The following is a 111,232-nucleotide window of genomic DNA, read 5'->3' as shown; positions in this document are numbered from 1 at the left end:
CGCTGCACACCTGGCTGCCCGACGCCGGTGCCGAGGCGCCGATCGGCGGCGCGGTGCTGCTCGTCGGCGTGCTCGACAAGGTCGGCACCTTCGGGTTCCTGCGCTACTGCCTGCCGCTGTTCCCCGACGCCTCCCGCGACTTCGCCCCGCTGGTCCTCGTCCTCGCCGTCGCCGGGGTGCTCTACGCCGCGCTGCTGGCCATGGGGCAGAACGACATGAAGCGGCTGGTCAGCTACACCTCGATCGCGCACTTCGGGTTCATCGCGCTGGGCGTCTTCGCGTTCACCACCGAGGCCGCCACCGGCGCGGTGCTGTACATGGTCAACCACGGCATCGCCACGGGGCTGCTGTTCATCGTCGTCGGGATGCTCATCGCCCGCGGTGGCTCCCGGCTGGTCGGCGACTACGGCGGCGTGGCCAGCCGCGCGCCCAAGCTCGCCGGGGTCTTCCTCATCGCCGGGCTCGCGTCGCTGGCGCTGCCGGGCACCAACAGCTTCGTCAGCGAGTTCCTCGTGCTCATCGGGTCGTTCCCGACCCGGCCGGTGTTCACCGTCCTGGCCACCGTCGGGATCATCCTGGCCGCGCTCTACGTGCTGCTGCTCTACCAACGCACGATGCACGGCCCGCCGCGCGGCGTGCTGTTCCCCGCCGACCCCGCCACCGCCGACAGCTCCGCGGCCGGGGAGCCGGTGCCGGCCGGCGGGCACGGGGCCACGGCGGCGTCGGCCACCGCGACGGGGACGGCCACAGGGACGGCCACGGCCACAGGGACGGCGACGGCGACGCTCACCGAGGCGCCGCCCGCCCGCGCCACGACGCTGCTGCACGACCTCACCCGCCGCGAGACGGTCGTCGTCGCCCCGCTGGTGGCGCTGGTCCTCGTGTTCGGCTTCTACCCGCAGCCGCTGGTCCGGCTGATCGAGCCGGCCGTCGCGGCCACGATGAGCGACGTCGGCGCCGACCCGGCCGGGACCACCCCCGCCACCACCGAGGGGACCGACCGATGACGATCGAGGCGCCCGACCTGTCGCTGGCCGCCCTCGCCCCGCTGCTGTTCGTCTTCGGCGCGGCGTGCATCGGCGTGCTGGTCGAGGCGTTCGGCCCGCGCGATCGCCGCCACCCGGTGCAGGTCGCCGTGGCGCTGGTCGGCACCCTCGGCGGGCTGGTCAGCACGGTGCTGCTCGCCGGCACCCGCGAGGTCACCGCCGGCGGCGCGCTCGCCGTCGACGGCGCCGGGCTGTTCCTGCAGGCCACCATCGCCGGCCTCGGCGCGCTGTCCCTCCTGCTGTTCGCCGAGCGCAACCTCGACCCCGCCCGCTCGGCGTTCGTCGTCTCCGCCGCGGTGCCGGCCGGCAGCGTCCGCGACCGCGAGCTGCTCACCGTGCCGCGGGTGCAGACCGAGGTCTACCCGCTGGCCACCTTCGCCATCGGCGGCATGATGCTCTTCGTCACCGCCAACGACCTGCTGGTGATGTTCGTGGCGCTGGAGGTGCTCAGCCTCCCGCTCTACCTGATCAGCGGCCTGGCCCGCCGGCGGCGGCTGCTGTCGCAGGAGGCGGCGGTCAAGTACTTCCTGCTCGGGTCGTTCGCCTCCGCGTTCTTCCTCTACGGCCTCGCGCTGGTCTACGGCGCCACCGGCACCGTGCGGCTGGCCGGGGTGCGCGAGGCGGTCGCGGGCGCGGAGGGCGGCACGCTGGTCGTCCTCGGCCTGGCACTGCTGGTCGTGGGCCTGCTGTTCAAGGCCAGCGTCGCGCCGTTCCACACCTGGACGCCCGACGTCTACCAGGGCGCGCCCACCCCGGTGACGGCGTTCATGGCCGCCTGCACCAAGGTCGCGGCGTTCGGCGCCATCCTGCGGCTGCTCTACGTCGCCTTCGGCACCGAGGAGTGGACCTGGCGACCGCTGGTCTACGGCGTCGCCATCGTCTCCATGGTCGTCGGCGCGGTGCTGGGCCTGACCCAGACCGACCTCAAGCGGATGCTCGCCTACTCCTCGGTGGCGCACGCCGGGTTCCTGCTCACCGGCGTCCTCGGCCTGCCGGCCACCGGCGACGCCGCCGGGTCGGGCCTGCCCGCGGTGATGTTCTACCTGCTCGCCTACGGGCTGACGACGCTCGGCGCGTTCGCCGTCCTCACCCTGGTGCGCAGCGGCGACGGCGAGGCCACCCACCTGTCGCAGTGGGCCGGGCTGGCGCAGCGCTCGCCGCTGACCGCCGCGGTGATGAGCCTGTTCCTGCTCGCCCTCGCCGGGATCCCGCTCACCAGCGGCTTCACCGGCAAGTTCGCCGTCTTCCGGGCCGCCATCGAGGACGGCGCCTGGCCGCTGGCCCTGGTGGCGCTGCTGGCCAGCGCGGTGGCGGCGTTCTTCTACCTGCGGGTCATCGTGCTCATGTACTTCTCCGAGCCCGCGGTCGACGGCCCGACCGTCGGCGTGCCCGGACTGCCCACGACGATCGTGCTCGCGGTGACGGCGGCGGCCACCCTGGTGCTGGGCATCGTGCCCGGGGCGGTGCTCGGTCTGGCCGATCGGGCGGCTATCTTCGTCGGTTGATGACCGGACCCCGTGCCGCCGTCGACGGGAGCGCCCCGGCCGAGGTCTGGCACCGCATCGCCACCCCCGCGTCCACGATGGGGCCCTGGCTCCCCCCGGGGTCCCTCGGGGACTCCCTCGCCGAGGGCCTCGCCCGCGTGGAGGCGACCCTCGCCGCCGCGGTGACCAGCGAGCACCCCTTCGTCTCCGAGGCCGCCGGTCACCTCATGGCCGCCGGGGGCAAGCGGTTCCGGCCGATGCTGGCGCTGCTCGCCGCGCACCTCGGGGACGCGCGGGCACCCGAGGTGGTGCGGGCCGCCGTCGTCTGCGAGCTCACCCACCTGGCCACGCTGTACCACGACGACGTCATGGACGAGGCCGACGTGCGCCGCGGGGCGCAGAGCGCCAACAGCCGCTGGACCAACAGCGTCGCGATCCTGACCGGCGACTTCCTCTTCGCCCGCGCCTCGGACCTGCTCGCCGACCTCGGCCCCGAGGCGGTGCGGATCCAGGCGCGCACCTTCGAGCGGCTGGTCACCGGGCAGATCCGGGAGACCGTCGGCGCCCGGCAGGGTGAGGACCGGGTGGCGCACTACCTCGAGGTGCTCGCCGACAAGACCGGCTCGCTGGTGGCCACCTCCGCCCGCTTCGGGGCCTCCTTCGCCGGCGTCGACACCGCCCTCGTCGAGGCGCTGACCCGCTTCGGCGAGGAGGTCGGCGTCGCCTTCCAGCTCTCCGACGACCTGCTCGACATCGTCACCGACGGCGCCTCCGGCAAGTCCCCGGGCACCGACCTGCGCGAGGGCATCGCCACCCTGCCGGCGCTGATCGCCCTGGCCGGCGACGACCCCGCCGACGCCCGGCTGCGCGAGCTGGTCTCCCGCCCGCTGTCCGACGACGGCGAGCACGCGGAGGCGCTGACGCTGCTGCGCGGCTCCGCGGCGCTCGAGCGCGCCGGCGAGGTGCTGCGGGAGTACGCCGACCGGGCGCGCGCGTCGCTGTCGGGGGTGCCGGCGGGCGAGGTGCGCGACGCCCTGTCGGCGCTGTGCGACTACGTGGTCACCCGAACCAGCTAGCGGAACGGCGCCGTCCCCGCTGCTCGGGGATGCTCGGCGGGGTGAGGTCCGTCCCCGTCCTGCTCCTGGCCGCCGCGCTCGTGCTGACCGGCTGCTCCGCCGCCGGGACCGGCGACCTCCCCGGCGCGCAGGAGGACGAGTCGACGGCTTCCCCGCCCGGGGTCAGCGCCCCGGGCGGCCTGCCCGCGCTGCGGGTGGAGACCGTCCTCGACGGGCTCGACCACCCCTGGGACGTCGCCCGCGCCCCCGACGGGACGCTTCTGGTCGACGAGCGCGGCGGCCGGCTGACCGCCGTCGCGCCCGACGGCACCGCGCGCGAGCTCGACGCCGACCTCGCCGACCTCTTCGCCGAGGGCGAGACCGGCCTGATGGGCCTGGTGCTCAGCCCCGCGTTCGCCGAGGACCGCCGCTTCTACACCTGCCAGGGGGTCGAGGAGGACGGCGGCGCCGAGATCCAGGTGATCGCCTGGACGGTGGACGAGGACTGGACCGCGGCCACCCGCGTCGCCGACCCGCTGCTCGGCGACATCCCGGTCAACGAGGACTCCGGCCGGCACGGCGGCTGCCGGGTGCGCTTCGACCCCTCCGGGGCGCTGCTCGTGGGCACCGGCGACAACGCCGTCGGCAGCCACCCGCGGGACCTCGGCTCCCTGGCGGGCAAGGTGCTGCGCATCGACCCGGCCACCGGCGGCCCGGCGCCCGGCAACCCCTTCGCCGACGCCGCCGACCCCGACACCCGGCTGGTGCTGTCCTCGGGCCACCGCAACGTGCAGGGCATCGCCGTCCGGCCGGGCAGCGGGCAGGTCCTCACCGTCGAGCAGGGGCCCGACCGCGACGACGAGGTGAACCTGTCGGTGCCGGGCGGCGACTACGGCTGGGACCCCGACGGCGCCGGCGGGCGCTACGACGAGAGCGTCCCGATGACCGACCCCGCGATCCCCGGCGCCGTCCCGGCGGTCTGGTCCTCCGGCGACCCCACCATCGCCACCAGCGGCGCGGACGTCGTCAGCGGCCCGCAGTGGGGCGGCTACGACGGCGTGCTGCTCGTCGGCGTGCTGAAGGACACCGGCGTGCTGGCGCTGCGGCTCGACGACGCCGGCCGGCTGGTCGAGCAGTTCCGCGTGCCCGAGCTCGAGGACACCCTCGGGCGGGTGCGCTCACCGGTGTACGGCGCCGACGGCGCGCTGTACCTCACCACCGACGACGGCGGGGGCGAGGACCGCCTGCTGCGCGTCACGCCCGAGCCCCGGTGACGGTCCTGCTGGTCACCGGCGCCCAGGCGTCGGGCAAGTCGACGGTCGGGCGGCTGGTGGCCGGCCGGGCGCCCCGGGGTGTCTTCCTCGACGGCGACACCTTCTGGCAGGCGGTGGTCTCCGGCCGCGCGGACATGACCGGGGACCCGACGCCGGAGGCGCTCGAGCAGCTGCACCTGCGGTACCGCGCACTGGGGCGGGCCGCCGGGGTCTACGCGGCCGCGGGCTTCCGCACCGTCGTGGCCGACAACGTCTACGGCGCGGACCTGCAGGTCCTCCGCGACGCCGTCGCCCCGCTGCGCCTGCTGACCGTGGCCCTGACGCCGGCACCGGAGGCGGTGGTGGCCCGCGAGCGCGGCCGGGGGTCGGGTGCCTACGCGGCCTGGTCGGGGTCCGGGGCGCAGCTGCTCGACGCGGTGCGCACCTTCGACGCGTGGGTGCGGGCGACGCCGGCCGACCTGTTCCACGACTCGACCGGCGAGACCCCCGAGCAGACGGCGACCGCCGTGCTCGCCTGGGCGCTGCGGGCCCGGTAGCTCAGCCCAGCCGCCGGTCGCGCACGCGGTCGGGCACCGCGACCCCCTCCGGGAGCAGCGGGTCGGGCTCGGGCTCGCCGAGGACGGTCCGCACCGGCAGCACGCCGCCCCAGACCGGCGCCGCGAGGTCGCGCTCGTCCTCGCCGGGCGGGCCGGTGCGCACCTTGACGCTGGCCTCGGTGAGGTCGAGCGCCAGCAGCGCCGTGGCCGCCAGCTCCTTGCGGTCGGGCCGCCGGGTGGCCGCCCAGGAGCCCGGCGCCAGGTGCTCGGTGAGCACCTCCAGCCCGAGCAGCCGCTCGCCGGGGTCGATCACCACCCGGGCGGTCCCGTGGACGACGGCGCAGCGGTAGTTCATCGAGTGGTGGAACGCCGAGCGGGCGTAGACGACGCCGTCGACGTGCGTGACCGTGAAGCACACCGGCGCCCCGGCGCCCGCGGCCCGCAGCGTCGCCGCGCCGGTCGAACCGTGCAGGTAGAGGGTGTCGCCGTGCCGGCCGTAGCCGGTGGGCAGCACGACCGGCGCACCGCCGAGGACGATGCCCAGGTGGCCGACCAGCCCGGCGTCGAGGACGGCGTGGAGCTCGGCGCGGTCGGTGCGGGCCCGGGCCGAGCCCCGGCGGACGGTGCTGCGGTCGGTGGGGGAGAGCGGCGGTGCGGTGTCCACGGCGCCAGCCTGCCGGGCTCCGGTGGCCTGCCGGAAGGGCCAGTACGCTGCCGTTCCACCAGGCCACTCGGGACCGGAGGACGCCGCGTGCACGTGCCACCCGTCGTGCTGGAACGGGGCTCGGACCGCCCGCTGGCCACCCAGCTGGCCGACGCCCTGCGCGCCGCCGCCGCGGGCGGTGTCCTGCGCCCCGGCGACCGGCTGCCCTCGACCCGGGAGCTCGCCGCCGCCCTGCGGGTGAGCCGCACCGTCACCGCCGCGGCCTACGACCAGCTGGTGGCCGAGGGCTGGGCCGCCGGCCGCCGCGGCGCGGGCACCTTCGTGGTCGGCGCCGCACCCTCCGCACCGGCGCCCCGGGAGGCCGGCACCCGGGCGCTCGACCGCCACGCGCCGGCGGTCGACCTGCGCGCGGGCTCGCCCTGCCTGGAGGTGCTCGACCGGGCCGCGTGGCGGCGGGCCTGGCGCGCCGCCGGCGACACCCCGCCCGACGCCCTCCCCGACCCGGCGGGCGACCCCGCCTTCCAGGCCGCGGTCGCCGGGCACCTGCTCCGGCACCGCGGGCTGCCGGTCGAGCCCCCGGCGGTGCTGGCGACCGCGGGCACGTCCGCGGCGGTGGCGGAGGTGGCCCGGTTCCTGCCGCCGGGCAGTCGCGTCGGCGTCGAGGACCCCGGCTACCAGCGGGCGGCGGAGGCGCTCCGGGCGGCCGGCGTCGAGGTGGTGCCCTGCCGGGTCGACGACGACGGGCTGGTCGTCGACGCGGTGCCGGACGGGCTGGCCGCCGTCTACTGCACGCCGGCCCACCAGTGGCCGCTCGGGCGGCGGATGCCCGCGGCGCGGCGGGTCGCGCTGGTCGCCCGGGCCCGCGCCGAGGGCTGGTGGGTGCTCGAGGACGACTACGACGGCGAGCTGCGCTACGACGTCGCCCCGCTGCCGCTGCTGGCCGCGCTCGGCCCCGACGTCGTCGTGCACCTCGGCACGAGCAGCAAGGTCCTGAGCCCGACCCTGGGCGTCGGGTGGCTGGTGGCGCCCGCGGCGCTGCGGGCGGACCTGCTCGACCGGCGGACGGCGACCGGCACCCGGCCCGCGCGGGCGGGGCAGCGCGTGCTCGCCGCGATGGCCGCCTCCGGCGACCTGTCCCGGCACCTGCGGCGGCTGCGCCGGGAGCTGGCCGAGCGTCGCGAGCAGGTGACCGCGGCGCTCGGGCGGGCCGGCGTGCCCGTGGCGGGGGACCCGGCCGGGGCGCACGTGCTCGTCCCGCTGCCGGACGCGGTCACCGAGGCGGCCGTCGTCGCTCGGGCTGCCGCGCGGGGCCTCGCCGTCGACGGCCTGGCCCGGCACCGCACCGGGCCGGGACCGCACCGGCCGGCGGCCGGGCTGGTGCTCGGCTTCGCCGCCCCCTCCCGCGCCGAGCTGCTCCGGTCGCTGCCGGTGCTCACCCACGTCCTCCGGGACGCGACCGGCCCGCCACCCCGACGGGGTGGCGGGCCGGGTGGGAGCGGCTGACTACGCCGACACGGTCCAGGTGTCGTTGCCGGCCAGCAGCGCCTCGAGGTCACCGGGGCCCTGCGTCCGGGCCTCCTCGAGCTGGTCGAGCATCATCCGGTCGTAGGTCGGCTTGCTGACCGAGCGGAAGACGCCCATCGGCGTGTAGCGCAGGTCCTGGCTGGACAGCCGCGACAGCGCGAACGCGTAGGACGGGTCCTCCCGCGTGGCGTCGTGCACGACGATCTCGCTCGCGTCGACCTGGTTGGTCTCGGCGATCCGCAGGCCCCCGAACTCGTCGCGGACCACGCACGAGGCGCCGTCCGGACCGAACACCAGGGGCTCGCCGTGGCGCAGCGGGATCGTCCACGTCGGGCCGGTCGCCGGGTCCTTGAGCAGGTCGAAGGCACCGTCGTTGAAGATGTTGCAGTTCTGGTAGATCTCCACCAGCGCGGTGCCGCGGTGCTCGGCTGCCTGCCGCAGCACCTCGGTGAGGCCCTTGCGGTCGGAGTCCATCGCCCGGCCCACGAACGTCGCGTCGGCGCCGAGGGCCAGCGACACCGGGTTGAACGGGTGGTCCAGCGACCCCATCGGCGTGGACTTGGTGACCTTGCCGACCTCGGACGTGGGGGAGTACTGGCCCTTGGTCAGCCCGTAGATCCGGTTGTTGAACAGCAGGATCGTCATGTCCACGTTGCGGCGCAGCGCGTGGATCAGGTGGTTGCCGCCGATCGACAGCGCGTCTCCGTCGCCGGTGACGACCCACACCGACAGGTCCGGCCGGGAGGCGGCCAGGCCGGTGGCGATCGCCGGGGCGCGGCCGTGGATCGAGTGCATCCCGTAGGTGTTCATGTAGTACGGGAAGCGCGAGGAGCAGCCGATGCCCGAGACGATGACCATGTCCTCGCGGGCGATCCCGAGGGAGGGCAGGAAGCTCTGGACGGCGTTGAGGATGACGTAGTCACCGCAGCCGGGGCACCAGCGCACCTCCTGGTCGGTCTTCATGTCCTTGGCCTTGAGGGCGGTCTGCTTCTCGCCCTGGCTGGCGACCGAGTCGGCGACGGCCTGCTGGATGCGGGCGTCGATCGGCGCCCCCGGCATGCCGAGGTCGTGCACGTGGGGGGAGGTGGTCACTTGGTGCCTCCGGTGGTGGAGTCGATGACGTCCTGCACGACCGCGGCGAGCTCGGCGGCCCGGAAGGGCAGCCCGCGCACCTGGGTGTGGCTCTGGACGTCGACGAGGTACTTCGCGCGGAGCAGCAGCGCGAGCTGCCCCATGTTCATCTCCGGGCAGACCACCCGGTCGTACCGGCCCAGCACCTCGCCGAGGTCGGCCGGCATCGGGCTGACGTGCCGCAGGTGGATCTGGGCGACCGAACGGCCGGAGCGGCGGATCCGCCGGCAGGCCGCGCCGATCGGCCCGTAGGTCGAGCCCCAGCCGATCACCGCCACCCGCGCGTCGCCGTCGGGGTCGTCGACGTCGGTGGGCGGGATGTCGGCGGCGATGCCGTCGACCTTGGCCTGCCGCAGCCGGGTCATCAGGTCGTGGTTGGCCGGGTCGTAGGAGATGTTGCCGCTCCGGTCGGCCTTCTCCAGCCCGCCGATGCGGTGCTGCATGCCCGCGGTGCCGGGGACCGCCCACGGGCGGGCCAGCGTCTCGGGGTCGCGCAGGTACGGCAGGAACTCCGGCGTCCCGTCGGCGGCCGCGCCGTTGGGCTCGGTGGCGAACTCCACCCGCAGGTCGGGCAGCTCGTCGACGGCAGGGATGGCCCACGGCTCGGCGCCGTTGGCCAGGTACCCGTCGGAGAGCAGCATGACCGGCGTCCGGTACTTCAGCGCGATCCGCGCCGCCTCGAGCGCGGCGTCGAAGCAGTCGCCGGGGGAGCGCGGTGCGATCACCGGCAGCGGGGCCTCGCCGTTGCGCCCGAACATGGCCTGCAGCAGGTCCGACTGCTCGGTCTTGGTCGGCAGGCCGGTCGAGGGCCCGCCGCGCTGCACGTCGACGACGACCAGCGGCAGCTCGGTCATCACGGCCAGGCCCAGCGCCTCGGACTTCAGCGAGACGCCGGGGCCCGACGTCGTCGTGACGCCGAGCGCGCCGCCGAACGAGGCGCCCAGCGCCGCACCGATGCCGGCGATCTCGTCCTCGGCCTGGAAGGTCCGCACGCCGAACGCCTTGTGCCGCGACAGCTCGTGGAGGATGTCCGACGCCGGGGTGATCGGGTAGGCACCGAGGAACACCGGCAGGCCCGAGCGCTGCCCGGCGGCGACCAGCCCGAGGGCCAGCGCCTGGTTGCCGGAGATGTTGCGGTAGCGGCCCGGCGGCATCGGGGCGGGCTTGATCTCGTAGGAGACCGCGAAGGCCTCCGTCGTCTCGCCGTAGTTGTAGCCGGCGCGGAAGGCGGCGATGTTGGCCGCGGCGATCTCGGGCTTGCGGCGGAACTGCCGCTCGAGGAAGCGGACGGTGCCCTCGGTGGGCCGGTGGTACATCCAGCTCAGCAGGCCGAGGGTGAACATGTTCTTGCTGCGCTCGGCCTCCTTCTTGCCGAGGCCGGAGTCGGCCAGCGCCTCGAGCGTCATGGAGGTCAGCGGGACGGCGACGACCTGCCAGCCGTCGAGCGAGCCGTCCTCGAGCGGGTTGGTGGCGTAGCCGACCTTCGCCAGGTTGCGCGGGGTGAACTCGTCGCTGTCGGCGATGACCAGCCCGCCGCCGGGCAGGTCGGCGAGGTTGGCCTTGAGCGCCGCGGGGTTCATCGCCACGAGGACGTCCGGGGCGTCACCCGGCGTCATGATGTCGTGGTCGGCGAAGTGGAGCTGGAAGGAGCTGACGCCGGGCAGGGTCCCCGTCGGCGCGCGGATCTCGGCGGGGAAGTTGGGCAGCGTCGACAGGTCGTTGCCGAAGGACGCGGTCTCGCTGGTGAAGCGGTTGCCGGTCAGCTGCATGCCGTCACCCGAGTCGCCGGCCAGCCGGATCACGACCCGGTCGAGCTCGACGACGCTCTTGACGAGCCCACCGGGGGCCGAGCTGCCGGGCGTGGTGGTCGGTTCGAGAGCAGTCATCAGGCGTGGTACCTCCAGCGGCCGAGGTTACGTGGCGGCGTGCCGGCCGAACCGTGACGCGGATCACGGACGGTAGCCGGTGGGCCCGGCGGGGCGGGGTCTCTCCAGCGCAACCCCTCGCGCGCGGCCGCCATTCCGGACGCCGCCGTCCGTGACCGGGGTCGCAGCCGGGGCCGGGGAACGGCGGTTCCCGCCGCTCCGTTCACGAGGGGTGCGGCGCTGGGGCAACGGGGTGCGGACGGCCCTCCTGCTGGGGCTGATGGCCGGCGTCGTGCTCGCCGCGGGGGGCCTGCTGGCCGGCCGCGCGGGGCTCGCTGTCGCGCTCGTGGTCGCCCTCGGGGTGAACGGGTGGGCCTGGTACCGCTCCGACCGGCTGGCGCTGCGGGCCATGCGTGCCTTCCCGGTCACCGAGACGCAGGCGCCCGGCCTGTACGCGATGGTGCGCGAGCTGGCCACCCAGGCGCGCCGGCCCATGCCGCGGCTCTACGTCAGCCCCACCGACCAGCCCAACGCCTTCGCCACCGGGCGCACCCCGCGCCGGGCCGCGGTGTGCTGCACGCAGGGCGTGCTCGAGCTGCTCGACCGCCGGCAGCTGCGCGCGGTGCTCGCCCACGAGCTCTCGCACGTCTACAACCGCGACGTCCTGCTGGGGTCGGTCGCCGGCGCGCTGGCCGCCGTCGTGACCTACCTGGCGCACGTGGCCACGTTCAGCACGCTGTTCGGCGGCCGCGACGACGAGCGCGAGGGCGGCGGCCTGCTCGGCACGCTGCTGCTCGTGCTGCTCGGCCCGCTGGCCGCCGGCCTGGTGCGGCTCGCGGTCAGCCGCAGCCGGGAGTACGAGGCCGACGCCGACGGCGCCCGGCTCTGCGGCGACCCGCAGGCCCTGGCCGGTGCCCTGCGCCGGATCGCGGCGGGCACCGAGGCCCGGCCGCTGCCCCCCGACGACCGGCTCGTGGCGCAGGGCCACCTGATGATCGCCGCACCGTTCCGCCCGGCCGGCCTGGCGGCGCTGTTCGCCACCCACCCGCCGATGGCCGAGCGCATCGCCCGGCTGGAGCGGATGGCCCGGGAGGGCTGACCGGCGCGCCCTCAGGACCCGGCGTCCACCCGGCTCAGAAGGCCGCGTCCATCTGGGCGATCAGCGTCGGGCCGTCCCAGGTCGGCGGCGGCATGATCCGCCGGATGGTCAGCAGCGGCCGGTCCGGGTCCTGGGCGTCGCCCAGCTGGAAGGCCGCCCGGTAGCCGGCGGCCGCCACGTGGTCCACGGCCTCCTGCGACCAGACGCCGTACGGGTAGGCCAGCAGGTCCACGGGGTGGCCGAGGATGCCGCCGAGCTGCGCCCGCGGCTCGTCGACCTGCACCCGCCACTGGTCGCCGCCGAGCCGGTCCATCCGCTGGTGGTCGTAGGAGTGCGCCCCGATGGTCATGCCCGCGCGGTCGAGGTCGCGCAGGTCGTCCTCGCTGAGCCAGCCCTCGGCGCCGAGCACCATCGTCTGCGGGAAGAAGGTCCCCACGAAGCCGAAGCGGACCAGCTCGGGGAGGGCGACGGCGTGGTGGGAGCCCCAGCCGTCGTCGAAGGTCAGCAGGACGGGCCTGGCCGGCAGCGGGGTGCCGAACTCGAGGTGGTCGACGAGCGCCGTGCCGCTGACCGGGGTGTACCCACCGTCGCGCAGGGCCTGCAGCTGGGCGGTCAGCACCGACGGCGGCGTGATCATGCTGCGGGCCACCTCGCCGTCGGTCGGGACGTGGTCGCGCAGGTTGTGGAAGCACAGCACCGGCACCGTCGAGCGGGCCAGGACCTCCTGTGGCGTGCCCGGGGTCGGTGGCGGAGTGGTGGTCGGCGGCGACGGGGGCTCGGTGGTGGTGGGTGCCGCCGTGGTGGTCGGGGCGGCCGAGGTCGTGCCCGGCTCCGTCGTCCCGGCCGACCGGGTGAACGACGCGGGTCCGCGGGAGCAGCCGGCCAGCGCGGCGGCGGCCGCGGCGGCCAGGAACTGGCGTCTGCGCACGCATCGAGGGTCCTGCGCTCACGGTCCGTGACACAAGACCCCGCGGCAGAAAACGGCCGGTCCCGTCCCGCCACCGGGAGCGGAGCTCCGCCGGGCCTCCCGCGCCCGGGCGGGCGGGCCCGCCGCTCAGGCGTCCCGGCGACCGGGGGCTCGCGGCGACGACGCGCGCTCGGCGTCGGCTCCGTGCACGCTCGCGCTGCGGCGGGGAGGACCTCCGTACCAGTCCAGGCAGACCATCGTGGCGTCGTCGCGGAGGTCGCCGTCGGTCGCTCGGAGCACCGCCGCGCCGAGCGCCTGCACGACCTCCCGGGGGTGCAGGTCCACCGTGTCGCGGAGGGCTGCCGCGACGTCGAGGACGGCGGCGTTGCGTTCCTGCATGCCGTCGGTGAGGAAGATGATCCGGTCGCGCGGTTCGAGGGGGAAGCGCTGCACCCGGTACGACCGGCCCGGCACGACCCCGAACGGTGGCTCGATCCCGAGTGCGATGTCCTGGACCCGGCCCCCGCGCACGAGGAGGGGGAAGGGGTGTCCGGCGTTCACGATCGCCGCGGTGCCCTCGGCGAGGTCCACCCGGAGGAGCTGGCCCGTGACGAACTCGCCGGGGGTGGCGTTGATCTCCAGGGCGCGGTTCGCGTAGTCGGCCTGGCTGCCCAGGTCGAGGCCCCGGCGACGGGTGTTGCGCAGTGCTCCGACCAGCACGGTGGCCAGGAGGGCGGCCCCGACCTCGTGGCCCACGGCGTCGGTGATCGACAGGTGCAGGGCGTCCTTGTTGAGGGTGAAGTCGAAGGTGTCGCCCCCGACCGAGGCGGCGGGTTCCAGCCAGCCCGCGAGGGAGAACTGTCCTGCCTCGCACGTGTACGAGGCCGGCAGCAGCCGTCGCTGGATCTCCGCGGCGAGGGAGAAGGGCGTGGTGCGCTGCCCCCACTCGAACACGTCGGTGTAGCGGCGAGCGGCGATGACGACGTAGGCCAGTGCGTGAGCGGCGGCGGAGAGCTCGGTGATGACCGCGGGCGTGGGCACGTCGGGCAGTCGGAGCTCGAGCAGGCCGATGGCGTCACCGCGGTCGGTGACGGGCACGATCACCCGCGCCCCGTCGTCGAGCGGTCGGACGTCGACCGACTGGGTCCGGAGCACCTGCTCGTACACCGTGCCCGTCATCGGGACGGTCTCCGCGTGGGCGCCCGACTGGGAGCGCCCGCCGGCGTTCTCCGTTCCCCCGGTGGTGGTGAGCCGGACGACGGCGCGACCACTGAAGTCGGCGATGAGGAAGGTCAGGTCACGCGTCCCGAGCATCTCGGCCAGGACCTCGGCCGCGGCCTGCAGGGCGTCGACCGGCGCCGTTCCCTCCACCCGGCGGAGGAGGTCGCCCACGTCCAGGCCCGGGGTCGACGGGGTGAGCACGCGCACGACCTTAGGCAGAGCCGTTCCCCCGACGACCCACGCGGGGGCCCGCACGCGGGCCGCGGTCGCCCGGCTGGTGGCGGCCGCGGCCCGCGTCCCGGGACCCGCGCCGGATCAGCGGTAGTTGTCGAACTGCAGGGCGACGTCGAGGTCCTGGGCGCGCAGCAGCTGCTGCACCGCCTGCAGGTCGTCGCGCTTCTTGCCGCTGACCCGCAGCTGGTCGCCCTGGATCTGGGCCTGCACGCCCTTGGGACCCTCGTCGCGGATGATCTTGGCGATCTTCTTGGCGGTGTCGGACTCGATGCCCTGCTTGATCCGCGCGGAGAGCTTGTAGGCCTTGCCCGAGGCCTGCGGCTCGTCGGCGTCGAGCGCCTTGAGCGAGATGCCCCGCTTCACCAGCTTGTCCTTGAAGACGTCGAGGGCGGCGGTGACCCGCTCCTCGGTGTCTGCCTCGAGCAGGACGCCGTTCTCGCCCGCCCAGGAGATGCGGGCGTTGGTGCCGCGGAAGTCGAAGCGCTGGGAGAGCTCCTTGCCCGCCTGGTTGAGCGCGTTGTCGATCTCCTGGCGGTCGACCTTGCTCACGACGTCGAAGGACGCGTCGGCCATGTCTGCTCCTCACCTCCGCGGGCGGGAGTGACCCGCCGCGGGACCCGTCGGACCTCGTCGGCCCGTCTTGTACGCTCTCTCCCGTGGCACCACGGCGGGTTGCCCGAGTGGCCAATGGGAGCGGACTGTAAATCCGTCGGCTTAGCCTACGAAGGTTCGAATCCTTCACCCGCCACGCCCGTCGCAGCGCCCCCCGACCGGCGGGTCGGGGGCCGCTGTGCGTCCGGCGTCAGCCCAGCGTCGGTGCCCGCGCGCCGGCGACGGCGTCGACCTGCAGGGGCCGGCCGCCGAGGAACAGCCAGCCGAAGGCGACGTCCACCGAACGGCCGCAGCGGACGGTCACCTCGGTACCGTCGGTCTCGGCCGACCAGGTGTCGACGGCGGTCCCGCCGTCGGCGAGGTGGTCGGCGACGGCGGCCCGCGCGGTCTCGGTGGTCAGCGGCAGCGTCGTGCCGACGCCCGTGGCGTACACGCGGTCCTCGTCGGTCCGGTTGGCCGCGGCCAGGGCGGCGCCGTCGCACGCCGCCTGCAGGTCCTGCCGCTCGTGGAAGGCGTCGGAGGCCGCGATGGCCCCGAGGACCATGAACACCGCCACCAGCCAGCAGACGAGTACGAAGGGGAGGGCGGACCCGCGCTCGCCGGGGTGGTCGGGCACTGACTGGTCCGCCGTCGGCACGGCGGGCAGCGTAGGGCCGCCCGGCACCCCGTCCGCCGGTCGTCCCCAGGGGCTCCGCCCACCGCGGGACACCCTTCACCCGCTCAAGTGACACTGAGGGGTCTCCAGTTGACCTGGTGTCACAAAGTAACGGCGTGTCACCCGATCGTGATTCTCTGTACTTGACGCGCGCGGGTGAAGCCAGCAGTGTCTCCGTCGCGGTCCGTACACGACAGACGCCCTGCTCCCGCGCCCGGGTGACAGCCGCAGGTCAACAGCTGTCCCTTCATGCCTGAGGAGGCGTCATGAGCACCACCATGTCTTCGACCGAGTCCCTGCGCGGCAATCGCTGGGGCCGGGGCAACCGCTGGGGCCGGGGCAACCGCTGGGGACGGGGCAACCGCTGGGGCGTGTGACCCTGGCGGTCGTCCCGGGGTAGCGGTCGCCAGGGCCGACGACCGCCTCTGAAGGGTGAGGACGCCCACAGCGTCCACTGTTAGCCTCTGCCGACGCCCACCCCATCCAGCAGACAGGGTCCCGTTGGCCGAGCCTCAGGCCCATGCCCTCGAGCGCAGCGAGCCCTCGGCTCCCGCTCGTCCGCAGCCTGCCCTGAACCTACCTCGGCCGTGGGTGCCGATCAGTGGCATGGCGGGGTTGGCGCTCGTGCTGGCAGGGCTGTTCCTGCCGCCCACCTGGCAGGTCCCCTCCGTGTTGGCGCTCGCGGCGGTCTTCGTCGCCTTCGTGGTCACCGAGTCCGTCCAACTGGACATCGAGGTCCGGCGTCAGACCTTCCAGGTCACACCGATGGAACTCGTCGTCGTCATCGGCCTCGTCGAACTGGGTGGCCTGTGGGCCGCGGTGGCCCGAGGGCTCGCCGTCCTCTTCGTCCTCCTCCGCCAGCAGTACGCGCCGATGAAGGTCGTCTTCAACGTCGCGCTCGCTGTTCTCGAGGTGACCGCGGCCGTGGCGGTGCTGCGCCTGTTCCCTGCCGCCGACATCGACCAGCCCGTCACGTGGGCGGCACTCGTCGTCGCGGTCACCGTCGCTGACGTGGTCTCAGCGGTCTGCGTGGCTGCGATCATCCGGTTGACCGACGGTCGACTCGACAGGCGCTTCTGGATCGGCGCCCTCCTGCCGCAGTTCGTCGTGGGGCCACTGAGCGTGGCCGCCGGGGTCGGGGCGGTCCTGCTGGCGCACTCCACGCCCTGGGCGTGGCTGCTCATCCTGCCCGTGCTCATCGGCATGGTGGCGGTGTTCCGGCTGTCGGCTTCGGCCCTGCGCGAACGGCGGACCGTCCAGCAGGTGTACGAGTTCGCTCGGCGGGTGGAGCAGATCTCCTCGGACGAGGACGGGCCGCGACGCATCGCCGAGGCGGTCAAGGAGCTGCTCAACGCCGACAAGGTCGCGCTGTGGCTGCCGCCCTACCTCGACGAGCCGCCCCGCCTGGTCGTGGCCGGTGACGGCGGCGTCACCTGGTACGACGGGCCCGCCGACCCCGAGGACGTCCTGCGTCAGCGGGCGCTGACCCCCGGCTCGGTGGAGCCGGTCCTGGTCACCGTGGCCCGGGCGGACGCCGCCGAGGCCGCAGCCCTCGCCCGTCGCGGCGCCCAGGAGGTGCTCGGGGCCCCGGTCGCCACGGCGGCCGGCGAGCCCGGCTACCTCGAGGTCTGCGACCGGCGCAGCGACGTCGTGTCCTTCTCCGGCAGCGACCGCTCGGCGCTGGACTCGATGCTCACCCACGTCAACGCGGCCATCCGCCAGCAGCAGCTGCTCACCCAGATCCGCTACGACGCCGACCACGACCGGCTGACCGGCCTGCCCAACCGGCAGCGGCTCGCCGTCGAGATCGACCAGCTGCTCGAGGCCGACCCGGTGGGCGCGCGGGCCGGGCTGGTGCTGGCCGCCCTGGGCAACCACACCGAGATCGTCGACACGCTCGGCCACGCCGCCGCCGACGAGCTCCTCCTCGTGACCGCCGGCCTGCTGCGCGAGCACGCGCCGCCGGACGCCCTCGTGGCGCGCATGGAGGGCGAGCAGTTCGCCGTCCTGCTGCCGGGGCTGTCGCTGGCCGCCACCGAGCGGGCCGCGCGCCGGTTGCGCGAGGCGGCCTCCACCCGCGCCCGCGTCGCCGGCCTGGACCTCGAGGTCACGCTGACCATCGGCGTGGTCGCCGCGCCGGTGCACGGCACCGACTCCGGCACCCTCATGCAGCGTGCCGACGTCGCCCTGCTCGCCGCCACCGACAGCTCCGGCGTGGCCAGCTACCACCAGGTCCTCGACCAGCAGAGCCTGCGCCGCCTGCAGCTGGGCACGGAGCTCGAGCAGGCGATGGCCGACGGGCAGATCAGCGTGGTCTTCCAGCCGATCATCGACGCCCGGACCTCCGACATCGTCTCGGTGGAGACGCTGGTGCGCTGGGCCCACCCGCGCTTCGGCGCCATCCCGCCGGACGAGTTCATCCACCTCGCCGAGCAGATCGGCCGGATCGGCCCGCTGACCGACCACGTGCTCGACCTGGCGCTGGCCCGCTGCCGCCGGTGGCTGGACCAGGACATCGGCCTGTCGGTGGCGGTCAACCTCTCCGCGCGCTGCCTGGCCGAGCCCGACCTGGTCGAGCGGGTGCAGCGGGCGTTGCGCCGCCACGGCGTCCCGGGCGAGCTGCTCATCCTCGAGCTCACCGAGGGCAGCGTCGTCGACGACTCGGTGCGCTCGAGCTCGCTGCTCGAGGACCTGCACGCGCTGGGCCTGCGGCTGTCGATGGACGACTTCGGCACCGGCTACTCGTCGCTGTCGCAGCTGCGGCAGCTGCCCATCGACGAGGTCAAGATCGACAAGTCCTTCGTGCTGGGGATGTCCACCAGCCAGGGCGAGTCCTTCATCGCCCGCTCGATCATCGAGCTGGCGCACAACCTGGGCCTGCGCGTCGTCGCCGAGGGCGTCGAGGACGAGCTCACCCGCAAGCTGCTCACCGAGATGGGCTGCGACAAGCTGCAGGGCTTCCTGGTCAGCCGGCCGCTGCCGGACGAGCGGCTGGAGAGCTGGCTGCTGGCCCGCACCGGCGTGCGCTCGGCGGCGCCGGGTGCCCAGCACCGCCGGCTGTTCGTCCGCGCCTGAGGCAGGCCCCCCGCAGAGGCCGCCGGGGGCATCGGGTACAGTTCTCCCCGGCTCCTCGGAGCAGGCCCCTTTAGCTCAGTCGGCAGAGCGTCTCCATGGTAAGGAGAAGGTCTACGGTTCGATTCCGTAAAGGGGCTCCGACCACCGGTCCAGTCGCGAGACCGGGCCGCGCGGTCCTCCCGGCGGTGTAGCTCAGCCAGGCAGAGCAAGCGGCTCATAATCGCTGTGTCACCGGTTCAAATCCGGTCACCGCTACCCCAGACGGACCCCGGGCACCGGGGTCCGTCGCCGTGTCGGCACCTGCCGGCACGGTCAACCGGCCCGCAGCGGGCCGGTCCGCACAAGGCGAGGAGTGCCTCCATGGCAGCCACCGACGTCCGTCCGAAGATCACCCTGGCCTGCCAGGAGTGCAAGAGCCGGAACTACATCACCCGCAAGAACCGGCGCAACGACCCCGACCGGCTCGAGCTGAAGAAGTTCTGCCCCCGCGACCGGCGGCACACCGTGCACCGCGAGACCCGCTGACGCCGGTCCGCGACGGAAGAGGGAGGGCGGGAGTGGCGCTGGACGCAGGACTGGTCGGGCGCAGCTACCCGCCCTCCGCCGTCTACGAGGTCGGCCGCGCGAAGATCGCCGAGTTCGCCGCCGCGGTCGGGGCCACCGACCCGGCCCACACCGACCCGTCGGCCGCCCGCGCGCTCGGCCACGCCGACGTCGTCGCGCCGCCCACCTTCGCCATCGTGGTCACCCTCGGCGCGGCCGACGTCGTCATCGCCGACCCCGACGTGGCCCTCGACTACAGCCGCGTCGTGCACGGCGAGCAGCGCTTCACCCACCACCGCCCCATCCGGGCCGGCGACCGGCTGGTCAGCACCACGACGATCGAGGCGGTGCGCACCGTGGCCGGCAACGACATGCTCACCACCCGGGTCGACGTCGCCACCGAGGACGGCGAGGCCGTCTGCACCGCCACCTCGCTGCTCGTCGCGCGGGGCACGGCGTGAGCGCCCGCCTGCGCGCCGCGGACGTCGCCGTCGGCACCGAGCTGCCCGAGCAGACCCACCGGGTGACCCGTGCGGACCTGGTCCGCTACGCCGGCGCCTCCGGTGACCTCAACCCGATCCACTGGAGCGACCGCGTCGCCACCGGCGTGGGCCTCCCCGGCGTCATCGCCCACGGGATGCTCACCATGGGCCTGGCCGCCCGCACCGTCACCGACTGGGCCGGCGACCCCGCCGCCGTCGTCGAGTACCAGGTCCGCTTCGGCCGGCCGGTCGTCGTCCCCGACGACGACACCGGCGCCGAGGTCACCGTCCGCGGGAGGGTCGGCGCCGTCCTCGACGGCGGCCGCGTCCGCGTCGACCTCACGGTCACCAGCGGCGGCGAGAAGGTCCTCTCGCTGGCCCGCGCCACCGTCGCCCTGGCATGACGCTCCGGCGGGGGGCGCTGGCCGCCGCGGCCCTGCTGGTGTGCGGCTGCACGTCGTTCACCGACACGCTCGCCACGAGCGAGACGACGACCGGGACCGCGACCGCGCCGGCCACGCCGTCGGACGACGCGGGCGCCGCGGACGACGAGGACCGCTGCCCGGCCGAGCGCGCCGCTCCCGACCCCGACCGTCCCGTCGTCGACCTGGACTTCCGGCTGTCGGACGACCTGCGCACCGTCACCGGCACCGAGAGCGTCGTCTTCACCCCCGACGTCGCCACCGACGAGCTGGTCTTCCGGCTGGTCCCCAACGGCCCGGCCGCCGCCGGGCTCGGCAACCGGCTCACCGTCGACGACGTCCGCGGCGACGACGTCGACCAGGCCGGGTACGAGGACGCCGGCGCGGACGGCCCCGGCGGGCTCTACGTGCTGCAGCTCGACGGCGACCTGGCGGCCGGGGAGTCCACCGAGGTGGAGCTGGACTTCACGCTGTCGCTGGGCCAGGGCGGCTTCGAGCGGTTCGGCTCGGCCGAGGGCACCGCATGGTGGGCCAGTGGCTTCCCGCTGCTGGCCTGGGAGCCCGGCGCCGGGTGGGCCCGCGACCCGTTCGTGGGGATCCTCGGCGAGACGGCGACCAGCCCGGTCGCCGACACCACGGTCACCGTCGACGCCCCCGAGGACCTGACCGTGCTCGTGACCGGCGCGCAGGAGGAGCCCTCCGCGGCCGAGGGCGGCCGGCGCAGCTGGACCTCCCGTGAGCCGGTGGCCCGCGACGTCAGCGTCGCCGTCGGCCCGTTCCGCACCGCCGGGCTCACCACCGCAGCGGGGGTGGAGATCACCACCGGCGTGCTGGGGAACGCCCCCGTCGGGCCCGGCGAGCTCGCGGACTGGACCGCCGACGCCGTCACGGGGCTCGCCGACCGGTTCGGCGCGTTCCCCTACGACACGCTCACCGTGCCGCTGCTGCCCGTCGAGGGCGGTGGCATCGAATACCCGAGCTCGATCCTGCTGGCCGGCGCCGACCGCCCGGTGCTCGTGCACGAGGTCGCGCACATGTGGTTCTACGGCATGGTCGGCGACTCGCAGTTCCGCGACCCGTGGCTGGACGAGGCCTTCGCCACCTACGCCGAGGCGGTCGACGACCAGGCGTCGCGCGAGACCCTGGACCGGGCGCTGGGCGTCCCCGGCGACGTCGGTGCGGCGATGGACGAGTTCGCCGGCACCGACGAGTACTTCGCCGCCGTGTACGGCAAGGGGGCGGCCGCGCTGCTCGCCGCCCGCGACGCCGCCGGGGCCGGGCCGTTCGACGCCGCGCTGCGCTGCTACGTGCAGCGCAACGCCTGGACCATCGCCACACCCGACGACGTCGCCGCCGCCCTCGCCGACCTGCCGGCCGCCCTCGACGTGCTCGTGGCCGCCGGCGCCCTCGACGAGGACGACACGGACTGACTCAGGACAGCAGCCGCTGCAGCCGCGAGACGCCCTCGACCAGGTCGTCGTCGCCGAGCGCGTAGGACATCCGCACGTAGCCGGGCGTGCCGAAGGCCTCCCCGGGGACGACGGCGACCTCGGCCTCCTCCAGGACGATCTCGGCGAACTCGACGCTCGACGACGCCGTCCGCCCGTTGACCGGCCGGCCGAGCAGGCCCTTGACCGACGGGTAGACGTAGAACGCACCCTGCGGCTCCGGGCACGTCACGCCCGGGATCTCCCGCAGCATCGACACGATCGTCTGTCGCCGGCGGTCGAACGCCGTCCGCATCTGCGCCACCGCCGACAGGTCGCCGGTGAGGGCGGCCACCGCGGCCGCCTGGGACACGTTGGCGACGTTCGACGTCGCGTGCGACTGCAGGTTGGTCGCCGCCTTGACGACGTCGGCCGGCCCGACCATCCAGCCCACCCGCCACCCGGTCATGGCGTAGGTCTTGGCCACGCCGTTGACGACGACGCAGCGGTCGGCGAGCTCGGGCACCACCACCGGCACCGACGGCGCGGTGGCCCCGCCGTAGGTCAGGTGCTCGTAGATCTCGTCGGTGAGCACCCACAGCCCGGCCTCCAGCGCCCAGCGCCCGATGGCCTCGACCTGGTCGGGCGGGTACACCGCGCCCGTCGGGTTGGACGGCGAGACGAACAGCAGCACCTTCGTCCGCTCGGTGCGGGCGGCCTCGAGCTGGTCGACCGTCACCAGGTAGCCGCTGTCCTCGTCGGCGACCACCGGCACCGGCACCCCGCCGGCCAGCCGGATCGCCTCCGGGTAGGTGGTCCAGTACGGCGCGGGCACGAGCACCTCGTCACCCGGGTCGAGCATCGCGGCGAAGGCCTCGTAGACGGCCTGCTTGCCGCCGTTGGTGACCAGCACCTGCGCGGGCGTGACGGTCAGCCCCGAGTCGCGCGCCGTCTTGGCGACGATCGCCTCCTTGAGCGCCGGCAGCCCCCCGGCTGGGGTGTAGCGGTGCATCGCCGGCTGGCGGCAGGCGGCGACGGCGGCCTCGACGACGTAGTCCGGCGTCGCGAAGTCCGGCTCGCCGGCGCCGAAGCCGATGACCGGCTTGCCCGCCGCCTTGAGCGCCTTGGCCTTGGCGTCGACCGCGAGCGTCGCGGACTCGGTGATGGCCGCGACGCGCCGCGAGACGCGGCGGTCGGCGGGGGAGAGGGCAGCGGTCCCCGACGGGGAGGCGGCGGTCATGGACCCATCCTGCCGGAGGGGCCGCCGTCCGGGCGGCCCGGTCGGCGGTCGGCACCACGGCCCGGCGCCACGGCCCGGGGCCCCGTCCGGGGCGCGTCCCCGGAGCGCGGTCACGGACCGCGCCCGCGGTCCCGTACACTGGCTGTCCTGGGGCGATCGACCCCGCCACCGGCGTGCCCCGGGACCTCCTGGGAACCGCGCGCCGACCGGCGGGTGCGGCCGCTCCGGGGGAGTCCGGGACCGCGGTCCCGGACCCGAGGGGTGTAGCTCAACTGGCAGAGCAGCGGTCTCCAAAACCGCAGGCTGCAGGTTCAAGTCCTGTCACCCCTGCCCGTGCCGCCGGTCCCGCCGGCGGGCAGCACGACCCGGCACCGCCCCGTGTCCCGGCAGCGCCGGCCGCGGCCGGTGCCGCCCCGGGTGCCGCACGGTCCGGGGAGCACGACACCAGACGGCCGGAGAGCAGCGGCCACCACCACGACGCGAGCGAGGCGCAGTGAGCGACGAGAAGCCGGGCCGCGGGGACGACCCCCGCGCCGCCTCCGACGCCGAGCTGACCGACGAGCAGCTCGACCGCGAGGCCCCGGGCGTCGACGACGCCGGCGAGCTCGAGGCCGCCGAGGACGAGATCGCCGCCGAGGCCGCGGCCGAGGAGGACAAGGTCGTCCCCACCCCGGCCCGCCGCCGGGGTGGCCGGATCACCGCCGACGACGACGAGGACGACGAGCCCGCGACCGCCCGCACCCGCCGCGCGGCGCGCGAGCGCACCAGCCGCCCGGCCGGCCGGTCGGAGGGGGCCGGGACCCGGTCCCGGGCCGCCGCCCAGCGCGCCCGCACCGACGAGGTCCGCCGGCGCCGCGACCTGCGCCGCTTCCTCCGCGAGGTCGTCGCCGAGCTGCGGAAGGTGATCTGGCCCGGCCGCCGCGAGCTGATTACCTACACCACGGTCGTCATCCTCTTCGTGGCCTTCATGGTGGCCCTGGTCGCGGGCCTGGACGTCCTCTTCGCGCAGGGCGTGCTCGCCGTCTTCGGCTGACCGCCCCGCGCCCGCCCGCACCCGAGAAGGAAGAGATCCCCGTGACCGACCCCCGCGAGCCCTTCGACACCGACAGCGACGTCGAGGCGATCGACCTCGACGACGAGCGGCTCGACGTCCGCGGCAGCGTCGACCTCGAGACCGGCGCCGACGCGGCCGGTGCGGCCGAGAGCTCGGCCGACACCACCGACCAGGACACCGCCACCGGCGTCGCCGACGTCACCCCGCTGGTCGAGAGCGGCGGCCGCGACAGCCTGGTCGGCGACCCGCTGGCCGCGCCCGCGCCCGACCACGACCCGATCGTCACCGAGGCCCTGGCCGAGGCCGAGGCGGAGGACGCCGATCCGCGGGAGACCCTCAAGCGGACGCTGCGCACGCAGTTCGGCGACTGGTACGTCATCCACTCCTACGCGGGCTACGAGAACAAGGTGAAGACCAACCTCGAGTCCCGCATCCAGTCGCTGGACATGGAGGACTACATCTTCCAGATCGAGGTGCCCACCGAGGAGGTCACCGAGATCAAGAACGGCAAGCGCACCCAGGTCAACCGGAAGAAGCTGCCCGGCTACCTGCTCGTCCGGATGGACCTCAACGACGAGTCCTGGGGCGCGGTCCGCAACACCCCCGGCGTCACCGGCTTCGTGGGCGCCACCTCGCGGCCCTCGCCGCTGAGCATCGACGAGGTCGTCAACCTGCTGGTGCCCGACGCGCCGCCGCAGGCGGCCAAGGTCGCCGAGGCCGCGTCGCCGGCCGCGGCCGCCGCGCCGACCGCCGTGGTCGACTTCGAGGTCGGCGAGTCGGTCACCGTCATGGACGGCCCGTTCGCCACCCTCCCGGCGACCATCAACCAGATCAACGCCGAGCAGCAGAAGCTGCAGGTGCTGGTCTCCATCTTCGGCCGGGAGACGCCGGTCGAGCTGTCGTTCACCCAGGTCGCCAAGATCTGAGAGGACCCCCTCGCCCCGCACTCTCGGGGTGGGACCCCGCGAGGGGGCCTTCCAACCAACACCACGCACAACGCTCACGAAGAAGGAAAGACATGCCCCCCAGGAAGCGGTTGACCGCGGTCATCAAGCTCCAGATCAACGCCGGTGCGGCCACCCCCGCGCCGCCGGTGGGTCCGGCGCTGGGCCAGCACGGCGTCAACATCATGGAGTTCTGCAAGGCGTACAACGCCGCCACGGAGTCGCAGCGCGGCAACGTGATCCCGGTCGAGATCTCGGTCTACGAGGACCGCTCGTTCACCTTCGTCACCAAGACCCCGCCGGCCGCGCGCATGCTGCTCAAGGCCGCCGGTGTCGAGAAGGGCTCGGGCGAGCCGCACAAGACCAAGGTCGCCACGGTCACCCGTGACCAGGTCCGCGAGATCGCCCAGACCAAGATGGCCGACCTCAACGCCAACGACCTCGACCAGGCCGAGAAGATCATCGCCGGCACCGCCCGGTCGATGGGCATCACCGTCACCGGCTGACGGAAGGCGCCGGCACCGGCCGGCGTTGCACGGAGCACAGCAACCGTGGGAGGGCCGCGCCAGGCCCGTCGACCACACGACTCCCCGAGCCGCAGGGCCGGGGGAGAGGACACACCATGGCGAAGCACGGCAAGAAGTACCTCGAGGCGGCGTCCAGGGTCGACCGCGAGAAGCTCTACAGCCCGCTGCAGGCGGCGGGGCTGGCGAAGGAGACCTCGCCGACGACGTACGACGCCACCGTCGAGGTGGCCATGCGGCTCGGCGTCGACCCGCGCAAGGCCGACCAGATGGTCCGCGGCACGGTGAACCTGCCGCACGGCACCGGCAAGACCGCCCGCGTCATCGTCTTCGCGACCGGTGACAAGGCCGCCGAGGCCGAGGCCGCCGGCGCCGACGTCGTCGGCTCCGACGACCTGATCGCGCGCATCCAGGAGGGCTTCCTGGACTTCGACGCCGCGATCGCCACCCCCGACCAGATGGCCAAGGTCGGCCGCATCGCGCGCATCCTCGGCCCCCGCGGCCTCATGCCGAACCCGAAGACCGGCACGGTGACCCCCGACGTCACCAAGGCCGTCGCCGACATCAAGGGCGGGAAGATCAACTTCCGCGTCGACAAGCAGGCCAACCTGCACCTGGTGATCGGCAAGACCTCCTTCGACGAGACGCGGCTGGTCGAGAACTACGCCGCCGCGCTCGACGAGGTGCTGCGCGCCAAGCCGGCCGCGGCCAAGGGCCGGTACCTCAAGAAGGTCACCATCTCCACCACCATGGGCCCCGGCATCCCGGTCGACCCGAACCGCACCCGCAACCTGACGGTGGACGAGCCCACCGCCTGAGTCGGCTCGCGGCGGGACCCTGCGAGGGGACCGCACCGGCACGTCCCCGGAGGCCCCGCAGCGCACCGCGCCGCGGGGCCTCCGCGCGTCTGCGAGGGGACTCCCGTCGAGATCCCGTGATCTCGACGCGGGACGAGCGCTGGCGCGTGCGAGATCACGTGATCTCGACCGGGGTCCGCCCGGTGACGACGGCGACACGGGCGCCGCTCCGGCAGCGTGTACGCTGGGCGGCGTTCCCCCCACGACCGCTGGTCGTCGCACGTCCGCGTGCGATCGAAGGTCCCGGATCCCCGGGCGGCCCGCGCAGGAGGACGGTTCGATCGACCGGGCGCTGCGCCGCCCGCGTCCCTCGCCCCGTGCGCCCTGCGCCGGGGCGTTCCTCGTCTCCGGGCCCCGATCGCCGCGCCCCGTGCGGCGCACGGGCGGTCGCCCGTCCGACGAGAGGAGGCCCATGCCCACGCAGGCGAAGGCCGCGGTGATCGACGAGATCACCGAGCGGTTCCAGAAGTCCAGCGCGGCCGTGCTCACCGAGTACCGCGGGCTCACCGTGTCGCAGCTGACCCAGCTGCGTCGTTCCCTCGGTGCGGGCAGCAGCTACGCCGTCGTCAAGAACACCCTGACGAAGCGGGCGGCGGACGAGGTCGGCCACGCCGACCTGGCCCCGCTGCTCAACGGCCCCACCGCGATCGCCTTCATCGAGGGCGACGTCGTCGAGGCCGCCAAGGCCATCCGCGACTTCGCGCGCGCCAACCCGCTGCTCGTCGTCAAGGGCGGCGTCGTCGAGGGCCGCACCGTCGGCCCCGCCGAGGTCACCGCCCTGGCCGACGTCGAGCCGCGCGAGGTGCTGCTGGCCAAGCTGGCCGGCGCGATGAAGGGCAACCTGACCAAGGCCGCCGGCCTGTTCCAGGCCCCGCTGTCGCAGGTCGCCCGCCTGGCCGCGGCGCTGCAGGAGAAGAAGGAGTCCGCCGAGGGCCCCGCCGCTCCCGCCGCCGACACCGCTGCCGCCGACACCACCACCGACACCGCCGAGACCGCGGACGCCGCGGCCGGCACCGACTGACCCCAGAAGGAGAGATCATGGCCAAGCTGTCCACCACGGAGCTGCTCGACGCGTTCAAGGAGATGACGCTGCTCGAGCTGTCCGACTTCGTGAAGCAGTTCGAGGAGACCTTCGAGGTCACCGCTGCCGCCCCGGTCGCCGTCGCGGCCGCCGCCCCCGCCGGTGGCGGTGGCGACGGTGGCGCCCCCGCCGCCGAGGAGCAGGACGAGTTCGACGTCATCCTCGAGAGCGCCGGCGACAAGAAGATCCAGGTCATCAAGGAGGTGCGCGGCCTGACCTCGCTCGGCCTCAAGGAGGCCAAGGACCTGGTCGACGGCGCGCCGAAGCCGGTCCTGGAGAAGGTCGCCAAGGACGCTGCCGAGAAGGCCAAGGCCGCCCTCGAGGGCGCCGGCGCCACCGTCACCGTCAAGTAGAAGGACCCCGGCGCCCCCCAGCCCTCGCTCCGCTCGGGCCGGGACCCTGCGCCGGGGCCGTTCCACCGCGTCACCTCGCGGCGTTCCGCCGCACACAGGGGCCGTCCTCCTCCGGGAGGGCGGCCCCTGTGGCGTCCGGGGGAGGGGCCCGCGGCCACCCCGGGCGGGATCCCGGCGGCGTGGCGGAGACAACCGGCCCTCCCGGCTGGCATCATGGCGACGCGGAACGCCGCCCGGTCTGCCGGACGCCGTCCTTCCCGGGTCGTGGTGTGGGTCGCCCCTCACCCCCCGACGTGGACAGCCCCCGTCAGCAGGGGTAGGGTTCTCTGTTGCGCTGCCCCCTGACTGCCTGCCCGCCGAGCCGGGTCGCCTGGGGTGCCCGGGATCCTCCGGGCGCCCGGTCGACCGAGCGGGCCGGTCGCCGCGGACAGCCCCGCCGAAACCGACGACGACCCAGGACGAACCGCACCCACCGCCCGCACGTCGTGAGGTCCTTGGAAGGACGCATCTTGGCAGGCTCTCGCCCCACCAGCATCTCCCCCAGCACCACCGAGTCCGGCGGCTACGGCCAGCAGAACCAGACTCCCTCGGCCGGCCCGCGCACCGGTGAGGCCGACCAGCAGAAGATCCCCGGCGCACCGCTCCGGGTCTCGTTCGCGAAGATCTCCGAGCCCCTCGAGGTCCCGGACCTGCTCGCCCTGCAGACCGCGTCCTTCGACTGGCTGATCGGCAGCCCCGAGTGGCGCGCCACCCTCTCGCCCGAGGAGCAGGCCTCCGCCGTCGGCGGCCTGGCCGAGATCCTCGAGGAGATCTCCCCGATCGAGGACTTCAGCGGCTCGATGTCGCTGTCCTTCTCCAACCCGCGCTTCGAGGACGTCAAGGCGTCCCTCGAGGAGTGCAAGGACAAGGACATGACCTACGCGGCGCCGCTGTTCGTCACCGCGGAGTTCATGAACAACACCACCGGCGAGATCAAGTCGCAGACGGTGTTCATGGGCGACTTCCCGATCATGACGAACAAGGGCACGTTCGTCATCAACGGCACCGAGCGCGTCGTCGTCTCCCAGCTCGTGCGCAGCCCGGGCGTCTACTTCGACAAGACCCTGGACAAGACCTCCGACAAGGACGTCTTCAGCGCCAAGGTCATCCCCAGCCGCGGGGCGTGGCTGGAGTTCGACGTCGACAAGCGCGACACCGTCGGCGTCCGCATCGACCGCAAGCGCCGCCAGCCGGTCACCGTGCTGCTCAAGGCGCTGGGCTGGACCGAGGACCGCATCCGCGAGCACTTCCAGTGGTCGCCCACGGTCCTGGCCACCCTGGAGAAGGACCACATCGCAGGGCAGGACGAGGCGCTGCTCGACATCTACCGCAAGCTGCGGCCGGGTGAGCCGCCGACGCGGGAGAGCGCCCAGGCGCTGCTGGAGAACCTCTTCTTCAACCCCAAGCGCTACGACCTGGCCAAGGTCGGCCGCTACAAGGTCAACAAGAAGCTGGGCGTCGAGGTGCCGCAGGCCACCCTGACGCTGACCGAGGACGACATCGTCGCCACCATCGAGTACGTCGTGCGGCTGCACGCCGGCGAGCCCGACCACGGCGTCGACGACATCGACCACTTCGGCAACCGCCGGCTGCGCACCGTCGGTGAGCTGATCCAGAACCAGATCCGGGTCGGCCTCTCCCGCATGGAGCGCGTCGTCCGCGAGCGGATGACGACCCAGGACGTCGAGGCGATCACGCCGCAGACCCTGATCAACATCCGGCCGGTCGTCGCCTCCATCAAGGAGTTCTTCGGCACCAGCCAGCTGTCGCAGTTCATGGACCAGACCAACCCGCTCGCGGGCCTGACCCACAAGCGCCGCCTGTCGGCGCTGGGCCCGGGTGGTCTGTCGCGTGAGCGGGCCGGCATGGAGGTCCGCGACGTGCACCCGAGCCACTACGGCCGGATGTGCCCGATCGAGACCCCCGAGGGTCCGAACATCGGCCTGATCGGCTCGCTGTCGGCCTACGGCCGCGTCAACGCCTTCGGCTTCATCGAGACCCCCTACCGGCGGGTCGAGAACGGCGTGGTCACCGACCAGATCGAGTACCTGACCGCCGACGAGGAGGACCGCTTCGTCGTCGCCCAGGCCAACTCGCCGCTGGACGCGCAGGGCCGCTTCGCCGAGGACCGCGTCCTGGTCCGCACCAAGGGCGGTGAGGTCGACTACCTCGCCCCCGAGAGCGTCGACTACATGGACGTCTCGCCGCGGCAGATGACCTCGGTCGCGACGGCGATGATCCCGTTCCTCGAGCACGACGACGCCAACCGCGCGCTCATGGGCGCGAACATGCAGCGTCAGGCCGTCCCGCTGCTGCGCAGCGAGGCGCCGCTCGTCGGCACCGGCATGGAGCTGCGTGCCGCCGTCGACGCCGGCGACGTCGTGGTCGCGGAGAAGGCCGGCGTGGTCGAGGACTCCACCGCCGACTACGTCACCGTCATGGCCGACGACGGCACCCGGCAGACCTACCGGCTGCTGAAGTTCCGCCGCTCCAACCAGGGCACCTCGATCAACCAGACCCCCGTCGTCGACGAGGGTCAGCGGGTCGAGGTCGGCCAGGTCATCGCCGACGGGCCGTGCACCGACCAGGGCGAGATGGCGCTGGGCAAGAACCTGCTCGTCGCCTTCATGCCGTGGGAGGGCCACAACTACGAGGACGCGATCATCCTGTCGCAGCGCCTCGTGCAGGACGACGTCCTGTCCTCGATCCACATCGAGGAGTTCGAGGTCGACGCCCGCGACACCAAGCTCGGTGCCGAGGAGATCACCCGGGACATCCCGAACGTCTCCGAGGAGGTCCTCGCCGACCTCGACGAGCGCGGCATCATCCGCATCGGTGCCGAGGTCGTCCCCGGCGACATCCTCGTCGGCAAGGTGACGCCGAAGGGCGAGACCGAGCTGACCCCCGAGGAGCGACTGCTGCGTGCGATCTTCGGCGAGAAGGCCCGCGAGGTCCGCGACACGTCGCTGAAGGTCAAGCACGGTGAGTCCGGCAAGGTCATCGGCGTCCGCGTGTTCTCCCGCGAGGACGGCGACGAGCTGCCCGCCGGCGTCAACGAGCTGATCCGGGTCTACGTCGCCCAGATGCGCAAGATCTCCGACGGCGACAAGCTCGCCGGCCGCCACGGCAACAAGGGCGTCATCGCGAAGATCCTGCCGCAGGAGGACATGCCGTTCCTCGAGGACGGCACCCCGGTCGACATCGTGCTCAACCCGCTGGGCGTGCCCGGCCGGATGAACGTCGGCCAGGTCCTGGAGACCCACCTCGGGTGGATCGCCAAGCAGGGCTGGAACGTCGAGGGCACCCCCGAGTGGGCCGCCAACCTGCCGGAGGCCGCCAAGTCGGCCGCCCCGGGGACGCGGACCGCGACGCCGGTGTTCGACGGCGCCCGCGAGGAGGAGATCATCGGGCTGCTCGGCTCGACGACCCCGAACCGCGACGGCGACCGGATGGTCCAGGAGACCGGCAAGGCGCGGCTGTTCGACGGCCGCTCCGGCGAGCCGTTCCCCGAGCCGATCTCGGTGGGCTACGTCTACATCCTGAAGCTGCTGCACCTGGTCGACGACAAGATCCACGCCCGGTCGACCGGCCCCTACTCGATGATCACGCAGCAGCCGCTGGGTGGTAAGGCGCAGTTCGGTGGCCAGCGCTTCGGTGAGATGGAGTGCTGGGCGATGCAGGCCTACGGCGCGGCCTACGCCCTGCAGGAGCTGCTGACCATCAAGTCCGACGACATCCTCGGCCGGGTCAAGGTCTACGAGGCCATCGTCAAGGGCGAGAACATCCCCGAGCCGGGCATCCCCGAGTCGTTCAAGGTGTTGCTCAAGGAGCTGCAGTCGCTCTGCCTCAACGTGGAGGTGCTGTCCGGCGACGGGCAGGCGATCGAGCTGCGCGACACCGACGACGAGGTGTTCCGGGCCGCGGAGGAGCTGGGCATCGACCTGTCCCGCCGCGAGCCGTCGTCCGTCGAGGACGTCTGATCCGCTGCCGGCCGGCTCCTGACCACCGGGGCCGGCCGGCCCCCCACTTCGCCAGAAGAAGAGAACTAGCCCCGGGAAAGGGGTCCACTCAGTGCTCGACGTCAACTTCTTCGACGAGCTCCGCATCGGTCTGGCCACCGGCGACGACATCCGCCAGTGGTCGCACGGTGAGGTGAAGAAGCCCGAGACCATCAACTACCGGACCCTGCGTCCGGAGAAGGACGGTCTCTTCTGCGAGAAGATCTTCGGTCCCACCCGGGACTGGGAGTGCTACTGCGGCAAGTACAAGCGCGTCCGCTTCAAGGGCATCATCTGTGAGCGCTGCGGCGTCGAGGTGACCCGCGCCAAGGTGCGGCGTGAGCGGATGGGCCACATCGAGCTGGCCGCGCCGGTCACCCACATCTGGTTCTTCAAGGGCGTCCCCTCGCGCCTGGGCTACCTGCTCGACCTGGCGCCCAAGGACCTCGAGAAGATCATCTACTTCGCCGCCTACCTGATCACCTCGGTCGACGACGAGGCGCGCCACCGCGACCTCCCGACCATCGAGGCCGAGATCAGCGCGGAGAAGCACAACCTCGAGAGCCGGCGCGACGCCGACGTCGAGGCCCGCCAGCAGAAGCTCGAGGCCGACCTGGCCGAGCTCGAGGCGGAGGGCGCCAAGTCCGACGTCCGCCGCAAGGTGCGCGAGGGCGGCGAGCGCGAGATGCGCCAGCTGCGCGACCGCGCCCAGCGGGAGATCGACCGCCTCGAGGAGGTGCTCGACACCTTCCGCAAGCTCGAGGTCAAGCAGCTCATCGCCGACGAGGGCCTCTACCGCGAGCTGCGCGACCGCTTCGGTGAGTACTTCGAGGGCGGCATGGGTGCCGCGGCCCTGCAGAAGCTGCTGGCCGACTTCGACCTCGACGCCGAGGCCGCCTCGCTGCGCGACACCATCCGCAACGGCAAGGGCCAGCGCAAGCTGCGGGCCCTCAAGCGGCTGAAGGTCGTCGCGGCGTTCCAGCAGACGCGCAACTCGCCCATGGGCATGGTGCTCGACTGCGTGCCGGTCATCCCGCCGGACCTGCGCCCGATGGTGCAGCTCGACGGTGGCCGCTTCGCCACCAGCGACATGAACGACCTGTACCGCCGGGTCATCAACCGCAACAACCGGCTCAAGCGGCTGCTCGACCTCGGCGCGCCCGAGATCATCGTGAACAACGAGAAGCGGATGCTGCAGGAGTCCGTGGACGCGCTGTTCGACAACGGCCGCCGCGGCCGGCCGGTCACCGGCCCGGGCAACCGTCCCCTGAAGTCCCTGAGCGACCTGCTCAAGGGCAAGCAGGGCCGGTTCCGGCAGAACCTGCTCGGCAAGCGCGTCGACTACTCCGGCCGCTCGGTCATCGTCGTCGGCCCGCAGCTGAAGCTGCACCAGTGCGGCCTGCCCAAGCAGATGGCGCTGGAGCTGTTCAAGCCCTTCGTCATGAAGCGGCTGGTCGACCTCAACCACGCGCAGAACATCAAGTCCGCCAAGCGCATGGTCGAGCGCGCCCGTCCCGTCGTCTGGGACGTGCTCGAGGAGGTCATCACCGAGCACCCGGTGCTGCTGAACCGGGCGCCGACGCTGCACCGCCTGGGCATCCAGGCCTTCGAGCCGCAGCTGGTCGAGGGCAAGGCCATCCAGATCCACCCGCTGGTCTGCACCGCGTTCAACGCGGACTTCGACGGTGACCAGATGGCGGTGCACCTGCCGCTGTCGGCCGAGGCGCAGGCCGAGGCCCGCATCCTCATGCTGTCGAGCAACAACATCCTGAGCCCGGCCGACGGTCGCCCGATCACCGCGCCGACCCAGGACATGGTGCTGGGCCTGTACCACCTGACCACCCTGGTGCCGAGCCGGTACGAGGCCGACGGTGGGCGTCCGGCGGCCTTCGGGTCGACGGCCGAGGCGATCATGGCGTTCGACAAGGGCGCCCTGGGCCTGCAGGAGCGGGCGCTCATCCGCCTCGACGAGGTGTTCGGCGTCGACAACGGCAAGGTCAACCCCGCGTGGGAGCAGCCGGCCGACTGGGCGCCGGGTGCGCCGGCGCTGGTCGAGACCAGCCTGGGCCGCGTGCTGTTCAACGAGGCCCTGCCCGAGGACTACCGCTTCGTCAACTACCAGGTGCCGAAGAAGGAGCTCGGGGCGATCGTCAACGACCTCGCCGAGCGCTACCCCAAGGTGCAGGTCGCGGCGACCCTGGACGCCCTCAAGTCGGCCGGTTTCCGCTGGGCCACCCGCTCGGGCGTCACGATCGCCATCGACGACGTCGTCACGCCGCCGGCCAAGCAGGAGATCCTCGACCGGCACGAGAACGAGGCCCGGCAGATCGAGCGGCAGTACGAGCGCGGTGTCATCACCGACGCCGAGCGCCGCGGCGAGCTGATCGAGATCTGGACCCGCGCGCGGGCCGAGGTCAGCCAGGCGATGGTGGACAACTTCCCGACCACCAACCCGGTCTGGGTCATGGTCAACTCGGGCGCCCGAGGCAACATGATGCAGATCAGCCAGATCGCCGGCATGCGCGGTCTGGTGGCCAACCCGAAGGGCGAGATCATCCCGCGGCCGATCAAGGCCAACTTCCGGGAGGGTCTGTCCGTGCTGGAGTACTTCATCTCCACGCACGGTGCCCGCAAGGGCCTGGCCGACACCGCCCTGCGGACCGCGGACTCCGGGTACCTCACCCGGCGGCTGGTCGACGTCTCCCAGGACGTCATCATCCGCGAGGAGGACTGCGGCACCGAGCGCGGCGTCATCATGCCGATCGCCACGGTGGTCGACGGGGTCCTCACCCGGGACGCGCACGTCGAGACCAGCGTCTACGCCCGCTCCCTGGCCGCCGACGTGGTGGCCGAGGACGGCACGCTGGTCGCGCAGGCCGGCCAGGACCTGGGCGACGTGCTCATCGGCGCGCTGGTCGACGCCAACGTGGCCGAGGTCAAGGTCCGCTGCGTGCTGACCTGCGAGTCCCTGCTGGGCACCTGCGCGACCTGCTACGGCCGGTCGCTGGCCACCGGCAAGCTCGTCGACGTCGGCGAGGCGGTCGGCATCATCGCCGCCCAGTCGATCGGTGAGCCCGGCACCCAGCTGACGATGCGCACCTTCCACACCGGTGGTGTCGCGGGTGAGGACATCACCCACGGTCTCCCGCGTGTGGTGGAGCTCTTCGAGGCCCGCGTCCCCAAGGGCAAGGCCCCGATCGCCGAGCTGGCCGGCTCCGTCCGGATCGAGGACGGCGAGCAGTTCCGCAAGCTGACCATCACCCCGGACGACGGCTCCGACGAGGTCGTCTACGACAAGCTGTCGCGCCGGTCGCGGCTGCGGGTCGAGGACGGCGCCCACGTCGAGGTCGGCGAGCAGCTCACCGAGGGCGCGGTGGACCCGCACGAGGTGCTGCGGATCATGGGCCCGCGCGAGGTGCAGCTGCACCTGGTCCGCGAGGTCCAGGAGGTCTACCGCAGCCAGGGCGTGTCGATCCACGACAAGCACATCGAGGTGATCATCCGGCAGATGCTCAAGCGGGTGACCATCATCGACTCGGGCGCCACGGAGTTCCTCCCCGGTGCGCTGGTCGAGCGGACGCTGTTCGAGACCGAGAACCGCCGCGTCGTCGCCGAGGGCGGCGAGCCGGCCTCGGCCCGTCCGGTGCTCATGGGCATCACCAAGGCCTCGCTCGCGACCGAGTCGTGGCTGTCGGCCGCCTCCTTCCAGGAGACGACCAAGGTGCTCACCGACGCCGCGATCCAGGGCAAGAGCGACAGCCTGCTCGGCCTCAAGGAGAACGTGATCATCGGCAAGCTGATCCCGGCGGGTACGGGCATCAGCCGCTACCGGAACATCACGGTCGAGCCGACCGAGGAGGCCCGCGCCGCCGTCTACACGATGGCCGGGTACGACGACGGGCAGTACTACAGCCCCGACGTCTTCGGTGCCGGCTCCGGTGAGGCCGTGCGCCTCGAGGAGTACGACTGGCGAGGCTGATCCCCGCAGCACGTGAGGAGGGCCCCGCAGATCGCGAGATCTGCGGGGCCCTCCCGCGTCTGGGGTGCCGGCACGATCAGGTCACCTGATCGTGCTGCGTCCTGGCTCACCGTGGGAGGTGAGCCAGGACGCGCTCAGGTGAGCTCGGACGACGACGGCGTCACGTGACGCAAGATGTGCCCTATCCGTCGGCCAGGCGGCGCATGGTCTCCACGGTGCGCAGCCGGCCCTCGCGGCTGTCGTCGAGCGGCTGCAGCGCGATGGTGGTGACCCCGGCCTCGGCGTAGGCGGCGACCCGCTCGGCCACGTAGGACTCCGGCCCGATGAGCGACACCTTCCGGACGAACTCCTCCGGCAGTGCGGCCGCGGCCTCGTCCTTGCGTCCGGACAGGTAGAGGTCCTGCACGGTCTCGGCGGCGTCGTCGTACCCGTAGCGCCGGGCGAGGTCGTTGTAGAAGTTCTTGCCCTTGGCCCCCATGCCGCCGACGTAGAGCGCCAGGTGCGGCCGCACCGCGTCGTGCAGGTGGTCGACGTCCTCCCCGATCGCCACCGGGACGCCGCAGATGACCTGCAGCTCGCCGAGCTCGGGGTCGCGCTTGGCCTTCCCGGCCCGCAGGGCGTCGCCCCAGACGTCGTCGGCGCGCTCGGGCATGAACCAGATCGGCTCCCACACCTCGGCGATCTCGGCGGCGAGCTCGACGTTCTTGGGACCCAGCGCGGCGAGCATGACCGGGATCCGCTCGCGGACCGGGGTGTTGATCAGCTTGAGCGGCTTGCCCAGGCCGGTGCCCTGGTCGGCCGGCAGCGGGACGGTGTACTTCGGGCCCTCGTGCACCAGCCGGTCACGCCGCCACACCTGCCGGCAGATCTCCACGACCTCCCGGGTGCGCTGCAACGGGGCGTCGTAGGGGACGCCGTGCCAGCCCTCGATGACCTGCGGGCCGGAGGCGCCCAGGCCGAGGGTGAAGCGGCCCCCGGAGACGAAGTCCAGGCCGGCCGCGGTCATCGCCGTCAGCGCCGGCGTGCGGCTGTAGATCGGCAGGATCGCGCTCATCAGCTCGACGCGCTGGGTGACGGCGGCCAGGTACCCGAGCTGGCTCACGGCGTCGAAGGTGTAGACCTCCGCGCACATCGCGAGGTCGAGCCCGGCGGCCTCCAGGTCGACGATCTCCGCCGCCGTCTCCTGGAACCCCCCGGCGTAACTGGCCTGGATGCCGATGCGCACCTGCACTCCTCTGGTCGGCGGCGCCCGCGTCGGCGCCACGGCGACCGTAGCGGGTGCGCCCGGCCGGTCCCCCGGGCTCGGGGCGGCTCAGGCGGTGCGGCTGCGCAGCGGGCGGATGGCGCCCACGACCTCGGTCACCACACGGACGCCGTCGACGTCGCGGGGCACCCGGCCGGCCGCGTCGGAGTCGGCGACGTCGACCTTGACGACGTACCCGCTGTCGCGCCGGGCCAGGCCGATGCCGACGACGCCGGGCTGGGCGGACAACTGGGTGGCCAGGGCGCTCTTGGCGGCACGGGCGGCGGCACGGTCGGTCACGAGGGCTCCTCGCTGGCGCCCGCCGGCCGGGAGCCCGGGGCGAGGAAGGCCCCGGGCGGACGGGCGGGCTCGGTCACCTCCCCATGGTGCCTCGTCCCCGCCCGGAGCGACATCCCCCTGACCTGGGGACTTCGCTCAGGAGGCGACCCACTCCGCCCCGAGCTCCGCCAGCACGGTCGCCAGCGGGTTGGCGAAGGTCAGCCCGGCGCCGGTGCTCCCGCCCTGGGTGCTGCCCGCGAACAGCAGGGCCAACGGCGCGCGGTCGCTGCTGCGCCAGATCACCGACCCGCTGTCGCCGCCGGCGGAGAACGCCCCTGACAGGCCCTCGATCTCGATCTGGTCGTCGAAGAGGTGCACGCCGTCGTCGTACTGGACGGCGACCCCGTCGACCTCCACCGCCGTGATCCGCCCGCGCGTGTGCCCGGTGGTCCGGCCGACCTTCTCCACCTCCTCGTCGGGCTCGAGGTCGACCCCGTCGGGCACCGTGGTGCCGAGCGGGCCGCCCGGGAGGCCGCCCGGGTCGGCCTCGACCCCGTCGTCGACCGTGGCCGCCGCGGCGTCGACCCGGTTGGCGCGGTCGGTCAGGCGCACGGCGGCGGCCAGCGTGGCCACCCGGTCGGCGGGCGTGCCGCCGTCGGCGGGGCCCGGCTGCAGCACCGCGTCGCCGACCGCGCCGGTGTCGGTGGCGGCCAGCACGTGGTTGTTCGACAGCACGGCCAGCCGGCCGCCGAGCCGGACGAAGCCCCCCAGGGTCCCGGCGCTGACCGTCGGGTGCGCCACCGACAGCCCGGGGACCAGCGGCCGGGTGCGTCGCTGCAGCTGCCCGGGGGAGCGGGCCGGCTGAGGCACTATCGGCCCGGTCACCCGGACGTCGACCTCGGCGCGGACGGCGTCCTCGAGGCCGGTGAGCAGCACCCGCGCGTCGGCCTCCGCCGCCACCCGGATGGCCAGGTGGGCCCGGCCGGGGGAGACCGGGGCCAGCCCGATCGCCGGCCGCGTCCACAGCCGGCCGCCGAGGTCGCTCGCGGTGACCAGGGGGAAGCCCTCGGCCAGCCGCGCGGTGAGGCGCGCCTTGAGCTCGCGCGCCGAGTCGATGAGCACGGAGACCTCCGTTGCGGTGAGTGGCTCTGCTGCGACCGACCGTAGGGGGCACCACCGACAGTCGCGCGTCCCCGCGGCCCCCGGCGAGCCCCTGCGGTGCCCGTGCCGACGGCGTCGCGGGCCTGGCGGACCGCCCGTCGGGCGGTACAGTGCTCGCCACCCCGGGCCGGCGGAACAGCCCGGCGCGGCCGCCGGGAATACCGGCAGGGCGCGCGCCGCTGCACCTGTCGAGTCGGTCCGGACGTGAGGTTGGCCTCGCCCGCTGGGCGCCCGGGACCCGGCTTTGACCGCCTCCCGGACCGCGGGTATCGTGGTCAGCCGTGCCCAGGGTGCCCTGGGCCTGCTCCCGTTCGCGGTGCGCCTGGGTGTCCGGAGGTCCGTCCTCCTGGCCGCGGGTCCGCCCCGGAGGGCCGCCCCGCGGGGTGGCGCCCGGAGGTGGCGGCGCCGAGTCGCGGGGGGCGACCCGTCCGGTTCGACCACCGGCCGGTCCTGGGGTCGGCGACACGCCCGACCGCGGGGGCCGGTGAGTGGCTCGCGACCAGGGTGGACACCCCGGCAGGACCGGCACCGGCGACACGACAGCAGCACCGTCCACAGCACGACCCAGCGCAGGTAGGAGATCCAGGCCACCCATGCCCACGATCAACCAGCTGGTCCGCAAGGGCCGCGAGGACAAGGTCGAGAAGACCAAGACCCCGGCGTTGAAGGGCTCCCCTCAGCGTCGTGGCGTGTGCACCCGCGTGTACACGACGACGCCGAAGAAGCCGAACTCGGCGCTGCGCAAGGTCGCTCGCGTCCGCCTCACCAGTGGCATCGAGGTGACCGCGTACATCCCGGGCGTCGGCCACAACCTGCAGGAGCACTCGATGGTGCTCGTGCGCGGCGGTCGCGTGAAGGACCTCCCGGGTGTGCGCTACAAGATCATCCGCGGCTCGCTGGACACCCAGGGCGTCCGCAACCGCAAGCAGGCTCGCAGCCGGTACGGCGCGAAGAAGGAGAAGAGCTGACATGCCGCGCAAGGGCCCCGCGCCGCGCCGTCCGCTGGCTGCCGACCCGGTCTACCAGTCGCCGCTGGTCACCCAGCTGGTGAACAAGGTCCTGGTCGACGGCAAGCGCTCGGTCGCCGAGTCGATCGTCTACGGCGCCCTCGAGGGCTGCCGCGCCAAGACCGACACCGACCCGGTGGTCACGCTCAAGCGCGCGCTGGACAACGTCAAGCCGGCCCTCGAGGTCCGCAGCCGCCGCGTCGGTGGTGCGACCTACCAGGTCCCGGTCGAGGTCCGCGCCTCGCGCAGCACCACCCTGGGCCTGCGCTGGCTGATCCAGTACAGCCGCGCGCGCCGCGAGAAGACGATGACCGAGCGCCTCATGAACGAGCTGCTCGACGCCAGCAACGGCCTCGGTGCCGCGGTCAAGCGCCGCGAGGACACCCACAAGATGGCCGAGTCGAACAAGGCCTTCGCGCACTACCGCTGGTAGTCGCACCCCCGCTGGTGACACACCCCGTCCACCAGCACCCGCCGGCGGGAGCGCCGGGCCACCCCCGGACGACCCGCACGCGGACCAGAGACGAAGAGGAGTGAGGAATGGCCGACAACAAGGCCCAGCTCGCCAAGACCCGCAACATCGGGATCATGGCGCACATCGACGCGGGCAAGACCACGACGACCGAGCGCATCCTCTTCTACACCGGTATCAACTACAAGATCGGTGAGGTCCACGACGGCGCGGCCACGATGGACTGGATGGAGCAGGAGCAGGAGCGCGGCATCACCATCACGTCGGCCGCGACGAAGTGCACCTGGAACGGTCACGACATCAACATCATCGACACCCCGGGGCACGTCGACTTCACCGTCGAGGTGGAGCGGTCCCTGCGCGTGCTCGACGGTGCGGTGGCCGTGTACGACGGTGTCGCCGGCGTGGAGCCGCAGACCGAGCAGGTCTGGCGGCAGGCCGAGAAGTACGGCGTCCCGCGGATGTGCTTCGTCAACAAGCTCGACCGCACCGGCGCGAACTTCTTCCGCTGCGTCGACATGATGGTCGAGCGGCTCGGCGCCAACCCCGCCGTGCTGCAGCTGCCCATCGGTGCCGAGGCCGACTTCATCGGCGTCGTCGACCTGGTCGAGATGCGCGCGCTCACCTGGCGCGGTGAGACCAAGATGGGCGAGGACTACGCCGTCGAGGAGATCCCCGCCGAGCTCGCCGACCAGGCCGCGGAGTACCGCGAGAAGCTGCTCGAGGCCGTCGCCGAGACCGACGACACGATCATGGAGTCCTACCTCGGCGGTGAGGAGATCACCGTCGAGCAGCTGAAGGCCGCCATCCGCAAGGCGACCATCAACGCCCAGATCAACCCGGTCCTCACCGGCACGGCGTTCAAGAACAAGGGCGTGCAGCCCCTGCTCGACGCCGTCGTCGACTACCTGCCCAGCCCGCTGGACATCGAGTCGATCGTCGGCACCGCCCTCGACGGCGAGACCGAGGTCCTGCGGCACGCCGACGAGGACGAGCCGTTCTCGGCGCTGGCCTTCAAGATCCAGACCGACCAGCACCTCGGCAAGCTCACCTACATCCGGGTCTACTCCGGTCGGCTCAACTCCGGGTCCCCGGTGCTCAACAGCACCAAGGACCGCAAGGAGCGGATCGGCAAGATCTACCAGATGCACGCCAACAAGCGCGAGGAGCGCGAGGGCGTGGGTGCCGGCCAGATCGTCGCCGTCGTCGGCCTCAAGCAGACGACGACGGGGGACACCCTCAGCGACCCGCAGAACCCGGTGATCCTGGAGTCGATGACCTTCCCGGCGCCGGTCATCTCGGTGGCCATCGAGCCGAAGACCAAGGGCGACCAGGAGAAGCTGGGCACGGCCATCCAGAAGCTGGCCGAGGAGGACCCGACCTTCCAGGTCAAGCTCGACGAGGAGACCGGCCAGACGGTCATCTCCGGCATGGGCGAGCTGCACCTGGAGATCCTGGTCGACCGCATGCGGCGCGAGTTCCGCGTCGAGGCCAACGTCGGCAAGCCGCAGGTGGCCTACCGCGAGACCATCCGCAAGGCGGTCGAGAAGGTCGACTACACCCACAAGAAGCAGACGGGTGGGTCCGGCCAGTTCGCCAAGGTGCAGGTCACCCTGGAGCCGCTCGAGGTCTCCGGCGACGGCCCGACCTACGAGTTCGTCAACGCCGTCACCGGTGGTCGCATCCCGCGGGAGTACATCCCCTCGGTCGACCAGGGCATGCAGGACGCCATGCAGTACGGCATCCTCGCCGGCTACCCGGTCGTGGGCGTCAAGGCGACCCTGATCGACGGCCAGTACCACGAGGTCGACTCCTCGGAGATGGCCTTCAAGATCGCCGGCTCGATGGTCTTCAAGGAGGCCGCGCGCAAGGCCAGCCCGGCCCTGCTCGAGCCGATGATGGCCGTCGAGGTCGTCACGCCCGAGGACTACATGGGTGACGTCATCGGCGACCTGAACTCCCGGCGCGGGATGATCCAGGCGATGGAGGAGCGCTCCGGCGCCCGCGTCGTCCGGGCCCTGGTCCCGCTCTCGGAGATGTTCGGCTACGTGGGCGACCTGCGCAGCCGCACCCAGGGGCGGGCGAGCTACACCATGGTGTTCGACTCGTACGCCGAGGTCCCGCAGAACGTGGCCAAGGAGATCATCGCCAAGGCCACCGGCGAGTGATCGCCGGGCGGGGTACGTCCCCGCCCGGCCCCCCGCAAGCCCACCCCAGCGTCAGCACGACTGCGACACCACGAGGAGAGGAACCCAGTGGCCAAGGCCAAGTTCGAGCGGACCAAGCCGCACGTCAACATCGGCACCATCGGGCACATCGACCACGGCAAGACCACCCTGACCGCGGCGATCACCAAGGTCCTGCACGACAAGTACCCGGACCTCAACGAGGCGTCGGCCTTCGACCAGATCGACAAGGCGCCCGAGGAGAAGGCCCGCGGCATCACGATCTCGATCGCCCACGTCGAGTACCAGACCGAGAACCGGCACTACGCCCACGTCGACTGCCCGGGTCACGCCGACTACATCAAGAACATGATCACCGGTGCGGCGCAGATGGACGGCGCCATCCTGGTGGTCGCCGCCACCGACGGCCCGATGCCGCAGACCAAGGAGCACGTCCTCCTGGCCCGCCAGGTCGGCGTCCCCTACATCGTCGTGGCGCTCAACAAGGCCGACATGGTCGACGACGAGGAGATCCTCGAGCTCGTCGAGCTGGAGGTCCGCGAGCTGCTCAGCGAGTACGAGTTCCCGGGCGACGACGTCCCCGTGGTCCGCGTCTCGGCGCTCAAGGCCCTCGAGGGCGACGCCGAGTGGGGCGACAAGCTCATGGAGCTCATGAACGCCGTCGACACGGCGATCCCCGAGCCGCAGCGTGAGATCGACAAGCCTTTCCTCATGCCGGTCGAGGACGTCTTCACCATCACCGGCCGCGGCACCGTCGTGACCGGTCGCGTGGAGCGCGGCATCGTCAAGGTGTCGGAGGAGGTCGAGATCGTCGGCATCCGCCCGAACTCGACCAAGACCACCGTCACCGGCGTCGAGATGTTCCGCAAGCTGCTCGACCAGGGCCAGGCCGGCGACAACGTCGGTCTGCTGCTGCGCGGCATCAAGCGCGAGGACGTGGAGCGCGGCCAGGTCGTCGTGAAGCCCGGCTCGATCACCCCGCACACCAACTTCGAGGGTTCGGTCTACATCCTCTCGAAGGACGAGGGTGGCCGTCACACGCCGTTCTTCAACAACTACCGTCCGCAGTTCTACTTCCGGACGACCGACGTCACCGGCGTCGTGACCCTGCCGGCCGGCACCGAGATGGTCATGCCGGGCGACAACACCGAGATGACGGTCGAGCTGATCCAGCCGATCGCCATGGAGGAGGGCCTGCGGTTCGCCATCCGTGAGGGTGGCCGCACCGTCGGCGCCGGTCGCGTCACCAAGATCCTCAAGTAGCACCCCCGACGGGCGGCGGCCGCTTGCCGGCCGCCGCCCGTCCTCGGGTGGTCGCTCGTGCACCTGTGTGCACCGCCACCCCTCCCGCTGGGGCCAGACCGGATGACGTCCGGACGCACCCGGCGTTCCCCAGCTAGCAGAACAGCGATCGGCAGGAGCGAGAGACAGCGATGGCGGGACAGAAGATCCGCATCAGGCTGAAGGCCTACGACCACGAGGCGATCGACGCCTCGGCGCGGCGCATCGTGGACACGGTCACGAAGACCGGAGCGCGCGTCGTCGGCCCGGTGCCGCTGCCGACCGAGAAGAACGTGTACTGCGTCATCCGGTCGCCGCACAAGTACAAGGACTCGCGCGAGCACTTCGAGATGCGCACGCACAAGCGGCTCATCGACATCCTCGACCCGACGCCGAAGACGGTCGACGCGCTCATGCGCATCGACCTGCCGGCCTCGGTCGACGTCAACATCCAGTAAGGGACCGAGACCAGTCATGGCGAGTACGTTCCGCGGGCTCCTCGGCGAGAAGCTGGGGATGACCCAGGTCTTCGACGAGAACAACCGCATCGTGCCGGTGACCGTCGTCAAGGCGGGCCCCAACGTGGTGACGCAGGTGCGCACCCCCGAGGTCGACGGCTACTCGGCCGTCCAGCTCGGCTTCGGCGAGATCGACCCCCGCAAGGTGAACAAGCCCGAGGGCGGCCACTTCGCGAAGGCCGGCGTCACGCCGCGCCGCCACCTCGTGGAGCTGCGCACCGAGGACGCCGCGCAGTACACGGTCGGCCAGGAGCTGACCGCCGAGGTGTTCGAGGGCGTCGCCAAGGTCGACGTCATCGGCACGAGCAAGGGCAAGGGCACCGCCGGTGTCATGAAGCGTCACGGCTTCCGGGGCCTGGGTGCCGCGCACGGCACGCAGCGCAAGCACCGGTCGCCGGGCTCCATCGGTGGCGCCTCGACCCCCGGCCGCGTCTTCAAGGGCCTGCGCATGGCCGGCCGCATGGGCGCGGTCAAGACCACCACGCTCTCGCTCGTCGTCCACAAGGTCGACGCCGAGCGCGGCCTGATCCTGATCAAGGGTGCCGTCCCCGGCCCGAAGGGTGGGCTCGTGCTCGTCCGCTCGGCCGTCAAGGGCGGTCCCGTGGGGAGTGACAACCAGTGACCCGCTCGACCGTGACCGAGGGCGCGCGCGCCGACCGCCAGGTCGACGTCCGCACGCCGGCCGGGGAGACCGCCGGCAGCGTGACGCTGCCCGGTGACCTCTTCGACGCGTCGGCCAACGTCTCGCTGCTGCACCAGGTGGTGGTGGCCCAGCTCGCCGCCGCCCGCCAGGGCACGCACGCGACCAAGACGCGTGGCGACGTCAGCGGCGGTGGCGTCAAGCCCTACCGCCAGAAGGGCACCGGCCGCGCCCGCCAGGGCTCGATCCGTGCCCCGCAGTTCTCCGGCGGTGGCACCGTCCACGGCCCGCAGCCGCGCGACTACTCGCAGCGCACGCCCAAGAAGATGAAGGCCGCCGCCCTGCGCGGTGCCCTCTCCGACCGGGCGCGCGAGGGCCGCGTGCACGTCGTCACCACCTTCGTCGACGGGGACGCCCCCAAGACCAAGGCCGCGCTGGCCACGCTCGACGCCGTCAGCACCGCCAAGCGGGTGCTCGTGGTCCTCGACCGCGACGACGTCCTCAACTGGGTGAGCCTGCGCAACGAGCCGCGCGTGCACCTGATCGAGGCCGGCCAGCTCAACACCTACGACGTGCTGGTCAGCGACGAGGTCGTCTTCACCGAGACCGCGCTCGCCGAGTTCGTGGCCGGTCCGCACGGCGGTGACCGCGTCTCGCTGGCCAAGCCGGACCTGACGACGCCGGACATCCCCGGCGCCATCCCGTCCGTGCAGCCGGCCCGCGGCCAGGGCACCACCGACCTGGACATCGCCGGCGACACCGCCGCTGACGACGCCGCTGACGACGCCGACGTCGTGACCGACACCGCCACCGAGGAGACCAAGTGAGCGTCCGCGACCCCCGGGACGTCCTGCTGACGCCGGTCATCTCGGAGAAGAGCTACGGGCTGCTGGACGACAACCAGTACACGTTCGTGGTCCTCCCCGAGGCGAACAAGACGCAGATCAAGATCGCCGTCGAGCAGGTCTTCAACGTGAAGGTCCTGTCCGTCAACACGATCAACCGCCAGGGCAAGCGCAAGCGCAGCCGCGGCGGACGCATGGGCAAGCGCAAGGACACCAAGCGCGCCATCGTCTCCGTCGCCCCCGGCGACCGCATCGAGATCTTCGGTGGTCCCGGCGCCTAGGCGCCCGGGCCGTACGGACCAGAGACAGAGGAACTGAGTCAGCAATGGCTATCCGCAAGTACAAGCCGACGACGCCGGGCCGCCGCGGCTCCAGCGTCGCCGACTTCGCCGAGGTCACCCGCGACCATCCCGAGAAGTCGCTGGTCCGGCCGCTGCACGGCCGCGGTGGGCGCAACGTCCACGGGAAGGTGACCGCTCGCCACCAGGGCGGCGGCCACAAGCGCGCCTACCGCCTGATCGACTTCCGCCGGGCGGACAAGGACGGCGTGCCGGCCAAGGTCGCGCACATCGAGTACGACCCGAACCGCACCTCGCGGATCGCGCTCCTGCACTTCGCCGACGGCGAGAAGCGCTACATCATCGCGCCGGCGCGGCTCAAGCAGGGCGACACGGTGGAGTGCGGCCCCTCGGCCGACATCAAGCCCGGCAACAACCTGCCGCTGCGCAACATCCCGGTCGGCACGGTGGTGCACGCCATCGAGCTGCGTCCCGGTGGCGGCGCCAAGATCGCCCGCTCGGCCGGCACCAGCGTCCAGCTGGTCGCCCGTGAGGGCCGTTTCGCCCAGCTGCGCATGCCGTCGGGCGAGATCCGCAACGTCGACGTGCGCTGCCGCGCCACCGTCGGCGAGGTGGGCAACGCCGAGCAGTCGAACATCAACTGGGGCAAGGCCGGCCGCATGCGGTGGAAGGGCAAGCGCCCGACCGTCCGCGGTGTCGCCATGAACCCCGTGGACCACCCGCACGGTGGTGGTGAGGGCAAGACCTCCGGTGGTCGCCACCCGGTGAACCCGAAGGGCAAGCCCGAGGGCCGCACGCGCAAGCGCAAGGCCAGCGACGCCCTGATCGTGCGCCGTCGCCGCACCAACAAGAAGCGCTGAGCGGGTAGAGGAGTCCGACAGACATGCCACGCAGCCTGAAGAAGGGCCCGTTCGTCGACGACCACCTGCTCAAGAAGGTGGACGCGCAGAACGAGAAGGGCACCAAGACGGTCATCCGGACCTGGTCGCGGCGCTCGACGATCATCCCCGACATGCTCGGCCACACCATCGCCGTGCACGACGGGCGCAAGCACGTGCCGGTGTTCGTGACCGAGGCGATGGTCGGGCACAAGCTCGGCGAGTTCGCCCCCACCCGGACCTTCCGGGGCCACGTGAAGGACGACCGCCGGTCCCGGCGGGGCTGAGCACGGTCCCGGGAGAGAGAGACACGAGATGACTTCCCAGCTGGGAGAGGAGACGCAGGTCGCGCGGGCCACCGCCCGCTTCGTCCGCGTCACCCCGATGAAGGCACGCCGGGTGGTGGACCTCATCCGCTACCTGCCCACCGACGAGGCCCTGGCGCTGCTGCGGTTCGCCCCGCAGTCCGCCAGCGAGCCGGTGGCCAAGGTCGTCGCCAGTGCCGTCGCCAACGCCGAGCACAACCTGCGGCTGGACCCGGCCGCGCTCGTCGTCAGCGCCGCGTTCGTCGACGAGGGCCCCACGCTCAAGCGGATCCGTCCGCGGGCGCAGGGCCGGGCCTACCGCATCAACAAGCGGACCAGCCACATCACCGTCGAGGTGAGCGAGGTCGGCTCCAGCGCCGAGCTCGCCGGCAAGTCCCGCACCGCCCGCCGCCGCACCGGCCAGTCCGGCCCCGCCGTGCAGCAGACCGGCCAGCAGCAGGGCACGCAGCAGCGCGCCAACACGAGGGGAGGGACCCGCTAGTGGGTCAGAAGGTCAACCCGCACGGGTTCCGCCTGGGCATCACCACCGACTACAAGTCCCGGTGGTACGCCGACAAGCTCTACAAGGACTACGTCAAGGAAGACGTGGCCATCCGCAAGCTCATGACCAAGGGCATGGAGCGCGCCGGCATCTCGAAGGTGGAGATCGAGCGCACCCGTGACCGGGTCCGCGTCGACATCCACACCGCCCGGCCGGGCATCGTCATCGGCCGCCGCGGCGCGGAGGCCGACCGCATCCGCGGCGAGCTGGAGAAGCTGACCGGCAAGCAGGTGCAGCTCAACATCCTCGAGGTGAAGAACCCCGAGGCCGACGCCCAGCTGGTGGCGCAGGCCGTGGCCGAGCAGCTGTCGAGCCGGGTGAGCTTCCGCCGCGCGATGCGCAAGGCCATGCAGTCGGCCCAGCGCAGCCCGCAGGTCAAGGGCATCCGGGTGCAGTGCTCCGGGCGCCTCGGCGGCACCGAGATGAGCCGGTCGGAGTTCTACCGCGAGGGGCGCGTGCCGCTGCACACCCTGCGCGCGAACATCGACTACGGCCTGTACGAGGCCCGCACCACCTTCGGCCGCATCGGCGTCAAGGTGTGGATCTACAAGGGCGACGTCAGCGGCTCGCGTGCCGAGCGCGAGGCCCTCGAGGCCCTGGCCGCGCGGCAGCAGCGCCGCGAGCGCCCGCAGCGCCCCCGCCGGTCGGGCTCCAGCGGCACGACCGCCGGTGGCACCGAGGCCGGCCGCGCCGCGGCCGAGTCCTCCGGGGCGCCGGCGACCGGTCCGGACACCGCCGACAGCACCGTGGCCGTGACCTCCGGCGAGGTCGCGCCCGAGACGACCGTTGCCGAGGTCGCGGGTCCCGAGGGCACCGCGGCGGCCGAGGCGACCGCCACCGACACCCAGACGGAGGGCTGACACGTGCTGATCCCCCGGCGCGTCAAGCACCGCAAGCAGCACCACCCCGACCGCACCGGCCGGGCCAAGGGCGGCACCCAGATCAACTTCGGCGAGTACGCCATCCAGGCCCTCGAGCCGGCGTACGTCACGAACCGGCAGATCGAGTCGGCCCGTATCGCCATGACGCGGCACATCCGCCGTGGCGGCAAGGTGTGGATCTCGATCTACCCGGACCGTCCGCTCACCAAGAAGCCGGCCGAGACCCGCATGGGTTCCGGCAAGGGCTCGCCCGAGTGGTGGGTCGCCAACGTGAAGCCCGGCCGGGTGCTCTTCGAGCTCTCCGGTGTGGCCGAGCCGGTGGCCCGCGAGGCCATGCGCCGCGCCATCCACAAGCTGCCCATGAAGTGCCGCTTCATCACGCGTGAAGGAGAGGTGTGATGGCTGCCGGTCTGACCGCTCCGGAGCTGCGCGAGCTCTCGGCCGACGAGCTCGCCACGCGGCTGCGTGAGCACAAGGAAGAGCTGTTCAACCTGAGGTTCCAGGTGGCCACCGGCCAGCTGGACAACAACCGGCGGCTGCAGACCGTCCGCCGCGACATCGCCCGGATCTACACGATCATGCGCGAGCGCGAGCTGGGTCTCTCGGCCGCCCCGAACGAGGGTGTGGCATGAGCGAGCCCGACAACACCGCCGTCGCCAGCGGTCCCGGCCTGGCCGGCCGCGGGTACCGCAAGGTCCGCGAGGGCCTCGTGGTCAGCGACAAGATGGACAAGACCATCGTCGTCGAGGTCGAGGACCGCGTGAAGCACGGCCTCTACGGCAAGGTCATCCGCCGGACCAGCAAGCTGAAGGCCCACGACGAGCAGGGGATCGCCGGCATCGGCGACCGCGTGCAGATCATGGAGACCCGGCCGCTGTCGGCCACCAAGCGGTGGCGACTGGTCGAGGTCGTCGAGAAGGCGAAGTAAGGGGTCCGGGCGTCCCTGTCCTGTGACGGACGGCCCCTCGTGGGACGTCCGGGGACCGGGTACCCTGGACGACTGGCGCCCCTCCGGGTGAGCGCCACATCCCGGTACCCGTGTCGGACGCACCGGCAGCCATCCGCTGCCGGTGCGTCCGCACGTGGGAACCGGACAGCCGGTTCACCGTTCCGGCCCGGCTGTCACCACCGAGATTGGGAGTAGCACGTGATCCAGCAGGAGTCGCGGCTGCGGGTCGCCGACAACACGGGTGCGAAGGAGATCCTCTGCATCCGGGTGCTCGGCGGCTCCGGGCGACGCTACGCGGGCATCGGTGACGTCATCGTGGCGACCGTCAAGGACGCGCTGCCGGGTGCCGGCGTCAAGCGCGGCGACGTCGTCAAGGCCGTCGTGGTCCGCACCGCCAAGGAGCGTCGGCGTCCCGACGGCTCCTACATCCGCTTCGACGAGAACGCCGCGGTGATCATCCGCGACAGCGGCGACCCGCGCGGGACCCGCATCTTCGGCCCCGTGGGCCGCGAGCTGCGCGACAAGCGCTTCATGCGGATCATCTCGCTGGCCCCGGAGGTGCTCTGACCATGGCCGCCACCAAGAAGACCGACACCAAGAAGAAGGCCCCCTCCATGAAGGTCAAGAAGGGCGACACGGTCGTCGTCCTGGCCGGCAAGGACAAGGGCGCGCGGGGCCGGGTCATCGCCGCCTACCCCCAGCTGCAGAAGGTCCTCGTCGAGGGCGTCGGCCGCATCAAGAAGCACACCCGCATCAGCTCCAACCAGCGGGGCGCCCAGCAGGGCGGGATCGTGACCCAGGAGGCTCCCATCCACGTGAGCAACGTGATGGTGATCGACTCCGAGGGGACGCCGACCCGGGTCGGCCACCGCAAGGACGAGGACGGCCGCACCATCCGGGTGTCGCGGCGGACCGGTAAGGACCTCTGACGATGACTGCACCCACCCGCGAGCTCCCGCGCCTGCTGGCGCACTACCGCGAGTCGATCGTGCCGGCCCTCCAGCAGGAGTACGGCTACGAGAACGTCATGCAGATCCCGCGGCTGACGAAGATCGTCGTCAACATGGGCGTCGGCGAGGCCACCCGCGACGCCAAGCTCATGGACGGCGCGGTGCGCGACCTGACCGCCATCACCGGCCAGCGGCCGGCCGTGGTCCGCGCCCGCAAGTCGATCGCCCAGTTCAAGCTGCGCGAGGGCATGCCCATCGGTGCCAAGGTCACCCTCCGCGGCGACCGCATGTGGGAGTTCCTCGACCGGCTCCTGGCGCTGGCCCTGCCCCGCATCCGCGACTTCCGCGGCCTGAACGCCAAGCAGTTCGACGGGCACGGCAACTACACCTTCGGGCTGACCGAGCAGTCGATGTTCCGCGAGATCGACGTCGACAAGATCGACCGTCCGCGGGGCATGGACATCACGCTGGTCACCACCGCGACCAACGACGAGGAGGGTCGCGAGCTGCTGCGCCTCCTGGGCTTCCCGTTCGCCGGCCAGCCCGTCGTCACCACCATCCGCTGAGCCGGGCCGAGGAGACAGACAGATGGCCAAGAAGGCGCTGATCAACAAGGCGGCCCGCAAGCCCAAGTTCGCGGTCCGCGGTTACACCCGCTGCCAGCGGTGCGGTCGACCGCACTCGGTCTTCCGCAAGTTCGGCCTGTGCCGGATCTGCCTGCGGGAGATGGCCCACGCCGGCGAGCTGCCGGGTGTGAGCAAGTCCAGCTGGTGAAGGACCCCGCTGCCCCCCACGCCTCGCACGCTCGGCGCGGGACCCTGCAGCGGGGCCGTTCCAGCACGTCACCACTTATGGATCGCCGAGAGGCCCACGCGAGGGACGCGTGCGGAACCGCGGCGAGAGAGGCACGACACCCATGACGATGACCGACCCGATCGCGGACATGCTCACGCGGCTGCGCAACGCGAACACGGCCTACCACGACTCGGCGCGCATGCCCTCGTCGAAGCTCAAGACGCACATCGCCGAGATCCTCCAGCAGGAGGGCTACATCGCCGGCTGGCGCGTCGACGAGGTCGAGCAGGACGGCACCACCCGCAAGGAGCTGGTGGTCGACCTGAAGTACGGCCCCAACCGCGAGCGCAGCATCGCCGGCGTGCGCCGGGTGTCCAAGCCGGGCCTGCGGGTCTACGCGAAGTCGAACGCCCTGCCGAAGGTGCTCGGCGGCCTCGGGGTGGCCATCATCTCCACCTCCACCGGGCTGCTGACCGACCGGCAGGCGACCAAGAAGGGCGTGGGCGGGGAAGTCCTCGCCTACGTCTGGTAAGAGGAGCGAGCGAGATGTCACGGATCGGACGACTGCCGATTCCGGTGCCGAGCGGCGTGGACGTCGCCATCGACGGGCAGACGGTCAACGTCACGGGCCCCAAGGGCACCCTGTCCCACACCGTCGCCGCGCCGATCACCGTCGCCCGCGGCGAGGACGGCGTCCTGGCCGTCACCCGCCCCGACGACCAGCGCGAGAGCAAGGCCCTGCACGGCCTGTCCCGCACCCTGATCGCCAACATGATCACCGGTGTCACCGAGGGCTACACCAAGACCCTCGAGATCGTCGGCGTGGGCTACCGCGTGCAGGCCCGGGGGACCGACCTCGAGTTCGCCCTCGGCTACAGCCACCCGGTCCCCGTGCGGGCCCCGGAGGGCATCAGCTTCACGGTCGAGTCGCCCACGCGCCTGCGCGTCACCGGCATCGACAAGCAGCAGGTCGGCCAGGTGGCCGCCAACATCCGCAAGCTGCGCCGGCCTGACCCGTACAAGGGCAAGGGCGTCCGCTACCAGGGCGAGGTCGTCAAGCGCAAGGTCGGGAAGACGGGTAAGTGATGGCACAGACCAGTTCACAGAGCGGGGCGAAGGTGGCCCGGGCGCACGCGCCCGTCGGCACCGACATCAGCACGCGCCGCCGCGTCTCGCGGCTGCGCCGCCACAACCGGCTGCGCAAGCGGGTCGGCGGCACCGCCGAGCGGCCGCGCATGGTGGTCAACCGCAGCTCGCGGCACATCCACGTCCAGGTCGTCGACGACACCGTCGGCCGTACCCTGGTGAGTGCCTCGACGCTGGACGCCAGCCTCCGCGGCGCCGAGGGCGACAAGTCCGCCCTGGCCCGCCGGGTCGGCGCCCTGGTCGCCGAGCGCGCCCAGGCCGCGGGCATCACCAAGGTCGTCTTCGACCGCGGCGGCAACCGCTACCAGGGCCGCATCGCCGCGCTGGCCGACGGCGCACGTGAGGGCGGGCTGGACTTCTGATGAAGAGCCTGACCCCGAAGGCGGCCGGTGCCCCGGCCGACGAGCAGATCGAGAGGGACGTCTGATGCCAGGACCACAGCGACGCGGCGGCGGCGCCGGCGGCGGCAACGACCGCCGCGACCGTCGTGACGGCGGGCGGGGGCCCGGTGGCGCACCCGCCGAGAAGAGCAACTACATCGAGCGCGTGGTGGCCATCAACCGCGTCTCGAAGGTCGTCAAGGGCGGCCGGCGCTTCAGCTTCACCGCGCTGGTGATCGTCGGCGACGGCGACGGCACCGTGGGTGTCGGCTACGGCAAGGCCAAGGAGGTGCCCGCGGCGATCGCCAAGGGCGTCGAGGAGGCCAAGAAGCACTTCTACAAGGTGCCGCGCATCGCCAGCACCATCCCGCACCCGGTGCAGGGTGAGGCGGCGGCCGGCGTCGTGCTGCTCAAGCCGGCCAGCCCCGGTACCGGTGTCATCGCCGGTGGTCCGGTGCGCGCCGTCCTGGAGTGCGCCGGCATCCACGACGTGCTGTCCAAGAGCCTCGGCTCGTCGAACCCGATCAACATCGTGCACGCCACCATGCAGGCGCTGAAGGACCTCGTCCGCCCCGAGGAGATCGCCGCCCGTCGTGGGCTGCCCCTCGAGGACGTCGCCCCGGCCGCCATGCTGCGGGCGCGTGCCGGTCAGGGGGTCTGACATGGCGCAGCTGAAGGTCACCCAGGTCCGGTCGGCGATCGGCACGAAGCCCAACCAGCGGCAGACGCTGCGCTCGCTGGGCCTCAAGCGGATCAACGACACGGTCGTGCAGGAGGACCGTCCCGAGATCCGCGGGATGGTCGCCGCGGTGACGCACCTCGTCGCCGTCGAAGAGATCTGAGCAGGGACCCCTCATGACCATCAAGATCCACCACCTGCGTCCGGCCCCGGGCGCCCACACCCCCAAGACGCGCGTCGGCCGTGGTGAGGGCTCCAAGGGCAAGACCGCCGGTCGCGGCACCAAGGGCACCGGCGCGCGCGGCAACACCTCCGCGCGCTTCGAGGGCGGTCAGACGCCGCTGCACATGCGGCTGCCCAAGATGTCCGGCTTCAAGAACCCGAACAAGGTCGTGTTCCAGGTCGTCAACCTCGACCGGATCGCGGCCCTGTTCCCCCAGGGCGGGCACGTCGACCCCGACACGCTCGCCGACGCCGGCGCGGTCCGCCGCGGCCGGCCGGTGAAGGTCCTCGGCACCGGTGAGCTGGGCGGCGTCCAGGTCACCGTGCACGCGCACGCCTTCTCCGCCTCCGCCGCGGAGAAGATCGCCGCCGCCGGGGGCAGCACCACCCGCATCTGAACGACGGACGACCCCCGGGGCCGCACCACCAGCCCCGGGGGTCGTCTGCTGTTCCCCGCCCGTCCTCCCGACGGGCCGGCCGCCGCCTCGCTGCAGCGCCCCCGCCGCGGACTCCCGCGTGGTGGGGCGCAGGGCGGCCCTCCGTCGTTGCTAACCTCGTCCGACCGATAAGGGGAGGGCACGTGCTGCAGGCGTTCGCCGCGGCGTTCCGGACGCCAGACCTCCGGCGAAAGTTGCTGTTCTCCCTGGCGATCATCGCCGTGTACCGGCTCGGTGCCGCCGTCCCGGGGCCGGGCGTCTCGGTGGAGGCGATCAACAGCTGTCTCGAGCAGGCGCAGGCCGGCAGTCAGCGCGACGTCTACTCGCTGGTGAACCTGTTCTCCGGTGGGGCGCTGCTGCGGCTGTCGATCTTCGCGCTCGGGATCATGCCGTACATCACCGCCAGCATCATCGTGCAGCTGCTGGTGGTGGTCATCCCGCGGTTCGAGCAGCTGAAGAAGGAAGGGCAGTCGGGGCAGCAGAAGCTGACCCAGTACACCCGCTACCTCACGATCGCCCTGGCGGTGCTGCAGAGCACCGGCATCATCGCCCTGGCCCGCAGCGGCCAGCTCTTCCCGGGCTGCCAGCAGGACATCATCCCGTCGGAGAGCGTCTGGACGACGGTCGTCCTGGTCATCACGCTGACCGCCGGTACCGCCGTGATCATGTGGCTCGGCGAGCTGCTCACCGAGAAGGGGATCGGCAACGGCATGTCCGTGCTGATCTTCACCTCGATCGCCGCGCGCATCCCGGCCGAGGGCGGTTCGATCCTGCAGACCCGCGGCGGCGTCGTCTTCGCCGTCGTCTGCGCGTTCGCGCTGCTGATCATCGGCGCGGTGGTCTACGTCGAACAGGCGCAACGGCGCATCCCGGTCCAGTACGCCAAGCGCATGGTCGGCCGCCGGATGTACGGCGGGACGTCGACCTACCTGCCGCTGAAGGTCAACCAGGCCGGCGTCATCCCGGTCATCTTCGCCTCGTCGCTGCTCTACCTGCCGCAGCTGATCACCCAGCTGCAGGGCGACGAGACCGGCCCGGTGCGCCAGTTCTTCGAGAACTACGTCATCGACCAGAGCAACGCGGTGCACGTGGCCCTGTACTTCGGCCTGATCGTGTTCTTCACGTACTTCTACGTGTCGATCACCTTCAACCCCGAGGAGCGGGCCGACGACATGAAGCGCTACGGCGGCTTCATCCCCGGCATCCGCCCCGGCCGACCCACGGCCGAGTACCTGCAGTACGTGCTGTCCCGGATCACCCTGCCCGGGTCGATCTACCTCGGTATCGTCGCGGTGCTGCCCAACTTCTTCCTGTCGATCACCCAGCAGGGGGCGAACCAGAACTTCCCGTTCGGCGGGACGGCAGTGCTGATCATGGTGGGAGTGGGCTTGGAGACGGTCAAGCAGATCGAGACGCAGCTCAACCAGCGCAACTACGAAGGGTTCCTGAAGTAGTGCGCATCGTGCTGCTCGGCCCTCCGGGAGCCGGCAAGGGGACCCAGGCGCAGATCATCGCCGGCGAGCTCGGCGTGCCGGCGATCTCCACCGGCGACATCTTCCGCGCCAACGTCAGCGGCCAGACGGAGCTGGGGCTCGAGGCCAAGGTCTACATGGACGCCGGCGACCTCGTCCCCGACGAGATCACCGTCGCCATGGTCAAGGACCGGCTGGCCGAGCCCGACGCCAAGGCGGGCTTCCTGCTCGACGGCTTCCCCCGCACCATCGCCCAGGCCGAGCAGCTGCGCGGCTCGCTCGACGAGCTCGGCCACCACCTCGACCGCGTGATCGAGCTCGTCGTCGAGGAGGAGGAGCTGGTGCGCCGGCTCTCCGGCCGGCGGATGCTCGTCGGCGGGGAGTGGGTGCAGCGCGACGACGACCGGCCCGAGACCGTCCGGCACCGGCTGGAGGTCTACCGGGAACAGACCGCACCGCTGTCGGGGTTCTACGACGGCGAGGGGCTGCTGTCGCGCATCGACGCGATCGGCACCATCGAGGAGGTCACCGCGCGCGTGATGACCGCACTCGGGCAGCCCGGACGGTCTGACCACAGCTGAGGGGCGGCGCCGCGCATGTCGGCCGGGATCCTGACCCGCCTCCCGCTGCTGGCGAAGTGGAGTGGACGCATGATCCAGATCAAGACGCCGCAGGAGATCGAGCTCATGCGCGGCGCCGGCCTCGTCGTCGCGAGGGCGATCGGCGCCGTGCGCGCCGCCGTCCGGCCGGGCGTGACCACCGGTGAGCTCGACGCCATCGCCGAGGACACCATCCGGTCGGCCGGGGCGGTTCCCTCGTTCCTGGGCTACCACGGCTTCACCGGCAGCATCTGCGCCTCGATCAACGACGAGGTCGTGCACGGCATCCCGGACCCGGGGCGGGTGCTCGCCGAGGGCGACAACATCTCCATCGACTGCGGTGCCATCCTCGACGGCTGGCACGGGGACTCCGCCGTCACCGTGACGGTCGGCCCGCCGTCGGCCGAGGACGCCGCGCTCATCGCCGTCACCGAGCGGAGCATGTGGGCGGGGCTGGCCCGGGCGGTCGCCGGCGGCCGGCTCACCGACATCAGCGCCGCCGTCGAGCAGGCGATCACCGCGGAGTCGCACCCCTACGGCATCGTCGACCACTACGGCGGCCACGGGATCGGCACCGAGATGCACCAGGACCCGCACGTCCTCAACTACGGCCGGCCCGGTCGCGGTCCCCGGCTGGTGCCCGGCCTGGCGCTCGCCATCGAGCCGATGGTGACCGTGGGCGACCCCGCCACCGTCGAGCTCGACGACGGCTGGACCGTGGTCACCAAGGACGGGTCACGGGCCGCGCACTTCGAGCACACCGTCGCCATCACCCCCGAGGGGCCCTGGGTCCTGACGGCGGAGGACGGCGGCGTCGCGGGGCTGGCCCCCTTCGGGATCACGCCCCGCACCTGAGGGAGGACCCTCCGCCGGGTCTCCGCTGTGACCGAGGCCGGGTTGGAGCGGTCCGTCGCAGCGGGGTACAGTGAACGACGGCGTTCGCGCCGCTCTGTCGTCGTGCTGTGGCCGCACGGCGCGGGGCGCCCTCGCGAGAGCGCCTGCACCACCTGGTCTGCAACCACCGCGCGCGACCTGCCGGCCCCGGCATGGTCGCACGCGACTCCAGCACCACACCACCAGCACCACCGAGTCAGGGAGGCCGTGTCGGGCATGGCGAAGAAGGACGGGGCCATCGAGGTCGAGGGTCGCGTCGTCGAGCCGCTGCCCAACGCGATGTTCCGGGTCGAGCTGCAGAACGGGCACCGGGTGCTCGCCCACATCAGCGGCAAGATGCGCCAGCACTACATCCGCATCCTGCCGGAGGACCGCGTCGTCGTGGAGCTCTCGCCCTACGACCTGACACGCGGTCGCATCGTCTACCGCTACAAGTGACCGCCGCCGACGCGGGGCACCTCCCGGTGCCGTGCGGGCGGCCATCGATCGACAGGAATGAGGGGCGGCACAGGTGAAGGTCCAGCCGTCGGTGAAGAAGATCTGCGACAAGTGCAAGGTGATCCGCCGGCACGGCCGGGTCATGGTCATCTGCGACAACGCCCGCCACAAGCAGCGGCAGGGCTGAGGGAGTACCTGAGACATGGCACGACTGGCCGGCGTCGACCTGCCCCGCGAGAAGCGGATGGAGATCGCGCTCACCTACATCTACGGGATCGGCAAGGCGCACGCCAAGGAGACCCTGGCGGCGACCGGTGTCAGCCCGGACCTGCGCGTCAAGGACCTCGGCGACGAGGACCTGCTGAAGCTGCGCGACTACATCGACGAGCACTTCCGCGTCGAGGGTGACCTCCGCCGCGAGGTGGCCGCGGACATCCGCCGCAAGATCGAGATCGGCGCCTACCAGGGTCTGCGGCACCGCCGCGGCCTGCCGGTGCACGGTCAGCGCACCCGCACCAACGCGCGCTCGAGCAAGGGCCCGCGCAAGACCATCGCCGGCAAGAAGAAGGCCGGCAAGAAGTAAGGCCGTCAGCGCGCCGTCGCAGCGACCCGTGAGGGCGGGAGCGACGGCGCGCGACGTGCTGCACCTGGCCACTGATCAGAAGGAAACCGGAGAGAGATGCCTCCCAGGGCTCGTGCCGCGGCCGGCGCCAAGAAGGTCCGCCGCAAGGAGAAGAAGAACGTCGCCCACGGCGCCGCGCACATCAAGAGCACGTTCAACAACACGATCGTGTCGATCACCGACCCGACCGGCAACGTGATCAGCTGGGCCTCCGCCGGCCACGTGGGCTTCAAGGGCTCGCGCAAGTCGACGCCGTTCGCCGCCCAGATGGCCGCCGAGAACGCCGCGCGCAAGGCCCAGGAGCACGGCATGCGCAAGGTCGACGTCTTCGTGAAGGGCCCCGGCTCCGGCCGTGAGACGGCGATCCGCTCGCTGCAGGCCACCGGCCTCGAGGTCGGGCAGATCCAGGACGTGACCCCGCAGCCGCACAACGGCTGCCGCCCCAAGAAGCGCCGCCGGGTCTGACCGGCCACTGACGAGACGAACGAGGAGTACCTGACGTGGCCCGTTACGCCGGAGCCGACTGCCGGATGTGCCGGCGCGAGAAGATGAAGCTGTTCCTCAAGGGCAGCAAGTGCGAGTCCCCGAAGTGCCCGATCGAGATCCGGCCCTACCCGCCGGGCGAGCACGGCCGGGGCCGCAGCAAGGACAGCGAGTACCTCCTGCAGCTGCGCGAGAAGCAGAAGGCCCGCCGCATCTACGGCGTCCTCGAGAAGCAGTTCCGCGGCTACTACGAGGAGGCCAACCGCAAGACCGGCAAGACCGGGGAGGTCCTGCTGCAGATCCTCGAGTCCCGCCTGGACAACGTCGTGTACCGGGCCGGCTGGGGCGAGAGCCGCGACATGGCCCGCCAGCTGGTCAAGCACGGCCACATCCGGGTCAACGGCCGCAAGGTCGACATCCCGTCCTACCGGGTGAGCGCGAACGACATCATCGAGGTCGCCGAGAAGTCGCGGCGGATGGTGCCCTTCGAGATCGCCCAGGCCCGCGCCGGCGAGCGGCCCGTGCCGCCGTGGCTGGAGGTCATCAGCGGCCAGCTGCGCGCCGTCGTCCACAGCGTCCCGGCCCGCCAGGTGATCGACACCCCGGTCCAGGAGCAGCTGATCGTCGAGCTCTACTCCAAGTAAGGGCTCGCAGCACCACCAGCACGACAGCACCACCCGGCCCCGGCGGGCGGACCGATGTCCGCCGGGGCCTGCACCACCCCCCTCACGGCGTCATATGGCGGGCGCCGGAGGACAGTGAAGGAGATCCACCGTGCTCATCGCACAGCGACCCACGCTGACCGAGGAGACCCTCACCGAGCAGCGCTCGCGGTTCGTCATCGAGCCGCTGGAGCCCGGCTTCGGCTACACCCTCGGCAACTCCCTGCGCCGCACCCTCCTGTCGTCGATCCCCGGTGCTGCCGTGACCAGCATCCGGATCGAGGGCACCCTGCACGAGTTCACGACCGTGCCCGGGGTCAAGGAGGACGTCACCGAGATCATCCTCAACCTCAAGGGCCTGGTCGTCAGCTCCGACTCCGACGAGCCGGTGACCATGTACCTGCGCAAGCAGGGCCCCGGTGAGGTCACCGCCGCCGACATCGCGCCCCCGGCCGGTGTCGAGGTGCACAACCCCGACCTGCACATCGCCACCCTCAACGGCAAGGGCCGGCTGGAGATCGAGCTCGTCGTCGAGCGCGGCCGCGGCTACGTGCCCGCCCCGCAGAACAAGCAGCCCGGCCAGGAGATCGGCCGCATCCCGGTCGACTCGATCTACTCGCCGGTCCTCAAGGTCACCTACGCCGTCGAGGCCACCCGCGTCGAGCAGCGCACCGACTTCGACCGCCTCGTCGTCGACGTCGAGACCAAGCCGTCGATCGCCCCGCGCGACGCCATCGCCTCCGCCGGCTCCACGCTGGTCGAGCTGTTCGGCCTGCTGCGCGAGCTGAACGTCGACGCCGAGGGCATCGAGGTCGGCCCCAGCCCGGCCGAGGCCGCCGACATCGCCAACTTCTCGATGCCGATCGAGGACATGGACCTCACCGTCCGGTCCTACAACTGCCTCAAGCGCGAGGGCGTGCACACCGTCGGCGAGCTCGTCACCCGCTCCGAGGCCGACCTGCTCGACATCCGCAACTTCGGGGCCAAGTCGATCGACGAGGTCAAGATGAAGCTGGCGGCCATGGGCCTCGCGCTCAAGGACAGCCCGCCCGGGTTCATCCCGACCTCCGTCGAGAGCTACGACGAGGGCTACGAGACCGACGCCTACCACGGCACCAGCGAGTACGGCACCGAGTACGGGCAGGTCCAGTACGACGACGGCTCCTACCAGGAGACCGAGCAGCTCTGACGCTGCACCGGCCGGGCGGCGCGGGGTACCCCACCGCCCGGCCGAGGGCTCCCCGGCCACCACACCGGGCCCCGCCACACCGAGCACGAACGCACAGCAGCACCTGGACGCAGCCGGCAGCGCCCGCCCGGCCGCCTGAGGAAGGACCGACATGCCCACCCCCACCAAGGGCCCCCGTCTCGGCGGGTCCCCCTCGCACGAGCGGCTGATGCTGGCCAACCTGGCCACCTCGCTGTTCGAGCACGGGCGGATCACCACCACCGAGGCCAAGGCCAAGCGGCTGCGTCCGTTCGCCGAGAAGCTGGTGACCTTCGCCAAGCGCGGTGACCTGCACGCCCGCCGTCAGGTCATGACGGTCATCCGGGACAAGGACGTCGTCCACCACCTGTTCGCCGAGATCGGCCCCCGCTTCGAGAACCGGCCGGGCGGCTACACCCGCATCACCAAGGTCGGCCCGCGCAAGGGCGACAACGCGCCCATGGCCGTCATCGAGCTGGTCGAGGCGCTGACCGTCGCGCAGCAGGCCGTCGGCGAGGCCGAGCGCGCCCGCGGCACCCGCTTCGCCTCCGGTGCCGGCGCGGCGTCGGCCTCCGGTGAGGTCACCGCCGACGCCATCGAGGCCGCCGACGCCGACACCCCGAGCGCCGACGCGGACACCACCGAGGAGTCGGACACCCTCGCGTCGGAGAACGAGGCCGTGGCTGCCGCCGAGGGCGGGGCCGAGGCCACCGACGCCGACGACGCGGCCACCGCCGACGCCACCGAGACCGTCGCCGCCGACGCCGAGACTCCCGGCGACGCCGAGACCCCGGGCGACGGCGCGGCCCCCGGCGGCACCCGGTGACCAGCGCGGAGCGCCCCGGCGAGGGCGGCAACGCCGGCGCCGTCGGCGTCCCCGCCAGCGGCGGTGACCAGGGCGCGACGTTCGCCGGCGAGACCACCGGCCCCGGGGGCGACACCTCCCCGGCCGTGACCGCCGGCGAGGTCGACCCCGAGGCGCAGCAGGTCGTCACCGACGTGTTCAGCCCCGACGGCGACCGCCAGGACGACAGCGACGTCCGGCCGGAGCCGCAGCGGGAGAACGCCGCGGTCGTCGACGACCCGACGCTGCCGCCGGACGTGGCCCGCGCGGCCGCCGCGGAGATCGAGGCCGCCGAGCTGGGCGACGCGGCCACCTCCGGCACGCTCTCGCCGGGCGGCGAGTCCGCGCCCGACCCCCGGTGAGCGCTCGCTGAGCAGCCACCACCCGACGGACGAGCCCGCCACCGACACCGGTGGCGGGCTCGTCCGTCTCCGCCTCGACCTCGCCTACGACGGCACCGGCTTCTCCGGCTGGGCCCGCCAGCCCGGGCGGCGCACCGTGCAGGCCGAGCTCGAGGCCGGCCTGACGACGGTGCTGCGCACGCCGGTGCACCTGACCGTCGCCGGCCGCACCGACACCGGCGTGCACGCGACCGGGCAGGTCGCCCACGCCGACGTGCCGCGGGACGCGTGGGTCGCGCAGGCCGGGCGCCTGGTCCGCCGGCTGCGCGGCGTCCTGCCGCCCGACGTCGCCGTCCGCGCCGTCACCGAGGCGCCGCCGGGCTTCGACGCCCGCTTCGCCGCGCTGGCCCGGCACTACGCCTACCGCCTCACCGACGCCGACGGCGGCCCGTCGCCGCTGCGCCGGGCCGACACGGTGGGCTGGCCGCGGCGCCTCGACGCCGGTGCCATGGACGTGGCCGCCGCGCTGCTGCTCGGCCGGCACGACTTCGCCGCGTTCTGCCGTCGCCGCGAGGGCGCGACCACCATCCGCACGCTCCTGGCGCTGGGCGTGGCCCGCGACGGCGACGTGGTGACCGTCGAGGCCTCCGCCGACGCCTTCTGCCACTCGATGGTGCGCAGCCTCGTGGGGGCGCTGCTCGCCGTCGGTGAGGGCCGCCGCGAGCCCGGGTGGCCGGCCGCCCTGCTGACCCGGGCCCGGCGCGCCGACGAGGTCGCCGTCGCCCCGCCCGGCGGGCTGACGCTGCTGCGCGTCGACTACCCGGCCGACGCCGACCTGGCGGCCCGCGTGCAGGTCACCCGCGCGCTGCGCAGCTGAGTCACGGCAGCGCCGCGACGGCCTCCTCGATCGGCGTCGAGCCGCCGACGAGCTCGACCACCTCGTCGGTCTTCCCGGAGTCGAGCAGTGCGACCAGGACGGCGGCGACGTCGTCGCGCGGGACGTCGCCGGGCTCGACGCCGTGGTCGAGGGTGACCCGCCCGGTGCCGGGGTCGTCGGTGAGCCGTCCCGGCCGCAGGATCACCGTGTCCAGCGCGGTGCGCGGCAGGATCACGTCCTCGGCGCGCAGCTTGGCCTGCAGGTAGGTGGCGAAGACGGGGTCCATGCCCTTCGGCGTCCCCTGCCGGGCCTGCTCGACGCCCATCGAGGACACCAGCAGGTAGCGGCGGACGCCGGCGCGCTCGGCGGCGTCGGCGAGCAGCACCGCGGCGGCGTGGTCGACGGTGTGCTTGCGGGCCGCGCCGCTGCCCGGGCCGGCGCCCGCGGCGAAGACGACGGCGTCGGCTCCCCGCACGGCCTCGGCGACCTCGTCGACCGAGGCGGACTCGAGGTCCAGGACGGCCGGCGTGACGCCGTCGGACTCCAGGTCGGCGGCGTGGTCGGGGTTGCGGACGATCCCGACCACGGTGTCCCCGCGGCCGCTCAGCAGCCGGCCGAGGCGGCGGGCGACCTGTCCGTGGGCACCGGCGATGGCGACGCGCATGGCGCCGTCCTACCACCCTCCGGCGGGCGCGGTCACCCCCAGCCCAGTTCGCCGGCGGCCGCGCGGGCACGGGCGAGGTCGGCGGGGGTGTCGCAGTCGGTCCACGGCGGCGGCGTGCCGGGCCGCCGGCCGGGCCGGTGACGGGTGACCGACAGCGCGGCCAGCACCCGGCGCACCGGCACGGGACCGCGCGCGCCGGCGAGGGCGCGCCGCAGCGCCGCCGTCCGCCAGATCCCCAGCAGGTACTGGTCGCGGCCGGCGTCGTCGACGACGAGGACGCCGTCGCCGGTGAGCAGCCCGCGCAGCTCCCGGACCAGCGCGGGGGTCACGAACGGCAGGTCGCCGGCGAGGACCGCGACCACGTCGGTGTCGACGGCGGCGACGCCGGTGCGCATCGCGGCGACCGGGCCGCCGCCGGGCGGCTGCTCGCGCACCACGACGACGTCGTCGGGCACCGGCTGCGGTGGGCCGACGACGACCCGCGGGCCGGCGTCGGCGACGGCGTCGAGCACGGCGGCCAGCATCGTGCGGCCGCCGACCAGCAGCTGCGGCTTGGCCCGGCCGCCGAGCCGGGCCGCGCGGCCGCCGGCGAGCACCACCGCCGCGTAGGGCGGGAGCGGGTCCGCTGCGGTCACGGAGCGACCGTAGGGGTCGGGCCTGGGTACCGTCGCTGATCGTGGGACGAGTCACCAGCCGCACCCCCGTGCTGCGCATCCGGGGCCCCGTGCGCACCACCCGGCCCGACACGGTGGCCGCGGAGGAGCCGCTGGAGATCCGGCTGGACGGCACGCCGCTGGCGGTCACCATGCGCACGCCCGGCGCGGACTTCGACCTGGTGCACGGCTTCCTGGCCACCGAGGGGGTCATCGGGGGAGTCGAGGACGTCGCCGGGTTGCGCTACTGCAACTCCGTCGACGACGAGGGCCGCAACACCTACAACGTCGTCGACGTCGACCTGGCCGCCGGCGTCGAGGCGCCGGCCACCGCGCTGGACCGGAACTTCCTCACCTCGAGCTCCTGCGGCGTCTGCGGCAAGGCGAGCATCGACGCGATCCGCACCCGCACCCGCCACGACGTCGCCGCCGACGCCACCCGGCTGGAGCTGGCGACCCTGCTGGCGATGCCCGACCGGCTGCGCGCGGCGCAGGAGGTGTTCAGCAGGACCGGCGGGCTGCACGCCGCGGGGCTGTTCACCGCCGACGGTGAGCTGGTGGCGCTGCGCGAGGACGTCGGGCGGCACAACGCGGTGGACAAGGTGGTCGGCGACGCGGTGCGCGCGGGCCGGCTGCCGCTGTCCGGGCACGTGCTCATGGTCAGCGGGCGGGCGAGCTTCGAGCTGACCCAGAAGGCGGCGATGGCCGGGATCCCGGTGCTGGCCGCGGTGTCGGCGCCGTCGTCGCTGGCGGTGGAGCTGGCCGCCGACGTGGGCATCACGCTGGTCGGCTTCCTGCGCGGCGACGGCTGCAACGTCTACACCCGCTCCGACCGCCTCGTCCTGCCCGACTGACGCCGAGCGGGTGCGCCCACGCCGCGCTCCCGGGCCGGGAACACGGCGCCGGCGCACACGCTCAGGGCCGCGGGTGGTCGCCGCCGCGCAGCTGGGACACCACGTGGGGGAGGAGCGGCCCCAGCACCGCCAGCCCGTCGCGCACGCCGCCGGTCGAGCCGGGCAGGTTGACGATCAGCGTCCGCCCCGCGGTGCCGGCGACGCCGCGGGAGAGCACCGACGTCGGCACCTCCCCCTCTCCGTAGCGGCGCACCGCCTCGGCCAGCCCCGGCGCGTCCCGCTCGACCACCGCACGGGTGGCCTCGGGCGTGACGTCGGTGGGGGACAGCCCGGTGCCGCCGGTGGTGAGGACGACGTCGGCCCCGGACGCGACCGCCTCGCGGAGGACGGCGACCAGCGCGTCGACGTCGTCGGGGCGCACGTGCGGCCCCTCCACAGCGAACCCGAGCTCGCGCAGCCCCTCGGCCAGCACCTGCCCGCTGCGGTCGTCGTAGACGCCGGCCGAGGCCCGGTTGGAGGCGGTGACGACGACGGCCCGCGCGCCCTCGGGGAGGGTCACCGCCGCCACTCCCCGCTCCTGCCGCCGGACTTGGCCAGCAGCCGCACGTCGGTGATCGCGGCCCGCGGGTCCACGGCCTTGACCATGTCGATCACCGTGAGCCCGGCGACGGCGACCGACGTCAGCGCCTCCATCTCCACGCCGGTGCGGTCGGCGGTGCGCGCGGTCGCGGTGATCTCGACGGCGTCGTCGGCGACGGTCACGTCCACCGTCACGCCGTGCAGCGCGATCGGGTGGCACAGCGGGACGAGGTCCGGCGTCCGCTTGGCCCCGGCGATGCCGGCGATCCGCGCGACGGCCACCGCGTCGCCCTTGGGGACCCCCTCGCCGCGCAGCAGCGCCACCACCTCGGGGCTGACCAGCACCCGCCCGGCGGCGGTGGCCTCGCGGGCGGTGACGGGCTTGGCGGAGACGTCGACCATGCGGGCGGCGCCCGTCTCGTCGACGTGCGTCAGCCGGTCGCTCACTGCAGTGCTCCTTCGATCAGGACGACGTCGACCGCAGCGCCGGCGGGCAGCTCGGTGACGTCCTCGGGGACGACGACCAGGCAGTTGGCCCGGGCGAGGTGGGCGACCAGGTGCGAGCCGGGCCCGCCCACCTGGGAGACGCGGCCGGCGTCGTAGCGACCGCGCAGGAACTGCCGCCGCCCGGCAGGGGAACGCAGCGGCGCGGTGAGCTCGGCGGGCGCCCGCAGCCGGCCGGGGGCGGCGTGGCCGAGCGCCCGGCGCAGGGCGGGGCGGACGAAGACCTCGAAGGACACGAACGAGCTCACCGGGTTCCCCGGCAGCGTCACCACCGGGACGCCGTCGACGGTGCCCGCGCCCTGCGGCCCGCCGGGCTGCATCGCCACCTTGACGAACTCGACGGTGCCCAGCGTGCCGAAGGCGTCCTTGACCACCTCGTAGGCACCGGCGCTCACCCCGCCGCTGGTGACCAGCAGGTCGGCGTCGGCCAGCTCGGCGCGCACGGTGGCGAGGAACTGGTCGACGTCGTCGGGGACGAAGTGCAGCCGCCGGGCGGTGCCGCCGGCGTCCTCGACCGCCGCGCACAGCAGCAGCGAGTTGGACTCGTAGACCTGCCCGGGCAGCAGCGGCTCGCCCGGCTCCACCAGCTCGCTGCCGGTGGACAGCACCAGCACCCGCGGCCGGCGGCGCACCCACAGCGTGCGCGCCCCGACGGCGGCGGCCAGGCCGAGCTGCGCGGCCCCGAGGGGGCTCCCGGCCTCCAGCGCCACGGTGCCGGCGGTGATGTCCTCCCCGGCCCGGCGCAGGTGGGTGCCGGCGGTGGGGGCGTCGCGGATCTCGACGACGTCGGTGGCGGCGTCGGTGAGCTCGACGGGCACGACGACGTCGGCGCCGGGCGGCAGCAGCCCGCCGGTCATGATCCGCTGCACGGTCCCCGGGGCGAGCGGGAGCACGCCGGTGCGGCCGGCCGGGATGTCGTCGGCGACGGGGAGCCGGACGGGGAGCGCCGCGACGTCCGCCGAGCGGGCGGCGTAGCCGTCCATCGCCGAGTTGTCGAAGCCGGGCAGCGGGACGGCGGCGGGCACGTCGCGGGCGAGCACGCGCCGGTGCGCCGCGGCCACCGGCACCTCCTCCTCGCCGAGGGGCGCGAGCAGGGCGGCCACCACCGCCTGGTGTTCCTCGACCGTGCGCACCCGGTCATCCTGGCCGATGGCCGCGGACCCGGCTGGCGGGCCCGTCGACCCGGGTCGCGCGTGCCCGCCGGTCCGCGGCATAGGAAGCTCTTCCCGGGTCCGCGCGCCGCAGACGTGCGGAGAGCTTCCTGTGCCTGCACGAGAGGGGTGCCGACGTGGCCGAGTACGAGCGGATGCTGGCCGCCAACGAGGAGTGGGCGCGACGCTTCCCGGGCGAGCTGCCCGTGGCGCCGGCGCGCAAGGTCGCCGTGGTCGCCTGCATGGACTCCCGGATGCCGCTGTTCCCGCTGTTGGGGCTCGACGTGGGCGACGCGCACGTCATCCGCAACGCCGGCGGGGTGGTCACCGACGACACCATCCGCTCGCTGACGATCTCCCAGCACCTGCTGGGGACCCGGGAGATCGTCCTGGTCCACCACACCGACTGCGGGCTGCAGAAGACCGACGACGCCGCCTTCGCCGACCTCGTCGAGCAGGCCACCGGCGCCCGCCCGCCGTGGCCGGCCCGCACCTTCAGCGACCCCGACGACGACGTCCGCGAGTCGATCCGGCTGCTGCAGGAGAGCCCGTTCCTGCTGTCGAAGGACGTCTGCGGCACCGTCTACGACGTCTCCACCGGGCAGCTGCGCCGGGTGGGCTGAGCCCGGTCGCCGCCCGCCGCGGGCTCCCGGGCGGCCGGCCGGCCGCGGCGGACCGGCTGGTATCGTCGTCGGCTGGTGCGCGGCCGCTGGCTGGTGCGCGCGCGCCGCTCCGTCTCCCGTGCTCGGTGAGGCGATCCCACCAGCCGCCCCGACGACGACGGAGGACACGAGCGCCGTGCGCACGTACTCACCCAAGCCCGGCGAGGTCGACCGGGTCTGGCACGTCATCGACGCCACCGACGTGGTGCTCGGTCGACTCGCCAGCCAGATCGCGACCCTGCTGCGCGGCAAGCACAAGCCCCAGTTCGCACCGCACGTGGACGTCGGCGACTTCGTCGTCGTCGTGAACGCAGGCAAGGTCGCCCTGACCGGCTCCAAGCGGGACCAGAAGACCGCCTACCGGCACTCCGGCTACCCGGGCGGCCTGCGGGCCATCAACGTCGGCGACCAGATCCGCACGCACCCCGACCGGGTCGTCGAGCGCGCCGTCAAGGGCATGCTGCCGCACAACAGCCTCGGCCGGCAGATGCTCAAGAAGCTGAAGGTGTACGCGGGCCCCGAGCACCCGCACGCCGCCCAGCAGCCGAAGACCTTCGAGATCAAGCAGGTGGCCCAGTGACCACGCCCGTGACGACCGTGACCGACGCCGAGGGGCGTCCCGTCCAGACCGTCGGCCGGCGCAAGGAGGCCGTCGTCCGCGTGCGGCTCGTGCCCGGCACCGGCCAGTTCCAGCTCAACGGCCGTACCCTCGAGCAGTACTTCCCGAACAAGGTGCACCAGCAGCTGGTCCGCGAGCCGCTGGTGACCCTCGAGAAGGCCGAGCAGTACGACGTCGTCGGCCTGCTCAAGGGCGGCGGCGTCACCGGCCAGGCCGGCGCGCTGCGCCTGGCGATCGCCCGCGCCCTCATCGAGGTCGAGGCCGAGGACCGTCCCGCCCTGAAGAAGGCCGGCTTCCTCACCCGCGACGCGCGGGTCAAGGAGCGCAAGAAGTACGGCCTGAAGAAGGCCCGCAAGGCGCCTCAGTACTCGAAGCGCTGACCGGCACCGCCGTGGGTCGCCTCTTCGGGACCGACGGCGTCCGGGGTCGGGCCAACGCCGACCTCACGCCGGAGCTCGCCCTCTCGGTGGCCCGCGCGGCCGCCGGTGTGCTCGCCGACCGCGACGGGACCTCGCGTCCCGTCGCGGTCGTCGGCCGTGACCCCCGCGCCAGCGGGGAGATGCTCGAGGCCGCCGTGGTCGCGGGCCTGGCCAGCGCGGGCGCCGAGGTGCTCCGCGTGGGCGTGCTCCCGACCCCGGCCGTCGCCTTCCTCACCGCCGGGACCGGCGCCGACCTCGGCGTCATGATCTCGGCGAGCCACAACCCGATGCCCGACAACGGCATCAAGCTGTTCAGCCGCGGCGGCCACAAGCTGCCCGACGCGGTCGAGGCGGCGATCGAGTCGACCGTGCTCGCCGGCGACGCGGCCGGCCACCGGCCCGTCGGGGCCGAGATCGGGCGGGTCCGCGACCTGCCCGGCGGCGCCGCCGACTACGCCGCCCACCTGCTGGCCACGCTGCCCGCGCCCGTCGCGGGGCTGCGGCTGGTCGTCGACTGCGCGCACGGCTCGGCGGCCACCTGCGCGCCGGACGTCTACCGCCGCGCCGGCGCCGAGGTCACCGTCATCGGCGGCGAGCCCGACGGCCGCAACATCAACGACGGCGTCGGCTCGACCCACCTGGGCCCGCTGACGCAGGCCGTGCGGGAGACCGGCGCCGACCTCGGCATCGCCCACGACGGCGACGCCGACCGCTGCCTGGCCGTCACCGCCACCGGCGAGGTCGTCGACGGCGACGCGATCCTCGCCGTCTGCGCGCTCGGCCTCAAGGAGCGCGGCGCGCTGGCGCAGGACACCGTCGTCGCCACCGTGATGAGCAACCTCGGCTTCCACCACGCCATGCGCGACGCCGGCATCGGGGTGCACACCACCGCCGTCGGCGACCGCTACGTGCTCGAGGCGCTGCGCGCCCGCGGGTTGTCCCTCGGCGGGGAGCAGAGCGGCCACCTGGTCTTCCTCGACCACGCCACCACCGGCGACGGCCTGCTCACCGGGCTGGCGCTGCTCTCGCGCATGTCGGTCACCGGGGCGCCGCTGGCCGAGCTCGCCGCGGTGGTGCAGCGCCTGCCGCAGACGCTGGTCAACGTGCCGGTCCGCGACCGCATCGCCGTCGTGGAGAGCGACACCGTCGCCGCCGCGGTCAACGCCGCCGAGGAGGAACTCGGCGACGACGGCCGGGTGCTGCTGCGCCCCTCGGGCACCGAGCAGCTGGTGCGGGTGATGGTCGAGGCGCCCACCCAGGAGCACGCCGACGCCGTCGCCCGGCGCCTCGCCGAGGTCGTCGCCGCCGTCGGCTGACAGCCGGTGAGGCGGCTGGGACGGCCGGTGCGTCTCACACCTCGGAGGGACGGATCGGTCCACCTCCGCCGGTACCCTCGGTGCACATGTGCGGCATCGTCGGCTACGTCGGCCCCAAGAACGCCCTGGACGTCGTCCTCGAGGGCCTGCGGCGGCTGGAGTACCGGGGCTACGACTCCGCGGGCGTGGCCGTCCGCGTGGGCGGCCCGGACTCCGGGGAGCTGGCCACGGCCAAGAAGGCCGGCAAGCTCGCCAACCTCGAGAAGGTGCTGGCCGACGCGCCGCTGCCCGAGTCCACGATCGGCATCGGGCACACCCGGTGGGCCACCCACGGGGGCCCCACCGACCGCAACGCCCACCCGCACCTGTCCGCCGACGGCCGGGTGGCCGTGATCCACAACGGGATCATCGAGAACTTCGCCGCGCTGCGGGCCGAGTGCGAGGCCGCCGGCGTCGAGATGCGCTCGGAGACCGACACCGAGGTCGTGTCCCACCTGCTGGCCGCCGCCTACGAGCGGCAGCCCGAGGGCGCCGGCCGGCTGGCCGAGGCGATGCGCGCGGTCAGCCGCCGGCTGGAGGGTGCGTTCACCCTGGTCGCCGCGCACGCCGACGAGCCCGACACGCTGGTCGCCTCCCGCCGCAACAGCCCGCTGGTCGTCGGCGTGGGCGACGGCGAGTACTTCCTCGGCTCCGACGTCGCCGCGTTCATCGCGCACACCCGCGAGGCCCGCGAGCTCGGCCAGGACCAGGTCGTCGAGATCGACCGCACCCGCGGGCTGACCGTCACCGACTTCGACGGCGCCCCGGCCGAGCCCACCGCCTACACCGTCGACTGGGACGCCGCGGCCGCCGAGAAGGGCGGTCACGACTGGTTCATGCTCAAGGAGATCGCCGAGCAGCCGCACGCCATCGCCGACACCCTGCTCGGGCGGCTCGGCGACGAGGGCGAGCTGGTCCTCGACGAGGTGCGGCTGTCCGACCAGGACCTGCGCGACGTCGACAAGGTCTTCGTCGTCTCCTGCGGCACCAGCTACCACGCCGGGCTGATCGCCAAGTACGCGATCGAGCACTGGACCCGCATCCCGGTCGAGGTCGAGGTGGCCAGCGAGTTCCGCTACCGCGACCCGGTGCTGGACCGCTCGACGCTGGTCGTCGTCATCAGCCAGTCCGGCGAGACGATGGACACCCTCATGGCGCTGCGCCACGCCAAGGACCAGAAGGCCCGCGTGCTGGCCATCTGCAACGTCAACGGCTCGACGATCCCGCGCGAGTCCGACGCCGTGCTCTACACGCACGCCGGCCCGGAGATCGCCGTCGCCTCGACGAAGAGCTTCCTGGCGCAGATCGTCGCCTGCTACCTCGTGGGCCTGTTCCTCGCCCAGGTGCGCGGCATCAAGTACGCCGACGAGGTCGCCGCGATCGTCTCCGAGCTGCAGAAGCTGCCCGAGGCCGTCGAGCAGGTGCTCACCCAGATGGAGCCGGTGCGCGAGCTCGGCCGCTCGCTGGCCGACGCCGACACCATCCTGTTCCTCGGCCGGCACGTGGGCTTCCCGGTGGCCCTCGAGGGCGCGCTCAAGCTCAAGGAGCTCGCCTACATCCACGCCGAGGGCTTCGCCGCCGGTGAGCTCAAGCACGGCCCGATCGCGGTGATCGACGAGGGCACGCCGGTCGTCGTCATCGCGCCGTCGCCGCGGGGCCGCAGCCTGCTGCACGGCAAGGTGGTCTCCAACATCCAGGAGGTCCGCGCCCGCGGCGCCCGCACGATCGTGATCGCCGAGGAGGGTGACGAGGACGTCGTCCCCTACGCCGACCACCTCATCCGCGTGCCCCGGACGCCGACCCTGCTCGCGCCGGTGGTGACCACGGTGCCGCTGCAGATCCTCGCCTGCGAGATCGCCGACACCCGCGGCTTCGACGTCGACCAGCCGCGCAACCTGGCCAAGAGCGTCACCGTCGAGTGAGGCCGCGCGCCGGGATCAGGTGACCTGATCGTGGGGCGTCCTCCCGCACGGTGCACCGCGAGGGAGGACGCGCTGCGGTGCGGGAGGACGCGCTGCGGTGGGCTAGGACGGCGGACGGGGCAGCGGCACGGCAGACTGACCCGGTGATCGTCGGGGTCGGGATCGACGTGGTCCCCGTGACCCGCTTCGCCGAGTCGCTGGTCCGCACCCCGGGCCTGCGCGACCGGCTGTTCACCGAGGCCGAGCAGACCACCCCGCGCGGCACCGAGCGCAGCGCCGAGTCGCTCGCCGCGCGGTTCGCCGCGAAGGAGGCGGTGGCCAAGACGCTCGGCGCGCCGGGAGCGCTGCGCTGGCACGACGTCGAGGTGACCGTCGGCGACCACGGCCGGCCGCACCTGGCCGTCCGCGGCACGGTCGCCGCCCGGGCCGCGGAGCTGGGCATCACCCGCTGGCACCTGTCCCTGAGCCACGACGGCGGGATCGCCTCGGCGGTGGTCGTCGGCGAGGGGGCGCCGTGATCGGCCTGTCCACGGTCGCCGAGGTGCGCGCCGCGGAGGACGTGCTGCTCGCCGCCACCCGCGAGGGCGCGCTCGTGCAGCGCGCCGCCACCGGACTGGCCACCGTCTGCCTGCGCCTGCTCGGCCGGGCCCACGGCACCCGCGCCACGCTGCTCGTCGGCGGCGGCAACAACGGCGGCGACGCGCTGTTCGCCGGCGCGCACCTGGCCGCCCGCGGCGCCCGCGTCACCGCCGTCCTCCTCGACCCCGCCCGCGCCCACCCCGCCGGCCTGGCCGCGCTCCGCCGCGCCGGCGGGCGGGTGACCGGCCCCGACGGCGACGACGGGCTCGACCGCGCCGACCTCGTCCTCGACGGCATCGTGGGCATCGGCGGCCGCGGCGGGCTGCGCCCCGGGGCGGCGCGGCTGGCGCAGCGGGCCGCCACCGGACCCGGGCTGACGGTCGCCGTCGACGTCCCCAGCGGCGTCGACGCCGACACCGGTGCGGTCGAGGGCGCGGCCTTCCCCGCGCTGCACACGGTCACCTTCGGCGCGGTCAAGCCCGGGCTGGTCGTCGGGGAGGGGCGCGGCTACGCCGGCACGGTGCACCTGGTCGACATCGGCCTCGGCCCCCACCTCGCGCCCGCCCGCGCCCACCAGCTCACCGACGCCGACGTCGCCGTCCACCTGGAGCCACCGGGGCCGAGCGACGACAAGTACTCCCGCGGCGTGGTCGGCGTCGTCGCCGGCTCGGCGGCCTACCCCGGCGCCGGCGTGCTGTGCACCGGGGCGGCGCTGCGGACGCGCTGCGGCCTGGTCCGCCACGCCGGCCCCGCGGGCGACGCCGTGCGCGCGGCCTGGCCGGAGGTGATCGTCACCGACGGCGGACCCGGCGAGGCCGGCCGGGTGCAGGCCTGGGTGGTCGGCCCCGGCGCGGGCACCGACGACGACGCCCGCCGCGTGCTCGCCGAGGTGCTCGCCACCGACCTGCCCGTCGTGGTCGACGCCGACGCGCTGACGCTGGCCGCCCGCGAGCCGGAGCTGGTCCGGGGGCGGAGCGCGCCCACCGTGCTCACCCCGCACGACCGCGAGTTCGCCCGCTTCGGCGAGCCGGTGGGCGCCGACCGGATCGGCAGCGCCCGTCGGCTGGCCGCCGACCTCGGCGCCGTCGTCCTGCTCAAGGGCGACGCGACCGTCGTCGCCGCCCCCGACGGGACGGCGTTCGTCAACGCGACCGGCACGTCGGACCTGGCCACCGCCGGCAGCGGCGACGTCCTGTCCGGGATCCTCGGCTCGCTGCTGGCCACCGGTGCGCGCGCCGCCGAGGCCGCCGCGGCCGCCGCGCACCTGCACGGCCGCGCCGGTCAGGTCGCCGCCCAACGGGGCCCGATCGTGGCCGGCGACCTGGTGCGGCGGCTCCCCGAGGCGGTGCAACGGGTCCGCGGTCCCGGCCTGGGACACTCGGGGGTGTGAACACACCCCGGGCCGAGGTGGTCGTCGACCTCGACGCGATCGCGGCGAACACCGCCGCGCTGCGCGAGCGGGTCGGCCGGCCGCTCATGGCCGTGGTCAAGGCCGACGGCTACGGGCACGGCCTGGTGCCCGCCGCGCGCGCGGTCCTCGCCGGCGGCGCCGACGCCCTCGGCGTCGCCGTGCTGGAGGAGGCGCTGGCGCTGCGCGCCGCCGGGGTGGCCGCGCCGCTGCTGGCCTGGCTGCACACGCCGGGCACCGACTTCGCCCCCGCCCTGGCCGCCGAGGTCGAGGTGTCGGTCAACGCGGAGTGGGGGCTCGCCGCGGTGGTCGACGCCGCCCGCGCCACCGGCCGCACCGCCCGGCTGCACCTGTTCGTCGACACCGGCCTGTCCCGCGAGGGCGCCACGATGGCCGACTGGCCCGGCCTGGTCGCCGCGGCCGCCCGCGCGCAGGACGCCGGCGAGGTCGAGGTCGTGGGGCTGTGGAGCCACATGGCCTACGCCGACGCCCCCACCCACCCCACGATCGGCGCCCAGGTGCGCCTGTTCGACGAGGCCGTCGACCTCGCCCGCGCCGCCGGGCTCGACGGCCGCCGGCACCTAGCCAACTCCGCGGCCACGGTGGCGCTGCCCGGCACCTGGTACGACATGGTCCGCCCCGGGATCGCCCTCTACGGCCTCGACCCGCTCGGCGGCGACCCCGCCGTCCACGGCCTGCGGCCGGCGATGACGGTGCGGGCGAGGGTCGCGCTGACCAAGCGGGTGGCGGCCGGCGCCGGCGTCTCCTACGGGCACACCTACGCGGCGGCCACCGACACCACCCTGGCGCTGGTGCCGGTCGGCTACGCCGACGGCGTCCCGCGGGCCGCCGGCAACCGCGCGCCGGTGCTCGCCGGCGGCGCCCAGCGCGTCATCGCCGGGCGGGTGTGCATGGACCAGTTCGTCCTCGACGTCGACGACGCCGCAGTGGCGCCGGGCGACGCGGTGGTCCTGTGGGGTCCCGGCGACGGCGGCGAGCCCACCGCGCAGCAGTGGGCCGACGCGCTCGACACCATCCACTACGAGCTGGTCACCCGGGTCGGCGGGCGCTTCACCCGCCGGTACGTCGGGTCGGCGGGGGCGGTCTGATGGCACGCGGCACCGGCACGGCACGACCCGGGCTGGCCGGGGCGCTGGAGCGGCACCCGGCCGTCGGGGTCGCCGGCGCCGTCGTCGGTCTGGCGGCGGCCACCACCGCCGTCGGCGTCGCCGTGGCCCGGATCGCCACCCGCCGGGTGCGCGCGGAGCGGCTCGCGCCGGGCGGCGCGCTCCCCGAGGGCGCCAGCGACGCGCAACTGCGCGAGGACGACCCGCTCGGCCCGGCCTCGCGGCAGGCCGACCGCACCGCGCTGGTCCAGGCCGACGACGGCGTGCTGCTCGCGGTGGAGGAGGTCGGCCCGCTCGACGCGCCGCTGACCGTCGTCTTCGTGCACGGCTACACGCTGTCGATGGCGTCGTGGACCTTCCAGCGGCGGGCGCTGGGCGCCGAGCTGGCCACCGCCAACGGTCACCGGCCCGCGGCCCGGCTGGTCTTCTACGACCACCGCGGCCACGGCGCCTCCTCGCGCGGGCCGGCGGAGAACTCCACCATCGAGCAGCTCGCCCGCGACCTCGCCACGGTGCTGGAGACGCGGGTGCCCACCGGGCCGGTCGTGCTCGTCGGCCACTCCATGGGCGGGATGACCGTCATGGGCCTGGCCGACCTCGCCCCGGAGCTGTTCGGCACGAAGGTGGCCGGGGTGGCGCTGGTGTCGACGTCGAGCGGCAACCTCGCCGACCTCGACTTCGGCCTGCCGGAGTTCCTGACCCGCGTGCGGGCCGCGGTGCTCCCGGTCGCGGCCTGGACGATGCGGCGCCGGCCGGCCTTCGCCGAGCGCACCCGCCGGCTGGCCGCCGACGTCGTCTCGGCGGCCACCTGGTCGCTGTCGTTCGCCTCCACCGACGTCGACCCGCGGCTGGGCCGCTACGTCGACGCGATGATCGCCGGCACCCCGGTCGACGTGATCGCGGAGTTCTACCCGGCGCTGGCCGGCCTCGACCAGACCGGTGCCCTCGCGCCGCTGCGGCGGGTGCCCACGCTGGTGCTCACCGGGGACGCGGACTCGATGATCCCGCCGGCGCACAGCGACACCCTCGTCGAGCTGCTCGGCGGGGAGGGCCCGACCGTCGAGTACGTCGTCGTGGCCGACGCCGGGCACCTCGTGCCGCTGGAGAAGCCCGAGGAGGTCACCCGCGCGCTGGGCCGGCTGGTGCGCCGGGTGGCGGCGGAGACCGCGGGCCGGGTCCCGGGAGCCTAGAGCCGGCCGTCGGCCCCGCGGGCCAGCAGCCGGTCGCGGGTCCGCTGGGCGACGTCGCAGCCGTCGGCGTAGGAGAGCACCCACGGGGAGACCCCGCTGCCGGCCAGCACCGGCCGGCGCGGCGGCTCCAGCACCGCCGCGCGCAGCTCGGGGTCGGTCAGCCGCTCCCGGCCGTCGAGCGCGACGTGCAGCACCGGCCCGACGTCGGCCGCGCGGGCCCGCTCGAGCACCTGGCGCCCCGCCGCGGTCAGCCGTCCGAAGCGACCGAGCAGCCGCCGGCCGCGCAGCCACCGGGCGATGCCGGTGACCCGCTCGTCGGCCAGCGCCCGCCACCGCACCGTCTCCACCGAGCGGCGCCCCCGGCCGCCGACGGCGTCGAGGACGGCGGCCTCGACCGGGTGGCGCCGCCGCGGGTCGACCACCTGCAGCTCCCCGGGGGCTACCGCGCGGACCCGGCCGGTGACGACCAGCGCCACCAGGGCGGTGTCGACCACCCGGTGCGGGCCGCCGGCGAGACAGGCGACGTCGTAGACGTCCGGCTGCTGCGTCATGGCGGCTCCTCCCGGCGCGGGGGCTCGGGCCAACGGTGACAGGACGCGGGCGGGCGCGGAAGCCCCCGGGCTCCGCCCGCCCGCCCGCCGTAGGGTCGGGCCGTGGCCGCCCCCCGTCCGCCCCGGTCCGACGCCACCGCCGAGGAGGTCGCCCGCACCGCCGCCGCGGCCGCCGACTGGGCCGCGCTGGCCGCGGCCGCCACGCCCTGCGTCGCCTGCCCCGAGCTGGCCGCCAGCCGCCAGCACGTCGTCGTCGGCGACCCCCCGGCGCGCGGGCGGGCGCGCTTCGCGCTGGTCGGCGAGGCGCCGGGCGCGACCGAGGACGGCACCGGCCGGCCCTTCGTCGGGAAGTCCGGGCAGCTGCTGGACCTGCTGCTCGCCGAGGCCGGGCTGGACCGCGCCGAGGCCGCCGTCCTCAACGTCGTCAAGTGCCGCCCACCGGGCAACCGCACGCCGAGGACGCCGGAGGTCGCCCGCTGCAGCGGCTGGCTGCGCCGGCAGCTGCAGCTGCTCGACCCGCCGGTCGTGGTGGCCCTCGGGCTGTCGTCGGCGAAGTGGTTCCTCGGGCCGAGGACCGTGCTCGGCGAGGCCCGCGGCCGCCCGCACGACGTCGACGGCCGCGCCGTCTGGGCCACCTACCACCCCTCGGCGGCCATCCGCTTCGGCCCGAACGGGGCGCCCCGCGCCGGGCTGCTGGCCGACCTGACCTCCGTCGCGGCGAGCCTGCGGTGAGGCGCGCGCACGTCCTGCCCACGGTCGAGGACACCCGGGCGCTGGGCGCGGCGCTGGCCGCCGTCGTCCGGCCCGGCGACCTCGTGGTGCTCACCGGCCCGCTGGGCGCCGGCAAGACCGCGCTCACCCAGGGCCTGGGCGCCGCCCTGGGGGTCGCCGAGCCGGTCACCTCGCCCACGTTCGTCATCGCCCGCGTGCACCGGGGTGGGCGGCTGCCGCTGGTGCACGTCGACGCCTACCGCCTCGGCGCGGCCGCCGACGTCGACGACCTCGACCTCGACGCCTCCACCGAGGAGTCGGTGACCGTCGTCGAGTGGGGCGCCGGGCTGGTCGAGCAGCTCGCCGACGAGCACCTGGAGGTCCGCCTGGACCGCCGCGACGACGACGTCCGCACCGCCGTCCTCGTCCCGCGCGGCCCCGGCTGGGAGACCCGGCTCGACGGCGACCGGTGACCGCTGCCGGCCGGCGGCAGACCGTCGTCGTCGACCTGGACGGCACGCTCGTCGCCGGGGACTCCTTCGGCGCCTTCCTCCGCTCCCTGCTGGCGGGGCACCCCCTGCGGCTGGCCGCGGCGCTGCTCACCGCGCCGGTGTGGCTGCCGGCGCTCGCGCTCGGTCCGGTGCGCGTGTCCGCTGAGCGCTGGCTCGTGTGGCTGGCCGCGGTGGGCCTGGACGCCGAGGCCTTCGCCGCGGCCGCCCGTTCGTTCGCCGGGGAGCACGCCGGCGTCGCGGGCGGTCGCGCCGCCGTGGCCGCGGTCGCCCGGCTCCGCGGGCACCTCGACCGTGGCGACAGGGTCGTCGTGGCCACCGCCTGCCCCGTGCCGCTGGCGGTCGAGGTGTGCCGGGTCATCGGGCTGGGCGAGGTCGAGGTGGTCGCCTCCGACCTGCGCCGCACGCGCTGGGGCCTGCCGTCCCGCACGGTCCCCGCGCGGGGTCGGGGCAAGCTGCAGGCGCTGCGGGCCGCCGGGGTCGCGCTGCCGGTGGACCACGCCTACTCCGACAGCGCCTCGGACCTGCCGCTGCTGCGTGCCGCCCGCGTCCCGCACGTCGTGGACCCCACGCCGCGGGACCTGGCCCGGCTGCGGCGGGAGCTCGGCGCGGACGTCGACCTGCTGCGCTGGGCGCAGCGCCGGGCGTGAGGGGACGACCGACGGCCGCCTCGCCGGGGCGGCGCCCGACCGGCAGGACTAGCCTCGCGGCCGTGCTCCGGGTCGAGGTGCTGGCCCTGTCCGGCCCGGTGTTCGCCGCCCTGGCCGACGGCGACCTCCCTGCGGCGAACGCGGCGAGCCCGGTGCCGTTGCCGCCGGCCTTCGCCGATCCCGACTGGGCGCCGGTGTGGCGGATGCGGGCCGCGCAGGTGGCCGCCGACCCCGCGGTGGCCGAGTGGGTGACCGGCGTGGTCTGGGACCCCGACCGGCGGCTGGCCGTCGGCCGCGCCGGGTTCCACGGCCCGCCCGACGAGCGCGGCACGGTCGAGATCGGCTACGCCGTGCTGCCCGAGCACCGGCGCCGCGGGTACGCGCGGGCCGCGCTGGTGGCGCTGCTCGACCGCGCCCGCGCGGACCCGGCCGTGCGGGTGGTCCGGCTCTCGATCGCCCCGGACAACGTCGCGTCGCAGGCCGTGGCGCGGCCGTTCGGCTTCGTCGAGGTGGGCCGGGAGGTCGACCCCGACGACGGCCTCGAGATCGTCTACGAGGTCGGCGTGTGAGTGGCCCGCCGCTGGTACCCCGACGCGTGGGACTTCCCGGGCGGGCACCTCGAGCCGGGGGAGGACGAGCCGGCCGCGCCGGCCCGGGAGCTGTCCGAGGAGCTCGGCGTGACCCGCTGAAGGCCGACCGGGTGCCGGCCGTCGAGGACGCGGACCTGCACCTCGCGCTGTGGGCGGTGCGCGCCTGGGACGGCGAGCCGCGCAACCTGCAGCCCCACGAGCACGACGAGCTGCGCCGGGTGACCGCCGCGGACCTCCCGCGGCTGCACCTGGCCCACCCCGCCTGGGCCGACGTCGTCCGCCGGCCGGCCGCGCGACCGGCACCTGACCGCCGTCGTCCGGAGCCGGGACACCCGCGCGACTAACCTCGACGGTCGTGCTCGTCCTCGCCCTCGACACCGCGACCCCCACGCTGGTCGCCGGCGTCGCCCGCCGCTCCGCCGCAGGGGACGCCGAGGTCCTCGCCGAGCGCGCCGTCCCCTCGGGCAACCGGCACGCCGAGCTGCTGGTCCCCACCGTGCGGGAGGTGCTCGCGGCGGCCGGCCTCGCGCTCGCCGACGTCGACGCCGTCGTCGCCGGGCTGGGCCCCGGGCCGTTCACCGGGCTGCGGGTCGGGGTGGTCACCGCCGCGGCGCTCGCCGACGCGCGCGGCGTCCCGGCGGTCGGCGTGTGCTCCCTGGACGCCGTGGGGTCGGGAGCGCGCACGGTGGTCACCGACGCCCGGCGCAGGGAGGTCTACTGGGCCACCTACGACGCCGGGGGTGCGCGGGTGGACGGGCCCGGCGTCGTCCGTCCCGAGGACGCGGACCTCAGCGGGCCGCTGGTCGGCGACCCGCGGTTCGCCGAGCCGCTGGGCGCCCCGGTGGAGCCGGCCGAGGTGACCACGGCCGGCCTGCTGCGCGCCGCGGCCGGGCCGCTGGCCGACCCCGCGTCGGCCGGGCCGCTCGTGCCGCTCTACCTGCGCCGCCCCGACGCCGTCCCGCCGACGTCGTTCAAGCCGGTGACCAGCGCATGACGGCGCGGCTGCGGCCGATGCGGCTGGCCGACCTCGACGCCGTCCTGGCGCTGGAGGAGGAGCTCTTCGCACCCGACACCTGGACCCGCGCGATGTACCGCGACGAGCTGGCCCGCACCGACACCCGCCACTACCTGGTCGCCGAGGACGGCGGGACCGTCGTCGGTTACGCGGGGCTGATCACCTACGACGACGAGGCGCACGTCGCGACCATCGGCGTCGCCCGCGACCGGCAGGGCGAGGGCATCGGGGCGCTGCTGCTCGACGCCCTGCTCACCGAGGCCGACCGCCGCAGCCCGGTGGTGCTGCTGGAGGTCCGCGCCGACAACGAGGTGGCGCAGGGGCTCTACCGGCGGCGCGGGTTCACCGAGATCGGCCGGCGCCCGCGCTACTACCAGCCGAGCAACACCGACGCCGTCGTGATGAAGAGGGAACTGCTGTGACCGAGCCGCTGGTGATCGGCTTCGAGACCTCCTGCGACGAGACCGGCGTCGGCGTCGTCCGGGGGCACACCCTGCTCGCCGACGCGCTGGCCACCTCGATCGCCGAGCACGAGCGCTTCGGCGGCGTCGTACCGGAGATCGCCTCCCGGGCGCACCTGGAGGCGATGGTCCCGACCGTGCACCGCGCGCTGGCCGAGGCCGGGGTGGCGCCGTCCGACGTCGACGCCGTCGCCGTCACCGCCGGGCCCGGGCTGACCGGTGCGCTGCTGGTCGGGCTGGCCGCGGCCAAGGCGTACGCGCTGGCGCTGGACAAGCCGCTGTACGGGGTGAACCACCTCGCCGCGCACGTCGCCGTCGACGAGCTGCAGCACGGCCGGCTGGCCGAGCCGTCGCTGGCGCTGCTGGTCTCCGGCGGGCACAGCTCGCTGCTGCTGGTGCCCGACCTCGCCCGCGAGGTCACCCCGCTGGGCCGCACGATCGACGACGCCGCCGGCGAGGCGTTCGACAAGGTCGCGCGGGTGCTCGGCATGCCCTTCCCCGGCGGCCCGCCGATCGACCGCGCGGCCCGCGAGGGCGACCCGGCCGCCATCGACTTCCCGCGCGGCCTCACCGGCCCCCGCGACGCGCCCTACGACGTCAGCTTCTCCGGGCTGAAGACCGCCGTCGCGCGCTGGGTCGAGGCCCGCCGCCGGGCCGGGGAGCCGGTGCCGGTGGCCGACGTCGCGGCGTCGTTCCAGGAGGCGGTGGCCGACGTGCTCACCGCCAAGGCGGTGCGCGCCTGCCGCGACCACGGCGTGGACCACCTGGTGCTCGGCGGGGGAGTGGCGGCCAACTCGCGGCTGCGGGCGCTGGCCGAGGAGCGCTGCGCCGCGGCCGGGATCGTGCTGCGGGTGCCCAGCCCCAGGCTGTGCACCGACAACGGCGCGATGGTCGCCGCGCTCGGGTCGCGGCTGGTCGCGTCGGGCGTCGCGCCGTCCGAGCCCGACCTCGGCGCCGACAGCAGCCTGCCGGTCGACGTCGTCAGCCGCTGACCCGGCGGCTGCGCGCGAGCACACTGCCGCGCATGACCGACGAGGCAGCGCTCCGGGAGCTCGTGGCCGCCCTCAACGCGCACGATCTCGACCGGATCATGGGGTTCTTCACCGACGACTGCGTGCTGGAGACCCCCCGCGGGGCCGATCCGTGAGGCACGCGCTTCAGCGGCCCGGCCGCCGTACGGGAGGGGCTGGCGGCCCGGTTCAGCGGCATCCCGGACGTCCACTACGGCGAGGACGAGCACTGGACCTGCGGGGACCACGCGGTCTCGCGGTGGCTGCTCACGGGCACGACGACGGCGGGGGAGGAGGTCCGGGTGCGCGGGTGCGACCTGTTCGACCTCGCCGACGACGGCCGCATCCGGCGCAAGGACTCGTACTGGAAGATCGTCGGTTAGGCCGACCGCGCCTATCCGTGTCCGGTGCCGCAGACGAGCGCGGTGGGGGCGCCGGCCACCCGGGTGACGACGACGGTCGCGGTGCCGGCGCCCGGACCGCGGAGCTGCCGGGCGAGCGTCTCGGGCTCGATCGGCGACCCGCGCTTCTTCACCACGACCCGGCCCACCCCGCGGGCCCGCAGCAGTGCGCGCAGCCTCTTGAGGTTGAACGGCAGCACCTCGTCGACCCGGTACGAGGTGACCCAGGGGGAGTCGGCCGGGGCGGCGGAGGTCAGGTAGGCGATCGTCGGGTCGACCAGCGTCGCCCCGAGGTCGGCGGCCACCAGGGACACCATGCCCGAGCGGATGACGGCGGGGTCGGGCTCGTGCAGCCAGCCGCCGGCCGGTCCGGTGGCGGCCGGTCCCGGGTCGGCGTCGGCGGTGAGCTCGTGGACGGCGTCGTCGCGGACCACCGTCGCCCGCCGCCAGGTGGCCGAGACGGCGCGGCCCCACAGCAGCGCCTCGACGATCGACCCGCGCACCGACACCCACTCGGCCTCGATCCCCTCGGGCACCCGCCCGTGGTCGAGCCCGGGCGCCACCTTGACCACCGACCGCGGCACCCGCTCGAGCAGGGCCGCCACCGTCGACCACGGCGGCGACCAGCGGTCGGGGTCGAGCTGCCGTCGTCCGCCGGCCCGCCGGGCGGGGTCGAGGACGGCGGCGCCGCAGCCGGCGACCTCACCACCGCGGGCGGCCTCCACCAGCTCGACGACGTCGCCGGCCACCACCCACACGTCGTCGGCCACGCCGAGCGCCGCCGCGTTGGCGGCGGTGAGCTCCCGCGCCACCGGGTCGCGGTCGACGGCCAGCACCCGCGCCCCGGCCCGGGCCAGCGCGATCGTGTCCGTGCCGGCCGCGCAGCCGAGGTCGGCCGCGGCGTCGGTGCCGTCGGCGAGCAGCCGGGCGGCGCGGCGGGCGGCGAGCTCGGGCCGGCCGGCCTGCTCCAGGGTGCCGGCGGTGAGGAACAGCCGGTCGGCGTCGGCGCCGAACACCGGCCTGGCCCGCGCCCGCAGCCGGGCCAGCTCCCACGCCGGCCCGGCCAGCTCCGGGCCGACCTCGGCGCGCAGCCGGGCCACGCCGGCCAGGACGTCGACCCCCTCGGCCAGCAGCGCGGCGGCCCGGGCCGTGGCCGCCGCGCCCTCCGGGGTGCGGAGGCGGACCAGGTCGTCGGCGGGCACCGGGCCAGCCTCCCCCAGGGCCGGGTCGCCCGGGCGGCGGACCCGGTTGAGGGGCTGGCACTCTCGTGGGTAGAGTGCCAATCGACACGGGCAGGCGCCTGACCCCCGCGACGGCAGGCCCGGCCCCCGTGCCACAGCATGTGAGACCACCAGCCGTCCGATCCCGAAGGGGGCGTCACCCCGTGACGACCGCTACCAAGGTCACCATCAAGCCGCTCGAGGACCGCGTCGTCGTCCAGGCCAACGAGGCCGAGACCACCACCGCCTCCGGCCTGGTCATCCCGGACACCGCCAAGGAGAAGCCGCAGGAGGGCACGGTCGTCGCCGTGGGCCCCGGCCGCATCGACGACAACGGCAACCGCGTCCCGCTCGACGTCAACGTCGGCGACGTCGTCATCTACTCGAAGTACGGCGGCACCGAGGTCAAGTACGCCGGCGAGGAGTACCTGGTGCTCTCCGCCCGCGACCTGCTCGCCGTCGTGGAGAAGTGACCTCGCTCCACCAGCACTGACCGACCGCCCCGGGCGACCCGACTCCCTCGGGCCCCGGGGCGGTCGTCGTCTCCCCCGCAGCGACCCTGATCGGAAGGGCCCCATGGCCAAGATCATCAAGTTCAACGAGGACGCCCGCCGCTCGCTCGAGCGCGGCGTCGACAAGCTCGCCGACGCCGTCAAGGTGACCCTCGGCCCGCGCGGGCGCAACGTCGTCCTCGACAAGAAGTTCGGCGCCCCGACCATCACCAACGACGGCGTCACCATCGCCCGCGAGGTCGAGCTCGAGGACCCCTACGAGAACCTCGGCGCCCAGCTGGCCAAGAACGTCGCGACCAAGACCAACGACGTCGCCGGCGACGGCACCACCACCGCCACCGTGCTGGCCCAGGCGCTGGTCAAGGAGGGCATGCGCAACGTCGCCGCGGGCGCCAACCCGATGGCGCTCGGCCGCGGCATGCGCGCCGCCGTCGACGCGGTCTCGGCCGCCCTCGACGAGGTCGCCACCCCGGTCGAGGAGCAGGACGCCATCGCCGGCGTCGCGACCATCTCCGCCCAGGACGCCGAGGTCGGCGCCCTGATCGGCGAGGCGATGGAGAAGGTGGGCAAGGACGGTGTGATCACCGTCGAGGAGAGCTCCACCATGTCGACCGACCTCGACGTCACCGAGGGCGTGCAGTTCGACAAGGGCTACCTCTCGCCCTACTTCATCACCGACCAGGAGGCGATGGAGGCCGTCCTCGAGGACGCGCTCGTCCTGCTCGTGCAGGGCAAGATCGGCGCGCTGGCCGACCTGCTGCCGCTGCTGGAGCAGGTGCTCGGCAACGGCGCCCGCCCGCTGCTGATCGTCGCCGAGGACGTCGAGGGCGAGGCGCTGTCCACCCTCGTCGTCAACTCCATCCGCAAGACGATCCGCGTCGTCGCGGTCAAGTCGCCCTACTTCGGCGACCGCCGCAAGGCCTTCATGACCGACCTCGCCATCGTCACCGGCGGCCAGGTGGTCAGCGAGGACGTCGGCCTCAAGCTCGACCAGGTCGGCCTCGAGGTGCTCGGCACCGCCCGGCGGGTGACCGTCACCAAGGACACCACCACGATCGTCGACGGCGGCGGCACGGCCGGCGCGATCGGCGACCGGGTCGCCCAGATCCGCCGCGAGATCGAGTCCACCGACTCCGACTGGGACCGCGAGAAGCTGCAGGAGCGGCTGGCCAAGCTCGCCGGCGGCATCGGCGTGATCCGGGTCGGCGCGGCCACCGAGGTCGAGCTCAAGGAGCGCAAGCACCGCATCGAGGACGCCATCGCCGCCACCCGCGCCGCGGTGGAGGAGGGCGTCGTCCCCGGCGGTGGCTCCGCGCTGGTGCACGCCGCCGCCGCGGTCGACGCGCTGGAGCTCTCCGGCGACGAGCTGACCGGCGCCCGCTCGGTGCAGCGCGCGCTGGAGGCCCCGCTGGCCCGCATCGCCGACAACGCCGGCTTCGAGGGCCGCGTCGTCGTCAGCAGGGTCCGCGACCTCGGTGCCGGCCAGGGCTTCAACGCCGCGACCGGCGAGTACGGCGACCTGGCCGCCCAGGGCGTCATCGACCCGGTCAAGGTCACCAAGGCCGCGCTGGGCAACGCCGCGTCGATCGCCGCGATGGTGCTCACCACCGACTCCGCCGTCGTCGAGGCGCCGGAGGAGGAGGAGCACGCGGGGGCCGGGCACCACACCCACGGCCACTCGCACGGGCACGGCCACAGCCACTGACGCGGGGGGCGCGCCACGATCAGGGGACCTGATCGTGGCGCGTCCTCCCTCACGGCCCACCGTGGGGGAGGACGCCGCGCGGTGAGGGAGGACGCCCGTCGACGGGCGGTCGCGCACACACGACGGAGGGCCGGTCCCGCAGCTGCTGGACCGGCCCTCCGGTGTCTGAGGGGGTGGTTACACCCCGGCGGCGACGGCAGCGGGCTCCGCGGCGATCAGCCGGGCCCGCTCCTCCTCGCTCATGCCGCCCCACACGCCGTAGGGCTCGCGGACGGCGAGGGCGTGCTTGAGGCAGGCCTCGACGACGGGGCACTTGCCGCAGACGGCCTTCGCGGCGGCCTGGCGACGGGCCCGCGCGGGGCCGCGCTCGCCGTCCGGGTGGAAGAACAGGGCCGTGCTCTCTCCACGGCAGGCGCCGTGCAACTGCCAGTCCCAGACCTCGGCCACGGGCGTCGGCAGTCGGCGGATGTCGGCCATCTGGTCCTCCTCGGCTCAGTGCGAGCCGGAGGGGGCGGTCCGGCTGCACGTGGGCCGGTGCCCGAGGGTCGGTGGCGCCAAACACAACCGGGATCGGCATTTTCCCGGCTGTCCTCTCCCTCCGCAGGGTGAGCACGGCTGTCCTGCGTCCCCACCGCCGGTCAAGGTGATCACCGGCCCCGCCGTTACGCGGGTCGAGTGACCCGGGCGACCGCCCGGACGGGGGAGACGAGGAGCAACGCGTGATCGACGACAGGATGCGTGGGCCCGGGCACGGTGCCACGACCGTGTGGGTGTACGACGAGCGCCGCCGGGTCCGCGACGACGTCGCCGCCCGCCTGGTGGCCCTGCCGTTCGTGGGCCGGGTCGAGGTCGTCGGGGACGCCGTCGCGCTCGTGCAGCGGCTGGCCACCCGGCAGCCCGACGTGCTCCTGGTGGGCACGCAGCGCGCCGTCGACACCGGCCTGACCGTGGCCACCCAGGTGATCCGGACCCACCCGTCGGTCCCGGTGCTCGTGCTCGGCGCCCCCGACGACGCCGAGACGGTGCGCGCCGCGGTCGCGGTCGGCGCCCGGGGCTACCTGCGCTGGGACGCCAGCGCCCTGGAGATGGGCCTGGGCCTGTCCCGGGTCGGCCTGCGCGCCGACGGCCGCCCGCCGCACACGGTGAGCGCGCCGGTCCCGCTGGCCTCGGTCGGCGCCCCCGCGCCGGCGTGGGCGACGCCGCTCAACGGCGCCGGGCCGCGCGCCGTGAGCTCGACGGTCCGCGAGACCGCGCCCCCGGTGGCGCTGTCGATGCGGGAGATGCAGGTCCTCACCGGCATGAGCCAGGGCAAGAGCAACGCCCAGATCGGCCGCGAGCTCTACCTGTCCGAGGACACCATCAAGACCCACGCCCGCCGGCTGTTCCGCAAGCTCGGCGCCAAGGACCGGGCCGAGGCCGTCGCGACGGGATTCCGCCGCGGCATGATGAGCTGACCGGCACCAGGACGCACCGAGGGGCCCCTCCGCACACCGGAGGGGCCCCTCGGCACGTCGTGGGCGGTCGCCCTGCTCAGCCGCCGGGCTCCTCGCGCTCGGCGACCGCGGCCACCCCGTCGGCGTAGCCGCTGGCGTAGTCCCAGCTGACGTAGTCGTCGGGGTCGGGGTCGAAGGGCGGCTCGTGCCGGCCGGTCTGACCCTCCTCGAGCAGCTGGCGCAGGTTGGCCTGCATCAGCGCCCAGTCGACGTGGTGCTCCTCGTCGCAGTCGGGGCAGTCGACGACGATGCCCTTGATGCCGGTGGGCTCGAGCAGCGTCCGGAAGACCTCGAGCTCGGCCAGGTCGTCGAGGACGCCGGCCCGTTCCTCCATGGTCAGCGGTGGCGGGTCCGACGGCGTGCGGCCGGGGTCCGGGGAGTCGTCGAAGGGACTCACGGTGCCTCCTCCCTCGTGCTGGCGGCGCTTCGCTTCGGCACGGGCGCGCGGGGCCCGCACGTCCGCAGGACACGGTAGCCGCCCCCACCTCCCGTTCCCACGCCCAGCACCTCCCGGCGGCGTCCCGGGCCTCCGGCGGCCCGGCCTACGATCGAGGACGGTTCCCGCGCACCCGGCGGGGGGCTGATCCGACCGAGAGGGTGGCGGCGACCATGCAGCCCGACGACCACGCACCTGACGGGCACCGCCCCGAGCTGCCGGCGGAGTTCGCCCCGCTCGGCCTGACCTACGACGACGTCCTGCTCATCCCCGGTGAGTCCGACGTCGTCCCCGCCGAGGTCGACACCAGCAGCCGGCTGACCCGCGGCATCCGGATCGCCGTCCCGCTGGTCTCCAGCGCGATGGACACCGTCACCGAGGCCCGGATGGCGATCGCCATGGCCCGCGTCGGCGGCGTCGGCGTGCTGCACCGCAACCTCGCCGCCGAGGAGCAGGCCGGCCAGGTCGACCTGGTGAAGCGCTCCGAGGCCGGCATGGTCACCAACCCGGTCACCTGCTCGCCGGACAACACCCTCGCCGAGGTCGACGCGCTCTCGGCCCGCTACCGCATCTCCGGTGCCCCGGTGGTCGACGACGACGGCGTGCTGGTCGGCATCGTCACCAACCGCGACATGCGCTTCGAGACCGACCAGCACCGGCTGGTGCGCGACGTCATGACGCGGATGCCGCTGGTCACCGCGCCGGTGGGCGTCGACGCCGACACCGCGCTGCGGCTGCTGTCCCAGCACAAGATCGAGAAGCTGCCGATCGTCGACGACTCCGGCCGGCTGCGCGGGCTGATCACGGTCAAGGACTTCGTCAAGCGCGACCAGTACCCGAACGCCACCAAGGACGCCGACGGCCGGCTGGTCGTCGGCGCCGCGCTGGGCGTGGGCGAGGACGCCTTCAAGCGGGCCGGGCTGCTGGTCGACGCCGGGGTCGACGTGCTCGTCGTCGACACCGCCCACGGCCACCAGCGGGCGGTGCTCGACATGGTCGCCCGGGTGCGGAAGGAGTTCGGCGGCGACGGCGGCGTGCAGGTGGTCGGCGGCAACGTCGCCACCCGCGCCGGGGCGCAGGCGCTGGTCGACGCCGGGGTCGACGCGGTCAAGGTCGGCGTCGGGCCGGGGTCGATCTGCACCACCCGCGTGGTCGCCGGCGTCGGCGTACCCCAGCTCACCGCCGTGTACGAGGCCGCCCGGGCGTGCCGGCCGGCCGGCGTGCCGGTCATCGCCGACGGCGGCCTGCAGTACTCCGGCGACATCGCCAAGGCCCTCGTCGCCGGCGCCGACACGGTGATGATCGGCGGGCTGTTCGCCGGGGTCGAGGAGGCCCCCGGCGAGCTGGTGTTCATGAACGGCAAGCAGTTCAAGACCTACCGCGGGATGGGCTCGCTCGGCGCGATGCAGAAGCGCGGCAACCAGTCCTTCAGCCGCGACCGGTACTTCGCCGACGACGTCCTCTCCGACGACAAGCTCGTCCCCGAGGGGATCGAGGGCCAGGTCCCCTACCGCGGGGCGCTGGCCACCGTGGCCCACCAGCTCGTCGGCGGGCTGCGCGCGTCGATGGGCTACGCCGGTGCCGCCACCGTGGCCGAGCTGCAGGAGCGCGGCCGGCTCATCCGGATCACCGCGGCCGGGCTGACCGAGAGCCACCCGCACGACATCCAGATGACCGTCGAGGCGCCGAACTACCGGGGGCGCTGACCATGCCCGCCCGTGACACCGTCGAGATCGGCATGAACCGGTTCGCCCGCCGGGGCTACGACCTCGACGAGATCTCGATCGTGCCCTCCCGCCGCACCCGCGACGTCGACGACGTCTCCACGGCCTGGCAGATCGACGCCTTCCGCTTCGAGATCCCGCTGGTCACCAGCCCGAGCGACGCCGTCGTCAGCCCGGCGACGGCGATCGCCGTCGGGCAGGCCGGCGGTCTCGGCGTGCTCAACGCCGAGGGGCTGTGGACCCGCTACGACGACCCGCTGCCGGTGTACCGGCAGCTGCGCGACGCCGCCGCCGAGGCCCCGCCGCCGGTGTCGCTGCTGCAGCAGGTCTACGCCGAGCCGGTCAAGCCCGACCTCATCAGCGCCCGGATCAAGGAGATGCGCGACGCCGGCGTGACCACCGCGGTGCGGGTCTCGCCGCAGCACACCGAGCAGCTCGCCCCCACCGTGCTCGCCGCCGGGGTCGACCTGCTGGTCATCCAGGGCACGATCGTCTCCGCCGAGCACGTGACCACCCAGGGTGCCGCGCTCAACCTCAAGTCGTTCATCGCCGACCTCGACGTCCCGGTCATCGTCGGCGGGGCGGCCAACTACACGACGGCGCTGCACCTCATGCGCACCGGCGCGGCCGGCGTGATCGTCGGCGTGGGCGCCGACAGCTTCTCCACCGGCGACGCCGTCATGGGCATCCGGGTGCCCCTGGCCAGCGCGATCGCCGACGCCGCGGCCGCCCGCCGCGACTACCTCGACGAGACCGGCGGCCGGTACGTGCACGTCATCGCCAACGGCCGGATCGAGACCAGCGGCGCGATCGCCCGGGCGCTGGCCTGCGGCGCCGACGCGGTGCAGATCGGCGAGCCGCTGCGGGCGGCGCGCGAGGCCCCGGCCGCCGGCGTGTGGTGGGACTCGGTCGCCGCCCACCCGCGGCTGCCCCGCGGCGGCACCTCGGCGCCGGTGCCGGCCCGCGGGTCGCTGGAGCAGCTGCTGCTGGGGCCGGCCGAGACCTCCGACGGCCGCACCAACCTCTTCGGGGCGCTGCGCCGCACGATGGCCAAGACCGGCTACCGCGACCTCAAGGAGTTCCAGCGCGTGGACCTCGTCCTCGGGGGTCGTCCCGACTGATGGACTTCCCGACCGTCCTCGTCGTCGACTTCGGCGCGCAGTACGCCCAGCTCATCGCCCGGCGCATCCGCGAGGCCGGGGTCTACTCCGAGATCGTGCCGTCGTCGGTACCCGTCGAGGAGATCCTGGAGCGGCAGCCGGCGGCGATCGTGCTCTCCGGCGGACCCTCCAGCGTGTACGCCGACGGGGCGCCGCAGGTCGACCCCGCGCTGTTCGAGGGCGGCGTGCCGGCCTTCGGCATCTGCTACGGGTTCCAGGCGATGGCGCAGTCCCTCGGCGGCACCGTCGCGCACACCGGCGACCGCGAGTACGGCGGCACCCCGCTGACGGTCACCACCGGCGGCCGGCTCTTCGGCGACCTGCCGGTCGAGCAGTCGGTGTGGATGAGCCACGGCGACGCCGTCAGCCTCGCGCCGCCCGGGTTCACCGTCACCGCGACCTCCACCGGTGCGCCGGTGGCCGCCTTCGAGGACGTCGACCGCCGGCTGGCCGGGGTGCAGTTCCACCCGGAGGTGCGGCACACCGCGCACGGGCAGACGGTGCTCGAGCACTTCCTGTTCGACATCGCCGGCCTCGAGCCCACGTGGACCGCGGCCAACGTCGTCGACGAGCAGGTCGAGCGGATCCGCGCGCAGGTCGGCGAGGGGCGGGCGCTGTGCGCGCTGTCGGGCGGCGTCGACTCCGCCGTCGCCGCGGCCCTGGTGCAGCGGGCGATCGGCGACCGGCTGACCTGCGTCTACGTCGACCACGGCCTCATGCGCGAGGGCGAGACCGAGCAGATCGAGCGGGACTTCGTCGCCGCCACCGGGGTGGACCTGCGGGTGGTCGACGCGCGGGAGCGGTTCCTCGGCGCGCTGGCCGGGATCTCCGACCCGGAGGAGAAGCGCAAGACCATCGGCCGGGAGTTCATCCGGGTCTTCGAGCAGGCCGCCCTCGACGTCGTCGGTGACGCGAGGGAGCACGGCGAGCGCGTCGACTTCCTCGTGCAGGGCACGCTCTACCCCGACGTCGTCGAGTCCGGCGGCGGCACCGGGACGGCCAACATCAAGAGCCACCACAACGTCGGCGGGCTGCCCGAGGACCTGCAGTTCACCCTCGTCGAGCCGCTGCGGACGCTGTTCAAGGACGAGGTCCGCGCCGTCGGCCTGGAGCTCGGGCTGCCCGCGGCGATGGTGTGGCGCCAGCCGTTCCCCGGCCCGGGCCTGGGCATCCGCATCGTCGGCGAGGTGACCCAGGAGCGGCTCGACGTGCTGCGGCGGGCCGACGCCATCGCCCGGGCCGAGCTCACCGCGGCGGGGCTGGACCGGGAGATCTGGCAGTGTCCCGTGGTGCTGCTGGCCGACGTCCGGTCGGTCGGCGTCCAGGGTGACGGGCGGACCTACGGGCACCCGGTCGTGCTGCGCCCGGTGTCGAGCGAGGACGCGATGACCGCCGACTGGACCCGGCTGCCCTACGACGTCCTGGCCCGGATCTCGACCCGGATCACCAACGAGGTGGCCGAGGTCAACCGGGTCGTCCTCGACGTCACCAGCAAGCCCCCGGGCACCATCGAGTGGGAGTAGGCGCCCCGGGCCGTCAGCGGTCCGGCGTCGTCCGGCGGGCACGCGGCGTCACGCCACGCCTTGTGGCGCAGGTCACAGCACCGTCGGCGTGTCGGCGGCCCCGCCTGGCTGGCTCCGGCGCGGCCTAGCGTCCCCGCACCCGGCCCCGCGGGAGGGCCCGGAGGGACACGGGGATCGCCATGGACGGCTGGGCTGCACGCGCACGGCGGACGGGACGTGGAGCGGGGGTCCTGGCCGCGGCCCTGCTCCTGGTGCTCTCCGCGTGCCTGGCGGTGGTGCTGCCGTCGGCGACGCCGGCGGCGGCCGCCCCCCAGCCGGGGTTCAGCGACACCACGGCCTTCAGCGGCCTGGTCAACCCGACGGCGGTCCGCTTCGCCCCCGACGGGCGCGTCTTCGTCGCCGAGAAGCGCGGCACGATCCAGGTGTTCGACGGCGTGGGCGACACCAGCCCCACCCAGGTCGCCGACCTGCGCACCGAGGTGCACAACTTCTGGGACCGCGGCCTCCTCGGGCTGGCGGTCGACCCCGGGTTCCCGACCCGGCCCTACCTCTACGCGCTCTACACCTTCGACGGGCCGGTCGGCGGGACGGCCCCGCGCTGGGGGACGGCGGGCGCCGACAGCGACCCCTGCCCGAGCCCGCCCGGGGCCACCAGCGACGGCTGCGTGGTGAGCGGCAAGCTGGTGAAGCTGACGCTCACCGGCACGACGACGACCAAGCAGGACCTGATCCACGACTGGTGCCAGCAGTACCCCAGCCACAGCACCGGCGACCTGGTCTTCGGCCGGGACGGCGCGCTCTACGCCTCCGGCGGGGACGGCGCGAGCTTCGACTTCGCCGACTACGGCCAGGACGGCAGCCCGGTCAACCCCTGCGGTGACCCGCCGGGCGGCGTCGGTGGGGCCATGACCCCGCCGACCGCGGAGGGCGGGGCGCTGCGCTCCCAGGACCTGCGGACCCCAGCGGACCCGGTCTCCCTCGACGGCACGGTGATCCGCGTGTCCCCGGACACCGGCGCGGCCATGCCGGACAACCCCAACGCGGCGGCTACCGACGCCAACGCACGCCGGATCGTGGCCCACGGGCTGCGCAACCCCTTCCGCATGACACAGCGGCCCGGCACCGACGAGCTGTGGATCGGTGACGTCGGGTGGGGGACCTTCGAGGAGATCGACCGCCTGGCGGCCCCGACCTCCGGCGTCAGCAACTTCGGCTGGCCCTGCTACGAGGGCAACGACCGCCAGCCCGCCTACGACGGGCTCAACGTGAAGATCTGCGAGGACCTCTACGCCCAGGGGGCGTCGGCGGTCACCGCGCCCTACTACCCGTACCGGCACGGGCAGCCGCTCAACGCCAACGACAACTGCAACGTGACCCGCGGCTCGTCGACCTCCGGCGTCTCGTTCCAGTTCTACTCGGGCGGCCCCTACCCGGCCGAGTACGACGGCGCGCTGTTCTTCTCCGACTACTCACGCAACTGCATCTGGGTGATGACCAAGGGCACCGACGGCCTGCCCGACCGCCTGAAGGCGCGGCCGTTCGTCACCGACGCCGCCGGCCCGGTCGACCTCGAGCTCTCGCCGCAGGGCGAGCTGTTCTACGCCGACCTCAACGGCGGGACGATCCGGCGGGTCGTGTACGGCGGGACGACCCCGGGGCCGACGACCTGCCCGACGGGGCAGTACCTGGCCGAGTACTTCCCGAACAAGACGCTCACCGGCACGCCGGCGGTCACCGCCTGCGAGGCCGCGCCGCTGTCCCACGACTGGGGCACCGGTGCCCCGGCGGGCGTCGGGCCGGACAACTTCTCGGCCCGCTGGACCGGCACGTTCGACTTCGCGGCCGGCGACACGACCTTCACCGCCGTGAGCGACGACGGCATCCGGGTCGCGGTCGACGGCACCACGGTCATCGACCAGTGGCAGGACCAGGCGGCGACGACGTTCACCGGGATCCGGCCGCTGACCGCCGGCGCCCACCAGGTGCGGGTCGAGTGGTTCGAGACCGGCGGCGCCGCGGTCGCCAAGCTGGACTGGTCCACCGCGGCGGCGACCGGGAACCCGGTCCCGCAGATCAACACCCCGGCGGCGGGCACCACCTGGCAGGTCGGCGAGCCGATCACCTTCGCCGGATCGGCGACCGACTCCGCCGGCCAGCCGCTCCCGGCGAGCGCGCTGAAGTGGGAGATGGTGCTCAAGCACTGTCCCGCCGACTGCCACGACCACCCGCTGCAGACCTGGACGGGGGTGTCCGGCGCCTCCATGCCGGCCCCGGACCACGAGTACCCCGCGTACCTGCAGCTGCGGCTCACGGCCACCGACGCGGCCGGGCGGACGGCCACCGTGACCCGGGACCTGCAGCCGCGGACGGTGCAGGTCACCGTGGCCACGCAGCCCGCCGGCCTGCAGGCCACCCTCGGGACCAGGACGGCGGCCACCCCGTTCACCGCCACGCTCATCGTCGGCGCGACCACCAGCCTGTCCGCCCCGTCACCGCAGACGTCGGCGGGGGTGCTGCAGGAGTTCGCCTCCTGGTCCGACGGCGGGGCGCAGACCCACCAGGTCGCCGTCGGGGCGAGCGCGGTCACCTACACGGCGGCGTACCGGGCCACGTGCGCACCGGGCCAGTACCGGGCGCAGTACTTCGCCAACCGCACCCTGTCGGGCACCCCGGTGTCGACCGGCTGCGAGGCGGCGCCGCTGGACCGCAACTGGGGGACCGGCGGGCCGCCGGGGGCCGGGCAGAACAACTTCTCGTCGCGCTGGACCGGCGTCTTCTCCTTCACCGCCGGCCCGCACACCTTCACCGCGACCGGTGACGAGGGGATCCGCGTGTACGTCGACGGCCAGCTGCAGGTCGACCGCTGGGCGACCGGCGGCACCGGCTCGGCGACGCTCACCCTGACCGAGGGGACGCACGAGGTCCGGGTCGAGCACTACGAGAAGACGGGACAGGCGTCGGCGAAGGTGACGTGGACCTGACCCGCCGCTGACGGACGAGGGCCCGGGGAGCTCGTCGCTCCCCGGGCCCTCGTCCCGTCCCTCCCCGTCGGGATCAGCGCCTGCGGCGCGCCTTGCGCAGCTCACTCACCAGCAGGCCCACGCCGGCGCCCACCAGCAGCAGCCACAGCAGGCCGCCGTCGGCGAGGAAGCCCAGCGGGAGGGTCACCCCGGCGAGGAAGACCAGCGCCAGGACCGTGAAGACGGCGCCCGGGACCAGGGCCACCAGGTCGGGACGGCGACGGCGGGGCGGCTCCGGCACCTCCAGCGCGCTCGGGTGCTGCCAGGCGTCGGCGAGCGCGCGCTCCTGCCAGGCGGTGGGGGTGGTGGGGAACTCGCTGTAGTCAGGCACGGGACACCTCCAGGTCACCGGCTCCGTGGTGGATCGTCAGGACCAGCTCGGCCCGGCCGTCGCCGTCCTCCGCGCGGAAGTAGCCACCCTCGTCGGTGGTCTCCCCGAACAGCTCCGCCTCACCGACGCCCTGCTCGAGGACGACCCGGACGTCGGCGTCCTCGGGCACGGTGATCTCCAGGTCGCCGAGGCCGTGGTCGACGCGGACCTCCTGCCCGTCGAGGTCGTCGGCGTCGATCCCGCCCAGGTCGATCTCCATGTTCCCGGCGCCCAGGTCGTAGACGGCGCGCACCTCCTCGACCGAGTCGGGGCTGTACTCGCGATCGCCGACCCCGCCGTGACCGTCGGTCCAGGCCGACACCGACGAGGTGAACAGCAGCGCCAGGGTGAGGACCGAGCCGAGCGCGATCAGCCCGCCGCGCGGCGCCCGGCCCCGGCTGAAGGCCGAGGCGACCAGGCCGAGCCCGACCACCAGCAGCGCCCCGGCGAGGAAGCCGCGCGGACCGAGGTCGAGGCCGGTGTAGCGGGTGACGAGCACCATCAGGCCGACGACGATCAGCAGCCCGGCGACGGTGATCCCGGCGACGGGGGAGCGCGGCCCCGGCGGAGCGGCGGGCGCGCCTGCCGCGGCGGGGTGGCGCGGGCCGGCCGGCATGAGCAGCCACAGCAGCAGGTAGACGGCGATGCCGGTGCCGCCGGCGAGGGTCAGGGCGACGAAGCCGACCCGCCACAGCAGCGGGTCGACGCCGCTGTACTCGGCCAGGCCGCCGGCGACACCGCCGACGACCTTGTCGGTGCGGCTGCGCCGCAGGGTCGGCCGGGCGGCCGGTCCGGGCGGGGGTGGGCCGCCGACGAGCGGGGCCTCGGGAGGGAAGGGAGCGGTCATGGCACAGAGCGTGCCGACGCCGCGGCCCGCGGGACATCGGGGAAGGCCCCCATCCGACCCTGGTCCTGCCCGTCCGGGGTCCTCCCGGTACCGGGGAGGGCCCGCGCGGTGCGACGATCGTCATCGTGACCAGGACCGTGTCCACCCCCGTGGGCGAGGCGTCCGGTGCGACCACCCCGGCCGCCCCGGACACCCCGCCCGCACCGCCCGCGCCGGTGCCCGCCGCGGCCCCCGCCGTCGCCGGACCGTCCGGGCGGCCGCCGCTGGTGCGCCCCCGCTCGGGCCGGATGCTGGCCGGCGTCGCGGCGGGGACGGCGGCGCACCTGGGCGCCGACCCCCTCCTCGTGCGGGCGCTGTTCCTCGCGCTCGCCGTGACCGGTGTCGGTCTCGTCGTCTATCCGGTGCTGTGGTTCTTCATGCCGCTGGGCGAGACCGGCGAGGACGTGGCCCCCCAGCCCAGCCGCCGGCAGACCGCCGCCATGGTGCTGCTCGGCCTCGGCGCGCTGGTGCTGGTCACGAACCTGGCCACCTGGGGCAGCAGCGAGCTGATCGGCCCGCTGCTGCTGGTCGCCGGCGGCCTGGCCGTCATCTGGCGGCAGCTCGACACCGACCGCACCCTCGCCCGGCCCGGCGTCCGCTGGGTGCTGGCCGGCGGGGCGGTGCTGGCCGCCATCGGCGTGGTGCTGCTGCTGGCCACCACCGGCCAGCTGGCCGCCGCCCGCAACGGCTTCGTCGCCACCGTGGTCATCCTCGTCGGCGTGGTGCTGGCCACCGCGCCGTTCTGGCGGCGCCTGCTGGACTCGCGCGAGGTGGAGCGCACCGCGCGGATCCGCTCGGAGGAGCGGGCCGCCGTCGCCGCCCACCTGCACGACTCGGTGCTGCAGACCCTCGCGCTCATCCAGCGGCACGCCGGCGACCAGCAGGCCGTCGCCCGGCTGGCCCGCAGCCAGGAGCGCGAGCTGCGCACCTGGCTCTACGAGCCGCGGACCGCGGCCGGCGGCACCTGGGCGGGCCTGGTGTCGGACATGGTCGCCGAGGTGGAGGGCGACCACGCGCTCACCGTCGACCCGGTCGTCGTCGGCGACGCCCCGGTCGACGACGCCCTCGCCGCGCTCGGCGCCGCCACCCGCGAGGCGCTGGTCAACGCGGCCAAGCACGCCGGCGTGTCCTCCGCCGACCTCTACACCGAGGTGACCCCGGCGCAGGTGTCGGTGTTCGTCCGCGATCGCGGCGCCGGGTTCGACCCCGCCACGGTGCCGGCCGACCGGCGCGGGCTGCGCGACTCGGTGACCTCCCGGGTGATCCGGCTCGGCGGGACCGCCACGGTCCGGTCCGCGCCGGGCGAGGGCACCGAGGTCGAGCTCGTGCTGCCGCGCGAGGACGCCGCGTGAGCGCACCGCAGCGCCCGTCGGTCTTCCTGGTCGACGACCACGCCATGGTCCGTGCCGGCGTCCGCCACGAGCTCGGCGACGCGGTGACCGTCGTGGGGGAGGCCGCCGACGCCGACGCCGCGATCGCCGGCATCCGCGCCGCCGTCCCCGACGTGGTGCTGCTCGACGTGCACCTGCCCGGTGGCGGGGGCCGCGCGGTGCTCGAGGCGCTGCGCGGCGAGCTGCCCGAGGTGCGGTGGCTCGCGCTGTCGGTGTCCGACGCCGCCGAGGACGTCATCGCCGTCATCCGCGCGGGCGCCCGCGGCTACGTCACCAAGACCATCTCCGGGCCGGAGCTGGTCGCGGCGGTGCAGCGGGTCGCCGAGGGCGACGTCGTCTTCAGCCCCCGGCTGGCCGGCTTCGTGCTCGACGCGTTCGCCGCGACCTCCCCGTCGGCGGCGCAGCCGGAGGACCCGGCCACCGACCCCGGGCTGGACCTGCTCAGCGCGCGCGAGCGCGAGGTCATGCAGCTGCTGGCGCGCGGCTACACCTACCGGGAGATCGGGTCGCGCCTGTTCATCTCGGTGAAGACGGTCGAGTCGCACGCGTCGAACGTGCTGCGCAAGCTGCAGCTGTCCAACCGCAACGAGCTCACCCGCTGGGCGGCGACCAACCGGCTCCTCTGAGCTGCCGGGAGGTCAGCTGATCGTCCTCCTGCGGTGACCGACGGTGAAACCCACCGTCGAGGCGTGTCCTGCGTCACACTCCGTCATCCGTGCTGGCGAGCACGGCTCCCAGCGGTCTCCCAGGGTCCTCCCAGGCCGCGCCGTCTCCGGTACCCGTCGGCGACCGTCCCTGTACCGCCCGTCCCGCCCGGGGCCATCCTCACCCGCGTCCGAGACCGGAACGCGTCCGTCGGCCACAGCTGCCCGGCGGGCCGGACGAGAGGAAACGGGATGGGAGATCGACGGACGGGGTCGGCACGGACCGGCACGAGGGTCCTCGCCGCGGGAGCAGGCGGGTTGCTGGTGGCGCTCGCACTGCCCGCGACCGCCGCGGTCGCGGCACCGGGCGGGGGCGGGTCCCACGGCGGCGGTGGGTGCGAGCACCGCAGCAACAACACCTATGACAAGCTCCTCGAGTGCATGACACTCGACGGGGTCATGGAGCACCTCGAGGCGCTCCAGAAGATCGCCGACAACAGCACCGACCCGGTGTACCCGGGCACCCGGGCCGCCGGCACCGACGGCTACGCCGACAGCGTCCAGTACGTGTCGAGCCTGCTCGAGGACGCCGGCTACGAGGTGACGCTGGACCCGGTGGAGATCACCTTCAACTTCCCGGCTGAGCTCCGCCAGCTCACCCCCGACGAGGCCGACTACGAGACCGGGGTGTTCACCGGCAGCGGCTCCGGCGAGGTGACCGGTCCGGTCATCCCGGTGGACATCAACCTCGAGGGCGACCGCGCCAGCACCAGCGGCTGCGAGGCCGAGGACTTCGCCGGCATCGACTGGAGCGGTGAGAACGACATCGCGCTCGTCCAGCGCGGCACCTGCTTCTTCGGCACCAAGGCCTACTACGCCGAGCAGGCCGGCGCCGAGGCCGTGATCGTCTTCAACCAGGGCAACGCGCCCGACCGCCTCGAGCTCATCGTCGCCGACGCCAGCAGCGTGGACGAACCCATTCCCGGGGCACCCGGACCGGTCACCCACGGCATCCCCGTGGTCGGCGCCAGCTTCGCCGACGGCGTCGAGCTGGCCGCGGAGGGGTCGACGGCGTACGTGCACGTCCTGCCCGCCGAGACGCGCACCGACTACAACGTCATCGCCGAGTTGCCGGGCAAGAACACCGACAACGTCGTGATGGCCGGCGCGCACCTCGACAGCGTCACCGAGGGGCCGGGCATCAACGACGACGGCTCCGGCACCGCCGCGCTGCTCGAGACGGCGCTGTTGCTGGCCAACTCGCACCCGCAGAACACGCTGCGGTTCGGCTTCTGGGCCGCCGAGGAGCAGGGGCTGGTCGGCTCGACGGACTACGTCGAGGGGCTGTCCCAGGCGGAGCAGGACCGCATCGCCCTCTACATGAACTACGACATGATCGGCTCGCCCAACTACATCTTCATGGTGTATGACGCCGACGAGTCGACGTTCCCAGCACCGGAGGGCATCACCATCCCCGAGGGCTCGGAGGCGATCGAGGACGTGTACGAGTCGTACTACACGCTCGTCGGCGAGCCGTACGACGACACCGCGTTCGACGCCCGGAGCGACTACCAGGCCTTCATCGAGGCCGGCATCCCCGCGGGCGGTCTGTTCACGGGTGCCGAGGTGCTGAAGACCGAGGCGCAGGTGGCGATCTGGGGCGGCACGGCCGAGGAGCAGTTCGACCCGTGCTACCACGAGGCCTGCGACGACATCACCAACCTCAGCGAGCACGCGCTGGAGGTCAACAGCGACCTCGTGGCCTTCGCGATGCTGACGTTCGCGTACTCCACGGAGAGCGTGAACGGCGTGCCGGGCAAGCGGGTCCCCGGCCGGCCCTTCGAGCTGCCGGCGCCCGCCGGTCCCGAGGGCACGTTCGCCGAGGAGGGCGGTGGGCTGGGCCACCAGCACGCCGCCTGACAGCCGAGGTGCGGGGCCGGTCCTCCGGGGCCGGCCCCGTTCCGCGCCCGGGGCCGGTCAGGCGGTGTGGACGACGTGGAACGCCTCGGCCAGGCGCCCCTCGGGCAGGCCGAAGCGGCGGGCGGTCTGCGCCATCCAGCCGGTGAGCCACCCCTCGAGGTCCTCGACGTGGGCGACCTGCGAGACGTGGCTCTTCAGCGCGGCGAACTTGAGCTCCACGACGTCGGTGACGTCGACGGCGTGGTCGGCCCGCGGGCTCGCGCCCAGCCACACCTCCGACACCGTCCACTCCGCCAGGCCCTCGTCGGCCAGCAGCTCGGGGAAGGCGAAGGGGTTGCGGGCGTCGGGGTAGACCGCGCGCAGCGTCGACTCGCCCACGGTCATGTGGTCGGGGTGGCTGGCGCCGATCCGCTCGTAGAACCGCTCCGGCGAGCTGGTGAGCACCCGCTGCGGCCGCACCTGCCGGATCACCCGGGTGATGTCGCGGCGCAGGTCGAGGGTCAGCTCCAGCCGCCCGTCGGGGTAGCCGAGGAAGCGGACGTCGGTGACGCCGACGGCAGCCGCGGCGGCACGCTGCTCCTCCTGCCGCAACGGGCCCATCCGGTCGCGGGGGGTGTCGTCGAACCCACCGGCGTCGCCGTCGGTGACGATGCAGTAGGAGACCTCGGTGCCCGCGGCGGTCCAGGTGGCGACGGTCCCGGCGCTGCCGAAGTCGACGTCGTCGGGGTGGGCGAGCACGCAGAGGGCGCGCTCGACGTGCGCGGCGGGCTCCGGGGGCGGGGGCGCGGTCACCCGGCGGAGCCTACTGAGCCGCCCGGGCCGCGCCTCACCTCCGCAGGCCGGCCAGCTTGTCGGGGTTGAGCACCACGAGGACCTGCTCGACCAGCCCGCCGGTGACCACCAGGGACACCGCCACGTAGGGCCCGGAGTCGGTCTCCGCGACCACGCCGGGGCGTCCGTTGACCTCTGCCAGGCCCATCCGCAGCCCCGGCAGCGACGCCCCCTCCCGGACCACCGCGGCGAGGAAGCGGGCGACCTTGTCCGCGCCGGTGATCGGCCGCAGCGCCGCCCGCGCCCGGCCGCCGCCGTCGGTCACCAGCACCGCGCCGGGGGCGAGGGCGGCCAGCAGCGCGTCGACGTCGCCCCCCAGGCAGGCGGCGAGGAACCGCTCGGTCACCTCGCGGTGGGCCCGCGGGTCGGCGTCGAAGCGCGGCCGCCGGGCCGCCACGTGCTCCCGGGCGCGGTGGCCGATCTGCCGGACCGCGGCCTCCGAGCGGCCGAGGGTGGCAGCGACCTCCGCGGCGGGCACCCCGAACACCTCGCGCAGCACGAAGACCGCGCGCTCGGCGGGGGACAGGCTCTCCAGGACGACGAGCAGCGCGAGCGACACCTCGTCGCCGAGCACCGCGTCGTCGGCCGGGTCGCCCCCGTGCCCGGTCAGCAGCGGCTCGGGCAGCCAGGGGCCGACGTAGGTCTCCCGTCGCGCACGGGCGGAGCCGAGCCGGTCCAGGGCCAGCCGGGTGGTGACCTGCACCAGGTAGGCGCGGGGGTCGGCGACGTCGCCGCGGTCGGCGGCCGACCAGCGCAGCCAGGCGTCCTGCACGGCGTCCTCGGCGTCGGCGACGCTGCCCAGCATCTGGTAGGCGACGGCGAACAGCAGGCGCCGGTGGGCGTCGAACGCCGGCAGCGGGTCGCTCACGCGCGGACCGGGATCTCGCAGCGGTCGCTGAAGCCCTGGCTGTGCAGCCCCAGGGCGCTGTTGGTGCGCGACCGGCTGTTCTCCACGGCGACCATCGTCGTCAGCTCGACCAGGGCGGCGTCGTCGAGGTCCCGGCGGAGCGCGGCGACCATCTCGTCGGTGACGCCCATCGGCGTGGTGCTCATCGCCTCGGCGTACTCCACCACGCGGCGCTCGAGGTCGCTGAGCACGTCGCTGTCGCGCCAGGTGGGCACGGCGCGCAGCTTGGCGGGGTCGACGCCCTCCTGGACGGTGACCCAGTACCCGAAGTCGACGCACCAGGAGCAGCCGACCGTCACCGCCGCCGACATGACCGCGAGCGTCTTGAGGGTGGGGTCCAGCCGGTTCCACCGCGCCAGCGCCTGCTCGTGGCGCATCTGGGTGAGCAGCAGCCGCGGGTGGTGCCCCATGGCGGCCGCGGGCGTGAGCGTCGTGCCGAACCGGCGACGCGACCAGCGGTCCACGACCCGGGTGAGGAGGGTGCGCGGCGGGTCGAGCGGGATGCGGGCGGTGCGGGTCTCGGTCATGGCGGGGAGTCCTCTCCGTGGGGGTGTCCATGGAGACGACGCAGCCGGCGTCGGTGTGACACGCGTCCCGGGGTTCCGCCGGGGACGGGGCGGGCGGATCCTGGCAGGCCACGGGGGCGGGTGCACGACGGGCCGCGCCGGCCCGTCGGGGGAGGAGCCGAGGTGGACCCTGCGCTGTCCCGGGCCCTGGACCGGGTCGCCGACGGCCTCGCCGCCATGGGCGCCGGCAACCCCGGTCCGTACGCGGCCTGCTGGGCGGACTCGCCCGACGTGACCCTGTTCGGCGCCTGGGGGCCGATCGAGCGGGGCCACCACGCCGTCACGGGGACCTTCGAGTGGGTGGGCAGCCGCTTCAGCGACGGCCGGCTCGTCCCGCGCTACGACGTGGTCGACGTCAGTGGCGACCTCGCCTACACCGTCGGCTCCGAGCAGGGGACCGTCCGGGTCGACGGCGGGGAGCCGCGGGACATGACGATCCGGGTGACCCACGTGTACCGGCGCGTCGAGGGCGACTGGTGGCTGGTCCACCGCCACGCCGACTTCCCGCCGGCCGACCAGCGGCACGGGTGAGCTGGTGGAACGGCCCCGTCAGAGGCGGCCGCGGCCCTGGCGCAGCAGCAGCATCCCGAGCGCGGCGCCGTCGCGGCCGAGCGCGTCCTGGAAGCGGGCGAGCACCTGCTGCTCGCGCGACAGCGACAGCCGGGTGCCGCCGGTGGCGCGACGCAGTTCGCCGATCTCCTGCGACACGGCCAGCCGGCGCTGCACGAGGCGGATCAGCTCGGCGTCGCAGGCGTCGATCTCGTCCCGCAGCTCGGCGATCCGGTCGTCGGCGGGGGTGAGGGTGGCGCTCATCTCGGTCTCCTGGTGGGGCGGCGGAGGCCGGAGGACCCCGAGAACGAGAAACGCCCCGGGCTCCTCGGGCCCGGGGCGTTCGTTGCGGCGGCTGCTCAGCCGGCGGCGACGGACACCGGGACCCGGTGCCCGTAGTAAAAGCGGACGGTGGCGAGCAGCACGTCGGGGAGTGTGCCACAGCGCCGCACGCGACCGCCACGGCGGACGGGATCGTCGCCCGCCCGAACTACAGTGGTGTGTCTATGAGCAGCGTGCAGCAGGCCCTCCCCGGAACCGCCGCGCTCCAGCGTTCCGCCCCCGGCTCGGCCGGCCGGGAACTGGACCGCATGCTGGCCGGGCTCAACGGCCCCCAGCGTCAGGCCGTCGTCCACGAGGGCGGTCCGCTGCTCATCGTCGCCGGCGCCGGGTCGGGCAAGACCCGGGTGCTCGCCCACCGCATCGCCTACCTGCTCGGCGCCCGCGGGGTGCAGCCGGGCGAGGTCCTGGCGATCACCTTCACCAACAAGGCCGCCGGCGAGATGAAGGAGCGCGTGGCCCAGCTGGTCGGCCCGCGCGCCCGCGCCATGTGGGTGTCGACGTTCCACTCCATGTGCGTGCGCATCCTGCGCGCCGAGGCGGCCAAGCTGGGCCTGAAGTCGTCGTTCACCATCTACGACCAGGGCGACTCGGTGCGCCTGATGACGATGGTCGCCCGCGACCTCGACCTCGACGCGAAGCGCTACCCCGGCCGCAGTCTCGCCGCGCAGGTGTCGAACCTGAAGAACGAGCTCGTCGACGAGGAGTCCTTCAGCCCGGAGACGGCGCCGGAGAAGGTGCTCAAGGAGGCCTACACGCTCTACCAGCGGCGGCTGCGCGAGGCGCACGCGCTGGACTTCGACGACCTGATCATGACCACGGTCAACCTGCTGCAGGCGTTCCCCGACGTCGCCGAGCACTACCGCCGCCGGTTCCGCCACGTCCTGGTCGACGAGTACCAGGACACCAACCACGCGCAGTACGTGCTCGTCCGGGAGCTGGTGGGCACGGGGGACGGCCCCGTCCCGCCGGCGGAGCTGTGCGTCGTCGGTGACGCCGACCAGTCGATCTACGCCTTCCGCGGCGCCACGATCCGCAACATCGACGAGTTCGAGCGCGACTACCCGCAGGCCACGACGATCCTGCTCGAGCAGAACTACCGCTCGACCCAGCGCATCCTCCGGGCGGCCAACACCGTCATCGCCAAGAACACCGGCCGCCGGGCGAAGAACCTGTGGACCGACGCCGGCGACGGCGAGCTCATCGAGGGCTACGTCGCCGAGAACGAGCACGACGAGGCCGCCTGGGTGGCCGAGCAGATCGACGCGCTGGTCGACGCCGGGAAGGCCCGCCCGGCGGACATCGCCGTCTTCTACCGGACCAACAACGCCTCCCGTGTCTTCGAGGAGGTGTTCATCCGCGTCGGCATGCCCTACAAGGTCGTCGGCGGGGTGCGCTTCTACGAGCGCAAGGAGGTCCGCGACGCGCTGGCCTACCTGCGGGTGGTCGCCAACCCGGCCGACGTCGTCAGCCTGCGCCGGGTCATCAACACCCCCAAGCGCGGCATCGGCGACAAGGCGGAGTCCTGCATCGAGCAGTTCGCCGACCGGGAGCGGATCGCGTTCGCCACCGCGCTGCGCCGGTGCCCCGAGATCACCACGCTCGCGCCGCGCTCGCTGAAGGCGCTGCAGGACTTCGTCGCGCTGCTGGAGGAGTTCGAGCGGCTCGTCGAGACCGGCTCGGGCCCCGCCGCGCTGCTGGAGAGCATCCTCGACCGCACCGGCTACCTGGCCGAGCTGGAGGCGAGCACCGACCCGCAGGACGAGGGGCGCGTCGACAACCTCAACGAGCTCATCTCGGTGGCCGCGGAGTTCGAGGCGGCCAACCCCGGCGGCACGGTCACCGACTTCCTCGAGCAGGTCTCGCTGGTGGCCGACGCCGACCAGATCCCCGTCACCGGCGACGAGGCCGGCGTCGTCACGCTGATGACGCTGCACACGGCCAAGGGCCTGGAGTTCCCGGTCGTGTTCCTCACCGGCCTGGAGGACGGCGTCTTCCCCCACCTGCGGGCGCTCGGCGACCCGCGCGAGCTGGAGGAGGAGCGCCGGCTGGCCTACGTCGGGATCACCCGGGCCGAGCAGCGGCTGTTCCTCTCCCGCGCCACGGTGCGCACCAGCTGGGGGCAGCCGGCCTACAACCCGCCGTCACGCTTCCTCGACGAGCTGCCCTCCGACACGGTGCACTGGGCCCGCACGGACCCGACGCCGTCGCCGAGCACGGGCTCGTCGGCGCAGCAGCGGGTGGCGGCCACCGGGCTGTCCACGGGCGGGCTCCGCGGCGGCCGGGGCAACCGGGCGGTCATCGCCGTCGAGGTCGGCGACCGCGTCAGCCACGACGCGTTCGGCCTGGGCACGGTGGTCGAGGTCAACGGTGCCGGCGACAAGGCGCAGGCCACGGTCGACTTCGGCTCCGGCGGCACCAAGCGGCTCGTGCTGCGCTACGCCCCGCTGGTCAAGCTCTAGCCCCGAGGAGCGGGGGCGCGGAGCGTCTCCCGACGAGGAGCCTGGAGCCGCCCGGCGAGGCGCCGTGAGGAGCGGGGCCCGGAGGGTCCCCGACGAGCGGCAGGGAACGGCTCCGCGCACCTGGGGTACGGCACCTGGCCGCGGTGTCGGCCGGAGGCCGACGGATCACACCGTGACGCCGCGCTCGGCGAGGAACTCCTCGGGGTCGATCGGCCGGCCGGTCATGCCCCCGCGGTGGATCTCGTAGTGCAGGTGCGGGCCGGTGGACTGGCCCTCGTTGCCGACCTTCGCGATCTGGTCGCCGGCGTGCACGATGTCGCCGGCCGCGACGTCGTAGTAGCGCATGTGCCCGTAGACGTGCACGTTGCCGTCGGCGTCCTGGATGTAGACGGCGTTGCCGTAGCCGGAGGCGCGGCCGGCCCGCAGCACGACCCCGTCGGTGGCCGCGTAGATCGGCGTGCCGAGCGGGGCGGCGAGGTCGATGCCGTAGTGCATGGAGCCCCAGCGCGTGCAGAAGCAGGTGGTCATCCGGCCCGACGTCGGCAGGACCGTCTCCGGCTCGCGGGCGGCGCGGGAGGCGGCGAGCTCGGACAGCCGGACGGCGGCCTCGGCCTGGGTGATGCCCTGGCGGACGCCGGCGTCGTCCATGTCGCCGGTGAACCCGAGGTCGGCGGCGCCCAGCCCGTAGTCGGCGGCGCTGGCGGTGACGGGACCGGCCGTGCTGCCGGTGAAGCCGGGGACGGCGGCGACGACCGCGCCGACGACCAGGGCCGCCAGCCACAGCGCGCCGCGGCGACCGGGGGGACGGCGCACGGAGCGGCGCGCAACCGCCGCCGGGACGCCGGCGTCGGAGGTGCCGGCCGCGGGGACGCCGGCCTCGGGGGTCGTGGCCTGCGGAGCGGCGGGGGTGTCGGTCGCGGGAGCGGCCGGGGCGCGGCGGGTGGTCCGTGCCGGCAGGACGGCGGCGGGCGGCACCGGGGCCACCGGTCGCAGGCCGGGGATCCGGCCGGTCGCCTCGGGCTCGGCCGGCGCGCGGCCGGCCGCGGGCTCCACGAGCGCGGTCACCGAGATCCCCTTCGTCCACGCTCCGGGGGCCGCCGGGTGCAGCGGTCCGTCGGGGGAGCGACGGCGGTGGAGGCGCCCGGGGGCGCCCGCCGGTGGGCACCGGCTCCGTGATCGGACCGTAACGTTCCGTCAGGTCGCGGCGGGGGAAGCCGCCGCGCGTGTCGCCGAGTCGACCGACCGCGCGAGCGGAGCGGTCAGGCGACCGCCGCCGGCACCGGCGTCGGCGCGGCGACCGGGCGCAGCCCCGCCAGCGTGGCCGCCACCTCGTCGACGACGCCGCGGTGGTGCGGCAGGGACATGTGCCCCACGCCCCGCGCGAGCACGTTGCGGGCCCGCAGGTCGGGGTGGTCGCACCGGCCGTTGCGGGTCGGCAGGACCAGCTGGTCGAGATCGCTGTAGACGGCGGTCGTGCGGGTGTCCCAGTCCGGTGCCGGGGCGGCGAGCTCCTGCAGCACCGGCGAGCCCGGCCGCAGCTGGCGGACCATCGGCGTGGGCAGCAGGTGCGCCAGCACCGACCCGCCGTGCGGGGTGCCGAGGGTGACCAGCGACTCGACCCGGCGGCCGCCGCCCTGCAGCTGCACGTAGTGCCGGGCGATGAGGCCGCCGAGGCTGTGCCCGACGAGGTGCACGCGGTCGTGCCCGGTCCGGGCGCAGATCCGCTCGACGTGCTCGCCGAGGTCGCGGGCGCCCTGCGCGATGTCGCCCAGCAGCGGGCTGTAGTTCCAGGTGCAGACCTGCGCGAAGCCCCGCCGGCGCAGGCCGCGCCGCATGAGCGTGAACACCGAGCGGTTGTCGACCAGGCCGTGGACGAGCAGGACCGGGGTGCGGGCGGCCAGCGGGTCGGCGGCGAACAGGGCGCGGACGCCGGGCGGCTGCTCGCCGGGGCGGCAGCGCTCGTCGGGCCGCAGCACCTCGGTCCAGGTGCCCAGCGGGTACATGAGCACGTGCGCGCCGACCCACGCCAGCTCGGTCAGCCCACCGGTCACCGTCGCCGGTGTGGCGAGCGCCCGCAGCACGCCCCGCGACGTCCCGGGAGAGGGCGCCGCCGTGTGCGACGCTGGACGGGACCCCGGGCCGGCGGTCGTGTGCATGGACGTGCCCTCTCCGTTCGTCGGCCCGGAACGGGTGGGGTCCCGTCGGCGGCCGGAGCACTCCGCTGTGCTCCGTTCACAGGACGGTAATGCCCCCGTGTGGCGACGGTCACACGGCGGGATGCCGCGTCTCGACGAGATCGACGCCGTTCTGTGACACATCTCGACGAAGAGGCGCTCCACACTGCTCGACGACGAAGGGGGACCCGTGGCCGGCCCGGAACGCACCACCCGGAACGACCGGGCCGGCGGCGCGACCGCACGGCGCGCCACGGCCGGCGGTGACCGGCGACCCGCCGCGGCCCGGCCCGACCGGCGCGGCGCGGGCATCGCCGCCGCCGACGGCCGGGCCCCGCTCGCCCCGGGCCGTGCCGCCGGGCAGCCGGTCCCCGCCGACGGCCTCGTCGTCGGCGAGGTCCCCCGCGCCGCCCGGGTCGCCGGCGTCCTCCTCGTGCTCGCCGGCCTCGCCGGCCTGGCCGCGCTGTTCCCTCCCTACCTGGTCGTCGGCGACCGCGAGCTGACGCTCGGCGGGGGGCTCGGCGGGGTCCTCGTGGGCCTGGTCGTGCCGGTCACCTCGGTCGCCGTCGGAGCCGGGCTGGCCGCCGGCCGGGTGCCCCGGTTCGGGCTGGCCTACGCCGGCGTCGGCGGCCCGCTGGCGCTGGGCGCGCTGCTCATCGAGGTGTACCGGGGCAGCGCCTCGACGGTGCGGCCCGGCGTCGAGGTGCTCGCCGGGGAGCGGGTGCTGACCAGCTCGGTGGAGACCGGTCCCGGCTGGTGGCTGGCGGTCGTCGCGCTCCTGCTGACCGTGCTGGCCGGCGTCTGTGCCGCCGCCGTGTGGAGTCGCACCGTGATGGAGGACCGCGGCGCCCTCGACCCCGTCCGGTCGGGGCTGGCCGGCGCGGCGGTGCTGCTCGGCGTCCTCACCGTGCTCTGCCTGGCGCTGCCCGCCGCCGACGTCCCCGACCGCCTCGTCGACGACCCGGCCACCGGCCTGGAGGTCGTCGTCGAGCAGCAGGGCCCGCAGGCGCTGCTCGAGCGGCCGGGGCTGGCGCTGCTCGGCGGGCTGCTGCTCGCCGGTGCGGTCGTCCTCGGGTCGGTGCTCTCCCCGTCGCTGCGGCCGCGGCTGGCCGCCGTCGGGGGGTTCCTCGCCGTCGCCGTGACCGTGCTCGCGGCGGGCCTGTCCGGCCTGCGCGACGCCGTCGCCTCCGACGAGCTGGAGTGGACCGTCCCCGGCGCCGGGCTGCTGGTCGCGGGCCTCGCCTACGCGCTGCTCACCCTCCTCGCCTGGCGGCTGCGCCGGACCGGGAGCGGGTGACCGGGGCCGAGCGGCTGCGGGTGGTCGTCGCGGGGCCCGGCGGGCCGGACGACCCGCGCGCGGTCGCGCTGGCCCGGGCGCTGCGCGACGCCGGCGCCGAGGTGGTGCTGACCGGCGTGCCGGACGCCGCCGGGCCGCTGGCCGCGACCGTCGTCCAGGAGGACGCCGACGCCGTCGGCCTGGCCGCGGTGCCTCCGGACCTGATCGCCGACCTGCTCGACCGGCTGCGCGCCGCCGGCGCCGGCGACGTCCCCGTCGCCGTCCTCGGGGACCCCGGCGGCCTGCCCGCCGGTGTGCTGCGGTTCCCCGACGGCACCCCGCCCGACGACGTCGTCGCCGCGCTGCGAGGCGCCGGGACCCCCTGACCAGCGGCGTCGTCGCGGGGGCTGTGACCCGTCCCACCCCCTCCACCGCCGGTGCGGCAGGCCGCTCGGGCGGGGGCTACGGTGCCTGTCCGTGGATCTCTTCGAGTACCAGGCGCGTGACCTGCTGGCCTCGCACGGTGTACCCGTGCTGCCCGGCGGCGTGGCCGAGACACCCGACCAGGCCGAGGCGATCGCGCGGGAGATCGGCACCCGCGTCGTCGTCAAGGCGCAGGTGAAGACCGGCGGCCGCGGCAAGGCGGGCGGCGTCAAGCTCGCCGACGACGCCGACGAGGCCCGGGCCCGCGCCCAGGACATCCTCGGGCTGGACATCAAGGGGCACGTCACCCACCGCGTGATGGTCGCCCAGGCCAGCGACATCGCCGAGGAGTACTACTTCTCCTACCTCCTCGACCGCGCCAACCGGACCTTCCTGGCGATGGCCAGCGTCGAGGGCGGCATGGAGATCGAGCAGCTCGCCGTCGAGCGCCCCGAGGCCCTGGCTCGCATCCCGGTCGACGCCACGGTCGGCGTGGACGCCGCCAAGGCCGCCGAGATCGTCGACGCCGCCGGCTTCGCCCCCGAGGTGCGCGACCAGGTGATCGCCATCGCCGTGCAGCTGTGGGAGGTGTTCAGCCAGGAGGACGCCACGCTCGTCGAGGTCAACCCGCTGGCCAAGGCGCCCGACGGCACGGTCCTCGCCCTCGACGCGAAGGTGACCCTCGACGAGAACGCCCGCTTCCGGCACCCGGGCCACGAGGACCTCGAGGACACCGCCGCGGCCGACCCGCTCGAGGCCGCGGCCAAGGAGAAGGACCTCAACTACGTCAAGCTCGAGGGCGAGGTCGGCATCATCGGCAACGGCGCCGGCCTGGTCATGAGCACCCTCGACGTCGTCGCCTACGCCGGCGAGGAGTTCGGCGGCGTCAAGCCGGCCAACTTCCTCGACATCGGTGGCGGCGCCTCGGCCGAGGTGATGGCCAACGGGCTGCACATCATCCTGTCCGACCCGGCCGTGAAGAGCGTCTTCGTCAACGTCTTCGGCGGCATCACCGCGTGCGACGCGGTGGCCAACGGGATCGTGCACGCGCTGCAGCTGCTCGGCGACGAGGCGACCAAGCCGCTGGTCGTCCGGCTCGACGGCAACAACGTCGAGGAGGGCCGGCGGATCCTCGCCGACGCCGCCCACCCGCTGGTCACCCTGGTGGACACGATGGACGGCGCCGCGCGCCGGGCCGCCGAGTTCGCCGCCTAGGGGAAGGACCCCCTTCCTCCCCACCCCTCGCAGGCTCGGGGCGGGCCCCTGGAACGGGGCCGTTCCATCTTCTCCAGACAGGACCCACGAGATGTCGATCTTCCTCAACGAGAACAGCAAGGTCATCGTCCAGGGCATGACCGGGTCGGAGGGGCGCAAGCACACCCAGCGCATGCTCGCCTCCGGCACCGCGATCGTCGGCGGCGTCAACCCGAAGAAGGCCGGCCAGAGCGTCGACTTCGACGGCGCCGGCGTGCCGGTGTTCGGCGGCGTCGCCGAGGCGATGAAGGAGACCGGCGCCGACGTCAGCGTGATCTTCGTGCCGCCCGCCGGCGCGAAGGCCGCCGTCATCGAGGCCGTCGACGCCCAGATCGGGCTGGCCGTGGTCATCACCGAGGGCATCCCGGTGCACGACTCGACCTCGTTCTGGGCGCACGCCCAGGGCGGCGCGACCCGCATCATCGGCCCGAACTGCCCCGGCCTGATCAGCCCCGGGCGCTCCAACGCCGGCATCATCCCGGCCAACATCACCAAGCAGGGCCGCATCGGCCTGGTCAGCAAGTCGGGCACGCTGACCTACCAGATGATGTACGAGCTGCGCGACATCGGGTTCTCCACCTGCGTCGGCATCGGCGGCGACCCGGTCATCGGCACCACGCACATCGACTGCCTGCAGGCCTTCCAGGACGACCCGGAGACCGAGGCGATCGTCATGATCGGCGAGATCGGCGGCGACGCCGAGGAGCGCGCGGCCGACTTCATCGCGGCCAACGTCACCAAGCCCGTCGTCGGCTACGTCGCCGGGTTCACCGCCCCCGAGGGCAAGACGATGGGCCACGCCGGCGCGATCGTGTCCGGCTCGGCCGGCACGGCGCAGGCCAAGAAGGAGGCCCTCGAGGCCGCCGGGGTCAAGGTCGGCAAGACGCCGTCGGAGACCGCCCGCCTGATGCGGGAGATCGTCGGCGCCTGAGCCCCGCACGACCCGCACGGGGGCGCCCGCCCGGTCCGCACGCCGGACCGGGC

General features: G+C 74.0%; 121 protein-coding genes, 4 tRNA genes and 1 pseudogene (1 of these 126 cut by a window edge). 98 read left to right on the top strand and 28 right to left on the bottom strand.

Going from position 1 to position 111,232, the window contains the following annotated elements; genetic code table 11:
• The 5 genes in view from ACI8AD_RS04095 to ACI8AD_RS04075 are tightly spaced (at most 41 nt apart) and all read left to right on the top strand, a layout consistent with a single transcriptional unit that may run on beyond the window.
• A protein-coding gene (locus ACI8AD_RS04095) for an NADH-quinone oxidoreductase subunit M (protein WP_456869258.1) crosses the window boundary here: on the top strand, positions 1-1,007 show its 3' portion. 700 nt of this gene lie to the left of the window's left edge; only the last 1,007 of its 1,707 coding nucleotides appear in the window; its start codon lies beyond the left edge, outside the window; its stop codon occupies positions 1,005-1,007.
• Positions 1,004-2,551, top strand: a complete 1,548-nt coding sequence (nuoN, locus tag ACI8AD_RS04090; RefSeq protein ID WP_456869257.1) for an NADH-quinone oxidoreductase subunit NuoN — start codon at positions 1,004-1,006, stop codon at positions 2,549-2,551. Before ACI8AD_RS04095 ends, nuoN begins: the two co-directional genes overlap by 4 nt.
• Positions 2,551-3,606 (top strand): polyprenyl synthetase family protein, encoded by a 1,056-nt coding sequence (locus ACI8AD_RS04085; protein ID WP_456869256.1) that lies wholly within the window; start codon positions 2,551-2,553, stop codon positions 3,604-3,606. Before nuoN ends, ACI8AD_RS04085 begins: the two co-directional genes overlap by 1 nt.
• A 41-nt stretch (positions 3,607-3,647) precedes the next feature.
• A complete protein-coding gene (locus tag ACI8AD_RS04080; protein WP_456869255.1) occupies positions 3,648-4,859 on the top strand; it encodes a PQQ-dependent sugar dehydrogenase in 1,212 nt (403 codons plus the stop codon).
• Positions 4,856-5,395 carry a phosphotransferase-like protein gene (locus ACI8AD_RS04075; protein ID WP_456869254.1) on the top strand — a complete coding sequence of 180 codons (540 nt, stop codon included), beginning with the start codon at positions 4,856-4,858 and terminating at the stop codon, positions 5,393-5,395. The genes ACI8AD_RS04080 and ACI8AD_RS04075 overlap by 4 nt, the downstream gene beginning before the upstream one ends.
• A gap of 1 nt (position 5,396) precedes the next feature.
• On the opposite strand, the gene ACI8AD_RS04070 is transcribed toward ACI8AD_RS04075, so the two are convergent.
• Positions 5,397-6,059, bottom strand: coding sequence for a pyridoxamine 5'-phosphate oxidase family protein (locus ACI8AD_RS04070; protein WP_456869253.1), 663 nt, complete (start codon positions 6,057-6,059; stop codon positions 5,397-5,399).
• Positions 6,060-6,146: 87 nt separating this feature from the next.
• Here ACI8AD_RS04070 and pdxR point away from each other — a divergent pair, with 87 nt between their 5' ends.
• Entirely contained in the window at positions 6,147-7,562 is a 1,416-nt protein-coding gene (gene pdxR, locus ACI8AD_RS04065; protein ID WP_456869252.1) for a MocR-like pyridoxine biosynthesis transcription factor PdxR, read from the top strand.
• Here pdxR and ACI8AD_RS04060 read toward each other — a convergent pair whose 3' ends face one another.
• A complete protein-coding gene (locus tag ACI8AD_RS04060; protein WP_456869251.1) occupies positions 7,563-8,675 on the bottom strand; it encodes a 2-oxoacid:ferredoxin oxidoreductase subunit beta in 1,113 nt (370 codons plus the stop codon).
• The gene (locus ACI8AD_RS04055) at positions 8,672-10,600 is read right to left on the bottom strand and encodes a 2-oxoacid:acceptor oxidoreductase subunit alpha (RefSeq protein WP_456869250.1); all 1,929 of its coding nucleotides are present in this window, start codon (positions 10,598-10,600) and stop codon (positions 8,672-8,674) included. The genes ACI8AD_RS04060 and ACI8AD_RS04055 overlap by 4 nt, the downstream gene beginning before the upstream one ends.
• Before the next feature lie 151 nt (positions 10,601-10,751).
• Between ACI8AD_RS04055 and htpX the strand changes: the two genes are divergently transcribed.
• On the top strand, positions 10,752-11,678 hold the full coding sequence (gene htpX, locus ACI8AD_RS04050) for a zinc metalloprotease HtpX (RefSeq protein ID WP_456869249.1): 927 nt from the start codon (positions 10,752-10,754) through the stop codon (positions 11,676-11,678).
• A gap of 34 nt (positions 11,679-11,712) precedes the next feature.
• On the opposite strand, the gene ACI8AD_RS04045 is transcribed toward htpX, so the two are convergent.
• The 3 genes from ACI8AD_RS04045 to ACI8AD_RS04035 form a co-directional block, all read right to left on the bottom strand.
• Positions 11,713-12,606 (bottom strand): polysaccharide deacetylase family protein, encoded by an 894-nt coding sequence (locus tag ACI8AD_RS04045; RefSeq protein WP_456869248.1) that lies wholly within the window; start codon positions 12,604-12,606, stop codon positions 11,713-11,715.
• Between the two features lie 126 nt (positions 12,607-12,732).
• Positions 12,733-14,007 carry a PP2C family protein-serine/threonine phosphatase gene (locus ACI8AD_RS04040; RefSeq protein ID WP_456869247.1) on the bottom strand — a complete coding sequence of 425 codons (1,275 nt, stop codon included), beginning with the start codon at positions 14,005-14,007 and terminating at the stop codon, positions 12,733-12,735.
• A 114-nt stretch (positions 14,008-14,121) separates the two neighbouring features.
• Positions 14,122-14,613: a YajQ family cyclic di-GMP-binding protein gene (locus ACI8AD_RS04035; protein ID WP_456869246.1), complete on the bottom strand. Its 492-nt coding sequence runs from the start codon at positions 14,611-14,613 to the stop codon at positions 14,122-14,124.
• A 93-nt stretch (positions 14,614-14,706) separates the two neighbouring features.
• Between ACI8AD_RS04035 and ACI8AD_RS04030 the strand changes: the two genes are divergently transcribed.
• Positions 14,707-14,788, top strand: a tRNA-Tyr gene (locus tag ACI8AD_RS04030).
• Between the two features lie 54 nt (positions 14,789-14,842).
• Here the strand turns inward: ACI8AD_RS04030 and ACI8AD_RS04025 are convergent.
• The gene (locus ACI8AD_RS04025; RefSeq protein WP_456869245.1) at positions 14,843-15,289 is read right to left on the bottom strand and encodes a pilus assembly protein TadG-related protein; all 447 of its coding nucleotides are present in this window, start codon (positions 15,287-15,289) and stop codon (positions 14,843-14,845) included.
• Between the two features lie 609 nt (positions 15,290-15,898).
• On the opposite strand from ACI8AD_RS04025, the gene ACI8AD_RS04020 reads away from it, so the two are divergent.
• From ACI8AD_RS04020 to ACI8AD_RS03990, 7 genes are all read left to right on the top strand, one after another.
• Entirely contained in the window at positions 15,899-18,382 is a 2,484-nt protein-coding gene (locus ACI8AD_RS04020) for a putative bifunctional diguanylate cyclase/phosphodiesterase (RefSeq protein ID WP_456869244.1), read from the top strand.
• Positions 18,383-18,446: 64 nt separating this feature from the next.
• Positions 18,447-18,519, top strand: a tRNA-Thr gene (locus tag ACI8AD_RS04015).
• A 44-nt stretch (positions 18,520-18,563) separates the two neighbouring features.
• Positions 18,564-18,637: transfer RNA gene (locus tag ACI8AD_RS04010), tRNA-Met, on the top strand.
• 105 nt (positions 18,638-18,742) lie between these two features.
• Positions 18,743-18,907 (top strand): 50S ribosomal protein L33, encoded by a 165-nt coding sequence (gene rpmG, locus ACI8AD_RS04005; protein ID WP_089303708.1) that lies wholly within the window; start codon positions 18,743-18,745, stop codon positions 18,905-18,907.
• Positions 18,908-18,939: 32 nt separating this feature from the next.
• Entirely contained in the window at positions 18,940-19,386 is a 447-nt protein-coding gene (locus ACI8AD_RS04000) for an FAS1-like dehydratase domain-containing protein (protein ID WP_456869243.1), read from the top strand.
• Complete coding sequence (locus ACI8AD_RS03995) at positions 19,383-19,811, top strand: MaoC family dehydratase (RefSeq protein WP_456869242.1); 429 nt, start codon at positions 19,383-19,385, stop codon at positions 19,809-19,811. Before ACI8AD_RS04000 ends, ACI8AD_RS03995 begins: the two co-directional genes overlap by 4 nt.
• Positions 19,808-21,259: a M1 family aminopeptidase gene (locus ACI8AD_RS03990; RefSeq protein ID WP_456869241.1), complete on the top strand. Its 1,452-nt coding sequence runs from the start codon at positions 19,808-19,810 to the stop codon at positions 21,257-21,259. The genes ACI8AD_RS03995 and ACI8AD_RS03990 overlap by 4 nt, the downstream gene beginning before the upstream one ends.
• A 1-nt stretch (position 21,260) precedes the next feature.
• Here the strand turns inward: ACI8AD_RS03990 and ACI8AD_RS03985 are convergent, their stop codons facing one another.
• Positions 21,261-22,496, bottom strand: a complete 1,236-nt coding sequence (locus ACI8AD_RS03985; RefSeq protein WP_456869240.1) for a pyridoxal phosphate-dependent aminotransferase — start codon at positions 22,494-22,496, stop codon at positions 21,261-21,263.
• Between the two features lie 257 nt (positions 22,497-22,753).
• On the opposite strand from ACI8AD_RS03985, the gene ACI8AD_RS03980 reads away from it, so the two are divergent.
• From ACI8AD_RS03980 to ACI8AD_RS03940, 9 genes are all read left to right on the top strand, one after another.
• Positions 22,754-22,826: transfer RNA gene (locus ACI8AD_RS03980), tRNA-Trp, on the top strand.
• A 163-nt stretch (positions 22,827-22,989) separates the two neighbouring features.
• Positions 22,990-23,529 (top strand): preprotein translocase subunit SecE, encoded by a 540-nt coding sequence (gene secE, locus ACI8AD_RS03975; RefSeq protein ID WP_456869239.1) that lies wholly within the window; start codon positions 22,990-22,992, stop codon positions 23,527-23,529.
• Between the two features lie 41 nt (positions 23,530-23,570).
• Positions 23,571-24,476 (top strand): transcription termination/antitermination protein NusG, encoded by a 906-nt coding sequence (nusG, locus tag ACI8AD_RS03970; RefSeq protein ID WP_456869238.1) that lies wholly within the window; start codon positions 23,571-23,573, stop codon positions 24,474-24,476.
• Positions 24,477-24,568: 92 nt separating this feature from the next.
• The gene (gene rplK, locus ACI8AD_RS03965; protein WP_456540959.1) at positions 24,569-25,000 is read left to right on the top strand and encodes a 50S ribosomal protein L11; all 432 of its coding nucleotides are present in this window, start codon (positions 24,569-24,571) and stop codon (positions 24,998-25,000) included.
• A gap of 116 nt (positions 25,001-25,116) precedes the next feature.
• Entirely contained in the window at positions 25,117-25,836 is a 720-nt protein-coding gene (gene rplA / locus ACI8AD_RS03960) for a 50S ribosomal protein L1 (RefSeq protein ID WP_456869237.1), read from the top strand.
• A 451-nt stretch (positions 25,837-26,287) separates the two neighbouring features.
• Complete coding sequence (gene rplJ, locus ACI8AD_RS03955; protein WP_456869236.1) at positions 26,288-26,896, top strand: 50S ribosomal protein L10; 609 nt, start codon at positions 26,288-26,290, stop codon at positions 26,894-26,896.
• A gap of 17 nt (positions 26,897-26,913) precedes the next feature.
• Positions 26,914-27,309, top strand: coding sequence for a 50S ribosomal protein L7/L12 (gene rplL, locus ACI8AD_RS03950; protein WP_089402097.1), 396 nt, complete (start codon positions 26,914-26,916; stop codon positions 27,307-27,309).
• 509 nt (positions 27,310-27,818) lie between these two features.
• Positions 27,819-31,328: a DNA-directed RNA polymerase subunit beta gene (rpoB, locus tag ACI8AD_RS03945; protein ID WP_456869235.1), complete on the top strand. Its 3,510-nt coding sequence runs from the start codon at positions 27,819-27,821 to the stop codon at positions 31,326-31,328.
• Positions 31,329-31,419: 91 nt separating this feature from the next.
• The gene (locus ACI8AD_RS03940; protein ID WP_456869234.1) at positions 31,420-35,325 is read left to right on the top strand and encodes a DNA-directed RNA polymerase subunit beta'; all 3,906 of its coding nucleotides are present in this window, start codon (positions 31,420-31,422) and stop codon (positions 35,323-35,325) included.
• A 181-nt stretch (positions 35,326-35,506) separates the two neighbouring features.
• Here ACI8AD_RS03940 and ACI8AD_RS03935 read toward each other — a convergent pair whose 3' ends face one another.
• From ACI8AD_RS03935 to ACI8AD_RS03925, 3 genes are all read right to left on the bottom strand, one after another.
• The gene (locus ACI8AD_RS03935; RefSeq protein ID WP_456869233.1) at positions 35,507-36,550 is read right to left on the bottom strand and encodes an LLM class F420-dependent oxidoreductase; all 1,044 of its coding nucleotides are present in this window, start codon (positions 36,548-36,550) and stop codon (positions 35,507-35,509) included.
• A gap of 87 nt (positions 36,551-36,637) precedes the next feature.
• Positions 36,638-36,868: a hypothetical protein gene (locus ACI8AD_RS03930; RefSeq protein WP_456869232.1), complete on the bottom strand. Its 231-nt coding sequence runs from the start codon at positions 36,866-36,868 to the stop codon at positions 36,638-36,640.
• Positions 36,869-37,003: 135 nt separating this feature from the next.
• Positions 37,004-37,969 (bottom strand): hypothetical protein, encoded by a 966-nt coding sequence (locus tag ACI8AD_RS03925; RefSeq protein WP_456869231.1) that lies wholly within the window; start codon positions 37,967-37,969, stop codon positions 37,004-37,006.
• Positions 37,970-38,601: 632 nt separating this feature from the next.
• On the opposite strand from ACI8AD_RS03925, the gene rpsL reads away from it, so the two are divergent.
• The 37 genes from rpsL (at position 38,602) to truA (ending at position 61,879) form a co-directional block, all read left to right on the top strand.
• On the top strand, positions 38,602-38,976 hold the full coding sequence (gene rpsL, locus ACI8AD_RS03920) for a 30S ribosomal protein S12 (RefSeq protein ID WP_012950487.1): 375 nt from the start codon (positions 38,602-38,604) through the stop codon (positions 38,974-38,976).
• A 1-nt stretch (position 38,977) separates the two neighbouring features.
• Positions 38,978-39,448 carry a 30S ribosomal protein S7 gene (rpsG, locus tag ACI8AD_RS03915; RefSeq protein WP_089402103.1) on the top strand — a complete coding sequence of 157 codons (471 nt, stop codon included), beginning with the start codon at positions 38,978-38,980 and terminating at the stop codon, positions 39,446-39,448.
• A 107-nt stretch (positions 39,449-39,555) separates the two neighbouring features.
• A complete protein-coding gene (gene fusA, locus ACI8AD_RS03910) occupies positions 39,556-41,655 on the top strand; it encodes an elongation factor G (protein ID WP_456869230.1) in 2,100 nt (699 codons plus the stop codon).
• 87 nt (positions 41,656-41,742) lie between these two features.
• A complete protein-coding gene (gene tuf / locus ACI8AD_RS03905; protein WP_446768809.1) occupies positions 41,743-42,936 on the top strand; it encodes an elongation factor Tu in 1,194 nt (397 codons plus the stop codon).
• A 170-nt stretch (positions 42,937-43,106) separates the two neighbouring features.
• Positions 43,107-43,412 carry a 30S ribosomal protein S10 gene (rpsJ, locus tag ACI8AD_RS03900; RefSeq protein ID WP_014742859.1) on the top strand — a complete coding sequence of 102 codons (306 nt, stop codon included), beginning with the start codon at positions 43,107-43,109 and terminating at the stop codon, positions 43,410-43,412.
• 16 nt (positions 43,413-43,428) lie between these two features.
• Positions 43,429-44,094 carry a 50S ribosomal protein L3 gene (gene rplC / locus ACI8AD_RS03895; RefSeq protein WP_089402106.1) on the top strand — a complete coding sequence of 222 codons (666 nt, stop codon included), beginning with the start codon at positions 43,429-43,431 and terminating at the stop codon, positions 44,092-44,094.
• The gene (rplD, locus tag ACI8AD_RS03890) at positions 44,091-44,939 is read left to right on the top strand and encodes a 50S ribosomal protein L4 (RefSeq protein ID WP_456869229.1); all 849 of its coding nucleotides are present in this window, start codon (positions 44,091-44,093) and stop codon (positions 44,937-44,939) included. Before rplC ends, rplD begins: the two co-directional genes overlap by 4 nt.
• Entirely contained in the window at positions 44,936-45,238 is a 303-nt protein-coding gene (gene rplW / locus ACI8AD_RS03885) for a 50S ribosomal protein L23 (protein ID WP_456869228.1), read from the top strand. Before rplD ends, rplW begins: the two co-directional genes overlap by 4 nt.
• Before the next feature lie 44 nt (positions 45,239-45,282).
• Positions 45,283-46,116 (top strand): 50S ribosomal protein L2, encoded by an 834-nt coding sequence (gene rplB, locus ACI8AD_RS03880; RefSeq protein ID WP_089402108.1) that lies wholly within the window; start codon positions 45,283-45,285, stop codon positions 46,114-46,116.
• 23 nt (positions 46,117-46,139) lie between these two features.
• On the top strand, positions 46,140-46,421 hold the full coding sequence (gene rpsS / locus ACI8AD_RS03875; protein WP_089402109.1) for a 30S ribosomal protein S19: 282 nt from the start codon (positions 46,140-46,142) through the stop codon (positions 46,419-46,421).
• 28 nt (positions 46,422-46,449) lie between these two features.
• The gene (rplV, locus tag ACI8AD_RS03870; protein WP_089402110.1) at positions 46,450-46,941 is read left to right on the top strand and encodes a 50S ribosomal protein L22; all 492 of its coding nucleotides are present in this window, start codon (positions 46,450-46,452) and stop codon (positions 46,939-46,941) included.
• Positions 46,941-47,861, top strand: coding sequence for a 30S ribosomal protein S3 (gene rpsC / locus ACI8AD_RS03865; RefSeq protein ID WP_456869227.1), 921 nt, complete (start codon positions 46,941-46,943; stop codon positions 47,859-47,861). The genes rplV and rpsC overlap by 1 nt, the downstream gene beginning before the upstream one ends.
• Before the next feature lie 3 nt (positions 47,862-47,864).
• Positions 47,865-48,281: a 50S ribosomal protein L16 gene (rplP, locus tag ACI8AD_RS03860; RefSeq protein WP_456869226.1), complete on the top strand. Its 417-nt coding sequence runs from the start codon at positions 47,865-47,867 to the stop codon at positions 48,279-48,281.
• Complete coding sequence (gene rpmC, locus ACI8AD_RS03855) at positions 48,281-48,514, top strand: 50S ribosomal protein L29 (RefSeq protein WP_073421354.1); 234 nt, start codon at positions 48,281-48,283, stop codon at positions 48,512-48,514. The genes rplP and rpmC overlap by 1 nt, the downstream gene beginning before the upstream one ends.
• A complete protein-coding gene (rpsQ, locus tag ACI8AD_RS03850; RefSeq protein WP_456869225.1) occupies positions 48,511-48,810 on the top strand; it encodes a 30S ribosomal protein S17 in 300 nt (99 codons plus the stop codon). The genes rpmC and rpsQ overlap by 4 nt, the downstream gene beginning before the upstream one ends.
• A gap of 219 nt (positions 48,811-49,029) precedes the next feature.
• The gene (gene rplN / locus ACI8AD_RS03845; protein WP_072919076.1) at positions 49,030-49,398 is read left to right on the top strand and encodes a 50S ribosomal protein L14; all 369 of its coding nucleotides are present in this window, start codon (positions 49,030-49,032) and stop codon (positions 49,396-49,398) included.
• Between the two features lie 2 nt (positions 49,399-49,400).
• Positions 49,401-49,760 (top strand): 50S ribosomal protein L24, encoded by a 360-nt coding sequence (gene rplX / locus ACI8AD_RS03840; RefSeq protein WP_425432444.1) that lies wholly within the window; start codon positions 49,401-49,403, stop codon positions 49,758-49,760.
• A gap of 2 nt (positions 49,761-49,762) precedes the next feature.
• On the top strand, positions 49,763-50,347 hold the full coding sequence (gene rplE, locus ACI8AD_RS03835) for a 50S ribosomal protein L5 (protein WP_456869224.1): 585 nt from the start codon (positions 49,763-49,765) through the stop codon (positions 50,345-50,347).
• Between the two features lie 22 nt (positions 50,348-50,369).
• Positions 50,370-50,555 (top strand): type Z 30S ribosomal protein S14, encoded by a 186-nt coding sequence (locus tag ACI8AD_RS03830; RefSeq protein ID WP_012950469.1) that lies wholly within the window; start codon positions 50,370-50,372, stop codon positions 50,553-50,555.
• 148 nt (positions 50,556-50,703) lie between these two features.
• Positions 50,704-51,108, top strand: a complete 405-nt coding sequence (gene rpsH, locus ACI8AD_RS03825; protein WP_456869223.1) for a 30S ribosomal protein S8 — start codon at positions 50,704-50,706, stop codon at positions 51,106-51,108.
• A 14-nt stretch (positions 51,109-51,122) separates the two neighbouring features.
• Positions 51,123-51,662 carry a 50S ribosomal protein L6 gene (rplF, locus tag ACI8AD_RS03820; RefSeq protein WP_456869222.1) on the top strand — a complete coding sequence of 180 codons (540 nt, stop codon included), beginning with the start codon at positions 51,123-51,125 and terminating at the stop codon, positions 51,660-51,662.
• Entirely contained in the window at positions 51,662-52,084 is a 423-nt protein-coding gene (gene rplR / locus ACI8AD_RS03815; RefSeq protein ID WP_456869221.1) for a 50S ribosomal protein L18, read from the top strand. Before rplF ends, rplR begins: the two co-directional genes overlap by 1 nt.
• A 64-nt stretch (positions 52,085-52,148) precedes the next feature.
• A complete protein-coding gene (gene rpsE, locus ACI8AD_RS03810; RefSeq protein WP_026857030.1) occupies positions 52,149-52,763 on the top strand; it encodes a 30S ribosomal protein S5 in 615 nt (204 codons plus the stop codon).
• 1 nt (position 52,764) lies between these two features.
• On the top strand, positions 52,765-52,944 hold the full coding sequence (gene rpmD, locus ACI8AD_RS03805; RefSeq protein ID WP_089402117.1) for a 50S ribosomal protein L30: 180 nt from the start codon (positions 52,765-52,767) through the stop codon (positions 52,942-52,944).
• 13 nt (positions 52,945-52,957) lie between these two features.
• On the top strand, positions 52,958-53,401 hold the full coding sequence (rplO, locus tag ACI8AD_RS03800; protein WP_456869220.1) for a 50S ribosomal protein L15: 444 nt from the start codon (positions 52,958-52,960) through the stop codon (positions 53,399-53,401).
• A 182-nt stretch (positions 53,402-53,583) separates the two neighbouring features.
• Positions 53,584-54,894 carry a preprotein translocase subunit SecY gene (gene secY, locus ACI8AD_RS03795; protein ID WP_456869219.1) on the top strand — a complete coding sequence of 437 codons (1,311 nt, stop codon included), beginning with the start codon at positions 53,584-53,586 and terminating at the stop codon, positions 54,892-54,894.
• Positions 54,894-55,493 (top strand): adenylate kinase, encoded by a 600-nt coding sequence (locus ACI8AD_RS03790; protein ID WP_456869218.1) that lies wholly within the window; start codon positions 54,894-54,896, stop codon positions 55,491-55,493. Before secY ends, ACI8AD_RS03790 begins: the two co-directional genes overlap by 1 nt.
• A gap of 69 nt (positions 55,494-55,562) precedes the next feature.
• Positions 55,563-56,366 carry a type I methionyl aminopeptidase gene (map, locus tag ACI8AD_RS03785; protein WP_456869217.1) on the top strand — a complete coding sequence of 268 codons (804 nt, stop codon included), beginning with the start codon at positions 55,563-55,565 and terminating at the stop codon, positions 56,364-56,366.
• A gap of 255 nt (positions 56,367-56,621) precedes the next feature.
• Positions 56,622-56,843, top strand: a complete 222-nt coding sequence (infA, locus tag ACI8AD_RS03780) for a translation initiation factor IF-1 (protein WP_012950459.1) — start codon at positions 56,622-56,624, stop codon at positions 56,841-56,843.
• Between the two features lie 73 nt (positions 56,844-56,916).
• Positions 56,917-57,030: a 50S ribosomal protein L36 gene (gene rpmJ / locus ACI8AD_RS03775; protein WP_012950458.1), complete on the top strand. Its 114-nt coding sequence runs from the start codon at positions 56,917-56,919 to the stop codon at positions 57,028-57,030.
• A 15-nt stretch (positions 57,031-57,045) separates the two neighbouring features.
• Entirely contained in the window at positions 57,046-57,426 is a 381-nt protein-coding gene (rpsM, locus tag ACI8AD_RS03770; protein WP_089402121.1) for a 30S ribosomal protein S13, read from the top strand.
• A 96-nt stretch (positions 57,427-57,522) separates the two neighbouring features.
• On the top strand, positions 57,523-57,930 hold the full coding sequence (rpsK, locus tag ACI8AD_RS03765) for a 30S ribosomal protein S11 (RefSeq protein ID WP_012950456.1): 408 nt from the start codon (positions 57,523-57,525) through the stop codon (positions 57,928-57,930).
• 35 nt (positions 57,931-57,965) lie between these two features.
• On the top strand, positions 57,966-58,592 hold the full coding sequence (rpsD, locus tag ACI8AD_RS03760; protein WP_089402122.1) for a 30S ribosomal protein S4: 627 nt from the start codon (positions 57,966-57,968) through the stop codon (positions 58,590-58,592).
• A 130-nt stretch (positions 58,593-58,722) separates the two neighbouring features.
• Entirely contained in the window at positions 58,723-59,799 is a 1,077-nt protein-coding gene (locus ACI8AD_RS03755; protein WP_456869216.1) for a DNA-directed RNA polymerase subunit alpha, read from the top strand.
• A gap of 151 nt (positions 59,800-59,950) precedes the next feature.
• Positions 59,951-60,643, top strand: coding sequence for a 50S ribosomal protein L17 (gene rplQ, locus ACI8AD_RS03750; RefSeq protein WP_456869215.1), 693 nt, complete (start codon positions 59,951-59,953; stop codon positions 60,641-60,643).
• Positions 60,640-61,023, top strand: a complete 384-nt coding sequence (locus ACI8AD_RS03745) for a hypothetical protein (protein ID WP_456869214.1) — start codon at positions 60,640-60,642, stop codon at positions 61,021-61,023. Before rplQ ends, ACI8AD_RS03745 begins: the two co-directional genes overlap by 4 nt.
• 7 nt (positions 61,024-61,030) lie before the next feature.
• Entirely contained in the window at positions 61,031-61,879 is an 849-nt protein-coding gene (gene truA / locus ACI8AD_RS03740) for a tRNA pseudouridine(38-40) synthase TruA (RefSeq protein WP_456869426.1), read from the top strand.
• Position 61,880: 1 nt separating this feature from the next.
• Here the strand turns inward: truA and ACI8AD_RS03735 are convergent, their stop codons facing one another.
• Both ACI8AD_RS03735 and mobA read right to left on the bottom strand, forming a co-directional pair.
• The gene (locus ACI8AD_RS03735) at positions 61,881-62,543 is read right to left on the bottom strand and encodes an NAD(P)-binding oxidoreductase (protein ID WP_456869213.1); all 663 of its coding nucleotides are present in this window, start codon (positions 62,541-62,543) and stop codon (positions 61,881-61,883) included.
• 32 nt (positions 62,544-62,575) lie between these two features.
• Positions 62,576-63,178 (bottom strand): molybdenum cofactor guanylyltransferase, encoded by a 603-nt coding sequence (mobA, locus tag ACI8AD_RS03730; RefSeq protein WP_456869212.1) that lies wholly within the window; start codon positions 63,176-63,178, stop codon positions 62,576-62,578.
• A 41-nt stretch (positions 63,179-63,219) separates the two neighbouring features.
• On the opposite strand from mobA, the gene fdhD reads away from it, so the two are divergent.
• Positions 63,220-64,050 carry a formate dehydrogenase accessory sulfurtransferase FdhD gene (fdhD, locus tag ACI8AD_RS03725; protein ID WP_456869211.1) on the top strand — a complete coding sequence of 277 codons (831 nt, stop codon included), beginning with the start codon at positions 63,220-63,222 and terminating at the stop codon, positions 64,048-64,050.
• Positions 64,051-64,111: 61 nt separating this feature from the next.
• Here the strand turns inward: fdhD and ACI8AD_RS03720 are convergent, their stop codons facing one another.
• From ACI8AD_RS03720 to moeA, 3 genes are read right to left on the bottom strand one after another with little or no spacing between them, the layout of a single operon-like run.
• Positions 64,112-64,618 carry a MogA/MoaB family molybdenum cofactor biosynthesis protein gene (locus ACI8AD_RS03720; protein ID WP_456869210.1) on the bottom strand — a complete coding sequence of 169 codons (507 nt, stop codon included), beginning with the start codon at positions 64,616-64,618 and terminating at the stop codon, positions 64,112-64,114.
• Positions 64,606-65,076 (bottom strand): cyclic pyranopterin monophosphate synthase MoaC, encoded by a 471-nt coding sequence (moaC, locus tag ACI8AD_RS03715; protein ID WP_456869209.1) that lies wholly within the window; start codon positions 65,074-65,076, stop codon positions 64,606-64,608. The genes ACI8AD_RS03720 and moaC overlap by 13 nt, the downstream gene beginning before the upstream one ends.
• Positions 65,073-66,266, bottom strand: coding sequence for a molybdopterin molybdotransferase MoeA (moeA, locus tag ACI8AD_RS03710; protein WP_456869208.1), 1,194 nt, complete (start codon positions 66,264-66,266; stop codon positions 65,073-65,075). The genes moaC and moeA overlap by 4 nt, the downstream gene beginning before the upstream one ends.
• A gap of 155 nt (positions 66,267-66,421) precedes the next feature.
• Here moeA and ACI8AD_RS03705 point away from each other — a divergent pair, with 155 nt between their 5' ends.
• The 9 genes from ACI8AD_RS03705 to ACI8AD_RS03665 all read left to right on the top strand — a co-directional run bounded on the left by ACI8AD_RS03705 (position 66,422) and on the right by ACI8AD_RS03665 (position 75,565).
• On the top strand, positions 66,422-66,907 hold the full coding sequence (locus ACI8AD_RS03705) for a beta-class carbonic anhydrase (RefSeq protein ID WP_456869207.1): 486 nt from the start codon (positions 66,422-66,424) through the stop codon (positions 66,905-66,907).
• Positions 66,908-67,082: 175 nt separating this feature from the next.
• Positions 67,083-67,526, top strand: coding sequence for a 50S ribosomal protein L13 (gene rplM / locus ACI8AD_RS03700; protein ID WP_456869206.1), 444 nt, complete (start codon positions 67,083-67,085; stop codon positions 67,524-67,526).
• A complete protein-coding gene (gene rpsI, locus ACI8AD_RS03695) occupies positions 67,523-67,945 on the top strand; it encodes a 30S ribosomal protein S9 (RefSeq protein ID WP_456869205.1) in 423 nt (140 codons plus the stop codon). Before rplM ends, rpsI begins: the two co-directional genes overlap by 4 nt.
• Positions 67,946-67,956: 11 nt before the next feature.
• Entirely contained in the window at positions 67,957-69,300 is a 1,344-nt protein-coding gene (gene glmM, locus ACI8AD_RS03690; RefSeq protein WP_456869204.1) for a phosphoglucosamine mutase, read from the top strand.
• A gap of 86 nt (positions 69,301-69,386) precedes the next feature.
• Positions 69,387-71,261: a glutamine--fructose-6-phosphate transaminase (isomerizing) gene (glmS, locus tag ACI8AD_RS03685; RefSeq protein ID WP_456869203.1), complete on the top strand. Its 1,875-nt coding sequence runs from the start codon at positions 69,387-69,389 to the stop codon at positions 71,259-71,261.
• A 143-nt stretch (positions 71,262-71,404) separates the two neighbouring features.
• Positions 71,405-71,779, top strand: coding sequence for a holo-ACP synthase (locus ACI8AD_RS03680; protein ID WP_456869202.1), 375 nt, complete (start codon positions 71,405-71,407; stop codon positions 71,777-71,779).
• The gene (locus ACI8AD_RS03675; RefSeq protein ID WP_456869201.1) at positions 71,776-73,230 is read left to right on the top strand and encodes an NAD(P)H-hydrate dehydratase; all 1,455 of its coding nucleotides are present in this window, start codon (positions 71,776-71,778) and stop codon (positions 73,228-73,230) included. Before ACI8AD_RS03680 ends, ACI8AD_RS03675 begins: the two co-directional genes overlap by 4 nt.
• Positions 73,227-74,357 carry an alanine racemase gene (alr, locus tag ACI8AD_RS03670; protein WP_456869200.1) on the top strand — a complete coding sequence of 377 codons (1,131 nt, stop codon included), beginning with the start codon at positions 73,227-73,229 and terminating at the stop codon, positions 74,355-74,357. Before ACI8AD_RS03675 ends, alr begins: the two co-directional genes overlap by 4 nt.
• A complete protein-coding gene (locus ACI8AD_RS03665; protein WP_456869199.1) occupies positions 74,357-75,565 on the top strand; it encodes an alpha/beta fold hydrolase in 1,209 nt (402 codons plus the stop codon). The genes alr and ACI8AD_RS03665 overlap by 1 nt, the downstream gene beginning before the upstream one ends.
• On the opposite strand, the gene ACI8AD_RS03660 is transcribed toward ACI8AD_RS03665, so the two are convergent.
• Positions 75,562-76,149 carry a TIGR04222 domain-containing membrane protein gene (locus tag ACI8AD_RS03660; protein WP_456869198.1) on the bottom strand — a complete coding sequence of 196 codons (588 nt, stop codon included), beginning with the start codon at positions 76,147-76,149 and terminating at the stop codon, positions 75,562-75,564. The two genes, ACI8AD_RS03665 and ACI8AD_RS03660, sit on opposite strands and share 4 nt — an antisense overlap.
• Positions 76,150-76,218: 69 nt before the next feature.
• Here ACI8AD_RS03660 and ACI8AD_RS03655 point away from each other — a divergent pair, with 69 nt between their 5' ends.
• The 11 genes and pseudogenes from ACI8AD_RS03655 to ACI8AD_RS03605 all read left to right on the top strand — a co-directional run.
• Positions 76,219-76,848 (top strand): uracil-DNA glycosylase, encoded by a 630-nt coding sequence (locus ACI8AD_RS03655; protein ID WP_456869197.1) that lies wholly within the window; start codon positions 76,219-76,221, stop codon positions 76,846-76,848.
• The gene (gene tsaE / locus ACI8AD_RS03650; RefSeq protein ID WP_456869196.1) at positions 76,845-77,300 is read left to right on the top strand and encodes a tRNA (adenosine(37)-N6)-threonylcarbamoyltransferase complex ATPase subunit type 1 TsaE; all 456 of its coding nucleotides are present in this window, start codon (positions 76,845-76,847) and stop codon (positions 77,298-77,300) included. Before ACI8AD_RS03655 ends, tsaE begins: the two co-directional genes overlap by 4 nt.
• Positions 77,297-77,986 carry a haloacid dehalogenase-like hydrolase gene (locus ACI8AD_RS03645; protein WP_456869195.1) on the top strand — a complete coding sequence of 230 codons (690 nt, stop codon included), beginning with the start codon at positions 77,297-77,299 and terminating at the stop codon, positions 77,984-77,986. Before tsaE ends, ACI8AD_RS03645 begins: the two co-directional genes overlap by 4 nt.
• Positions 77,987-78,048: 62 nt before the next feature.
• Positions 78,049-78,555 carry a GNAT family N-acetyltransferase gene (locus ACI8AD_RS03640; protein WP_456869194.1) on the top strand — a complete coding sequence of 169 codons (507 nt, stop codon included), beginning with the start codon at positions 78,049-78,051 and terminating at the stop codon, positions 78,553-78,555.
• Positions 78,556-78,675 (top strand): NUDIX domain-containing protein, encoded by a 120-nt coding sequence (locus tag ACI8AD_RS03635; protein WP_456869193.1) that lies wholly within the window; start codon positions 78,556-78,558, stop codon positions 78,673-78,675.
• An 11-nt stretch (positions 78,676-78,686) separates the two neighbouring features.
• Entirely contained in the window at positions 78,687-78,920 is a 234-nt protein-coding gene (locus tag ACI8AD_RS03630) for a hypothetical protein (protein WP_456869192.1), read from the top strand.
• A gap of 11 nt (positions 78,921-78,931) precedes the next feature.
• Entirely contained in the window at positions 78,932-79,570 is a 639-nt protein-coding gene (gene tsaB, locus ACI8AD_RS03625) for a tRNA (adenosine(37)-N6)-threonylcarbamoyltransferase complex dimerization subunit type 1 TsaB (RefSeq protein WP_456869191.1), read from the top strand.
• Positions 79,567-80,013, top strand: a complete 447-nt coding sequence (gene rimI, locus ACI8AD_RS03620) for a ribosomal protein S18-alanine N-acetyltransferase (RefSeq protein WP_456869190.1) — start codon at positions 79,567-79,569, stop codon at positions 80,011-80,013. Before tsaB ends, rimI begins: the two co-directional genes overlap by 4 nt.
• Entirely contained in the window at positions 80,010-81,044 is a 1,035-nt protein-coding gene (tsaD, locus tag ACI8AD_RS03615; RefSeq protein WP_456869189.1) for a tRNA (adenosine(37)-N6)-threonylcarbamoyltransferase complex transferase subunit TsaD, read from the top strand. Before rimI ends, tsaD begins: the two co-directional genes overlap by 4 nt.
• Before the next feature lie 32 nt (positions 81,045-81,076).
• The gene (locus tag ACI8AD_RS03610) at positions 81,077-81,199 is read left to right on the top strand and encodes a nuclear transport factor 2 family protein (protein ID WP_456869188.1); all 123 of its coding nucleotides are present in this window, start codon (positions 81,077-81,079) and stop codon (positions 81,197-81,199) included.
• Between the two features lie 21 nt (positions 81,200-81,220).
• Positions 81,221-81,445 (top strand): annotated as a pseudogene (locus ACI8AD_RS03605) (nuclear transport factor 2 family protein); the annotation flags it as partial.
• Positions 81,446-81,456: 11 nt separating this feature from the next.
• On the opposite strand, the gene ACI8AD_RS03600 reads toward ACI8AD_RS03605, so the two are convergent.
• The gene (locus tag ACI8AD_RS03600) at positions 81,457-82,665 is read right to left on the bottom strand and encodes a THUMP-like domain-containing protein (protein WP_456869187.1); all 1,209 of its coding nucleotides are present in this window, start codon (positions 82,663-82,665) and stop codon (positions 81,457-81,459) included.
• Positions 82,666-82,847: 182 nt separating this feature from the next.
• Here ACI8AD_RS03600 and groES point away from each other — a divergent pair, with 182 nt between their 5' ends.
• Together groES and groL are read left to right on the top strand one after the other, a co-directional pair.
• Entirely contained in the window at positions 82,848-83,156 is a 309-nt protein-coding gene (gene groES, locus ACI8AD_RS03595) for a co-chaperone GroES (RefSeq protein WP_456869186.1), read from the top strand.
• A 103-nt stretch (positions 83,157-83,259) separates the two neighbouring features.
• Positions 83,260-84,900: a chaperonin GroEL gene (gene groL, locus ACI8AD_RS03590; protein ID WP_456869185.1), complete on the top strand. Its 1,641-nt coding sequence runs from the start codon at positions 83,260-83,262 to the stop codon at positions 84,898-84,900.
• A 177-nt stretch (positions 84,901-85,077) separates the two neighbouring features.
• Here groL and ACI8AD_RS03585 read toward each other — a convergent pair whose 3' ends face one another.
• Positions 85,078-85,377 (bottom strand): WhiB family transcriptional regulator, encoded by a 300-nt coding sequence (locus ACI8AD_RS03585; RefSeq protein ID WP_089402147.1) that lies wholly within the window; start codon positions 85,375-85,377, stop codon positions 85,078-85,080.
• A gap of 242 nt (positions 85,378-85,619) precedes the next feature.
• Between ACI8AD_RS03585 and ACI8AD_RS03580 the strand changes: the two genes are divergently transcribed.
• A complete protein-coding gene (locus ACI8AD_RS03580) occupies positions 85,620-86,354 on the top strand; it encodes a LuxR C-terminal-related transcriptional regulator (protein ID WP_456869184.1) in 735 nt (244 codons plus the stop codon).
• 76 nt (positions 86,355-86,430) lie between these two features.
• On the opposite strand, the gene ACI8AD_RS03575 is transcribed toward ACI8AD_RS03580, so the two are convergent.
• Positions 86,431-86,790 (bottom strand): DUF5319 family protein, encoded by a 360-nt coding sequence (locus ACI8AD_RS03575; protein ID WP_456869183.1) that lies wholly within the window; start codon positions 86,788-86,790, stop codon positions 86,431-86,433.
• 212 nt (positions 86,791-87,002) lie between these two features.
• On the opposite strand from ACI8AD_RS03575, the gene guaB reads away from it, so the two are divergent.
• From guaB to ACI8AD_RS03555, 4 genes are all read left to right on the top strand, one after another.
• Complete coding sequence (gene guaB / locus ACI8AD_RS03570) at positions 87,003-88,535, top strand: IMP dehydrogenase (protein WP_456869182.1); 1,533 nt, start codon at positions 87,003-87,005, stop codon at positions 88,533-88,535.
• Positions 88,536-88,537: 2 nt separating this feature from the next.
• Complete coding sequence (locus ACI8AD_RS03565) at positions 88,538-89,674, top strand: GuaB3 family IMP dehydrogenase-related protein (protein ID WP_456869181.1); 1,137 nt, start codon at positions 88,538-88,540, stop codon at positions 89,672-89,674.
• Positions 89,674-91,236: a glutamine-hydrolyzing GMP synthase gene (gene guaA, locus ACI8AD_RS03560; protein WP_456869180.1), complete on the top strand. Its 1,563-nt coding sequence runs from the start codon at positions 89,674-89,676 to the stop codon at positions 91,234-91,236. Before ACI8AD_RS03565 ends, guaA begins: the two co-directional genes overlap by 1 nt.
• Before the next feature lie 251 nt (positions 91,237-91,487).
• Positions 91,488-94,217, top strand: coding sequence for a PA14 domain-containing protein (locus tag ACI8AD_RS03555; RefSeq protein WP_456869179.1), 2,730 nt, complete (start codon positions 91,488-91,490; stop codon positions 94,215-94,217).
• Positions 94,218-94,290: 73 nt separating this feature from the next.
• On the opposite strand, the gene ACI8AD_RS03550 is transcribed toward ACI8AD_RS03555, so the two are convergent.
• On the bottom strand, positions 94,291-94,587 hold the full coding sequence (locus ACI8AD_RS03550; RefSeq protein WP_089402152.1) for a hypothetical protein: 297 nt from the start codon (positions 94,585-94,587) through the stop codon (positions 94,291-94,293).
• Positions 94,580-95,473, bottom strand: a complete 894-nt coding sequence (locus ACI8AD_RS03545; RefSeq protein WP_456869178.1) for a PspC domain-containing protein — start codon at positions 95,471-95,473, stop codon at positions 94,580-94,582. The genes ACI8AD_RS03550 and ACI8AD_RS03545 overlap by 8 nt, the downstream gene beginning before the upstream one ends.
• Positions 95,474-95,598: 125 nt before the next feature.
• Between ACI8AD_RS03545 and ACI8AD_RS03540 the strand changes: the two genes are divergently transcribed.
• From ACI8AD_RS03540 to ACI8AD_RS03530, 3 genes are all read left to right on the top strand, one after another.
• Positions 95,599-96,864, top strand: coding sequence for an ATP-binding protein (locus ACI8AD_RS03540; RefSeq protein ID WP_456869177.1), 1,266 nt, complete (start codon positions 95,599-95,601; stop codon positions 96,862-96,864).
• Positions 96,861-97,529 carry a response regulator gene (locus ACI8AD_RS03535; RefSeq protein ID WP_456869176.1) on the top strand — a complete coding sequence of 223 codons (669 nt, stop codon included), beginning with the start codon at positions 96,861-96,863 and terminating at the stop codon, positions 97,527-97,529. Before ACI8AD_RS03540 ends, ACI8AD_RS03535 begins: the two co-directional genes overlap by 4 nt.
• 342 nt (positions 97,530-97,871) lie before the next feature.
• The gene (locus ACI8AD_RS03530) at positions 97,872-99,467 is read left to right on the top strand and encodes a M28 family peptidase (RefSeq protein WP_456869175.1); all 1,596 of its coding nucleotides are present in this window, start codon (positions 97,872-97,874) and stop codon (positions 99,465-99,467) included.
• Between the two features lie 57 nt (positions 99,468-99,524).
• Here the strand turns inward: ACI8AD_RS03530 and ACI8AD_RS03525 are convergent, their stop codons facing one another.
• Genes ACI8AD_RS03525 through ACI8AD_RS03515 form a run of 3 tightly spaced genes read right to left on the bottom strand, consistent with a single transcriptional unit; the run spans position 99,525 to position 101,732 of the window.
• Positions 99,525-100,259 carry a PIG-L deacetylase family protein gene (locus tag ACI8AD_RS03525; RefSeq protein WP_456869174.1) on the bottom strand — a complete coding sequence of 245 codons (735 nt, stop codon included), beginning with the start codon at positions 100,257-100,259 and terminating at the stop codon, positions 99,525-99,527.
• A gap of 34 nt (positions 100,260-100,293) precedes the next feature.
• Positions 100,294-101,166, bottom strand: coding sequence for an RNA polymerase sigma-70 factor (locus ACI8AD_RS03520; protein WP_456869173.1), 873 nt, complete (start codon positions 101,164-101,166; stop codon positions 100,294-100,296).
• The gene (locus tag ACI8AD_RS03515) at positions 101,163-101,732 is read right to left on the bottom strand and encodes a carboxymuconolactone decarboxylase family protein (protein WP_456869172.1); all 570 of its coding nucleotides are present in this window, start codon (positions 101,730-101,732) and stop codon (positions 101,163-101,165) included. The genes ACI8AD_RS03520 and ACI8AD_RS03515 overlap by 4 nt, the downstream gene beginning before the upstream one ends.
• 162 nt (positions 101,733-101,894) lie before the next feature.
• Between ACI8AD_RS03515 and ACI8AD_RS03510 the strand changes: the two genes are divergently transcribed.
• Entirely contained in the window at positions 101,895-102,302 is a 408-nt protein-coding gene (locus ACI8AD_RS03510; protein WP_456869171.1) for a YybH family protein, read from the top strand.
• Between the two features lie 18 nt (positions 102,303-102,320).
• On the opposite strand, the gene ACI8AD_RS03505 is transcribed toward ACI8AD_RS03510, so the two are convergent.
• Positions 102,321-102,584, bottom strand: coding sequence for a chorismate mutase (locus ACI8AD_RS03505; protein ID WP_456869170.1), 264 nt, complete (start codon positions 102,582-102,584; stop codon positions 102,321-102,323).
• Positions 102,585-102,826: 242 nt separating this feature from the next.
• Here ACI8AD_RS03505 and pcrA point away from each other — a divergent pair, with 242 nt between their 5' ends.
• A complete protein-coding gene (gene pcrA / locus ACI8AD_RS03500; protein WP_456869169.1) occupies positions 102,827-105,121 on the top strand; it encodes a DNA helicase PcrA in 2,295 nt (764 codons plus the stop codon).
• Positions 105,122-105,286: 165 nt separating this feature from the next.
• Here pcrA and ACI8AD_RS03495 read toward each other — a convergent pair whose 3' ends face one another.
• Together ACI8AD_RS03495 and ACI8AD_RS03490 are read right to left on the bottom strand one after the other, a co-directional pair.
• Positions 105,287-106,186 carry a M23 family metallopeptidase gene (locus ACI8AD_RS03495; RefSeq protein WP_456869168.1) on the bottom strand — a complete coding sequence of 300 codons (900 nt, stop codon included), beginning with the start codon at positions 106,184-106,186 and terminating at the stop codon, positions 105,287-105,289.
• 194 nt (positions 106,187-106,380) lie between these two features.
• On the bottom strand, positions 106,381-107,202 hold the full coding sequence (locus tag ACI8AD_RS03490) for a lipase family alpha/beta hydrolase (protein ID WP_456869167.1): 822 nt from the start codon (positions 107,200-107,202) through the stop codon (positions 106,381-106,383).
• A gap of 283 nt (positions 107,203-107,485) precedes the next feature.
• Between ACI8AD_RS03490 and ACI8AD_RS03485 the strand changes: the two genes are divergently transcribed.
• The 4 genes from ACI8AD_RS03485 to sucD all read left to right on the top strand — a co-directional run bounded on the left by ACI8AD_RS03485 (position 107,486) and on the right by sucD (position 111,179).
• On the top strand, positions 107,486-108,592 hold the full coding sequence (locus ACI8AD_RS03485; protein ID WP_456869166.1) for a hypothetical protein: 1,107 nt from the start codon (positions 107,486-107,488) through the stop codon (positions 108,590-108,592).
• Positions 108,589-108,957, top strand: coding sequence for a cobalamin B12-binding domain-containing protein (locus tag ACI8AD_RS03480; protein WP_456869165.1), 369 nt, complete (start codon positions 108,589-108,591; stop codon positions 108,955-108,957). The genes ACI8AD_RS03485 and ACI8AD_RS03480 overlap by 4 nt, the downstream gene beginning before the upstream one ends.
• 91 nt (positions 108,958-109,048) lie before the next feature.
• A complete protein-coding gene (gene sucC, locus ACI8AD_RS03475; RefSeq protein ID WP_456869164.1) occupies positions 109,049-110,209 on the top strand; it encodes an ADP-forming succinate--CoA ligase subunit beta in 1,161 nt (386 codons plus the stop codon).
• Between the two features lie 91 nt (positions 110,210-110,300).
• Positions 110,301-111,179 carry a succinate--CoA ligase subunit alpha gene (gene sucD / locus ACI8AD_RS03470; RefSeq protein ID WP_456869163.1) on the top strand — a complete coding sequence of 293 codons (879 nt, stop codon included), beginning with the start codon at positions 110,301-110,303 and terminating at the stop codon, positions 111,177-111,179.
• The last annotated feature ends 53 nt before the right edge of the window (positions 111,180-111,232 follow it).

It is taken from the genome of Geodermatophilus sp. SYSU D00766, assembly GCF_054049915.1.
The sequence above is the reverse complement of the archived record's forward strand: the minus strand, read 5'-3'. Positions and strand labels throughout refer to the sequence as shown.

Bases quoted from the DNA above. Each gene is read 5' to 3' on its own strand.
- groL (WP_456869185.1), top strand. From the start codon at position 83,260: ATGGCCAAGATCATCAAGTTCAACGAGGACGCCCGCCGCTCGCTCGAG.
- rpsH (WP_456869223.1), top strand. From the start codon at position 50,704: ATGACCGACCCGATCGCGGACATGCTCACGCGGCTGCGCAACGCGAAC.
- rplK (WP_456540959.1), top strand. From the start codon at position 24,569: ATGCCCCCCAGGAAGCGGTTGACCGCGGTCATCAAGCTCCAGATCAAC.
- nuoN (WP_456869257.1), top strand. From the start codon at position 1,004: ATGACGATCGAGGCGCCCGACCTGTCGCTGGCCGCCCTCGCCCCGCTG.
- sucD (WP_456869163.1), top strand. From the start codon at position 110,301: ATGTCGATCTTCCTCAACGAGAACAGCAAGGTCATCGTCCAGGGCATG.
- rpsE (WP_026857030.1), top strand. From the start codon at position 52,149: ATGCCAGGACCACAGCGACGCGGCGGCGGCGCCGGCGGCGGCAACGAC.
- ACI8AD_RS03585 (WP_089402147.1), bottom strand. From the start codon at position 85,377: ATGGCCGACATCCGCCGACTGCCGACGCCCGTGGCCGAGGTCTGGGAC.
- rpsL (WP_012950487.1), top strand. From the start codon at position 38,602: ATGCCCACGATCAACCAGCTGGTCCGCAAGGGCCGCGAGGACAAGGTC.
- ACI8AD_RS03985 (WP_456869240.1), bottom strand. From the start codon at position 22,496: ATGACCGCCGCCTCCCCGTCGGGGACCGCTGCCCTCTCCCCCGCCGAC.
- ACI8AD_RS03735 (WP_456869213.1), bottom strand. From the start codon at position 62,543: ATGCGCGTCGCCATCGCCGGTGCCCACGGACAGGTCGCCCGCCGCCTC.
- rplQ (WP_456869215.1), top strand. From the start codon at position 59,951: ATGCCCACCCCCACCAAGGGCCCCCGTCTCGGCGGGTCCCCCTCGCAC.
- rpsK (WP_012950456.1), top strand. From the start codon at position 57,523: ATGCCTCCCAGGGCTCGTGCCGCGGCCGGCGCCAAGAAGGTCCGCCGC.
- rplO (WP_456869220.1), top strand. From the start codon at position 52,958: ATGACCATCAAGATCCACCACCTGCGTCCGGCCCCGGGCGCCCACACC.
- rplJ (WP_456869236.1), top strand. From the start codon at position 26,288: ATGCCCACGCAGGCGAAGGCCGCGGTGATCGACGAGATCACCGAGCGG.
- infA (WP_012950459.1), top strand. From the start codon at position 56,622: ATGGCGAAGAAGGACGGGGCCATCGAGGTCGAGGGTCGCGTCGTCGAG.
- ACI8AD_RS03565 (WP_456869181.1), top strand. From the start codon at position 88,538: ATGCCCGCCCGTGACACCGTCGAGATCGGCATGAACCGGTTCGCCCGC.
- rplF (WP_456869222.1), top strand. From the start codon at position 51,123: ATGTCACGGATCGGACGACTGCCGATTCCGGTGCCGAGCGGCGTGGAC.
- rplX (WP_425432444.1), top strand. From the start codon at position 49,401: ATGGCCGCCACCAAGAAGACCGACACCAAGAAGAAGGCCCCCTCCATG.
- rpmC (WP_073421354.1), top strand. From the start codon at position 48,281: ATGGCTGCCGGTCTGACCGCTCCGGAGCTGCGCGAGCTCTCGGCCGAC.
- rplV (WP_089402110.1), top strand. From the start codon at position 46,450: ATGACTTCCCAGCTGGGAGAGGAGACGCAGGTCGCGCGGGCCACCGCC.
- rpsG (WP_089402103.1), top strand. From the start codon at position 38,978: ATGCCGCGCAAGGGCCCCGCGCCGCGCCGTCCGCTGGCTGCCGACCCG.
- rpmD (WP_089402117.1), top strand. From the start codon at position 52,765: ATGGCGCAGCTGAAGGTCACCCAGGTCCGGTCGGCGATCGGCACGAAG.
- guaA (WP_456869180.1), top strand. From the start codon at position 89,674: ATGGACTTCCCGACCGTCCTCGTCGTCGACTTCGGCGCGCAGTACGCC.
- rpsQ (WP_456869225.1), top strand. From the start codon at position 48,511: ATGAGCGAGCCCGACAACACCGCCGTCGCCAGCGGTCCCGGCCTGGCC.
- guaB (WP_456869182.1), top strand. From the start codon at position 87,003: ATGCAGCCCGACGACCACGCACCTGACGGGCACCGCCCCGAGCTGCCG.
- map (WP_456869217.1), top strand. From the start codon at position 55,563: ATGATCCAGATCAAGACGCCGCAGGAGATCGAGCTCATGCGCGGCGCC.
- fusA (WP_456869230.1), top strand. From the start codon at position 39,556: ATGGCCGACAACAAGGCCCAGCTCGCCAAGACCCGCAACATCGGGATC.
- ACI8AD_RS04085 (WP_456869256.1), top strand. From the start codon at position 2,551: ATGACCGGACCCCGTGCCGCCGTCGACGGGAGCGCCCCGGCCGAGGTC.
- ACI8AD_RS03665 (WP_456869199.1), top strand. From the start codon at position 74,357: ATGGCACGCGGCACCGGCACGGCACGACCCGGGCTGGCCGGGGCGCTG.
- rplB (WP_089402108.1), top strand. From the start codon at position 45,283: ATGGCTATCCGCAAGTACAAGCCGACGACGCCGGGCCGCCGCGGCTCC.
- rplE (WP_456869224.1), top strand. From the start codon at position 49,763: ATGACTGCACCCACCCGCGAGCTCCCGCGCCTGCTGGCGCACTACCGC.
- rpmG (WP_089303708.1), top strand. From the start codon at position 18,743: ATGGCAGCCACCGACGTCCGTCCGAAGATCACCCTGGCCTGCCAGGAG.
- ACI8AD_RS04035 (WP_456869246.1), bottom strand. From the start codon at position 14,613: ATGGCCGACGCGTCCTTCGACGTCGTGAGCAAGGTCGACCGCCAGGAG.
- ACI8AD_RS03505 (WP_456869170.1), bottom strand. From the start codon at position 102,584: ATGAGCGCCACCCTCACCCCCGCCGACGACCGGATCGCCGAGCTGCGG.
- rpsS (WP_089402109.1), top strand. From the start codon at position 46,140: ATGCCACGCAGCCTGAAGAAGGGCCCGTTCGTCGACGACCACCTGCTC.
- rimI (WP_456869190.1), top strand. From the start codon at position 79,567: ATGACGGCGCGGCTGCGGCCGATGCGGCTGGCCGACCTCGACGCCGTC.
- ACI8AD_RS04055 (WP_456869250.1), bottom strand. From the start codon at position 10,600: ATGACTGCTCTCGAACCGACCACCACGCCCGGCAGCTCGGCCCCCGGT.
- pcrA (WP_456869169.1), top strand. From the start codon at position 102,827: ATGAGCAGCGTGCAGCAGGCCCTCCCCGGAACCGCCGCGCTCCAGCGT.
- ACI8AD_RS03990 (WP_456869241.1), top strand. From the start codon at position 19,808: ATGACGCTCCGGCGGGGGGCGCTGGCCGCCGCGGCCCTGCTGGTGTGC.
- rplC (WP_089402106.1), top strand. From the start codon at position 43,429: ATGGCGAGTACGTTCCGCGGGCTCCTCGGCGAGAAGCTGGGGATGACC.
- rpsM (WP_089402121.1), top strand. From the start codon at position 57,046: ATGGCACGACTGGCCGGCGTCGACCTGCCCCGCGAGAAGCGGATGGAG.
- ACI8AD_RS03830 (WP_012950469.1), top strand. From the start codon at position 50,370: ATGGCCAAGAAGGCGCTGATCAACAAGGCGGCCCGCAAGCCCAAGTTC.
- glmS (WP_456869203.1), top strand. From the start codon at position 69,387: ATGTGCGGCATCGTCGGCTACGTCGGCCCCAAGAACGCCCTGGACGTC.
- ACI8AD_RS03515 (WP_456869172.1), bottom strand. From the start codon at position 101,732: ATGACCGAGACCCGCACCGCCCGCATCCCGCTCGACCCGCCGCGCACC.
- ACI8AD_RS03545 (WP_456869178.1), bottom strand. From the start codon at position 95,473: ATGACCGCTCCCTTCCCTCCCGAGGCCCCGCTCGTCGGCGGCCCACCC.
- rplR (WP_456869221.1), top strand. From the start codon at position 51,662: ATGGCACAGACCAGTTCACAGAGCGGGGCGAAGGTGGCCCGGGCGCAC.
- rpsJ (WP_014742859.1), top strand. From the start codon at position 43,107: ATGGCGGGACAGAAGATCCGCATCAGGCTGAAGGCCTACGACCACGAG.
- ACI8AD_RS03610 (WP_456869188.1), top strand. From the start codon at position 81,077: ATGACCGACGAGGCAGCGCTCCGGGAGCTCGTGGCCGCCCTCAACGCG.
- rplA (WP_456869237.1), top strand. From the start codon at position 25,117: ATGGCGAAGCACGGCAAGAAGTACCTCGAGGCGGCGTCCAGGGTCGAC.
- rplL (WP_089402097.1), top strand. From the start codon at position 26,914: ATGGCCAAGCTGTCCACCACGGAGCTGCTCGACGCGTTCAAGGAGATG.